We start from the raw sequence: 110,532 nt of genomic DNA on the forward strand, positions 1-110,532 counted from the left end.
GGATGAGTGCTTCCCCCGTGTGGGCGGTGTTCTCGACGTTCCGTCCCGGTGACGCCGCTCTGGACGCCGTCTCCTCCGTCGCCGAACAGGTCGAGGGAGTGATCGTCGTCGACGACGGCTCGGGGCCCATCGCCGAGGCGGTACTCGACAGGCTCGAGAGCGCGGGGGCGATCGTCGTCCGCAGGCCCGACAACGACGGGATCGCGGCGGCGCTCAATGACGGGATCGCACGCGCGCTCGACGCCGGTGCCGCCTTCGTGATCACCTTCGACCAGGATTCCCGGGTGGCGGAGGGGTTCGTCCGGAACCTCGTCTCCGCCCATGACGTCGCGACCCGTGCCGGTATCCACGTCGGCCTCGTCGTGCCGGAGTACTTCGCCGGCGTGCGTCAGCAGACGGGGCCTGAGGCGACCTTCGGTGACGCCGCGAACGTCATCCAGTCGGGGATGCTCATCCCCGCGGCCGTGATCGCCGAGGTGGGACCCCTGCGGGAGGACTTCTTCATCGACCTCGTCGATATGGAGTTCGGCCTGCGGATCCGCGCCCGCGGTTGGCGGGTACTCGCCGCGGGAGGGGTGCGGATGGAGCATACGCTCGGCACCCGGTATCGGCGCGAGTTGCTCGGCCGCACGGTCGTGCTCCCGGGGGTCCCCGCGGAATTCAGCCTGAGCACGCCATTCCGTTACTTCTACCGCGTGCGGAACCGCCTGATCCTCAACCGCGAGTACTTCCTCTCCGCACCGGGGCAGATCATCCGGGAAACGCTGCTCGACGGCATCCACTTCGCGAACGCCTGGTGGGTCGCGAGGCCGCGCCGCGCGCTGGCGCGTGTGTACCGGGCCGCTCTCGTCGCCGCCGTGCGCGGTCGGATGGGGCGGATGCCGGACGCGCTGATGCCGATCGCGGCCGAGATCCGGTGGGACGCCCCCGTGGTCGCGGAGGGGGAGAAGTGAGCGGGCCCATCCGGACTGCGGTCGGCCGTCTCAGCGGGTTCACGATCTCCGTCGGCGTCGTGACGCTGATCGGGATCGTCTCGATCCCGCTCCTGACCGCTTCACTCGGGGACACGACCTGGGGGAAACTCGCACTCGTCCAGACCGTCTCGCAGTTCGGCGGCATCCTCGTCGCTTTCGGGTGGGGAGCGACGGGGGCGGCGACCGTCGCCGGCATCCCCATCGGGCAACGCCAGGCCTTCTATCGCACGTCGCTGCGCGCCCGCGCGTTGCTCTACGTGCTCGTGCTGCCGGTCATCGCCGTGATCCTGGCTCTCCTCACGCGTGGAGACGTGCTGATCTCGGTGCTCGGAGCCGCGGTCTACTTGCTTCCGCAGCTCGGTGCGATCTGGTACTTCACGGGCGAGGGGAAGCCGATGCGCCTGTTGCTCTGCGACACGCTCCCGACCGTCGCGGGAGGCATCGCGGGCGTGATCGGCGCCGTCGTCACGGGGGAGCTCTGGGTCTACCTCGTCGCGCAGGGCCTCGGCTTCATCGGTGCTGTCGTGCTCGACGCCGTCGTCGTGCTGCGTGGGTCGTCCGGAGCCGCGCACACTCCGGTTCCCCTGCGCACCGCGCTGAGCGGGCAACGGCATGCCGTGTCGGCGACGCTCGTCAGCGGTCTGTACGTCACCCTGCCGATGGTGGCCGTGCAGGCGTTCCTCCCCGGGCTCCAGCCGATGTACGCCTTTGCCGACCGCCTCTTCAAGTACGCGTCGGTCGCTCTGCTCCCCATCCAGCAGTACTTCCAGAGCTGGGTGCCCGACCCCGAAGCCGACTTCCGTCGCCGTGCCCGGATCGCGACCGTCGCCGCCATGCTCATCGGCGTCGTCGGCGGCACGTGCATCGCGGTGCTGAGCCCCTGGGTCTCCACGCTTCTCTCGGTGGGGAAGATCAGCGTGCCGTGGCAGGTGTCGCTGCCCCTCGGCGTCGCCTTCGTGGGGATCGCCACGGCCGCCATCGTCGGCTATGCGTGCCTGGTCGTCGTCGGACGCGTGCGCGCGCTCGCCGTGTCGACCCTCATCGGCGCGATCGTCGGAGCGCCCCTGATCCTCCTCTTCGCCGCAGCCGGATCCGTGCCGCTCGTGGCCTGGGCCGTGGCGGTGTCCGAGCTCTGCGTCGGCGGCTATCAGGTTCTCGTCCTGCGGCGGGAGCTGCGCAAGCCGGTCACGGAGGTGGCGTCATGAGCGCGATGCGTGTGAGCGTCTGCATGGCGACGTACAACGGTGAGCGGTTCCTCGGCCCGCAGATCGAGTCGATCCTGCGGGAACTCGAACCCCAGGACGAGCTCGTCGTCGTCGACGACGCCTCGAAGGACGGAACCGTCGCCGCGCTGGAGGCTTTCGACGATCCGCGCATCCGCGTGCACGCACGCCAGGAGAACCGCGGGTACGTCAAGACGTTCGAAGAGGCTCTGGGACGGGCGACCGGAGACATCCTGATGCTCTCCGATCAGGACGACGTCTGGATCCCGGGCCGTCGTGCGCTGTTCGTGGCCGCGCTCGAGGACTCCGCCGTCGCGGCATCCAACCTGGTGCTGCTCGGTTCGGACGAACCGCTGCCGAACCCACTCACCCGTCGCCCGTGGCGGCTGCGCGCCGCGTGGTCCCGGCAGGGTACCCGTAACGCGCTGCGGATCTTCGCGGGCATGGCGCCGTACTACGGATGCGCGATGGCGATCCGCCGCGACGTCGTAGATCGGATCCTTCCGTTTCCGGACTACCTCGACGAGAGCCACGACCTCTGGATCGCGCTCTTCGGCAACGCCCACCGCACCATGGCGCACATCGAGACGGCGACGATCCGGCGACGCATCCACGACGCGAACGCCTCTCCGTCCCGTCCGCGCGGCATCGGAGCGGTGCTCCGCGCACGCGTGATGCTGCTGCGCGCGTGGGGGAGCGCCCGCCGCCGCTGATCAGCGGAGGATGTGCCGCCAGAGGGCGCGGCGTCCGGCGGCATCGCCACGACGGAGCACCGTCGGCACCGTCGTGAGAGCGTGGAGCCGCGCGAACAGACGGGCTCGGGCCGCGCGGGCCGTCGATCGCCATCCGCGCGCATCCGCTCGTCGCGCGGTCTCGAGGAAGAACTGACGGTCGTCGGTGAAGCGGGATCCGTCGAGGATCGCCTTCTGCGAGGCGCTCTCGGTATGACGGCGGTAGGCGAACACCTCGTCGTCGATCACGGCGAGCGATCCGCCCGCGAACGCGATGTCGAGCAGGATCGCGAGGTCGAGCACGATGGGCAGGTCGTCGCGGAACTCGTGAGCCCGGATCGCCTCGGTGCGGAAGAGCAGCGAGGGCCAGTACAGCCAGTTCCCGCGCGTGAGGCTGGTCGCGAGCCGCTCGTTCGACAGCACGGCGTCGCCCGTTCGCGTGTCGGGGCGGAGCATCCGCTGCTTCACGCGATCGACGAGAGGCAGCGATGGTGCGCCGTTCTCGTCGATGACCCGCACGCCAGGTTGGAAGACGGCGGCGTCCGGATGCCGTCGCACGGCGTCGCGCAGGGCGGCGACGTAGCCCGGTAGGAGCAGATCGTCGCTGCCCAGCACCACGAGGTGATCAGCCGTCGCGAGCCTCACGCTGGCGCGGAAGTTCTCGATGATCCCGACGTTCACGTCGTTGCGCACGTACCGGACGCGCGGGTCGTCCAGCTGCGCGAAGTACTCGGCCACGGAGGGATCGGGATACGCGTCGTCGATCACCGTCAGCCGCCACTCGGGATCGGTCTGCCCGAGCACGGATTCGACCGTCTGCCGCAGGAGCAGGGGGTCGCCCCAGAAGGGCAGCATGATATCGATGGTCATCGTGCTTCCAGCATACGAAGTGCCCCGCCGTCGCCGGCTCAGCCGCGCGTGAGGAGGTCCAGACGCGCGCGCATCACGCGGTCGAGACCTTCCGGGAGGTTCGTGCCGATGAGGCCGTCGAGGTCGGGCCAGACCTCCGACCTCACGCGCAGATCCAGGGCCTGTCCGACCGCGGCGCCCTGCCCGACGAGCGAGAAACCGGAGCGACGTCTGAGCCTCCGCAGCTCGCCGATGATCGCCCCGACCGACACCGCTCGGCCGGTGCCGATGATCTTGGTCACGGTGTCACCGGCGCCCAGCACGCGCGCTCGGGCTGCGGAAGCGCTGATCACGTCTGCGGCGTCGTCCTCGTAGATGTAGTCGCGCAGCGTGTCGAGCGAGACGTAGATCGTCGCCGGCTGCAGGGTGATCGCGCTGTTGACCAGGGTCGAGATCAGCCCCTGGCCCTTCGAGAGGTCCTGCCCCGGACCGTAGAGGTTGGTGAGGCGTCCGATCACCGTGCGCCAGCCGTGGGCCTCGCCGTATGCGCTCGCGAGCCGCTCCATGTCGAGCTTGGCTTCACCGTAAGCGGATGCCGGCGCTGTCGGGCTGCTCTCGGTGAAGGGGCCTCCGGTCGCGCCGCCATAGGCGCCGCCCACCGACGAGCTGAGGAACAGCACCACCACGGCATCCGACGCCGCGCAGGCTCGCCCGAGTGCGGTGAGGAAGGACTCGAAGACCTCGACCTCCTCCTGCAGGCGTTCGCGGGGTGTCGACGTCACTCCCTTCCCGGCGCACCAGTAGATCTCGTGGACGCCCGAGGGGGCGAGGAAGTCGCTCACGGCGGAGGACAGCGTCTGTTTCGCGCGCTCTGCGTCCCTCCAATCGACGGGTACGGAGAACGGGGTGTCCGACCGGGCGCGCGCGACCGCCTCGCCGAGGAGCCCGCGCCCGATGATCCACCTACGCGCCGCGCTCGCCACCCGGGTCCTTCGACACAGGCTCGCGGTGCCCCAACGGACCGGAGAGCGGATCACGCACGATGAGATACGTCGGGCGGCCGAGGGCGGAGCTGACGGCGACGCCCAGATATTCGGCCACGATTCCGAGAGCCATCAGGATGGCCCCGATCCCGACCGCGGTGAGGACCATCTGTGATGTCCAGCCCGCCGGGATGTCGACCGCGAAAGCCCGCATGATCACCAGATAGAGCGCGAAGAGGATCCCACCGATGAAGAACAGCGCACCGACTCCGGTGACGAAACGGAGGCCTCGCGTGCCGGACGTCAGCACCATTCGCCAGAAGTGCGCGAAGAGACGGCGGTACGAGTAGCCGGAATCCCGGTCGCCCTCCTCGCGGAGCAGCACGGGCGATGTCACCGTGCGCGCCGATACCCAGCTGAGCGCCACATCGAGGTAGACACCCGTGCCGGCATAGGCGGCGACACTGCGCGCGATCTCGCCGAGGATCAGCCGGTAGCTGTTGAACTGCGAGGCGCGACCGCCGCCCAGGAACGACTCGAGCAGCTTCTTCGAGCTCTTCGAGGCCGTGTTCCGCACGAATCCGTGGGGTGGACGATTGCTCGGCGCGGCGTACACCAGATCCGCCTGCTCGCGCAGCGCCGTGTCGATCATGCTGCCGATGAAGACGGGATCGTGCTGGCCGTCTTCGTCGAGTGTCACGATCCAGTCGCCGCCCGAGCTCGCGATGCCGGCGAGGGTCGCCGCGTGCTGACCGTAGTTGCGGCTGAGCCAGACCGGTCGGATCCAGGGCTTCGATGCCGCGAGCCGACGGATGACCGCCCCGGAGTCGTCGGGGCCGCGGTCGTAGCTGAGGATGACCTCGGTGACGACCGCGCGATGGCCCGCCGGCGTCGTGAACTCGTGCGTCCAGGGCTCGATGCTCTCGACCAGAGCGTCGAGCGTGCGCTCGCCCTGGTAGACGGGAGTGACGATGCTGATGCGATGGATGTAGGGATCGCTCATCGGTTCCTCCATCTGATAACGGTGTAGGAGAGTCGTCGCAGCCGGGCCATCACGCTCGCGCGGATGTTGCCGATCCGCAGGTCCCAGGCCGAGACGACGGACGGATGCTCCGCGCGGAACCAGCGGTGGAACCGGCGGGCCTGGTCGGCCTGCGATGCGATCAGCACGGCGCTCCACTGGGAGTCGGAGAGACGGAATGTCGCTCCGGTCTCGGTGTCGGGGACGAACGTTCCGTCGAGGAGGACGCGCGAGTAGGTCGCCTGATCGATCAGGTACGGGAAAGTGGCGTCCCATCCACCAGCCCGCTCGAGCGCATCGCGCCGCATCGTCACGGATGCCGGCTCGCCGAACAGATTCGACCCCGCCCGCACCGCCTTCGCTGCGGCGCGTGCACCATCCATCGGTCCGTCGAGGCCGCGGAGGCCCCAATCGGGCATCAACACCGTGCCCTCGGCATCCGTCACGTCGCGCCGGCAAGCGGTGAGCACGGCTCCGCTCGTCCGGAGCAACTCCACCTGCCGGGCGAGGACGCCCGGCCGCAGCACGTCGTCGCCGCAGACGAGCTTGATGTAGTCCCCCTGGGCTTCCGCCGTCACCCGATTCCAGTTGCGCTCGGCCCCGCCGCCGCTCGCGGTGGTGAGGATCGTGACGCGCGGGTCGTCGCGGTAGCGGTCGAGCACCGCGTCGGAGCCGTCGGTGGACGAGTGGTCTGCGACGATCAGCTCGAAGTCGATGCCCTCTTGATCGAGCACCGAGTCGATGGTCTCCGCGAGGGTGCCGGCGTTGTTGTAGGCGGGGATCACCACGCTGAGGGTGGGCGTCGTCACGCGGTGGGCTCCTTGCGTCGGAACGAGAAGAGGCTGTGCCCGAAATAGCTCACCATCGTCGTGACGAAGACGATGAGCGCCTGGGCGACGATCGGTTCGAGATGTGCGAACTCCACGAGGAGCGGCAGGAGCACGGCATTGATGCCGAGCGAGGTCAGGTACACCAGCTCGAACCGCATCAGATCGGTCCAGACGTGACCGCGGACCCGGAAGACGAGGCGGCGGTAGAGGACGAAGGCGCACAGGACGCTGGCGACGTGGGCGAACAGCAGCGTCACCATGTAGCCCCAGAGCTGGCCGACGGTGATGTCGAAGAGAGCGAACCACCCGAATCCCACGACGGTGTTGATACCGCCGACGAAGAGGAAGGCGATGCGACGATCCCGGAACAGACGAAGGAGGGGGCCGTCCGGCCCGCGCATCCCGGCGACCGAGCGATCCTCGTCGGTGGTCGGCTCTCCCTCAGTGGTGCCGGAGGCTGTGACGCTCGATTCGCTGTCGTTTCGACCAGTGCTCATCGGCTCGCCCACCTGACCTGCGCTTTCGCTCACCACCGCCCTGCCGGTGCCCATCGAGACTACCGCATGGCGCCCCGTCGACCCTGAGCGGGCAGCGGCGTCGTCGCAGGTAGCATGGGTACGCTAACGGCCGCCCACCGACGGGTCCGGTCGCGACGGGTCCCTCGACGGGGATCCAGACAGGAAAGAAGTATCCATGGACCTCCTCATCGTCGGCTCCGGTCTCTTCGGGCTCACCATCGCCGAGCGGGTAGCCGCGGCCGGACGCAAGGTGACCATCCTCGAACGACGCCACCACATCGGTGGCAACGCGTACAGCGAGGCCGAGGCCACCACAGGGATCGAGGTCCACCGCTACGGGGCGCACCTCTTCCACACGTCGAACGCGACGGTGTGGGAGTACGTCAATCGCTTCACCACCTTCACGAACTACGTCCACCGGGTGTACTCCGCTCACAAGGGCGTGGTCTACCCGCTGCCGATCAACCTCGGCACGATCAACCAGTTCTTCCAGGCTGCGTACAGCCCCGCCGAGGCGCGGGCGCTCATCCAGGAGCAGGCGGGCGAGTTCGACCCGGCGTCGGCGACCAACCTCGAGGAGCGGGGCATCGGCCTCATCGGACGCCCGTTGTTCGAGGCCTTCATCCGCGACTACACCGCCAAGCAGTGGCAGACCGAGGCCAAGGACCTCCCGGCCTCGATCATCAGCCGCCTCCCGGTGCGGTACACGTACGACAACCGATACTTCAACGACACCTGGGAAGGGCTGCCGACCGACGGGTACACCGCCTGGCTCGAACGCATGGCCGATCACCCCAACATCGACGTGCGTCTCTCGACCGATTTCTTCGACGAGGCGCAGCCCCTCAACAAGGCGGCGGTCGTCGGGCAGGTACCCATCGTCTACACCGGTCCCGTCGATCGCTACTTCGACTACACCGAGGGCGAGCTGAGCTGGCGGACCATCGACCTCGAGGAAGAGGTCCTCGACATCGGCGACTTCCAGGGCACCAGCGTCATGAACTACCCGGACGCCGACGTGCCCTTCACCCGTATCCACGAGTTCCGCCATTTCCACCCCGAGCGCGCGGATCGGTACCCGAAGGACCGCACGGTCATCATGCGCGAGTTCTCGCGGTTCGCGGGTCGCGACGACGAGCCCTACTACCCGGTGAACACCGCGACCGACCGTGAGCGCCTCCTCGCCTACCGCGAGCTGATGGCGGGGGAGAAGGACGTGCACTTCGGCGGACGCCTCGGCACCTACCAGTACCTCGACATGCACATGGCCATCGGCTCGGCGCTGTCGATGTGGAACAACACGCTCGCCTGATCGGCGACCGGACGATGTTCCTCACACCGGGATGAGCGAGACCTCGATCGGCGCGCCGGGTTCGGCGCGGCGCTACCTGCACTCCCTCTGGCTCCTGTCGGCCCGCGATCTCCGCGTGCGCTACGCCACGAGCTGGCTGGGATATCTGTGGTCGGTGCTCGACCCGCTTCTGATGAGCCTGATCTACTGGTTCGTCTTCACCCAGGTCTTCTCGCGCACGGTCGGCGAGCAGCCGTACATCGTCTTCCTCATCTCGGCGCTCCTGCCGTGGGTGTGGTTCAACTCGGCGGTGACCGACTTCACCCGCGCCTTCAGCCGTGACTCCAAGCTCGTGCGCTCCACCGCGATCCCGCGATCGATCTGGGTCAACCGGATCGTGCTGAGCAAGGGCATCGAGTTCCTCTGCTCGCTGCCCGTGCTCGCGGCCTTCGCGATCTTCGCGGGTGCGACGGTGTCGTGGCAGCTGCTGTGGTTCCCTGTCGCGGTGCTCCTGCAGGCGGTTCTGCTGGTGGGCCTCGGACTCCTGGTGGCTCCGCTGTGCGCGCTGTACGCCGACCTCGAGCGCACCACCCGCCTGATCCTGCGCGTGCTGTTCTACGCCTCACCGATCATCTACGCCGGCTCCGACCTCCCGGGGGCTTTCGGCGAGTTCGCGGCGGCCAACCCGCTGTTCGGCATCTTCAGCCTCTACCGGGTCGCGTTCTTCCCCGATCAGTGGAACCCTACCGAGATCCTGGGCGCGGTGCTGGTGAGCGCCCTCATTCTGGTTCTCGGCATCCTCGTCTTCCGGCGCCTCGAGCCCGCTGTCCTGAAGGAGCTGTGATGAGCGCGATCGAGGTCGTCGATCTGGGTGTCCGCTTCCGTCGCAATCGGCGGGGGCGCCGGAGTTTCAAGGATCTCTTCGGAGGCAAGGGCCGCGGCAAGCGTCCCGGCGAGTTCTGGGCCCTCCGGAACGTCTCGTTCATGGTGCAGCCCGGTGAATCCATCGGCGTCGTCGGCCGTAACGGTCAGGGCAAGTCGACCCTGCTGAAGCTCGTCGCCGGGGTGCTTCTGCCCGACGAGGGGCGCGTTGACGTGCACCAGGGCGTCGCCCCATTGATCGAGCTCACCGGCGGGTTCGTCGGCGATCTCACGGTGCGCGAGAACGTGCGTCTCACCGCGGGATTGCACGGGATGAGCCGCGCGGAGATCTCCCGTCGGTTCGACGGCATCATCGCGTTCGCCGAGCTGCAGGACTTCCTCGACACCCCCTACAAGCATCTGTCGAACGGCATGAAGGTGCGTCTCGCCTTCTCCGTCGTCTCGCAGCTCGAAGAGCCGATCCTTCTCGTCGACGAGGTGCTCGCGGTGGGGGACAAGGCCTTCCGCGAGAAGTGCTATCGCCGCATCGACGAGCTGCTCGCCGAGGGTCGCACGCTCTTCTTCGTGAGCCACAACGAGCGAGATCTGCGTCGGTTCTGCGAGCGCGGTCTCTATCTCGACAAGGGAGCGCTCGTGCTCGACGGGCCGATCGGCGACGTGCTCGACCGGTACAACTCCGACAGCGCCCCGGCCTGATCGGGCACCCGATCCGAGTGCCGACTCACTCCGACGGCGTCCCCGGCGTGCGGTGCAGGATGAGCTGAGGCCCGCCGTTCGCCCCGCCGGCGATCTGCGCGAGGAAGTCGATGCTCTTCCAGATGCGCACGGGCTCCCACGGCGACGCGGGGACGATGCCGACGCTGTCCCACTCCGTGTCGATCGGGAGCTGCTGGATCGCCGCGTACACGGCCTGTTCCTCGGGCTTGTTCTCGGCCAGGAGGTAACGGTCGACCATCGAGGAGGACGTGAGGATATAAGGCAGAGGGTCGATCCCCTCGCGCGGACCGACGACTCCGTCGACGATCGCGAGCTCTGCAGCGAGGTTGCGGGGACCGTCGGTGTTGAAGGGGTGTAGCCGTCGTAGAAGGTGTCGTCGGCTTCGATTCCCCGAGCAGCGAGGCCGGCGGCCGCCGTCTCTCGCGTGTCGGGCGCCAGCGCGACCGCGAGCTGAGCGAAGGATGCCAGGAGGAGCGAGAGCCCGGATACCGCCGCGAGAACGCCGACGACGACCCTCGGTGTGCGGCCACGCAGGGACGACCAGCGCCACGCGGCATCGAGACCCACCGCCGCGAGGAGGAGCGGCGTGATGAACATCGGCAGGCCCCAGCGGTCCCAGTGCAGGGTGAGCACGGAGATGGCCACCCAGAACACCACTCCGGTGAGGAGGGGAGTCATGTCCCATCGCCGCCCGACGACGGCGGCGATGAGCCCTGCCGCCGCGAAGAGCACGACGATGATGCCGCCGCTGCTCAGGAATGAGGACGCGTAGAAGAGCGCGTTCCCCGACCAGTCCAGACCATCGGCCCCGAGATGCCCCGTAGAGTTCTGCTGGAACAGCTGGGCGCGGACCTCGGAGAAGTTGATGAAGAGCGTCGGCGAGAGCGCAAAGGTGAACCCGAGGACCATGACGATCGCCGCAGCCCCGCGGACCGGGATACGCCAGTACTGTCGCGACCGGATCGAGGCGACGATCACCGCGACCGCGATCGTCGAGGTGGCGGCGACGGCCGGATACTTCGCGGTGATGCCGATCGCCACCCCGGCGGATGCCAGGACGAGCCACGGCCAACTCTCGCGCTGGATGTACCGCACGGCGCCGAGGATCGTCAGGAGTACGGCGAAGACGAGGGGGACATCGGGCGTCGCATACCGGGAGTGCTCGACGAGCGGGGGGAAGAACGCGATGGCGAAGGCCGACCACAGTCCTGCCGTGCGGGCGTACGAGCTGCCGATGAAGTAGGCGACGACGATGGATGCCGTGCCGAGCGTCGCCGTCGTCGCCCGGGCGAGGGCGTAGAAGGGGGCCTGGTCGACCGCGAAGAGCGCTTCGGGTGATCCGCCACCGAAGAGGTACGACCACGCCTGGTAGATGATGTAGCTCAGCTGCGTCTCGAGGTGATCGGGACGGAAGAAGAACGGAGGGGCGAAGGAGTTCCGCTGGGCCATATCGATGGCACCCTCGACGACCACCCATTCGTCCGCGTGGAGCTGGAGGGGGAGTCCCCACCCGATGCCGCCGAAGCGGACGATCGCCCCGACGACCACGATGGAGAGCAACGCCCACCCGACGAGGTCCGGGCGGCGCAGGCGACGGCGCGTCAGTGGCGCGTCGACTGCGCTCACCGTCGACCCTGTGCGGCGAGATCGGCGATCGCGTGATCGAGGAGGATGCGTGCGCGCGCCGCGAAGGAGTGCTCCTCACGGATACGCCGGCTGACACCGGCGAGAGCATCGGCGTCGGGGAAGCGCTCGTCGAGGTCGCTCTCGAGGAAGGGGACGATCTCGGAGACGGTGTCGTAGGTCTGCACGGCGCCGTCGAAGATCTGGTCGATGCCGGGCACGTTGTCGCTGAATGCGCGACCGCCAGCCGCGACGACGTCGAACAGACGATTCGAGATGAATCCTTCGCGCTGCATGTCGGCCCAATGATCGTTGAGCACGACCGAGGCCGACGAGTAGAGATGGCCGAGCTCGGTGTTGTCCACGCGCTCGCCGCTGATGGCGGCCGCAGGCACGAAGCGTTCCCAATCGCCACCATAGAGCTCGAGAGGGAGTCCTGCGCGTACCGACTCCATGACGGTCGGACGCGGGATACCCCGGCTGTTGCCGACGAAGAGCGGGCCGCGCGTCGGGGAGGGGGTCTCCGCATCACCGGGGTGGAATCGCTCGGGATCCGTGCACTGCAGGAGAGCCTCGACGGGAAGCCCCCAACGCTCGGACTGTTGGGCCGACCAGCTGAGGGAGGCGGCGAAGATCCGATCGAAGCGCTGTGCCTCGGCCCTGGTCACCATATCGGGATGGCTGATGACCCAAAGATATGACAGCGCTGAAGCGGACGGAACGAACTCGTCGAGGCCGCGAAGATGGATCACGACGTCGTCGAGATAGTCGGTCTCGCGGCGTTGTGCCTCGCGGGCATCGACGGATGCCTCTTGGCCGAGCGACTCGAGCGCTGCGGCGAGGGATCTGCCGAAATGGGTATCGCCCCAGGTCTCTCCGGCAGGACCTGCCGGAGAAGCGGTCTTGATCGCCCAACGCAGGCGCGGCAGAGTGCGTCCGCCGATCGAGACATCCCTGCGATCGCGCGTGACGATGGGCTGGAGCTTCATCGACTCCGCTGGATCCGTGCGAGGGAAGTCCTCGCTCAGGTTCTCGTCGGTCTGACGCCAGTGCATGACGCGCATTCCCAACGGTCCATAGACGGAGTCCGCACCGGCGTCGGCTAGCGGTGACTGTTTCGCCCTCAGCGTCGCCGCGGTGCCGCCGGGGTCTGTCGCGGTGAATGCCCGAGCGCTGGTCACCTGGGTGAAGATGATGTCAGTGCGCACGGCGAGCTTCTTCTCAGCGAGGGAGCCGCTGAGTCCGGCGAGCTCGTGCTCGTTGAACAGCAGCGGGTCGAGCCCACCGATGTCTTGCAACGTCGCTCGATCCATCGCGAACGTGCGGCCCGAGAGGCCGTCGATCGCGACTCGTCCCTCCAGACGGTGGATGTCCTCGGCCGGGTGATTCACGAGGAGGGGGGCCGGTCGCCTCTGCCGACCGATGAATGCGGTCCCCGCGCTCTCCACGGTGCCATCGGTGGAGAGCGTGACCGGTATCGCGGCATCGGATCGAGCGGAGTGCACTTCCTCGATGAGTGCCGTCACGGAGGAGACATCGAACACGGACCTCGGGTCGATGACGGCGAGAACCGAGCTTCGACTCCTTCGGAGCTCGAGGTTCACGACGTACGCGAACGCCTCTCCATCCTGATGGATCCGTGCGGCGACCTCCGGATGGAAATGAGTGAATGCGCGCACACGTCGCCATTCGTCGGGCTTCATCCCGACGCCGACGATCACGATCTCCCTCTCGACGGCGCAGAGCTCGGAGAGCGCTTCGAGTTTCGCGCCGAGTGTCGGGTCCTGGGCCTGGATGAGCGCGACGACCGTGGCTTCGGTTGAGAGGTTCGAAGGCTCCGAAACGGCATGGCGCATCCGCACAGCGGTGTTCCATCCGCGCGCCTCGCTGGTCGAGATCCGATCGGTGGACTCGTCCGAGTTGTCGTAACGCGCACCCAAGGTCGGCACATGCACGATGGTGGAGACCTCGGCGATCTTCAGGATCAGGTCGTAATCGACAGCGCGGCGGAGGCTCAGATCGAAGGCTCCCACGCTCTCCACGAGGTCACGCCGCACGATGAGCGTGTTCAGATCGATCGAGTTGCCGAGCAGCAGGCTCTCGCGGTCCTGGTCGCCGTAGCGGTAACGGATGCTCTCACCGTCATCGACCTCGATACTGGCGTACGCCGCCTTGAGGCCGTCGCCGGTCATGCTCGTCACCATGTCTCGGAGGAACGTGGGGAGCCAGGTGTTATCGCTGTCCAGGAACGCGATGTACTCACCGGTCGCTTCGGCGATCCCCGCGTTGCGAGCTGCGCAGACGCCGCTGTGATCCCGTCTGATCAGATGAATGCGGTCGTCCCGTTCGACGAGAAGCTCAGCGACGGCGAGAGTGTCGTCCCACGAACCGTCATCGACGATCAGGAGCTCCCAGTCTTCCCAGGCCTGCGCGAGCACGGACTCGACGGCGCGCCGGAGACCGCCTCCTCGATTCCAGACGGGCATGATGATGCTGACTCGCGCACCGCGCGTGACGCCGGCCGCAGCGGCGAGCGATTCGGGATGCGGCAGACGTGGGCGCATCCCGCGCGCCTCCCGTCTGCGCTGGATCGTCGCCCACTCCGTCGTCGCGGCGAAGAGCACGGGATAGATCTCAGCCCACGTCGTCGTGCGCCCACCATCCACGTTCACCGTCAGAGTCGTCGCCGGGTCTTCCCGCACCCGGTCCCAGAGATGGCCGATGGGGCCGGCGGGATGCGACAGGGAGTCGGGGTGCTGCGTCGCGTAGTCGACCGAGCTCCACACGTCACTCGTCTTCGTCTGCCAGGACGTGCCGTTGAAGTAGTCGTAGATCGATGGGCGACCGGTCCGGGGCAGATCTCGCTCCGCGACGAACGGGTCGATCAGGACATTGAGCGTGTACCCGAGATCGTGACCCAGCGCGACGTAGTGCGCCGCGGCCGCGTTCTCGTCGATCTCGGAGACCCCGAGCTGGGCGGCATACAGCGCGGTGTCGATGATGCCCAGCCGGATCAGACGCTCTGTTCGACGGCGCGGGTCGCTCGCTTCCAGAGCCGTTCGGACGACGGGCACGCGCCGTGCCAGGCGTGAGAGATCACGCATCGAAGACATGTTGCGTCCCCTTCGATTCCTTGATGTGAGGCGGGCGGTAGCCGACCGTGACTTTCTGGAGCGGTGTCAGCCGGGCAGGAGCGTGGTTCTCGAACGGGCGGTTTCCGTAGGAGCTGCGTGTCCCGCGCAAGAACTCGGAGACTCCCTCCATCTGGACGGGGTACTTCTTCTCGAGATCGGCGAGCAGGGATCGCGAGTCGAGCCAGTAGGGGTCGTTGCGCAGAACGTCGATCTTGATGATCGGAAGGCGACCACGGTCCAGTGTGGAGTCGGCGAAGGCGCTCGACCAATTGAGGTTGTCCGCCTGCCGAGGATCTCGTCGCCGCCTGCTGTCGAAGTACCCGTCGCGCGCGCGGTCGAATCGTGCGTGGAACACCTGCTGGCGACGATGCAGCCAGTGGGCCCCGCGCCGATTGGCGCGGAGACGCTCTGCGGTCGTCGGTTCGAAGTAGGAGCCGATCGCGAATCCGGCATCTGTCATGGCGCGACTGATACCGACCTCCTGCTGGAGAATGGCACTCATACGATCGGGTGCAGGCTTCGCATCCACCCAGAAGCGACGGAACGCCTGCGAGCGGAGCGCCGGCTGGGTGAAGTGCAGGAAGTAGCTCTGCACATGGGGAGCGACGCGATTCGTCCGTGTCATTCCCCACAACTCGACCGGTCTCGCGCTCATCGTCTGCATGATCTCGCCCAGCGGGCGGAAGAATCCGACATAGGAGTCGTTCGTCAGGAGGACCTCGTCGTAGGACTGCGCCCAGTCGTAGCGTTCGAGGCAGTCCCGCCACGAACCGAAGTCGTGGCCGTAGTTGGCTCGGCGGATCAGCGTCGCTCGCGACGAGATCGCCGATGCGGCCGCTGGGGAGAGATCGACGGTCGTCGCGAGCACGACCTCGTCGAACTGGGATCCGAGTTCGTCGAGCTGGCGGAGGACGTGCGGGGCCGCCTCGCCACGGGGGTCGTAGTGTGCGACGAGCGCGAGCCGTTTCGTCATGCGTCCTCTCCGGTGGTCTTCCGCTCAGACATGTCCGTATCCTTCGTCCGATCGAAGCGCGTGGGGCGCTTCATGCGCAAAAGTGCAGTTTACTGGTCGCTTCTCGGGCCGAAGCCGCATCAGATCCCGAGGAGTCCTCGGAGCGTCTGGAGTCGCTCACGGGCCGTCGTCACGGAGTCCGTCGTGCTCCCGCCGCTCTCGGCGGCGGAGCGGACCTCGGTCAGCGCCGCGGAGTACTCCGAGACGGCTGTGAACCAGGAGTCCGAGATCGACGTGGGCGGTGTCGTCTCCGCCAGCCGCTGGGCGTCCTGCTGCAGTTGATCGACGACTCCGACGGCGTCCTGCCCGCTGAGCTGAGCCAGCATGTCGAGGCCGCGCAGACCGTCATCGAGGCGCGGCTGGACCTGTGCCACGAAAGCGGAGAGGTCCGGCGCGGGCGCGACCGGGGGAGTGCCCGGCTCCTCGGAGGGGTTCTCGGATGCTCCCGGATCGGGTTCGTCCGACGGCGTTGGGCTCGCGGACTCGGATGACGAGGGAGACGGCGTCGGGGCGCCGCCCGGGGTCTCGCCGCGGAGCAGGAAGAACCACAGGAGCGCGGCCACGATCGCGAGGGCAAGGATCACCGAGCCGATGATGATCCAGATGCGCGCACGATTCTTCGGTTTGGGCGGGATGGGGGCCCAGCGCAGTTCCGGCTGAGGGGCGTTGGACATCACGCCTCCAGGGGCGACATCGGCTGCCAGGAGCGATCCCGGGAGATCTTCCGCCCCTCCTTGAGACCGCGGAACAGATTGCTGGTTCCGCGCACGGTGCGCTCGACGAAGACCAGGCGGATCAGCTCCTTGGCGAAGGTCATCGCCGTGCCCAGGCCGAAGAGCACCGGGTTGTAGTTGTCGTGGATGCGGTAGTAGTGCTTGATGTGGGCACGGTTGCGCATGATGTAGAAGCGATAGGCGTTGCTCGACGCGTTCATGTGGCGGATGCCCATGTCCCACTGCTTGATCTCGCGGGTACGGCGCAGCACGAACTCATCGACGATCACGGCGGTCGTGAGGCGCGATGCCAGCCAGCCGTACATCTGGTCGTCCCAGTAGATGAAGAATCGATGATCGGGGAGGCCGATCCGCTTCACGATCGAGCGGTGGATGAACATCCCCTCGAAGCATCCGCTGTTCATCTCCTTGAACCCGGAGGCGTCGAAGCCGGACGGCGCGAAGGGGATCGGGATCCCCATGCGCTCGGCGATCCGGTACTGCCAGTAGAACTCGCTGCCGTCGTAGTCGTAGCGGCGTCCCTGGATGCTCTTGAACCGCGAGGACCACTTGCCCATCTTTGCGAGACCGTCGGGGATGACCTCGACGTCGTCATCCATCATCCAGATCCATTCGGAACCCAGCTCGTACGCCGTGCGCATGCCTTCGCTGAACCCACCGGATCCGCCGGTGTTCGTCTCGAGGCGGCGGTAGACGATCTCGGTGCCGATGCCCGCCCGGAACGACTCCACGACCTCGGTCGTGTCATCGGCGGACGCGTTGTCGATGATCACGACGTGGCCCGGCTTCGGGTCCATCGTCGTGATGCTCTCCAGCAACCCGGTGAGCAGGTGCGAGCGGTTGTAGGTGACGATGACGATCGTCGCCGTGGCCGGGTCGAAGGCGACGGATGCCGCGGTCATGCCTGCTCCTCGAAGATCTGCTCCCAGGATTCTGGTGAGACGAGTCCGGGCAGCGCATCGCGGTACTGCTTCTGCAGCTCCGGCCACCTGCGCTGCAGTTCTGCGTGGAGGCGCACGCTCTCGCGCAGCATCCGGCGGTACTTCGCGCGGTCGCGCGTGTAGATGTTCTTTCCCGACCCGTCGGCCGTGCTGACGAGTGCGCTGTCGAAGACCGGAAGGCGCCACCAGTGCGCATCGTCCTTACCGAACTCCACCTCGGGCTGGGCCACGTTGGCGGGATTCGGCTTGTGAAGCCAGTGCGCGATCAGCGTCGTCAGGGTGAACTTGCGCAGCGCCAGGCCGCTCGGGCTGTCGTACTCGTGCCGTGAGCGCTGTCGCTGGAAGACCTGGCGTCCACGACGCGAGTGGAGCACGGCCGTCGGGTCTTTATGGATCACGGTCTCGGGGTACTCCGACGACAGCGCTCGGGCGGCCGGCATCGCGGTCGCGAGCGTGCGTCGCATGTGGTCCGGGCCGGAGAGCACGTCACGCAGGGCGCGCGCACGGAGGGCCACCGGGTAGTACTGCATCATCATGAGGTGCTTGAGGTCGACGCGGCGGCTGTGTCGGATCAGGTGCCCGCCCTTCGGGGCGTTCGAGTGGAGGAGCCCCGCCACGATGCGGTTGCGGGCATGGAAGTACGCCTGCCAGTCGATCGAGTCGTCCTTATTGAGCCACGAGACGTGCCACAGGGCGACGCCCGGCATCGACACCGTCGGGAATCCGGCCTCGCCAGCGCGCAGACAGAACTCGGCATCGTCCCACTTGATGAAGGCGGGGAGCGAGAGGCCGACCTTGCGGATCGCGTCGAGGGGGATGAGGCACATCCACCAGCCGTTGTAGGCGGAATCCATGCGCATGTGCAGAAGCGGCGACTGGCGCAGGTTCGAGGCGCCGAAGTCGTGCGGCATCTCCTCCTGATAGAGGTTGCGCCACATGAACGGCGCTTCGTCGACGACCTCGGCCCAGCCGTGCAGCTTGGGCCGGTCGAGGAGATCGAACATGTGGCCACCCACGAGCACCGGGTTCGTGGCGTACCGCCCGAAGACGACGGAACGGCGCAGCGACTCCGGCTCGATGCGCACGTCGTCGTCGAGGAGCTGTACGAAGTCGCTCTCCGGGCGCTGCAGGGTTTCGTGCATCGCCCGGGCGAAGCCGCCGGAGCCGCCGAGGTTCGCCTGCCGAATCACCTGGAGGGTCTCGCCGAGCTCTGCCGCGACCTCCGTGAATCCGTCCTGATCGGCGACGAGCTGGGTGCCCTGGTCGACGAGGAAGATGCGGTCGACGAACTCGAGAGCATCGGGCGATGCGGCGAGGGCCTGCAGGGTCTCGACGCAGTAGTCGGGCTTGTTGTAGGTCGTGATTCCCAGCGAGGCCTTGCCCGTGCGGGCCGGCTCCTGCTCGGTGGTCCACTCGGCGCCCTCGAGAATGACGTTGCTCTCGTCGGCGACGACGTCGAACCAGAGCCATCCGCCGTCGCTGTACTGGGTGAGTTCGAGGTCGAACGTCGTCGACGATTCGCCGGTGACCTCGCTCGTGGCGACGCGCTGACGCACACCGGAGCCGTTCGAGCGGTACACGAGGATGGTGGCGGATCCGCTGGTGCGGACGGTCAGCTGCACCTGGCGGATGCTCGTCCAGTGCTGCCAGTACGAGGCGGGGAACGCGTTGAAGTACGTGCCGAGCGACACTCGTCGGCCAGCGACGATGCGGGCGCGGTGGCGGCCGAGGATGTTGCCGAGATGCGCACGGTTCGAGACGCGCACCGGCTCGTTCTCGATGACCGACCACGTCTCGGGGTCGGCGTACAGCGGGAGGAGGTCGGGGTCGCGATCGAGCGGGAAGACGACGTTCTGCAGGACGTGGGCCACGGGGGAGTTCTCCGGAGGGGTTTGCGCCGACTGCCGCCGGACGGGCGGAGCAGTGGACTCTGCGAGCAGTGAGTAGCCTACCCTCCGCCACCTCGGGATCCGCGGAGAGTCGGCGGGTCCCCGGCGGTGTCGAGGGCGCGGGATAGGATGGCGGGCGATGAAGGTATTGATCACCGGCGGTGCGGGATACATCGGATCGACTGTCGCGACGGCGTGCCTGGAGGCCGGGATCGAGACGGTGCTGATCGACGATCTGTCGACCGGGCTGCGTGCGTTCGGCGAGGGGCGGGGCCTCTACGTCGGCGACATCGCGGATGCCGAGGTCCTCGACCGGGTGCTGGCCGACCACCCCGACATCGACGCCGTGGTGCACTGCGCCGCGCGGATCGTGGTGCCCGAGTCCGTCGACGATCCCCTGGGCTACTACGACACGAACGTGGGCAAGACGGTGCTGCTCCTCGCACGCCTGCGCGCGGCCGGAATCGATCGGATCGTGTTCAGCTCCTCCGCCGCGGTCTACGCGGCCGAGACCGGCGGCGGGGTCGACGAGTCCGGGGCGCTCGCGCCGTCGAGTCCGTACGCCTCGACGAAGGCCATGGTCGAGCAGATCCTCCGCGATGCGGCGGTGGCCGGCGACTTCCGCGCGATCGCTCTGCGCTACTTCAATCCGATCGGTGCCGACCCCCGCCTGCGCACCGGGCTCCAGAACCCGCGACCGACCCATGCGCTCGGCAAGATCATGCAGGCGAAGGCCGAGGGTGTGCCGTTCACGATCACCGGCACCGACTGGCCCACGCGCGACGGTTCCGGCCTGCGCGACTACATCCATGTATGGGACCTCGCCCTCGCCCATGTCGCCGCCGTGCAGCGCTTCGACGACATCGTGACGACGCCGGATCCCTACCGGGTGATCAATCTGGGCACCGGCGACGGCGTCACCGTGCGCGAACTCGTCGGCGCCTTCGAACGGGTGACGGGGGAGCCCCTCCCCGTCGTCGATGCGCCGCGTCGCGCAGGGGACCAGGCCGGAGCCTTCGCGATCGTCGATCGAGCGCACGATCTGCTCGGTTGGCGCGCGGAGCGATCGACCGACGACGGCGTGCGCGATGCCCTCGACTGGGCGGAGAAGCTACCCGCCGTGCGCGCCGCCTCCGACGCGCTCTGATCGAGAGTTCGCTCAGCCCTGCGGGCGCAGCGTCGGGATCACACCCGTGTGTGCGGCGTCGATGTTCTCGCGCCACGAGCGCGACTGGCCGGCGCGCAGCGCGCAGAGCACGAGCAGGAACCACCCGGCTCCCACCAGGGTGAAGCTCTCGAAGACCGAGTCGACGGCGAGCGTGATCAGAGTGATGGGCGTCCACGCGTAGACGACGGAACGGCGCACGCTCGCCACCAACCAGGAACGAACGAGCGCGACGCCTCCGAGCAGGAGGAACAGCACGAGTCCGGCGGTGCCGAGCTGGAGCAGGACGTCGAAGAAGGCGTTCAGTGCGCTTTGATGACGATCGTCGAGCAGGAAGTTGATGTACGTGAAGGGGTATTCGCCCCGCGCCCATGCCCCGAACCAGCCCCAGCCCTCGATCGGCTTGAGGGCGACGAAGTCGAGGATGGTGTTCCACAGGGTGGCGCGGATCGAGAAGTCCGAACCCGCGTCGAGCAGCGCGATGATCTGGTGCCGGAAGGCGAAGGCCACCGCCAGGGCAGCGGTGACGAGCACGCTGAGCGACCATTGCACGATGCTGCGTCGGGCCGGGGGCGAGTGCCGCACCAGGGTCAGCGCCGCCGTCACGATCCCCACCGCGGCGGCGAGGACGAGCACGGTCGGGGAGGACGAGAAGGCGGCGAGGAGTACCGCGAGAGCGATGGACGGGATGGCGATCGCTCGGCTCACGGACTGGGTACGCCACTCGATCACGAAGGTGATGAGGGCGATCACGGCGACGAATCCGAGCATGTTCCGGCTGCCGAAGATGCCCTGGACGGGGCCGCCGGCCGCGAGGTTCCCCTGGATCCCGAGCGCGACGAACGGCACGTCGAGCAGGATGCCGGAGAGGGTCTCGAGCGCGAGGGAGACGACGAGGAGTCCGCGCAGCGCGTCGCCGAGAGCGCGGACGGTCTGCAGGGTGTCGCGGATATGCCCGACGGTGAGGGCGAGGAACGCGTAGCCGAACAGCGACGACCACCCCAGCAGCGTCTCGCCGCGGTCGGTCGTCCACACCAGGCTCACCAGCGCCCATCCGAGGAAGGCATAGAGCGAGAACGGTGCCAGGCGCAGTGCGGAGAGCTCCTCGCGCCGGGCCCACAGGATCGCCGCTCCGAGCAGGCAGAGCACGGCGATGATCGTCGCGAGCGTCACACGCGAGGTCAGTCGCTCGATCGCGAACGATCCGAACACGGCGGTGATCACCGCGAGCGTGAATGCCCTGGCCATCTCGACCGACCCGAGGAGTCGGACCGCACGGGTGGTCGACGTCACGGGATCCGCCGGGCGCGCGCGCCGCGGTCGAACAACTGCTCCCGCTCGCCGACGCCGATCAGGGGCACCGACTTGAGCTTGAACGTGAACATCACCAGCAGCATCCATCCCCAGAGCATGATCGGGGTGGACTCGGAGAGTCCCTGCACCAGCAGCACGATCGTGAACATGCTCGGCAGGAGCGTGATCGGCGAGAAGTTGCGCGAGGAATTGAGATCCCATCGGGGGCGGTCGACGGCGAAGAACCACGACCGCCAGAGCAGGCTCAGATACGAGATGCCCATCAGGATCACGCCGAGGACGCCGAGCTGCATGAGCACGTCGAGCCACATGTTGTGCGCGTGGAAGACGGTGAGGCCGTGGTCGACGATCCAGCCGTCGAAGGCGGGATCGTCGGGAATCCACGGACTCGAGAAGCCGTTGCCGAACAACGGATGCTGGGCAGCGCGCTCGAGCACCGCGGTCCAGATCTTGTCGGAGCGCCCCGTCAGGTCGGCGCTGCGCCCCACCAGGCCGAGCAGCGGCTCCCGGAACAGCCACACGGCGGCGGCGAGCACGGCGGAGCCGCCGATCGCGATCACGTAGATGCGCGTGCGGTCCCCGGGCGTGCGCGCGCGACGCATGACGAGGGCGACGGCCAGCGCGACGCCCACGGCGGCGGCGCAGATGAGGGCGGTGGTCGAGGCGGTGCGCACGAGGAAGAACGCGGCGAGCAGCATCCACAGCGCGAGCGTGGTCCGCCAGCGCGCGCGGGCGGCGAAGAGCACTCCGAAGGTGAGGATCGCGAACAGGGAGATGATCGCGAGGATGTTCGCGTTCGCCACGATGCCCTGGAGTCGACCGCCGTCGAACAGGTTGTCGCGCACCCAGTACAGCTGCGGGTCGATCCCGTCCTCGGGGATGACGGCGAAGTTCGGAAGCAGCGGGCCGTGGATCACCAGCGACACCCATAGCTCGAGCGCGATCGAGAGGCCGAGGATCCACTTGAACGTCGATGAGAGAGCACGCACGATCTCGTGCCACGTCAGCACGTGCGCCACGAACAGTCCGTTGACGGTCACCGCGGCGAGGAGCAGCCAGGTGAGCAACGTCGGCCCCCGCCACTGAGACCACGCGACCGAGACGAGCGCGAGGGTCGTGTAGGCGAGAGCCGTCCACGGCAGGCGCCGCCAGCGGAACGCCTGCGGGCGGTTGCGCGCCAGCATCGGGACGCCGATCGCGACGGTGGCCAGCGTGAACACGACGAGCACGACGGCGGCGCCGAGCATACCGAGGAGGTTGTAGACGGCGGTGTGCGCGAACGTGACGAAGAGCGTGAGGATCACGTAGCCGCGCAACAGCAGATGCCCCGTCGATTCCCGCTCGGGGGCGGTCGGCGGGGCGCTCACCGGATGCTGGGTGTACTGGGCCATCGCGATCAGGGTACCGCGAGGCGGTCACGTGCGTCTGTGAGCGGCGTGGCGCGCTCTACGCTGGGAACATGCTGCTGCACCTCACCAATGCACCCCGCGACTACGCCTGGGGATCGGAGACCCTTCTCGCCGAGCTCGAAGGGCGTGCGCCGAGCGGCGCCCCCGAGGCGGAGGTCTGGTTCGGGGATCACCCGGGTGACCCCGCGGATGTGGTGGGCGGTGGCACGCTCGATGCGGTCACGGGCGGAACGCTTCCGTACCTGCTGAAGCTGCTCGCGGCCGCTCAGCCGCTGTCGATCCAGGTGCACCCGACCCTGGCGCAGGCGAAGGAGGGCTGGGAGCGCGAGAGCGGCCTCGCGCTCGACGATCCGCAGCGCAACTATCGCGACGCGAACCACAAGCCCGAGCTGCTGGTCGCGCTGAGCGAGCGCTTCGAGTCGCTCAGCGGCCTGCGCCCGGTGGCACAGACGTTGCAGCTCATCGATGCCCTCGCACCCACCGCCGCGGTCGTCGCGCTCCGCGAGCGTCTCTCCGCCGAAGGTGACGTCCTGCGCGACACCCTCGAGTGGCTGCTCGACGGGTCGGCGGGCGAGGCCGTCGACGGCGTCATCGACGCGGTCGTCACCGCCTCCCGCGGGGACGCGCGGGAGTGGAGCGACACTCTGCGCGCGATCGCGCGGATCGCCCACACCTACCCCGGTGACCCGGGGGTCGTGGTCGCGTTGCTGATGAACCACCTCGTGCTCCGCCGGGGCGAGGGCGTCTTCCTGCGCGCCGGTCTCCTGCACGCCTACCTCTCGGGCCTCGGCGTGGAGATCATGGCCGCCAGCGACAACGTGCTCCGCGGGGGACTCACGCCCAAGCGGATCGACGTGCCGGAACTCCTGTCGCTCGTCGACACCGCCCCCGGGCTCGTCCCGGTGCTGCGCCCTGCCGAGGAGGGCGCGATCACGACGTACGACGTGCCGGTTCCGGACTTCGCGTTGCGCCGCATCGTGCTCGACGGCTCGCCGACGAGCGTGCCCGTCGACGGCAGGACCATGGTGCTCGCCACGGACGGCACGGTTCGCATCGAAGGCGCGGATGCCGCGATCGATCTGCCCGTCGGGGCCGTCGCCTATGCGTCCGACGACGAGACCGAGCTGCGTCTGTCCGGCCTCGGCGAGGTCTTCATCGCGTCTCCGGGGCACTGACGCGCGACGTCTGCGCCCGAGTCCACCTTCGGGCGCGCGACACGCCGATATACCGTCAAGAACCTTCAATACATGATTGAGGGTTTACGATCCGCGACTTGACCCGAGCGAATGACACGGGTGTAATTAGTGGTGCACGGCCCGGCGGGGGGCGAGATATGAGGGGTTGGAGGTCGAGATGACGGGATACCGATCCGACGTTCCGGAGAACTGGTTCGTCGACCCGGTCAACCTCGGTGTACCCGGGGTTCGAAAGGTCGAGGCAGACGACGACAACGCTCTCGCCTGGCAGACCGACGCCCTGTGCTCTCAGACCGATCCCGAGGCGTTCTTCCCGGAGAAGGGCGGCTCGACGCGAGACGCCAAGCGCATCTGCACCTCGTGCGACGTGCGCGGGGAGTGCCTCGAGTACGCGCTCAACAACGACGAGCGGTTCGGTATCTGGGGCGGTCTCTCCGAGCGCGAGCGTCGCAAGCTCAAGCGCCGCGCCAGCTGAACGGCGACGCACCCGCCGGTCGGCGGTCTCCCGGATGGAATCCGACCGGGACCTTCGCGGGCGCGCCGCACCGGCTGCCTTCTCCCGCGTCGCACCGCGCTTAGGCTGACGATGTCATGCCAGCCCGAGTTCACGCCATCATCGTCGCGCGCCCTGGTTCCTCAGCCCGCGCGCAACTGCTCCGCACCCTCGAGGCGCTGAGATCGCAGACCGCACCGGTGGAAGCGGTCACCCTCGTGGTCTGCGGCAACGCCGCATCGGCTCGTACCAGCGAGGCCGTCGCGCAGACGGTCGAGGGGATCGTCGAGGCCCGGCACTCCACCTCGTTCGCCGAGGCCGTCGAACTCGCGCGTCCCCGGGTCGCCGAGAACAGCGCCGTATGGCTCCTCGCACACGACACCGCGCCGCACCCTCGGGCCCTGGAGCGCCTCGTCGGGATGCTCGAGCGTTCGCCGTCGGCCGCGATCGCGGCACCGAAGCTGGTCGCCACCGACAACGATCGTGAGATCGTCTCCCTCGGCGTCAGCATGACGAGCCTCGGCCGTTCGGTCGAGCTCTCGGCGGGTGAGCTCGACCAGGGGCAGCACGACGGTCTCGATGAGGCGCTCGCGGCCGACATCCGCGGCATGCTGATCCGCAGCGAGGTGCGCGATGCGCTCCGCCCGGACCCGGCGCTCGCCGGAGCCGATGAGGGCCTCGATCTGGGCGTGCGCGCTCGTCTCGGCGGCGGACGCGTCGTCCTCGCCCCGACCGCGCGGATCTCGGTCTCGCCCGACGGCCCGGCATCGCTCCCTCGCGGCCGCTCCCGGCGTGCCTATGTGACCCGCCTCGCCCAGCTGCATCGCCGCCTCGCCTATGCGCCGGCGATCGCCGTGCCGCTGCACTGGATCGCGCTCCTGCCCCTCGCGCTGTGGCGCTCGATCGCGCACCTCGTCGGCAAGCGCCCCGAGGAAGTCTTCCCCGAGTTCGGTGCCGCCGTGGTGGCGATGCTCCGATTCGGAGCGCTCGCCCGTTCGCGTGCCGCCATCCGATCCTTCCGCACCTCGTCGTGGGCCAGCATCTCGCCCCTGCGCGTCACGGGCTCGCAGCTCCGCCGTCGTCTCGACGACGGCCACGGCAGCGAAGGCGGCGCCGTCAGCGAACTGCACTTCTTCGGCGGCGGTGGCGCGTGGGCCGTGCTGGCCGCCCTCGCCGTGAGCGTCGCGTCGTTCACCTCTCTTCTCGCCTGGCCCTCGCTCGGCGGCGGAGCTCTCCTGCCGCTCCGGCAGACCGTCGCGGGACTCTGGCAGGACGCGGCGTGGGGAGTCCGGGGGCTCGGCCTCGACGTCGTCGGTCCGGCCGATCCCTTCGCCGGTGTGGTCGCCGTCCTCGGCTCGCTCTGGCCGGGATCGCCGTCCTTCGCCCTCGTGCTCCTGTGGGTGCTCGCGCTGCCGCTCGCCGTCCTCGGCGGTTGGTTCGCCGCGACGCGGGTGACGGATCGCGCGGGGCTCCGCATCTTCGCGGGAGTCGGATGGGCTCTGGCGCCGACGTTCCTCACCGCGCTCGTCGACGGCCGCCCAACCGGCGTTCTCGTGCATCTCCTCCTGCCCTGGCTGTTCCATGCGGCGGTCGTCGCCCATCGATCGTGGGGAGCGGCGGGGGCGGCATCGCTGGTGTTCGCCGCCGTGGCCGCATGCTCGCCGTCACTCGTCCCCGCACTTCTCGTGCTCTGGGTCGTCGGGCTCGGGATCACTCTGGGTACGGCCCAGTTCCGTGGCGCCGTTCGCCTGCTCTGGACCCCGATCCCGGCTCTCGTGCTCTTCGCGCCGCTCGCGTACGCGCACCTCGTCGACGGATCGCTCGTCGCACTCCTGGCCGATCCCGGGGCGATCTGGGCCGGCCCGCAGGCGGCGGCGGATGCCGCAGGGCGCCTCGCCCTCGCGACGGGATATCCCACCGCGGATGCCGCAGGGTGGGCGGCTTTCCAGATCGCGCCGCTCGGCGCCTGGGCGGCCGTGTTCAGCGCGCCTCTCGCCCTGCTCGCGCTCGGTGCGGCCGTCGCGCCGCGCTGGCGTACGGGTATCACCCTGCTCGTCGTCTCGCTCGCCGGCTTCGCGACGGCGTTCCTGGCCGTGGGCGTCACGGTCAGTTTCGCGCAGGGCACGCCGGTCGCCATCTGGCCGGGTGCCGGGCTCTCGCTCGCGTGGATCGGCATCGTCGGTGGCGCAGTCGTCACCCTCGACACCGCTGTCACGTTGCCGCGACTGCGCACGGCCGTCACCGGCATAGCCGCGATTGCTCTGGTGGTCGGAGCGGTGCCGGCCCTCACGGCTCTCCATCTCGACGCATCCGCTCTGCGCAACGGGCCCGATTCGACGCTTCCCGCGTACGTCGCTGCGCAGGCCTCCGGGGATCAGCCGATCAGCACGCTCGTCCTCACGCCGCAGAACGACGGCGGACTCGCCGCCGAGGTGGTCTGGGGCGCGAGTGAGACCCTGGGTGCGCAGACCACGATCCTCTCGACAGCGGAGCAGCCGCGAGGGACCGACATCGCCGCCCTCTCGGTCGACCTGCTCTCGGCGCGCGATTTCGATGCGCCGGGGGAGCTCGCCGCCCACGGGATCAGCTACGTGCTCGTCGCGCAGGTGCCGGGCGATGAGGCCGACCAGGCTCGTTCGATGCGGACGTCGGCGATCACCGCGATCGATCAGCGCGCCGGGTTCGTGCACGCCGGCACCACGGATCGCGGCGTTCTCTGGAGGGTCGACACCGATATCGCCGCACCGGCGACTCTCACGAACGAGCAGGAGCATCAGGCGCGACTCGTCGTCACTCTGCAGTTGATCTTCCTGTTCGCCGCTCTACTCCTCGCTCTGCCCACCCGTACGTCGCGACGCGCGGCGCGTGCGCAATCCCGCATCGTCGGGCGTGCGCCCGAGGAGCCACTCGTCCTCCCACGGCATCGCGAGGAGCTCGCGGAAGCCTCGATCGTCGAACCGGGCGGAGTGGACGAACTCGCCGAGGCCGCGATCGTCGGCGAGACGCCCGCGGATGCACTCGAGGAGGCCGTCGCACCGGACGGCGAGACCTCGAGGAACGACGTGGAATCACGCGGAGAGGCCGTTGACGCGCCGACAGGAGATGCTGCCGTCGACGATGACGCCGCCGATTCCTCCGGAGACCCCGAGACCGAGGAGAAGCAGCGATGAGCCGTACGCGAGTCTTCCGAGTGGTCGCCACCGGTGCGCGCGTCACCGTCGGAGCCGCCGTCGCGATCGCCTGCGTCGCCGGCGTCGTCACCGCGATCCACGCGCCGTGGCCCGAGGTCGCACATGACCCCGCGCAGGTGGAGGTCACGCCGCTTCCCGGAGCGCCGATGCTCGTGTGCAACGGCGACTTCCGCGCGATCGGTCGAGACTCCTCCGATCCGTTGAGCATGCGCTCGGCGGGGTCCCCATCGGTGACCGTGGACGGCACCGGTGGAGCTCCGGCCTCGGCCCCGATCGCCGCGCCCGATCTCATCGGTGGCGGCGAGGTCGACCGATTCACCGGAGAGGTCGTCGACCGGAGCGCGCCCCTCATCGCCGCGACCGAGTCGATCTCGGTCTCGGCGACGGATCTGGCGGGCTTCGCCGCCCTGCCCTGCGGGGAGAGCAGGTTGGAATCCTGGCTGGTCGGCGGAAGCGTCGCCACCGGGACCAAGGACATCGTGACCCTCACCAACGCGGCGGCGGTGACGTCCACCGTGACCCTCTCGACGTACGGGGATTCGCGGAGCAACCGCACCGTGATCGTCCCGGCGATGACGCAGGTCGCCCTTCCGCTCAGCTCGATCGCGGCGGGCAACACGACACCCGTGGTCGAGGTCACGGCCGAGGGGGCTCCTGTGAGGGCGGTTCTGCAGTCCTCCTTCGTGCGCACGCTCGACCCGGCCGGCATCGACCTGCAGGAAGCGGTTGCCGGGCCGCAGCGGCATCCGGTGATCGTCGGCGTGCAGTCGTTCGACGGCGACGGGGACAACGCCGACATGACGGTGCTCCGGCTGCTTTCGGCCGGTGCGGACGGGCGAGCCGTCGTCACGGTGCGCGCGGTCGGTTCACCCGAGGTCGTCGAGGAGTTCACGGTGGATCTCGCGGCCGACACCCCGGCGGAGGCGTCGCTCAGCGCCCTCGCGCCTGGGTCGTACTCGGTGTCGATCGAAGCCGACGCCCCGGTGGTCGCGGGTGTCCGTCAGCAGAACGGATTCGGCAAGGGCGCGGACTTCTCGTGGATGACACCGGCGCCGGAGATCGGCACGGACGCCCTCTTCGCGGTGCCGAACGGACCCCAGCCCGCGCTTTACCTCATCAACGAAGACGGTGCCGATGCGACCGTCACCCTCGAGAACCTCAGCAGCGGGAACTCCCGCGAGGTCGTCGTGCCCGCCGGCAGTTCGGTGGCGGCGACACTCAACGGCGATACGGTCTATCGGCTCAGCACCTCTGACGCCGTGCGCGCGGCGATGAGCATGTCCGGTGCCGGAGCGCTCGCGACGTGGCCTCTGCAGCCGAGCGCGGGCGCGGAGAAGAGCATCACGGTCTACCCCTAGACACGGGGACGATGCGCTCCGGTCAGTGGTCGTGGCCGAGATCCCACGGCTCGCGGCCGACGTACTCCGCCGCTGCCCGGAAGACGGCGCTCTCGATCGCCATCCGTCGGTGCGCGTTGTCGTCGTGGCCGGGAGGGAGAAGACGCTCGATGGGCAGGCGGAAGAGCACGATGCGTGCGTGCTCGCGATCGAGGTACCAGCGCGGCACCTCGTCACCCGCCTCGAATCCGGGCATCGCACCGATCTCGAATCGCACGTCCTGCAGCTCCGGCCACGTGCCGCGGAGGAACTCGACGGCGGTTCCCACCGAGAGGTCGAACCGGTCGAGGCGTCCGTCCAGCGGAGCCAGGGGAGGCCGCACGACCTCGCTGCGGCCGAGACGGCCGTGGCGTCCGTGCCGCGCGCCTCGCCGGGGCGTCTCGGGGGTGCGGGTGGCGCGTCGACGGGGCATGACGAAAGTCTAGGCCGTGTGCGGCATCGGACGGCGCGGCATCCGTCCTGGACGCGCACCGGACCGTAGCCTGGCACGGATGGACGGACGACTCTGCTCGAAGGTGGGCTGCGCGCGCGAAGCGGTGGCCACACTCACGTACGACTACGGCGACCAGATGGCCGCGCTCGGTCCGCTCGGACTCGAGCGTCACCCGCACGCTCACGACCTGTGCGCCCAGCACGCCGACCGGTTGTCGGTGCCCGCAGGGTGGATCGTCGTGCGCCACGAGGCGCTGCGCGCCTGAGCGTCAGACCCCGACGCGGCGCCCCGAGAGCCGCTCGGCGCGGGCATCCGAGGCGATGAGTGCGCGTCGCTCCCGCTCGCGACGAATCACCGTGATCGCGACCAGGGCACGCTCCGGCGAAGCCTGCGGCAGGGGGGAGACGAAGGCGGATGCCTCGGCGAGCAGCTCGTTCGCGACGCGCGCGCGTGCCCCGGGAACGAGCTGGTGCGCCGAGGCGAGGAAGTGCGAGATGCGCCGCGCGAGACGGTCGGGCAGACGCGCGACGTCGGCGATCTGCGACCAGCCGAGGAGCTCACCGGGCATCACCGGAACGCTCTGGGCAAGCTTTGGCGTGCGCACGCGCTGGCTGTAGGTGCCCGCCACGAGATCTCCCAGGCGCTGGGACCGTGCGGTGAGGGCGCCTGAGAGGACGGCGAGGCCGCCGAAGGTCATGTAGATCTCGAGCACGCCGAGAAGCGCGCGGATGAAGGCGTGACGGAATCCCGTCGCGCCGCCGTCGATCCGGACGATGCGCCCGCCGACGGCCAGCTTGCCGAGGCTGCGGCCCTTCGTCAGCATCTCCATGCTCAGGGGGAGCATGAGGAAGCTCACCGCGAGAGAAGCGATGGTCGCGATCCGATCGGTCGCCTCGGTGAGAACACCGGCATCGAGCAGCCAGACGCGGAGGAACAGCCACAGGATGAAGACCCCGTAGCCGAGCAGCATGTCGATGAGCGCACCGAGAGAACGCATGAGGAACCCGACCGGCTGGACGTCGATGGCGACGGCTTCCCCGGACAGCATCTCGTCGGTCGTATCGATCGGCACGGACATGAGTACAGTAAATCAGGTGGATGCCGATGCGTTGACCGATGCACGCCGCGCCGAGTGGGCGCGGCTGGATGAGCTCAGCCGCGCCTCGCTGGACGGGGCGGCAGTCGACGAACTCATCGTGCGCTATCGCGCCGCGTCAGCGGATCTCGCCGAGCTCAAGACGTCGGTCGGCGACTCGCCGCAGGGTAACTACCTTTCGACGATCCTCGTTCGCGCTCGCATGCGACTCACGGGTGCTTCGGACAGCGTCCTGACGCAGGCTGCGCGATTCTTCGCTCGGCAGTTCCCCGCGGCGCTCTACCGTCTGCGGTGGCTCACATTGGCGATCGCCGTCGTGTTCCTCGCGATCGCGATCGGAACCGCCGCCTGGATCGCGAGTGACCCGGCGCTCGTGGCGACGCTCGGCCCACCCGCTGCTCTCGAGCAGTACGCAGACGAGAGCTTCACCGGCTACTACACAGAGAATCCCGCCGCGGTGTTCATGGGCATGGTGTGGTCGAACAACGCGTGGCTGGCAATGCTCTGCGTCATCTTCGGGGTGACCGGCATCTACCCCGTGTACATGATCGTCACGAACGCTATGGCGATCGGAAAAGCCGGCGCGATCATGGCCGCCTACGACAAGGCCGACATCATGGTGCTGTACGTCCTGCCGCACGGGATGCTGGAGATGACGTGCCTGTTCGTCGCGGCTGCCGGCGGGCTACGACTGTTTTGGTCGTGGGTGGCACCGGGGCACCGATCACGCTCGGAATCGCTCGCGCAGGAGGGCAGAGCTCTCGCAACGGTTTCGCTCGGCCTCGTTTTCGCGATGTTCCTCGCCGGCCTCGTCGAGGGCTTCGTGACCGGGTGGGCTCTGCCCTGGCCGCTCAAGATCGGCATCGGCGCGGCGGCGCTGGCCGTGTTCCTGATTTACATGCTCGTCGTCGGCGGACGCGCCTATCGCCGCGGCGAGACGGGTGATCTCGTCGAGTACGAGGCGGGCACCCCACGACTTCTCGCGGGGTGACCGGAGCGCTCAGAGCCGGCCTGCAGCCTTGAGCTCGAGATAGCGGTCGGCGATCCGCGGCGGGAGATCCTCGGGGTCAGCGGAGATCGCTTCGCCGCCCGCTCGGCGGATCGCGTCCGCCACGTTCTCGGCGTCGCGCAGAGTGCGCTCGGCGGCCGCGGCGAGGTAGACCTCCTCGCGCGAACCGCGCTGCTGCGCCAGCTCGACGATCGACTCGTCGGTGACGGAGCCCACGAGGATCGACGTCGCCCGCGAGGCATCCGGAAAAGCGCCGAGGAAGCCTCGCGCCGATTCCGCGGCGTCCTGCGCGGTGAGTACGACGATCAGCGAGGGGCGAGTCGTCAGCGTGCGCACGGCTGCGAACGCGCCGTGCCAGTCGGTGTCGACGAGGCGCGCGTGCACCGGGGCCATGGCGTCGGTCAGCGCGGGCAGGAGAGCATTGCCCTCGACACCGGTCACCCGTGCCCGGACGACACGGTCGTACATCAGCAGGTGCACGTGGTCGCCCGCGCGCGCCGCGAGAGCCGCGAGCAGGAGGGCGGCCTCGAGCGCGGCATCCGCTCGTGTTCCGTCGCCCACGCGGGCGGCCGCGGTGCGTCCGGTGTCGATGATGATGACGACGTGCCGATCGCGCTCCGGCCGCCAGGTGCGCAGCATGGTGGTCCCGGCGCGGGCAGTTGCCCGCCAGTCGATCGATCGCACGTCGTCGCCGCGCACGTACTCGCGCAGCGAGTCGAACTCGGTGCCCTGACCGCGCACCTGGATGCTCGTGTTGCCGTCGAGCTCGCGCAGCCGGGCGAGACGCGAGGGGAGGTGCTTGCGGGACGAGAAGGCGGGGAGCACTCGGATCGCTCCCCGCACGCGGTGGACGGCTTGCCGTCCGGCGAGACCGAGGGGGCCGCGCGAGCGGATCACGACGAACTCGCTCACCAGTTCGCCGCGGCGACGGGGGAGGAGCGGGATGTCGACCCGACGGCGCTCACCGCTCGGGATGTCGAGGGTCTGCCGTGCGGTTCCCGCGCCCGCCGTCGGTTGCCAGGCGTCGCGGAGAAGCGCGTGCAGTTCGCGGGACCCGTGATTGTGCACGGCGACGCTGACCGGCACCGCCTCGCCCAGCCGTGCACGAGCGGGCACGCGCCGGGTCACGGTCACCGACCGCGGACTCGCGCTGAAGACGACGTCGATGACGACCAGCACCACGCAGAGGCCCAGCCACGCGCCGAGCACCGCGTACGGCGGAAAACCCGCGAGCCCGGCGATGACCAGCGGCACGACGCCCGCAGCCACGGCGAGCGCGAGGCGACCCGTGACGAACACTTAGATCGGTACCCGGGTCTGCTGCACCACGGAGGTCAGCACGGCATCCGCCGAGACGCCCTCCATCTGCGCGTCCGGGCGCAACTGCAGACGGTGGCGCCAGACCGGTACGAGCATCGTCTGCACGTGATCGGGCGTGACCGCCGTCGAGCCGTTGAGCCAGGCCCAGGCCTTCGCCGCCGCGAGGAGGCCCGTCGAGGCGCGCGGGCTGGCCCCGAGCTCGACCGATGGGGACTGCCGCGTGGCGCGGGCGAGGTCGACGACGTAGGCGAGGACGTCGTCCGTCACCTCGACGCGTCCCGCGGCGGCCTGCGCTGCGCGGATCTCGTCGGCGGTGACGACGGCTTCGACGCCGGTGAGCTCGCGTGGCGAGAAGCCGGAGGCGTGCTTGCGCAGCACGGCCACCTCGGCGTCGCGCTCGGGCATCCCGACCACGAGCTTCATGAGGAAGCGGTCGAGTTGAGCCTCGGGAAGCGAGTACGTGCCCTCGTGCTCGATGGGGTTCTGGGTCGCCGCGACGAGGAACGGGTCGGGGAGGGCGCGGCTCGTGCCGTCGGCCGACACCTGGCGCTCCTCCATCGCCTCGAGGAGCGCCGCCTGCGTCTTCGGGGGCGTGCGGTTGATCTCGTCGGCCAGCAGGATGTTCGTGAACACCGGGCCGGCGCGGAAGTCGAACTCTCCCGTCCGCGCGTCGTACACGAGCGATCCGGTCACGTCGCCGGGCATGAGGTCGGGAGTGAACTGCACGCGCTTGGTGTCGAGGCCGAGGGCCCGGGCGAACGAGCGCACGACCAGGGTCTTCGCGACGCCCGGGACGCCCTCGAGCAGCACGTGTCCCCGGGCGAGCAGAGAGACCAGCAGGCCGGTCACCGTGCCGGCCTGTCCGACCACGGCCTTGTCGACCTCGCTGCGCACGCGGTGCATCGCCCCGCGCAGGGCCGTGTCATCGGCGGGATTGTACTCAGCGGTCACGGGTGTCCTCGGCTTCCGTCGTGGATGGAGTGTGTGCGGATGGTGCGTCCGTCGCGCGGGCGGTTCGATGCGTCTTCTCGACGGCCTCTTCGAGGTCGGCGAGGCGCCGAGCGAGCTCGACGAGTGCGGCGTCGTCGGTGGGCAGCGGGCCGGCGAGGAGCGCCTGGAGCGTGCCCCGGGGAATGCGCAGACGATCGGATGCCGCATCGGCGACCTCGTCGGATGTCGCGCGTGCCGTCAGCCCGAGTCGCCGGGCCAGGCGCCGCTGCGCGCCGTCGCGGATCGCGAGCGCTGCGTGCGGGGCATCCGCCGCCTTCGCCGTCAGACGTGCGCGACCGTGCATCGTCTCGGAAGCGCGGACCGTGACCGGCAGCGTCTCGGCGACCAGCGGACCGAACCGTCTGCCGCGCCACAGGGCGGCCGCAGCCCCGGACAGCATCAGCAGGATGATCGCCGGGGTGACCCACGGTGGCGTCAGAGTGCCCAGAGTGTCGGGAGACGTCGCCTCGAGGTCGGAATCGCCGAGCGAGGGGACGTACCAGACCACGCGATCGGTCTGGCCGAGCAGGGCGAGCGCGAGCGCGGCGTTGCCGTTCTCGGCTAGATAGGCGTTGCTGAACAAGCGGGAGCCGTCGACGATCGAGGTGCGTCGACCATCACTGTCGTCGATGAGCACGGCCGCGCCCTCTTCGTCGCCGAAGCACCACTCCACGCCGGAGTGAGGAGTCATCAGTCGATCGGGTTCGATCGTGCCGACCTCGGCGAACTCCCCGGCGGTGCACTGCGCGTCGACCTCGGCGAGCGGCGCCGAGGAGTAGGCACCGAGATCGAGTTCGTCGAGCAGATGAGCTCCCACCGAGAGGAAGACGACACGGTCGGCTGGCCCCATCAGCTCGGCGAGGCCATCATCGCTGAGTGTGTACGGATTGGTCATGACGAGCGTCGTGCTCTCGTCCAGAGCGTCACGCGCCTCGACGTGCGAGCGATACACGTCGACCTCGACCCCCTGGTCCCGCAGGATCTCGGCGAGCGCCAGCGCGCCCGCATCTCCACGGCCCTCGGGGTCGAGTGAACGGCGCTCGCTCGGGGCGGTCGCGGCGATCTGGAGCCCCACCCACGCCACGCCGACGACGAGCGCGGCGACGATCACCCAACCGATGATCGAGCGCAGGCGTCTCGTCGGTTCCGCGGTGGTGGGAGGGGTGATCCGCTCCTCGGTGACGGTCATGCGGTCACCACTGCCGGCCTGCGGGACCGCAGGCGCTCGTCGGTGGCGGCCAGGGCGGCGTAGGACTCGGGCGTCGCGGGGTGGCGCAGATAGCGGACGTCGTCGAACGCTGTCGCGGCGCTGCGCATCGGTGCCGACTCGTCGGGGAAGACCGCGCTGACCTCTCGGGCGATGGCCTGGGCGGTGGCGCCCGGGGCAGGGTCGATGATGTCGCGCTCGAGGAGGTCACGGGCGATCGCGCGGAACCTCAGGACGGTGGCGGCATCCCAGTCCTCGGCACGGGCGCTGCGTTCCGCCTCGGCGCGCAACTGGGCCGCCGAGCGGTCGTCATCGACACCGAGGAGGTCGGTGCGGGCCCGGGCGACGGAGCGGGAGCGTCGCGGGCGCCCCCAGACGATCAGAGCGACGATCAGCGCGGCACCGATCAGGATGCAGACGATGACGAGGGCGGAGGGACCGACGGCTGCGCCGTTGTCGGAGCTGAAGAGGCTGTCGATGAATCGGCCGATGTCCCGCGCGAGGTAGTCGAACCACGAGGGCTCGGCATCGGCGTAGCGCGGATTGCTCAACTCTTCTTCGGCCCAGCGGCGTGCGTCGTCGCCGTCCGGGACGAACAGGTCGTCGAACGGTCGGATCATGCCCGGGGGTCACCGTCGCCCGGAGCGGTCCACGGTGCCGCCGCGGGCGGTGCCGCCGCGGGTGGTGTCGCGGGAGCGGGCGGTGCGCTGTACGCCGGGGGTGCGGGCGGTGCGGTGTACACGGGGGGAGTGGGCGGGGCGCCGTAGGCCTGCGGTGCGGGCGCGTACCCGTACTGCGGGGGCTGCGGCGGGGAGGAGGGCTGCGCTGGCTGCTGCGCGTATCCGTACGGTCCGGGATACCCGGGCTGTTGCGGCGCACCCGTGGGTGCCGGGTACGCGTACGACTGCGAGAGGAGGACGTAGTCGGGGACGGCCTTGGGCGGGGGTGCGCTCGAGACGGCCCGCGCCGGGTCGACCGCGTAGGGGTCCCCGAGCTGCTCCTCGGTCCACCCCATGTCGCTGCGCTCCACGTAGGAGACGAGAGTCTGGTCGAGCCCCTCGTACCGCATGCGGGAGTCGAGGTAGATGAGAGCCGCGCTCGTGCTCTGCACGACCAGAGTGATCGCCTGGAGCACGAGGGTGAGGATCTGCGGTGCGAGGAGCAGGAGGATCATGCCGATGATCGCGCTGGGCTCGGGGTCGCCGGTGGGCACGAGCACCGTGCCGAACATCTGGGCGAACAGCTGCGCGGGCACGGCCACCACGTTCATCGCGATGCCCATGATGAAGCTGATGAGGAAGCTCACACCGAAGGCGACCCAGAAACGGCCGCGGATCAGCCGCCACGAGCGCACGATCGCGTCCTTGAGCCGCGCGCGCTCGAACACCAGGATCGAGGGCACGAGCATCAGCTTGGTGCTGAGCCAGACGTAGAGGGGGATGCAGGCGAGGAAGAAGACGACCACGACCAGCACGATGAGGCCGACCGTCTCGGGGGAGGCTCCCATCCCGCCCGCGATGCCACCGGCGATGATCCCGAACAGGATGAGCGCGACCACGATGATGAGGCCGAACACGGCGACGATGACGAGCGCGGAGTATGCGACGAGACGCCAGAAGGCCGGAGTCATCCGATGCCACAGCATTCGCAGCGTGGCCTTCTTGCCGATCGTGGCGTAGCTGACGTCGGCGGCGATCACGCCCTGCATGATCGCCGTGACGGCGACCGAAGCGAGACCGACCAGGATGCCGGCGATGATGTTGATCGCGATGGTTCCGGCAGCGATCGCCTCGAAGTCAGGGCTCGCGGTCGACACGGTCTCGAGTCGGGAGAAGGTCGTGAAGAGGACGAGCCCCATCGCGAGCGCCGCGAGGATGAGGACGGCGAGCTGGAGGATGACGGCGAAGCCGAACAGAACCTTGGGGTTGTGCCGCAGCGCGGCGAACGCCTTCCCGAGCAGCATTCCGAACGTCATCGGATGCAGGGGGATGATGCCCTTCTTCCGGGCAGGGGTCCAGGTCTGGGCGCTCACAGCACTTCCCTCCGTCGTGCGCCTCCATCGTGCCATATCCCCGGTGTTGGCGCGCAGACCTGGGGAACGTGAGACCGAGTGCCATAAGGTAACAGTTATGACCTCACGCATCCTTGTGGTCGATGACGACACCGCGCTCGCCGAGATGATCGGCATCGTGCTGCGCACCGAAGGATTCGAGCCCGTGTTCTGCGCCGACGGAGCACGTGCCGTCGACGAGTGGCGCGCACAGCGCCCGGACCTCGTCCTCCTCGATCTGATGCTCCCTGGCATGGATGGGATCGAGATCTGCACGCGCATCCGCGCCGAGTCCGGTGTGCCCGTCATCATGCTCACGGCTCGCACCGACACCGCTGACGTCGTTCGGGGTCTCGAGGTGGGCGCAGACGACTACATGGTCAAGCCGTTCAACCCGAAGGAATTGGTCGCCCGCATCCGCACGCGGCTCCGTCCCGTGCCGCAGACGACCAGCGAGCAGCTCCGCGTCGGCGATCTGACCGTCGACGTCGATGCGCACGAGGTGCGCCGCGGCACGGACCCGATCGCCCTCACCCCTCTCGAGTTCCAGCTGCTCGTCGCTCTCGCCTCCAAGCCACAGCAGGTGTTCTCCCGCGAGATGCTGCTCGAGCAGGTCTGGGGCTACCACTACAAGGCCGACACGCGTCTCGTGAACGTGCACGTGCAGCGACTGCGCGCGAAGGTCGAGCTCGACCCTGACAACCCGCGGATCGTGATGACGGTCCGCGGAGTCGGCTATCGCGCCGGGAGCGCTGTCTGACACGCCCATGGCCGTGACGACAGCCACCACCACGGCGGTCGCCGTCCTGCGCGATTGGCGCGGCTGGCCGACGGTTCTGGGATCCCTGTGGCGCAGATCGCTGCGGTTCCGCACCCTTGCGGTGACCCTGCTCGCGACCTCCCTCGCGATCCTCATCACCTGCGTCACCATGGCGCTCGTGATCCAGAACGACCTCTTCGTCTCGCGCAAGAACCAAGCGCTCGAAGACGCCCGACGCGCGGTCGACGTCGCCCAGAGCACGCTCGACGTCGCCGAGGTCGGAGACGACCCGGCAGCCCTCGCCGACCTGTGGAACACGATCCAGGCCGGATTCGCGCAGAACTCGAACGCCGATCAGCTCACCGGCATCCGGATCGACGCCGATGCGAACGGCGTCCGCCTCAACGGCTTCACGGCCGGACTCAGCGCGAGCCTGCTCAGCGACGGCCTCCGCGCACGCGTCGTGGAATTCGACGACCGCCAGGCCTGGCAGTCGGTCGCCCTCCCCGTCGAAGGCGGGGGAGAGGTGCCGGGCATCATCGTCGGGCAGCAGGTCGTCGTACCCGAGGCGGGCCCCTTCGAGATCTATTTCGCATACGACCTCTCGGATGCCGATCAGACCCTCGTGTTCGTGCAGCGGACGCTCTGGATCGCGGGGATCGGTCTGGTCGCGATCGTCGCGGCCATCTCGTGGATCGTCCTGCGCACGGTCTCGACGCCGATCATCCAGGCGGCGGAGACGAGTGCGCGACTCGCCTCGGGCGATCTGGCCGTGCGCCTGGAAGTGCACGGTGAGGACGAACTCGCGACGCTGGGCCGCTCGTTCAATGCCATGGCCGACAGCATCGAGGCGCAGATCAAGGAGCTCGGGGAGCTGTCGATGGTGCAGCAGCGGTTCGTGTCCGACGTCTCGCACGAGCTTCGCACGCCGCTGACGACGATCCGTCTCGCCGCCGACATGCTCAACGACCAGCGTGCGGACTTCGACCCGGTCACGGCGCGGGCGGCCGAGCTCATGCACGCCCAGGTGCAGCGCTTCGAGACATTGCTGTCGGACCTCCTCGAGATCAGCCGATACGACGCAGGGTCGGTGCAGCTCGAGCTGGAGGCGACGAGTCTCGCGCACGTCGCCGAGGACGTCATCGAGCAGATGCGTCCTCTCGCCGACGGTCACGGCACGGAGCTGCGGCTCGTCGCTCCGGGGGGATATTCCCCGGTCGACATGGATCCGCGTCGGGTGCGCCGCGTGCTCCGCAACCTCATCGGCAACGCGATCGAACACGGCGAGGGGCGTCCTATCGTCGTCACCGTCGACAGCAACCAGCACGCGGTCGCCGCCGGGGTGCGCGACTTCGGGTTGGGGATGGACCCGACCGATGCCGAACGCGTGTTCGACCGGTTCTGGCGCGCCGATCCGTCGCGTCAGCGCACCATCGGGGGCACCGGACTCGGGCTGTCGATCGCGCTCGGCGATGCCACGCTCCACGGGGGCACCCTGTCGGTGTGGTCGGAGCTCGGCGCCGGCACCAACTTCGTGCTCACCCTTCCTCGCCACGGCACGACGCTCGACGGGCCGAGCCCTGTTTCCGTCGAACCCCAGGACTCCCTCGCCGAACTCGGCGATGCCACGCAGCCTCTCTCGCTCACGGACGTGCGACGCGAGATGCTCGACGGGGGTGAGGCCCCGTGAGTACTGCACGGATGAGGAACCTCCTGCGGGGCATCGCGCTCGCCGCAGCGAGCCTGGTGCTGCTCACCGCGTGCACCGGTCTGCCGACTTCCGGTGACGTGAACGTGGGCCTGGAGCTGGGCGAGTCGCCCGACGACGCGGACTTCCTCCCTCTCGCCTCCGGCCCCGCGCCGGGCGCGGGCCCCCGGGAGATCGTCGAGGGCTTCATGGAGGCGGCGATCACGCCGGCCGAGAACTGGGAGATCGCCCGCCGGTTCCTCACTCCCGACATGCAGCGGTCCTGGCGCCCCAGCACGGGTGTGGCCGTCGACGCCTCCGCCACGGACCGGGCCGTATCCTCCTCGGTGCTCGACGAGGACGTCGACGACGCGGATGCCGCAGACGTGCAGGTGCAGCTCGACCAGGTGGCGAGCGTCGACTCCTCCGGGGAGTACTCCTCGGCGGCGGGGCCGGCGAACCTCGCGTTCGCCCTGGAGCGCACCGATGCGGGGGAGTGGCGCATCTCGCAGGCGCCCGATGGCATCGTCATCGATGAAGAGCGCTTCTCGACGGTGTTCGAGGGGTATCCCCTCCAGTACTTCGACCGCACCTGGTCGCGACTCGTGCCGGATGTGCGCTGGTTCCCGCGTCGCACGAGCATCGCGACGACCGTGGTGCAGGCTCTGATCAGCGGGTCGCCGAGTTCGTGGCTCGAGCCCGCCGTGCAGACGGCCTTCCCCGCCGATGTGCAGCTCGCGCAGGATGCCGTGCCGATCAACGCCAATCAGGTGGCGGAAGTCGCCCTGACCCGCCCGGCCGCGGCTCTCGAGACGCAGACGCTCGCCCGGATGCGCACGCAACTGCAGGAGACCCTGCGCGCATCGGGGGTGCACGTGTCGCAGGTGCGGTTCACGGTCGACGGTCGCACGCTCGACGCGGGGGTCGTGAACGTCGTCGTGCCCCCGCAGGAATCCGGGCCGCTCGTGCTCACCGACAGCGCATTCGGCACCATCGTGGGAGACGAGGTCTCCCCGATCGACGGACTCAGCGACGAGATCCTGAGCATCCCGGAGCCGATCGCCGCGATCGACGTCGCGGCGGACGACGGGATGGCGGCGGTCCAGCTCGTCGATGGACGCGCGTATCTGGTCGGCGACGGCCGACTCGATGAACCCGATGTGCGGGGCGGTCTCATCGCTCCGTCGCTCGATCCGTACGGCTACACCTGGACGGTGCCGACGGCGAGTCCCACCGACGTGCTCGTCTGGGGCAGCGACCGGATGTCGCATCCCGTGGCGAACGCGTGGCCCGACGCCTCGGCCGTGCTGCAGATGCGGGTATCGGCGGACGGCTCGAGGATCGCCGCGGTGATCGAGGTGGGCAGTCAGCGCTGGGTCGTCGTCGCCGCGGTCGTGCGTGATGAGAGCGGTCTTCCGACCGAGCTGGGACCGATGAAGCAGCAGACCCGTGTCGACGGCGACGTGCAGGGACTGGTCTGGGTCGGCGACTACCGCCTGGCGGTGCTGGCGGACTCGCCGAGTCCCGACCTGCTCACCCAGGTGGTCGGCGGGACCGCGACGGTCGAATCCGCCCCGACAGGCGCGACCGCGCTCTCCGGCGCCAGGACCGTATCGGGCGTGCGGGTGCTGTCGACAGACGGCGCCCTCCTCGCGCACGCAGGATCGGCGTGGCGAGAGGTCGCGACCGGCGTACGCGTGCTGGCCACGCGCGCGGGGCAGTGACGCCCCTCTCTTCCTGCACCGGCGTGGGACAGCCCTGTCCTGTTCCGAAACGTGGGCGTCCGGGAGGACGATCCGCCGTAGGCGCGTGAAGATCGACGGATGCCTGCGATCTCGAACCTCGCATCCCTCGGGGATGAACTGCTCGCCTTCCTCCTCGCCGCATCGTGTGCGGGCTGCAGTGCAGGGGGGACGGTGCTCTGCGCAGGGTGCCGTGCCGAGCTGCGCCCCGCGCCCCGGACGGTGCGCACCCCGGGCGGACTCGAGGTGCGGGCGGCTCTGGATTTCACGGGTGTCGCCGCACGGTGCATCCGGCGGCTGAAAGGCGAGGGCGAGACTCTGCTCGCGGCCCCGCTCGGCGCCGCGCTCGCCGGGGTGCTGGCGCCGCTGGTGGCGGACGTGCGTCATGTCGTGCCGGTGCCTACGTCGGGGTCGGCCTTCCGGAGACGGGGCTATCGGGTGCCGGAGCTGCTGCTGCGCAGAGCCGGTGCTGCTCCGGCCTCGTTGCTGCGGGCAGTCGCACGTCGGGCGGATCAGCGCGGCCTCGATGCCCGGGCGCGAGCCGCGAACGTCCGGCGCAGCATGACCGCCCGTCGGCGTGGCGGCGGTGCTCCCGTGCTGGTGGTGGACGATGTCGTGACCACCGGGGCGACGCTCGACGAGGCCGCGCGAGCGCTCACCGAGGCCGGCTATAAGGTCGTCGGTGCCGTCGCGCTCGCCGCCACGCCGCGTCACGGGAGACTCATCGGAGACTCTTCCACGACACGGAGGAAGTGACCCGTGACATCCGCTCCCAAGCGGACTAGCGTGGGGGGTCACAAGGCGACCACGGTCCGCCCTTGGCCGGGAGGACCGGGACAAGGAGGCAGCAATGGAAACGAGCATCGTTGGCGTCGGAGTGGGTATCACCGATCGCTTCCGAACCGTTGTCGAAGAGAAGATCGCCAGGATCCAGACATTCGCGGCTCGCGCGCAACGACTGGATGTGAAGGTCACCCACCGGGTCTACCGCAACGGTCAGGTGCCGGAGGAGACCGTCGAGCTCACGCTGGTGAGCAAGGGCCCGGTCGTCCGTGCCGAGGCGACCGACGGCGACAAGTTCGTCGCACTCGACCTCGCGGTCGACAAGATGGCCGAGCAGTTGCGCCGTGCCAAGGAGAAGCGAGTCGATGGGCGGCAGCACCCCCGCGGCGCGCACTTCGAGAAGGGCAGCGGCGCCCTCGAGGGGATCGATGTCGAGCCGGCATCCGTCGACGTCCTGCGGGCCGTGGCCACCGGCAACATCCCGGTGCAGAACGACGAGGAGGAGGCCTACTCGCCCGTCGTCATCCGCACGAAGAACTTCGATGCCGAGTGGATGACGGTCGAAGAGGCCGTCGACCGGATGGAACTGGTCGGACACGACTTCTTCCTGTTCGTCGACGCTCGTACCGATCACCCGAGCGTGGTCTACCGCCGCAAGGGCTGGGACTACGGTGTCATCGCGTTGAGCGCGCAGGCCCCGCCTGCTGAGGCTCTCGCCTCCTGATAGCACGGAAGCGGCCCGGCCCCGAGAGGGGACCGGGCCGCTTTTCTCGTGCGCGGAGCGTCAGTCGAAGATGCCGTCGAGGAGACTGCCGATGACGAGGCCGCCGAGGATGCCGGAGGCGATGTCGCCGCCCCCTCCGCGTCGGCCGCCGCCGCCCCAACCGCCGCCGCCCCATCCGCCGTCGCCGCCCCAGCCCTGATCCTGCGGGCGGGAGGAGTCGATATCGCGCTGAGCGAGCTGGAGCGCCTCGGACGCGAGGTGCGCCACGCGTCGCGCGACGAGGAGCGCCTGCTCGCGCGTTTCTTCGGCGGGCAGGAGGTCGTTCAGATCCACCCGCAGCCGCTCGGATTCGGCAAGGCGCGTGCGGGCGTCGGCGCCGATCCACCCGCGGTGGCCGGAGATCAGACCGCGGGCGACTCCGAGCTGGCGGTCGGCGTCATCGATGGCGTGCTGCACCTGGGCGACAGAGGGGAGCGGGTTGGCGGCACGGTGCTCGGCGGTCACGATCGCCTCGTCGAGGCCGGTGTTCGCGTCGCGCAGGCGAGAGAGTTCGGCGAACGGATCGTTCGGAGTTCCCGAGGGGGTGAGAGCGCTCAGCGCTTCCTGGAGGGCGGAGACCGCGGCGGCGACCGCGGGAACCTGCGGTGCGTTGCGCGCGGCGATCAGGTCGCCGCGTGAGTCGGCGATGACCTCGGCCAGAGTGGACTCCGCGCGCAGCGCTTCGATCTCGAAATCCTCGACGGCGTCGAGCAGGGTGGCGGCGCGTCGGGTCGCCTCGGTGGCGGTCTCGAGCGCGAGATTCGCCTCCTCGTTCTGCTTGGCGGCGCGGCGACGCTCCGAGACCGATGCCCCGTGCACAGCGAAGGCGATGAGCTGCTCGGCCTCGCGCGCGCTCGCGGTGATCTGCGTCATCGCCGAGGGGGCGTAGCGGGAGGAAAGACGCTCGATCGTGGCGGTCGTCGCCGGGATGCGCGCACTGAGAGTCTCGGCATCCGCCCGCACCTTGGCGATCACCTCGGGTGCCCGCCGCACCTTCGCGACCGACTCGGCGAGGACGGTGGTCTTCTCGTCGAGGAGATCCTGCGCCCAGTCGCACAGTTGGATGATGCGCGCGTTGCGCGTGCGCAACTCCTCCGGGGTGTCGGGGATCTCGTCGTGGTTGAGCTGGTGCAACTGGAACGCTTCGCGCAGGTGGGTGCGGACGGCGGCGAGTGCCTTCTTCAGATCGCCGGTCAGGGATTCCCCGAGCTCGGCTTCGGCGAACGCCAGCTCGTCGGATGTCGATCGGATCCGCTCATCGGCGGAGACGAGTGCCTGCTCCGCCCGGCGTGCGAGATCTGCGTCCTGGACCGCGAGGGCTTCCTGTTCGCGTTTGCGTCTGCCCCAGATACCTGCCATGACCCGATCCTACTTTCCACGGACGAGCGGATGCCTGTGCATCCGCTCCAGGCGAACGCGGGTTTCGCGGCAGTGCCTCAGATCAGCACCGCGTCGCCGGTGCTCTTCGACGGGCGACCGCGCTTGGGGCGCTCCTGCGTGAGGCCGAGGGCGAGGGCGTGCCGGGGGTGCGCCGCGAGCCGCTCCTCGAGATGGGTGAGCCAGCGATCCTCCGCCTCCGCCGCGAAGATCAGGGAGTCCATGACGAGCGAGCGGGCGAGCTGCTCGGCGTCGTCCGCATCCCCGATGCTCGTCGCCTCCGCGCGCAGGCGGACCAGGTTCCCCCGCGTCTCGGCGCGCTGCGCCCGGATGGCCGCACGCGCGTCGACGCCGGGCAGTGTGGCCGCCACGGCCAGCTTGATCGCGACCTCGTCGCGGACGGCGGTCGTGCGGACGACGGGGGAGGAGAGCCATCGGGCGACCTCGGCCGATCCGTCGGCGGTGATCTGCCAGTAGATGTGCCCCTGGGCATCCGCATCGAGTCTCGTGACGAGCCCGTCCCGCTCGAGCCGTTCGAGCGTGTTGTAGATCTGACCGACGTTGAGCGGCCAGCGCGACCCCGTGCGTCGATCGAACTCGTGCCGCAGCTGGTAGCCGTAGCACGGCCCCTGGTCGAGGATCGCGAGCAGACTCTGCCGAACGGACATCGTCACCTCCTGAAGTGTTTCCCAGCATATGCATACCTGGAAAACCGTGGGAGCGCGGCCATGCAGGCGACGTGGAGGTCACGGCCCGGTAACATGACAACATATGCCTGGGGCACGCTCCGTCGTGCGCCGGCACTTTACCCACCAACAGGGAGATGACATCCGTGGCCAATCCTCTTGAGAAGCTGCTGCGCGCCGGCGAGGGGCGGGTCATCCGCCGCCTGAACCAGGTGGTCAAAGCCGTGGGAGCGCTGGAAGAGGACATCTCCAAGCTCACCGACGACGAGCTGCGCAACGAGACCGCCGAACTGCGTGCGCGTTTCGAGAAGGGCGAGACGCTCGACCAGCTGATGCCCGAGGCGTTCGCCGCCGTCCGCGAGGCGGCCAAGCGCACGCTCGGCATGCGCGCCTACGACGTGCAGATCATGGGTGGCGCCGCGCTCCACCTCGGCAACATCGCCGAGATGAAGACGGGTGAGGGAAAGACGCTCGTCGCGACGTTCCCCGCCTATCTCAACGCGATCGCCGGCAAGGGCGTCCACGTCATCACGGTCAACGACTTCCTCGCGAGCTACCAGGCCGAGCTGATGGGACGCGTGTACCGCGCCCTCGGCATGACCACGGGCATCATCGTCTCGGGCCAGACCCCGGCCGTGCGCCGCGAGCAGTACGCCGCAGACATCACCTACGGTACGAACAACGAGTTCGGCTTCGACTACCTGCGCGACAACATGGCATGGCGCAAGGAGGACCTCGTCCAGCGCGAGCACTTCTTCGCCGTCGTCGACGAGGTCGACTCGATCCTCATCGACGAGTCCCGCACCCCGCTCATCATCTCCGGTCCGTCCTCCGGCGAGGCCAACCGCTGGTTCGCCGAGTTCGCGAAGATCGCCCGTACCCTCGAGGTGGGCGTCGACTACGAGGTCGACGAGAAGAAGCGCACCGTGGGAGTGCTCGAACCCGGCATCGAGAAGGTCGAGGACTACCTCGGCATCGACAACCTCTACGAGTCGGCGAACACCCCGCTCATCTCCTTCCTGAACAACTCGATCAAGGCGCTCGCGCTGTTCAAGAAGGACACCGACTACGTCGTGATGAACGACGAGGTCATGATCGTCGACGAGCACACCGGCCGAATCCTCGTCGGACGCCGCTACAACGAGGGCATCCACCAGGCGATCGAGGCGAAGGAAGCGGTGCCGGTCAAAGCCGAGAACCAGACGCTCGCGACCGTGACCCTGCAGAACTACTTCCGTCTCTACGAGAAGCTCGCCGGTATGACCGGTACGGCTGAGACCGAGGCCGCGGAGTTCATGTCGACCTACAAGCTCGGCGTGATCCCGATCCCGACGAACCGGCCGATGATCCGCAAGGATCAGCCCGATCTGGTCTACAAGAACGAGACCGCGAAGTTCGCTCAGGTCGTCGAGGACATCGCCGAACGCCACGCCGCGGGTCAGCCGGTCCTGGTCGGTACGACGAGCGTCGAGAAGAGCGAGTACCTCTCGCGTCTGCTCGCGAAGAAGGGCGTGAAGCACGAGGTGCTCAACGCGAAGAACCACGCGCGCGAGGCCGAGATCGTCGCCCGCGCCGGACGTCTGGGAGCGGTCACGGTCGCGACGAACATGGCCGGTCGCGGTACCGACATCATGCTCGGTGGAAACGCCGAGTTCCTCGCGGTCCAGGAACTCAAGTCGAAGGGCCTCGACCCTGTCGAGACGCCCGAGGAGTACGAAGCGGCCTGGGACGAGACCTATGAGTCAATGAAGGGCATCGTCGCAGAGGAGGGCGAGAAGGTCACCGAAGCCGGCGGTCTCTACGTCCTCGGAACCGAACGGCACGAGTCGCGTCGAATCGACAACCAGCTGCGCGGTCGTTCCGGCCGTCAGGGCGACCCGGGCGAGAGCCGGTTCTACCTCAGCCTCACCGACGACCTCATGCGCCTCTTCCAGTCGGGCGCCGCCGAAGCGATCCTCTCGCGCACGAACTTCCCCGACGACGTGCCGATCGAATCGGGTCTCGTCTCGCGTGCCATCCGCAGCGCGCAGTCGCAGGTCGAAGCGCGCAACGCCGAGATGCGCAAGAACGTCCTGAAGTACGACGACGTCCTCAACCGTCAGCGCGAGGCCATCTACGCCGATCGCCGGCACATCCTCCAGGGCGATGACATCGCCGGTCGGGTGCAGCACTTCATCGAGGATGCCATCAGCGGCGTCGTCCGCGATCACACGGGCGAGGGCCACAACGAGAGCTGGGACTTCGACGCTCTGTGGACCGAGCTCAAGACCCTGTACCCCGTGAGCGTCACGATCGACGAGGTCGTCTCCGAAGCGGCCGGTCGCAAGGGCGGCATCACCGCGGACGGACTGACCCGTGAACTGCTCTCCGACGCGAAGATCGCGTACGAGGCCCGCGAGGAGACGCTCGGCGAGGCGGCGACGCGCGAGCTCGAGCGACGCGTGGTGCTGCAGGTTCTCGACCGTCGCTGGCGCGACCACCTCTACGAGATGGACTACCTCAAGGACGGCATCGGACTGCGGGCGATGGCTCAGCGCGACCCGCTCATCGAGTACCAGCGCGAGGGGTACGCGATGTTCCAGTCGATGATGGGACAGATCAAGGAGGAGTCCGTCGGCTACCTCTACAACCTCGAGGTCGAGGTGCGCCGTGCGGGCGACTCGCAGGTGACCGAGGTCGAGGCGAAGGGTCTCGCCGAGGGAGCCACCGAACAGCGTCTGGAGTACTCGGCCGCCAACGACGCCGGCGAGGTCGAGGTCCGCAACGATCGCGGTCAGGTCCAGCAGGCGGCGACCGACCGCCTGCGGCAGGCCGCCGCGCGCACGCAGGCACCGCAGGCCGAGCCCGAGGAGGCCCCGCGCGGAGCATTCGGCCAGCGCACGGATGCTCCGGCTCCGGCTGCCGGCAACCGCGAGCAGCGTCGGGCGCAGGGCAAGAAGAAGAAGTAGATCTCACCCGGAGAAGAGGGCCAGTCCATGTGGATTGGCCCTCTTTTCGTCCCTGTAGGCTTGGGCGATGACACCAACGCGCCACTTCGACCAGTCGTCGAAGCTCAAGAACGTCCTGTACGAGATTCGCGGAAACGCCCTCGTCGAGGCGGCGCGATTGGAAGCAGAGGGTCACAAGATCCTCAAGCTGAACACCGGAAATCCTGCGATCTTCGGCTTCGATGCGCCGCAGCAGATCGTCCAGGACATGCTCGCCGCACTGCCGACCGCACACGGGTACAGCGACAGCAAGGGCATCGTCTCGGCACGCCGCGCGGTCGTCAGCCGCTACGAGGAGATCGAGGACTTTCCGCGCTTCGGTCCGGAGGACGTCTTCCTCGGGAACGGCGTCTCCGAGCTCATCACGATGACCATGCAGGCGCTTCTCGACGAGGGCGATGAGGTGCTGATCCCGGCGCCGGACTATCCGCTCTGGACCGCGATGACGAGCCTGGCCGGAGGGACGCCGACCCACTACCTCTGCGACGAGGACAACGGCTGGCAGCCGGACCTCGAGGACATCCGCTCGAAGATCACGCCGCGCACCAAGGCGCTCGTGATCATCAACCCGAACAACCCCACGGGTGTCGTCTACTCCCGCGAGGTCCTCGAGGGGCTCGTGCAGATCGCGCGGGAGAACCAGCTGCTGCTGCTCTCGGACGAGATCTACGACCGCATCCTTTTCGACGGCGCGGTGCACATCCCGACCGCGACGCTTGCGCCCGACCTGCTCTGCCTGACCTTCAACGGTCTGTCCAAGACCTACCGTGTGGCCGGGTATCGCTCGGGTTGGCTCGTCATCACCGGGCCGCAGCAGCACGCGAAGGGCTTCCTCGAGGGCATCACCCTCCTCGCCTCGACCCGTCTGTGCCCGAATGTGCCCTCGCAGCATGCGGTGCAGGCGGCGTTGTCGGGAGTGCAGTCCATCGACGCGCTGATCGCGCCGAGCGGGCGGCTGCACGAGCAGCGCGATGTGGCCTGGCAGGGTCTCGAGTCGATCCCCGGCGTATCGTGCGTCAAGCCCGAGGGTGCGCTCTACGCGTTCCCGCGACTCGATCCGAACGTGCACGAGATCCGCGACGACGCGCGACTGGTGTACGACCTGCTGGTCTCCGAGCAGATCCTCCTCGTGCAGGGCACCGGGTTCAACTGGCCGACTCCCGATCACCTCCGCATCGTCACGCTCCCCGAGCCGCGCGTGCTGAGCGAAGCAGTCGAGCGGCTCGGGAACTTCCTCGCGAGCTATCGGCAGAACTAATCGTCGGCGCGGCGCCCGGGGCCAGCACGGCCGCCAGGCGCCGCGCGCCGGCGACGAGTGCTGATCGCGGGGTCAGATCCGACATCGGTCGGGCGTGCAGGAGAGCGGCGTCCGCCGCGCGCTGGTCGTGCGGAAGGAACAGCGGATCGGTGATGCCGGCGAACCGATCGAGCGTGTTCCGGATCTGCCCGCGGGCATCCAGGCCCAGGGGCCCCGGGCGAACCTGATTGACGACGACGGTGACCGGCGTCGGCGTCGTCAGGTTGCGCAGCTCGGCGTAGTCGCGGAGGAATCGGCTGACGCCGAGGGGGTCCGCCGAGGCGACGGCGATGATCGCATCCGCCTCGTTCAGGGCGGCCGTCGTCGCGGCGTGCCGGCGGGGGCCGAGAACGTCGTACGTGGCTTCTTCGTCCGCATCGAACGAACCCGCCACATCGATGACGGTCTCCTCGGTCCATTCCCGGCAGGTCTGCAGGGCACGGGTGAGGCGGGAGGCCGAGAGTTCCGGCCATCGGCTGGGGCGATTGATGCCGGGGAGCACATCGAGGTCTCCGGCGCTCGTCGGCACCACGGTGGCGAGGCGGGTGAGTTCCGCGCTGTCGAGCCCGCCGAGCTCGGCACGGCGGCAGGCGGCGGCGATCCCGGGAGCGTCATCGCCGAGACCCAGGAGCAGCGCGAGGGAGGGCGCGACGGTGTCGGCGTCGACGAGGGCGGTGCGTCGACCGAGACGCGCGAGTTCGACGGCCAGCAGCATCGCAACGGTCGAGCGTCCGGGGGAGCCGTGCGGCCCCCACACGGCGATCAGACGATGCGGGAGGTCGCCGCGCGCGCGGTCCTGGATCGTTGCGGGTGTCCGGAGCGCGCGTGAGATCTGCCAGCCGGTGGCATCGACGGGCAACCCGGGCCCGATGCCGAACTTCTGGAGCAGGCGACTCTCCGCACCGCCCAGGGCGAGGATCCGTACGCCCGCCCGGTCGCAGGCCGACACCAGCTCGGGCGTGAGGGTTTCTCGGCTCGCGGGCATCACGAGCGCCTGGGCGCCGGAGAGGAGCGTCGTCGCCGAGGTCGCCGAGACGATCGCGATGATGTGCTCGCCCTCGAGTTCGAGCTCGCGGGCGAGAGCGCTCGCGCGCGGCTCCTCGACGGCGAGGATCAATCCCGTCATGACCCCGCACCGACCGGCACGACCGAGAGGGCTGCGCCGCCCGAGATCGCTGCGAGCACGTCGGCGACAGCGGCGCGGTCGACCACGATCTCGACGGCGCTGCGCGAAGCGGAGAGCATCCCCTCGGAATCGAGCACCTCCGCCACGATCGCATCGGCGACGAGGATGCGCGGCGCGTCGTACGTGCGGCCGTCCTCGAGCAGCGGCGCTTGCCAGAGCTCGACGACCGTGCCTGCGTCGACGCCCTCGGGGATGCTGATGCTGCTCTCGATCACGAGCGTCGTGCTCCGACTGTCGTCAGCCTTCCCGGATGCCGTGTGCGGGACGAGCTCGCCCTCCGCGATGGTCCGAGCGGCGACCTGGCCGGATTCGAGATCCTGGGGCTGCAGGTAGTCGTCGGTCAGCGCTCCCAGGGAGACGTCGACGACGCGGAAGTCCGCGGCGGTGATCGCCTCGCCCTGGATGATCGTGCGGTCGGCCTGCAGGATCGGCGTCGCGGAGTCCGCGGAGGACACGATCAGCCAGACCCCGGTGATGGAGACCCCGACGAGGGCGATGCCGATGAGGAAGCGGAGGTCGCCCCAGAAGGCGCGACGCGGCCGAGAGAAAGTGCTCATGGCGACCCATGCTCACAGATATCCGCGAAACGGTCCGAGAGTTATCCACAACGGCGACGCCCGGACGCGGTGCGGATGCCGTGCGGGGCAGAATGGGTGCATGCCCGATCCGTCTCGCGTCGCTCCGCGCTACCTCGCCCCCGCGCAGGTGGCGGAGTTGTTGAGCGTCGAGGTCGACGAGGTGATCGAGCTCGTCCTGGCCGGGCGTCTGCGTGGCGCTCAGCTCGGTGTCCCCGCACGATGGCGCATCGAGGAATCGAGTATCGAGGGGTATCTGGCCGCGCAGTCGGAGGATTCCCGTCGGATGGCGCTCTGGCGTCAGTCACAGGAGGCGAGCTTCCCCGAGATCTGGGGAGCCTCCACCGCTCACAGACGCTGATCGCCGGCGAGCCGGATGGCGACCAGGGCCTCGAAGGGCACGATCCGGAAGCTCTGCACCGCACTCGCCAGTCTCGCGGTGCCCGCATCGTGCACAGCGAGATCGAGGTGATCGGCGCCCGCACGATCGATGGTCCCGTGCACGTCGTCGCCCCTCGTGGTGCTGAGGTGGAGCGCGACGCGTCGGCGCGCCAGGTCGCGGAGCACGAACCCGAGGGTCATCCTCTCGCGCAGGATGCTGGGGGGATCGGTGTCCTCATCGAGACTGCTCAACAGCATTCCGTGATCGCTGCCGAGGCTCTGGATCGCGCGCAGGGGGACGACGAGCATCGACCGGGAGGCGAGAGCACCGAGCGCGGTGGAGATCTCGGCCGCGAGCCAGTCGGCGCCCACGGTGCGCAGGATCACCGGCATCCGTCGCCCGTTCGCGAGCTCGATCACGATCGACGCACGCCGTGCGCTCATCGCACGCAGGCGCGTTCGCAGCGCGAGCTGTGAGATGCGCACACGCTCCGACTCCGCATCGAGAGCGACGCGCTCCGCCTCCCACTCCGACGCGAGCTGACCCTCGAGGTCCTCAAACAGCCTGTCCCAGTTCATCGGATCGAGCGTAGGGGAGGGCGAAGGGCGACATACGAGTTATCCACATACCTCTGTCGAAGGGCCCTGCGCGCGGGCTTCCGCGTGCTCTACTGGCTCGCGTTCCCCGACTGAGAGTGTGACGATGACGCTTCATGAGTACTTCGCGCGGCAGCCGACCCCGACCGTCGAGCTGCCCGATCCGGCCCCGCTGCTGCGCAGCCTCACCCAGGGTGTGCTCGAGGTGCTCGCCGGTGTGCGGGAGGTCGATCAGCTCGCTCGATGGTTCAGTGAAGACGCCTACCGCAGCCTGGTCACGCGATCGAACCTCTCGGCACGGGCGCGCAGCGCACGGGGAGTGGTGCCGGCCCGCCCCAGCTTCGAGATCCGTTCCCTGCGCATCTCCGCTCCCGTCGACAGCGTGATCGAAGCGGTCGTCATCGTGGCAGGGCCCGGACGCACGCGCGCCGTCGCCGTGCGCCTGGAGGGGCTGGATCGGCGCTGGCGCGCGACGTCGCTGGCGATCCTCTAGAGCGAAGGACCGTAGGCTGGTGGGGTGTCGACCCTCACTGATCTCGCCCATGCCCAGGGCCGTCTGAACGACGGCGATGTCGAGTGGCTGCATCGCCTGGCCGGGGACGGTCAGCTGCTCGCCGATCTCTCATCGGCCGACATCGTCGTCTGGGTGCAGACCGACGACGGCTCCTTCATCGCGGTGGCCCATGCCCGCCCGAGCGGCGCGGCGACTCTCTTCTATCGGGACATCGTCGGGGAGCGCGTGCGTCCGCAGTGGCGTACCCAGGTGCAGGGGGCGTTCGACACCGCGGAGATCGTGGACTCGTCCTCACCGGATTGGTTCGAGGAGACGCCCACGCGGGTGCGCGCCGTGCCGATCGTGAACGCGCGGCGCTCGGGCGACGTGCCACCGTCCGTCATCGGTGTCGTCACCCGGCACACGAACCTCGGTGAGGCGCGCACGCCCTCCCGTCAGCAGATCACGTTCGACGACTGCGCCAACGATCTGTTCCGGATGATCGCCGACGGCAGCTTCCCGGATCTCGCGGCTCCGACCTCGCCGCGCCGCGGCGCTCCCCGTGCCTCGGACGGTCTGATCCGCATCGACGTCGACGGCATCACCACGTTCGCGAGCCCGAACGCCTTGTCCGCGTTCAACCGCATGGGATTCGACGACGAGCTCGAGGGCGAGTCCCTCGCCGAGGTGACCACACGTCTCGTCCCGCCCTCCCGGCAGGTCGACGAGTCGCTCCCCGTCGTCGTGACCGGACGGGCGCCATGGCGCACCGACATCGAGGCGCGTGGGGTGACGGTCTCCCTCCGAGCGATTCCGTTGAAGGATCACGGCACGCGGATCGGCGCGATCTTGCTCTGCCGCGACGTCTCGGAACTGCGTCATCAGGAGCAGGAACTCATCACCAAGGACGCGACGATCCGCGAGATCCATCACCGCGTCAAGAACAACCTGCAGACGGTGGCCTCCCTGCTGCGCATCCAGGCGCGCAGGACGCACTCCGACGAGGCCAGGGACGCGCTCACCCAGGCGATGCGACGCGTCGACGCGATCGCGGTCGTCCATGACACGCTCGCCCAGGGACTGACCCAGAAGGTCGATTTCGACGAGGTCTTCCATCGCGTCCTCAAGCTGGTCGCCGAGGTCGCCTCCGCTCCGAACACACGGGCGCAGACGCAGTCGACCGGTCGGTTCGGCGTGCTGCCGAGCGAGTACGCGACCCCGCTAGCACTGGCGCTGACCGAGGTCGTCACCAACGCCGTCGAGCACGGGCTCGCGGGCCAGGAAGGCCTCGTCACGATCGACGCGGCACGCACCGAGGAGAACCTCCGGGTCACGGTGCACGACACCGGACACGGGCTGCCGGAGGGGCGGATCGGTCAGGGCCTCGGCACGCAGATCATCCGCACGCTCATCCAGGGCGAACTCGGCGGCACGATCGAGTGGCGCGGCAGCGAGGGCGAGGGGACGTCCGTGGTCATCGACATCCCGCTGCGGTGGCTGCAGAAGTGAGCCCTCGGGGGAGCTGAGGGCACGCGAAAGCCCCGCCGGACGAGGAGTTCTCGACGGCGGGGCTTTCGTGATGCGTCAGGAGGCGCGGCGGGCGCGTGCGGCGCGGCGCTTGAGGGCGCGACGCTCGTCTTCGGAGAGGCCGCCCCAGACACCCGAGTCCTGGCTGGACTCGAGCGCGTACTGCAGGCAGATCTCGGTGACCGTGCAGGTGGCGCAGACGGTCTTCGCCTTCTCGATCTGGTCGACGGCCGGGCCGGTGTTGCCGACCGGGAAGAACAGCTCGGGATCGACGGTCAGGCAGGCGGCTTTGTCGCGCCAGTCCATGGGGGCTCCTCGGTGTGGATTTCAGAATCGCGATGCGATGTCTCGATTCGGGTGACGGCTCGGGATCCGTTACCCTGTGTGAGATGCGGACGGTTGCCCGCGAAGTGTGATGCGGGCAGAGAGCCCGCCCCACGCCGCTGTGGGAGCACATGACTGTTTCTATTGTGTTACAGGAAACCTTCGAAATCAAGGCTTTTTGCCATTCACTCTCGATTCCCAGGAGACTCCGTGCGCGCACCCGGACTCGCCCTCGCCGCCGCGGCGGTGCTCGCCGCCGAGGGGGCCGCTCTCGTGGTCTTCGCCCTGATCGAGCTGATGGGGATCGGTGCCGGCGACGCGGCATCCGTGCCCACGGCTGTCGCGCTGATGGTGCTCACCCTGATCGGTGCGGCGGCGCTCTTCGCCTTCGCCTGGGGTGCCCGCGCGGGGCGCTCCTGGGCGCGATCCGGGGGTGTGGTGTTCCAGATCCTCGCGGTCGTGATCGCTCTCGCGTCACTCACCCTGCAGCCGATCCCGTGGGCGTTCGTGCTCGGGGCGGGTCTGCCGGGACTGCTCGGGTTCGTGCTCCTCATCGCGAGCACGCGGCGCGAGGCCGAGCTGCACGAGAACGACGGGCCCGCGGGCGACTGACGCGCCTCAGGCGTCGATGCCGAGCAGCTTCCGCAGCCGGGCCACGTGTCCGGTCGCCTTCACGTTGTAGAGGGCGTGCGCGATCGCGCCGTCCTCGTCGATGACGAACGTGGAACGGATGACGCCCTCGATGACCTTGCCGTAGTTGACCTTCTCGCCCCAGGCGCCGTAGGCGCTGTGCACGGCGTGGTCGGGGTCGCTCAGAAGCGTGAAGGTCAGGCCGTCGCGCTCGCGGAAGGTCGCGAGCTTCTTCGGCTCGTCGCGCGAGATGCCGATCACGCGGTAGCCGGCGCCCTGGAGCGAGGAGATGCTGTCGCGGAAGTCGCACGCCTGCGTGGTGCAGCCGGGGGTCATCGCGGCCGGATAGAAGTAGAGCACCGTCTTCTCGCCGCGCAGATCGGAGAGCGAGACGCTCGTACCGTCCTGGTCGAGAAGGGTGAAATCGGGGGCGGGCGTTCCGGCTTCGAGGCGCTGAGTCACCCGTCCAGCCTATCGGCCGGTCGCCTGCTCCGCCTTGTCGGCGAACGTCTGCAACAGGCGTTGCAGAGAGTCGAGGCGGGCGAGGCCCGTCTCGCTGAGTTCGCCGCGCTCGGCCGCCTCGATGAGGGCGCAGTCCGGCGCATCGGCGAGGTGCGTGCATCCGCGCGGGCAGTTCTCCGCGATCTCGGCGAGTTCGGTGAAGGCCGCGAGGATGTTCTCGGGCTTCACATGCCCGAGGCCGAACGATCGCACACCCGGGGTGTCGATGACCCATCCGTTGCCGGTCGGCCCCTGGTAGCGCAGAGAGACCGTCGACGACGACGTGTGCCGACCGCGTCCCGTCACCTGGTTCACATGCCCGGTCGCCCGACCGGCGGTGGGGACGAGCGCGTTCACGAGCGTCGACTTGCCGACACCCGAGTGACCGACGAATACCGTGGAGTGCCCGACCAGCGCGGACCCGATCTCGTCGATCGGCATGACGTCCTGGGCGCTGGTGAAGACGGTCAGATCGAGTCCATCGAAGTGCGACAGGAAGTGCGCGGGGTCGGCCAGATCGGTCTTGGTCACGACGAGAAGCGGGCGGATGCCGGCATCGAGGGCGGCGACGAGATAGCGGTCGACGAGGCGTTCGCGGGGTTCCGGATCGGCGGCCGCGACGACGATGAGCATCTGATCGGCGTTCGCGACGATCACCCGTTCGACCTGATCGGTGTCGTCGGCGCTGCGGCGCAGGAGCGACGTGCGATCGACGATCCCGACGATGCGGCCGAGCGTGCCGTCCTCCCCGGAGAGGTCGCCGACGACGCGTGCCCGGTCGCCCGTGACGATGGGGTTCCGGCGCAGTTCCCGGGCGCGGGCAGCGGTGATCGTGCGCTCGGTCGGGGCGTCCTCGTCGAGCAGCACGGAGTAGCGGCCGCGATCCACGCCGAGCACACGACCGATCTGGGCATCCTCGTGCGCAGGCCGACGCTTGGTCCGGGGCCTGTTCGCCTTCGGGTTGGGCCGTGAGCGGATCGCGCTCTCGTCGTAGTCCTCGAAGTCGTCCTCGAGGTCGTCGTCGCCGTCGAGCCAGCTCACGCGGCCGCGCCTCGCAGCATCCGCTCCCAGAGCAGCGTGAACTCGGGCAGCGTCTTCGCGGTGGTGCCGATGTCGTCGATCTCCACTCCGGGCACCCGGAGCCCGATCAGCGCGCCGGTGGTCGCCATCCGGTGGTCGTGGTGAGCGGCCCAGGTGCCGCCGTGCAGCGGGCGGGGGATGATCCGCAGACCGTCGGGGAGTTCCTCCGCCTCGCCGCCGAGCGCGCGAAGGTTGCCGATGAGAGCGGCGATCCGATCGGTCTCGTGCAGGCGGATGTGACCGATCCCGCGGATCGTCGTGGGGCCGTCGGCGAAGGCCGCGAGGCCGACGAGGGCCGGGGTGAGTTCGCTCGCCGCCGACAGGTCGAGGTCGAGGCCGCGGATGACGCCGCCGGAGCGGACGGTCAGGGCTCCGCCGTGCCGGCTGGCGTGGGCGCCCATCGCCTGGAGAATCTCGGGCAGCAGCGCTCCGGGCTGGGTGGAGTGCGCCGGCCAGCCGGTGATCGACACCGCCCCTCCGGTCACCATCGCCGCCGCGAGGAACGGGGCGGCGTTGGAGAGATCCGGTTCGATGGCGATCTCCTTGGCGCGCGGAACGCCGGCTTCGACGAGCCATTCCCCGGTCGCCGGACGTTCGATGCGGATGCCGCGACGGCTGAGGGCCTCGATCGTCATGTCGATGTGCGGGAGGCTCGGCAGGTGCTCTCCGGTGTGCACGAGGTGCAGGCCGACGTCGAAGCGCGGAGCGGCGAGCAGCAGACCCGAGACGAACTGGCTCGAGGCGGAGGCGTCGATCTCGACGCGTCCACCGCGGATGCGTCCGTGCCCGCGGATGGTGAACGGCAGCGCCCAGGTGCCCTCGTCGTCGATGTCGACCCCGAGGTCGCGCAGGGCGCTGATCAGGCCGCCCATGGGGCGGTGCAGGGCAGTCTCGTGCGCGGTGAGGTGCACGTCGTGGGCCGCGAGGCCCGCGAGGGGCGCGATGAACCGCATGACCGTGCCGGCCTGGCCGCAGTCGACCGTGGTGCCCCCGGAGAGCTTCGCAGGGGTGACGACGAGGTCGGGTCCGAACTCGCCCCCGGCATCCACCTCCTCGATGCCGACGCCGAGCGCACGCAGCGCGTCGACCATCCGGCGGGAGTCGTCGGAGTGCAGTGGACTGATCAGACGACCGGGGCCGTCGGCGATCGCGGCGATGATGAGCTCCCGGTTCGTGAGGGACTTCGAGCCGGGGATCGTCAGCGTCGCGTGGATCGGATCGTCGAAAACCGGCGCGGTGTAGGCGCCCGTGACGGGGGGAGGGGAATACCTGTTGGCGCTCATCGGTTTCCACCTTAGTGAACGGCGGCGTACCCGCCGAGGAGGAGAGCAGGATGCTGGCGACCTTGGAGCGTGGGTCGGTGGACATCAGCGGCCTAGACTGGCCCGTGATGGATGACACCGCAACCGCAGCGACCTCGAGCGACTCTCAGCGTGAGTTCGAGGAACAGGCGATCCCGTTCATGGATCAGCTGTACGCCGCCGCCATGCGCATGACGCGCAATCCCGCTGACGCCGCCGACCTCGTGCAGGAGACGTTCGTGAAAGCGTACGGCTCGTGGGCGACCTTCTCGCAGGGGACGAACCTCAAAGCGTGGTTGTACCGGATCCTCACGAACACGTACATCAACATCTACCGCAAGAAGCAGCGCGAGCCGTTCCAGGGCACGATCGACGAGCTCGAGGACTGGCAGCTGGGCGGCGCGGAATCGACGACCGCGTCGCACAGCAGGTCTGCGGAGGCCGAGGCGATCGATCACATGCCGGCGTCCGTCGTGAAGGACGCCCTGCAGGCGGTCCCCGAGGACTTCCGGTTGGCGGTGTACCTCGCGGATGTCGAGGGCTTCGCCTACCAGGAGATCGCCGACATCATGAAGACCCCCATCGGCACCGTGATGAGCCGTCTGCACCGTGGCAGACGGATGCTGCGGGAGCTGCTGGCAGATTACGCCGCGGAGCGGGGCATCGCCGCGGCTGAGAAGAGGAGCGGGAAATGAGCGACTGCGGTTGCGACAAAGCGCGTCAGGATCTGGAGGAGTACCTCCGCAACGAGGTGTGCAAGACCGAGCACACCGAGATCCGAGAGCACCTCGAGAACTGCCCGTCGTGCCGCGATGAGGTCCTCGTGGCGAAGACGCTCACCGAGGTCATCGCGCGCGCCTGCAAGGAGACCGCTCCCGAGGAGCTGCGTGATCAGGTGTTCGCCCGCCTGCGTGAGGCGCAGGCCGCGCAGCACTGACATCTCGGGCTCCGATGTCGTCAGCCACCCGTAGGGTGGAGGCATGACGCTCATCGACGCCCGCGACATTCCCGCCGACGCGACTTCCCGCGACCGACTGAACGGTTCGGGTCTCGATTATCGCGTGGTCGATCTGAGTGACGACGCGGCCGCGACGCCCTTCCTCCGCGCGGTCGGCCGCGGATTCCTCGGTGAGGAGTCGACCCCCGAGGCGCTCGCCCACAGCCGGCAGACCGTTTCGCAGCGTCGGACGACCGGGGTCTTCGAGACCGACGCGGCCTCCGGCGACCTCCCGGTCGCGACCATCGACTCGTGGGTGACGCCCTTGACGGTGCCCGGGGGAGCGGAGATCGGGATGTGGGCGATCAGTGGAGTGACCGTCGCCGCCACGCATCGGCGTCGGGGCATCGCTCGTTCCCTCCTCGAGGGCGAGCTGCGCGCCGCCCACGGCGCGGGGATCGCGATCGCCGGGCTCACGGTGTCGGAGGCCACCATCTACGGCCGCTACGGCTTCGGGTCGGCGTTGCCGGCCGTGCGCTTCACCGTCGACACCCGGCGGGCGGGATGGGGCGGGCACGAACCGTCCGGACGCCTGGAGTACCGCGAGCGCGCGCAGCTCGTCGACGATCTCGCGACGGTCCACGAACGGGCCCGTCGCACGCGCGCCGGCCGCATCGCCGGGTGGGCGGGGCGATGGGAGCAGTTCGCCGGTACCGCCCCGGGCGAGACCGATCGCGACAAGGTGCGCGGTGTGCGCCACGTCGATGCCGACGGCGAGACCCGCGGTGTGCTCGTATACACGGTGACCGATCGCAGCGGCAGCTTCCGATTCGGCCTGAACGTGCGGATGCTGGTGGCCGAGACCGCGGATGCCCGTGCAGCGCTGTGGCGGTTCGCCCTGCAGCACGACCTCGTCGACGAGGTCACGGCCGACCTGCAGACGGCGGATGACCCGCTGCCGTGGCTGGTGGCCGATCAGCGTGGCGTCACGCAGGAGGTGCACGACCACGGCTGGCTGCGAGTGCTGGATGTCGCTCGAGCACTGAGCGCGCGGAAGTATTCGGTTCCGGTCGATCTGGTGCTCCGCATCCACGACCCCCTCGGCTTCGCTGCGGGGGACTGGCGACTCCACGTCGACGTCTCGGGCGTGGCGACCGTCGAAGCGGCGGAATCCGCCGCACCGGATGCCGTCCTCGGCGTCGCCGCTCTGTCGTCGCTGTACGCGGGGGCGGTGCGCGCGACCGCGCTCGCCGGAGCGGGCCTCATCGATGCCGAGGCATCCGTCGTCGACCTCCTCGACCGTGCCTTCTTCACGTCTCCCGCGCCCTCGCTCGACATCTGGTACTGATCGCGCGGAGCGTACGCAGAAGGGCCCCCGACCGGAGTCGGGGGCCCTTCTGCGTACGAGTGAACGTCAGGCCGTGGTCAGCGCCTCGCGCAGGAGCGTGGCCTGCTCGGCGGCGTGCACCTTCGACGACCCGGTCGCGGGCGATGCCGACGCGGCGCGAGCGACGGGTCGAAATGCGCGGTCCCCGGGAACGTCCGCGAACGCGAGTGCCAGGAACGGCCAGGCGCCCTGGTTCTCCGGCTCCTCCTGCACCCACACGAGCTCGGCGTTCGGATACGAGTCGGTGATGGCCTTGAGCTCGTCGATCGGCGTCGGGTAGAGCTGCTCGAGACGCACGAGCGCTACCTCGGGGTTCGGGTTCTTCTCGAGCTCGGCGCGCAGATCCCAGTGGACCTTGCCCGAGTGCACGAGCACGCGCTTGACGGCGCTGCGGTCGAGAGCGCGGTCATCATCGATCACCGGCTCGAAGCGCCCCTGCGTGAACGCCTCGACGGGGCTGGTCGCGCCGCGCAGACGCAGCATGGCCTTCGGTGTGAAGACGATCAGTGGCTTGCGCGGACGGGCGTAGGCCTGACGGCGCAGCAGGTGGAAGTACGAGGCCGGCGTCGACGGACGTGCGACGATCATGTTCTCCTGGGCGCAGAGCTGCAGGAACCGTTCGATGCGTGCCGACGAGTGGTCGGGCCCCTGGCCCTCGTAGCCGTGGGGGAGCAGCAGCGTGACGCTGGACTGCTGGCCCCACTTCTGCTCGGCGGCCGAGATGTACTCGTCGATCACGGACTGGGCGCCGTTGACGAAGTCGCCGAACTGCGCCTCCCAGAGGACGAGGGCCTCGGGGGCCTCGACCGAGTAGCCGTACTCGAATCCGAGCGCCGCGTACTCGCTGAGCAGGGAGTCGTAGACGAAGAAGCGGCCCTGGGCGTCGGAGAGGTTGGAGAGCGGCAGCCACTCCTGGCCGTTCGCACGGTCGTGGAGGGTGGCGTGGCGCTGGACGAACGTTCCGCGGCGCGCATCCTGACCCGCGAGACGCACCGGGGTGCCTTCGACGAGGAGCGATCCGAACGCGAGCAGCTCGCCGAAGCCCCAGTCGATGCCGCCGTTGCGGCTCATGTCGAGGCGCTTCTCGAGCAGCTGCTGGATCTTCGGGTGCACGGTGAAGCCCTCGGGCTTGTTCACGAATGCATCGCCGATGAGCTGGATGACCTCAGCCGCGACACCCGTGACATCCGGTGCGCCGACCTGGCCGTCGACCGGCGGCAGCTCGGGCGCGATCGGGGTGGCCCCGGTCTCGGCGGCATGCGTCTCGGCGAAGGCGATCTCGAGCCGGTTCTGGAAGTCGGCCTTGGCCTCGTCGTACTCCTGCTCGGTGATGTCACCGCGACCGACGAGCGACTCGGTGTACAGACGGCGCACGGAGCGCTTGGCCTGGATCAGGTCGGTCATCAGAGGCTGCGTCATCGAGGGGTCGTCGCCCTCGTTGTGACCGCGACGGCGGTAGCAGACGAGGTCGATCACGACATCGCGGTGGAAGCGCTCGCGGTACTCGAAGGCGAGCTGCGCGACGTGGATCACGGCTTCGGGGTCGTCGCCGTTCACGTGGAAGACCGGCGCCTGGATGGTCTTCGCGACATCCGTGGCGTACACCGAGGTGCGGCCGTCGTTCGGGGTCGTGGTGAAGCCCACCTGGTTGTTCACCACGACGTGGATCGTGCCACCGGTGCGGTAACCGCGCAGCTGCGACATCTGCAGGGTCTCGACGACGACGCCCTGACCGGCGAAGGCCGCGTCGCCGTGCACGAGGATCGGCAGCCAGGCGAACGTGCCGATCGGCTTGCGGTCCTGCTTCGCGCGGACGATGCCCTCGAGCACGCCGTCGACGGTCTCGAGGTGCGAGGGGTTGGCGGCGAGGTAGACCGGGAGCTCCGATCCGTCGTCGGCCACGAAGGTGCCCTCGGTGCCGAGGTGGTACTTCACGTCACCGGAGCCGCGCTGGTTGCCCGGGGTCTGGGTGCCCTCGAACTCCTGGAACACCTGGCCGTAGGTCTTGCCGGCGATGTTCGTGAGCACGTTGAGGCGGCCGCGGTGCGCCATACCGATGGCGGCGCCCTCGAGGCCGGCGGTCGCGGCACCCTGGAGGATCTCATCGAGCAGCGGGACGAGCGACTCGCCGCCCTCGAGCGAGAAGCGCTTCTGGCCGACGAACTTCGTCTGCAGGAAGGTCTCGAACGCCTCGGCCTCGTTGAGCTTGCGGAGGACACGCAGCTGCTCGTCGTGGCCGGGCTTCTGGTACTTGACCTCGACCTTCTCCTGGAACCAGCGGCGCTGCTCCGGGTCCTGGATGTGCATGTACTCGATGCCGAGCGTGCGGCAGTACGAGTCGCGCAGGACTCCGAGGATGTCACGCAGCTTCGCGACGCGACGTCCGCCGAAGCCACCGGTGACGAACTCGCGGTCGAGGTCCCAGAAGGTGAGCCCGTGGCTCTCGATCTCGAGGTCGGGGTGCGAGCGCTGGCGGTACTCGAGGGGATCGATGTCGGCCATGAGGTGGCCGCGGACGCGGAAGGAGTTGATGAGCTCCTGCACGCGGGACTGCTTGTCGACACGCTCGGCGAGGTCGACGGCGATGTCGGGGTTCCAGTGGATGGGTGCGTACGGGATGCGCAGCGCCGCGAAGATGTCGTCGTAGAAGCCGCGCTGCCCGATGAGGAGCTCGTGCACCTTCTTGAGGAACTCGCCCGATCCCGCGCCCTGGATGACGCGGTGGTCGTAGGTGCTGGTGAGCGTGATCGTCTTGCCGATCGCCAGCTCGTTGAGCGTCTTCTCGCTCGCGCCCTGGAACTCGGCCGGGTACTCGAGGGCCCCGGCGCCGATGATGCAGCCCTGGCCCTTCATCAGACGCGGGACGGAGTGCACCGTGCCGATGCCGCCCGGGTTCGTGAGCGAGACCGTCGTGCCCTGGAAGTCGCCGGCGGTGAGCTTGTTGTTGCGCGCGCGGGTGACCAGGTCCTCGTAGGCCGAGAGGTACTCGGTGAAGGTCATGGTGTCGGCGCGCTTGATGCTCGGCACCATGAGGGCGCGCGTGCCGTCGGGCTTCGGCAGATCGATCGCGATGCCGAGGTTGACGTGCGCGGGGGCGACGACGGAGGGCTTGCCGTCGACCTCGGCGTAGAACACGTTCTGGCTGCGGAACTCGTCGAGCGTGCGGATGAGCGCCCAGCCGATGAGGTGGGTGAAGCTGATCTTTCCGCCTCGGGTGCGCGCCATGTGGTTGTTGATGACGATGCGGTTGTCGATCATCAGCTTGGCGGGGATGGTGCGGACGCTCGTCGCGGTGGGGACGGTGAGCGACTCGTCCATGTTGGCCGCGAGGGTCTTGGGCATGCCGCGGAGGACGGTGACCTTGTCTTCCTCGGCCTCGTCCGCGGGGGCCGGGGACGGGTCCTTGGCGGCGGGCTTGGGCGCCTGCGCCGGGATCGGAGCCGCCGCTGCGGGCTTCGCCGTCGTGCGCGCCACGGGCTGCGCTCCGATCACGGGGATCGGGGCCGTCACGGGGTGGGCGGGCTGCTCGGCCGCAGGGGTGCTGGCGGGGGCCGTCGCACCGGCGTTCTCGGAGTGGTACTTCTCGAGGATCGGCCACCATTCCTTGTCGACGGAATCGCGGTTCACCTTGAACTGCTCGTAGAGCTCTTCGACGAGCCAGGAATTGGCTCCGAACCCCCCGTCGCCCCCGACGCCGGTCACCTGGTTCGACACGCTCGATCGCCCTCTTTCATCGCTGAAGATTCACAGTGCTCGCGGGACGCAGGATGCGCCCAGGTCCGCACACTCTCGATCGACAAGCCTAACGTGTTTCCCGGTGCGAATCTTCGACGCCATGCCCAGGGAGTGCTCGATCTCGATACCGTGGAGTCATGGAGTTCTCAGGTGCGCAGCCGACCGTCGATCTGACCTATTCCGACGTGTTCCTCGTGCCGCGACGATCGTCGGTCACCAGCCGGCTCCAGGTCGACCTGGCGCCGCAGGACGGCACGCCCGCGACCCTGCCTCTCGTGGCGTCGAACATGAACTCCGTGACCGGGCCGCGCCTGGCCGCGGTGATGGCGCGACGCGGAGGTCTCGGGGTGCTGCCGCAGGACATGCCCCTCCAGGATCTCGACGCGGCGATCCGCGACGTGAAGGCGCAGCCGGTGCTGTGGGACACGGCTCTCGTCCTGCCGCCCCACGCATCGGTCGCCGACGCCCTCCGGCTCCTTCCCGCCGCGCCGGGGCACGGGATCGTGGTCGCGCACGGTGCCGCGCCGATCGGCGTCGAGGACATCCTCGGCATCCTTCCCGCGAATCGGCTGGCGACTGCTCTGCCGGACGCGCAACTGGGCGACCTCGTGCATCGGGGGACGCCGTCGATCGACGCCGACGACATCGGATCCGAACGGCACGCCTTCGACGTGATCACCGAGGCCGGTGCCGAGATGGTCACGGTCGTGCATCACGGGCATCTCGTCGGGACTCTGAGCGCGCGCAGCGCCCTGCGCTCCACTCTCTACCGACCCGCGCTCGATGCCGACGGGCGGCTCACCGTCGCCGCGGCGGTGGGGATCAACGGCGACGTCGCCGCGAAGGCGACCGCGCTCGCGGGTGCCGGGGTCGACGTGCTCGTGCTCGACACGGCGCACGGCCATCAGGACGGGATGCTGCGCGCCCTGCGCACCGTGTCTGATCTGAACCTCGGGCTTCCCCTCGTCGCCGGGAACATCGTGACCGCCGACGGCGTGCACGATCTCGTGGATGCCGGTGCCTCGATCCTCAAGGTCGGCGTCGGCCCGGGCGCGATGTGCACGACCCGCATGATGACCGCGGTCGGCCGACCCCAGTTCTCGGCGGTGCTCGAGACGGCTCAGGCGGCCCGCGAACTCGGTGCGCACGTCTGGGCGGACGGAGGGGTCCGGTACCCGCGCGACGTCGCCCTGGCGCTCGCCGCGGGCGCGGCATCCGTGATGATCGGCTCCTGGTTCGCCGGGACGATCGAGGCTCCGGGCGAATTGCAGCGCGACGCCGAGGGGCGCATCTTCAAGGAGTCCTGGGGGATGGCGTCGACCAAAGCGGTGCAGGCCCGCTTCGGCAGACTCGACGCCTACGAGCGGGCGCGCAAGGAACTCTTCGCCGAGGGCATCTCCTCGTCGAAGATCTACCTCGATCCGCTGCGGCCGGGCGTCGAGGACCTGCTCGACATGATCACCTCGGGCGTGCGCTCGTCGTTCACCTATGCCGGAGCATCCTCCGTCCCGGAGTTCCACGATCGCGCGCTGGTGGGTCTGCAGTCGGCCGCGGGCTACGAAGAGGGCAAGGCGCTGCCGGTGAGCTGGTAGCGGAATCGCGCGCGGGTGACGCGACCGCGCGCGAGCGCATTCGGTAGAATCGTCCACACTATGGACGACCCTCCCAGTTGCAGTAGATCGCCCCACCGTCCCCCTCTCCCACCGGAGAGGAACCTCTGATGGACTACGTCATGTTGGGCGTGGGGCTCCTGCTCACGATCGGCACCGGTCTGTTCGTCGCGAGCGAGTTCGCACTGGTCAATCTCGACCGCGCGGATCTCGAAGCGCGACAGGCGCGCGGTGAATCCCGACTCGCCCTCACGATCGGTGCTCTCAAGCACACCTCGACGCATCTCTCGTCGGCTCAGCTCGGCATCACGCTCACGACACTGCTGACCGGTTACACGATGGAGCCGGCGCTGTCGAACCTGCTGCGGCCGACGCTCGTCGCCTGGCACATTCCGGAGCCCGCCGTCGCGCCCATCGCCACCGTCGTCGCGATGTTCGTCGCCACGGTGCTGTCGATGATCCTGGGCGAACTCGTGCCCAAGAACTTCGCGCTCGCCCTGCCGCGCGCCACCGCCAAGCTCGTGGTTCCGTTCCAGGTCGCTTTCACCACCGTCTTCAAGCCCGCGGTCGTCGTGCTCAACGGCAGCGCCAACGGCGTGCTGCGCAGCATGGGCATCGAGCCGAAGGAAGAACTCTCCGGGGCGCGCAGCGCCGAGGAGCTCTCCTCGCTCGTGCGCCGATCGGCGAGCGCCGGTGTGCTCGAAGCCGACACCGCGACCCTGCTCGACCGCACCCTGACGTTCTCGCGCCTCACGGCGGCGGACGTCATGACCGCACGCCCGAGCATGCACGCGATCGCGGCCGGGGATTCGGCGGACGACGTCATCCAGCTCGCCCGTCGCACGGGGCACAGCCGGTTCCCCGTGTACGACGACGATCTCGACGACATCATGGGGGTCGTGCACCTGAAGGCGGCGATCTCGGTGCCGCGCGACCGTCGCACCGAAGTGCCGGTCGGCGCGCTCGCGACCGACCCCCTGCGCGTTCCCGAGACCGTGCACATCGACGGTCTCATCTCCGAGCTCCGTGCCCGGGGCTACCAACTCGCGGTCGTCGTCGACGAGTACGGCGGGACCGCCGGTCTCGTCACCCTCGAGGATCTCGTCGAGGAGATCGTCGGCGAGGTGTCGGATGAGCACGATCGCACGCGCGCCGGCGTGATCCGCGGGCGCGACGGCCTCACCTTCCCGGGCGAACTGCGCCCGGACGAGCTGCGCAGCCGCGCCGGGATCGACGTCCCGGAGGGCGATGTGTACGACACGGTCGGCGGCTACGTGATGAGCGTCCTCGAGCGCGTCCCCGCGGTCGGCGACGAGGTGTCGCTCGACAGCGGCATGCTGCAGGTGGTCCGCATGGACGGCCGCCGGGTGGACCGCATCCGCTTCGTTCCGAGACCCGTCGATGCGGATGAGGAGGTGACCCGATGAGCGATTGGGGAGGACTCGCCTGGCTCGTCGTGCTGCTGGTCGCGAACGCTTTCTTCGTCGGCGCGGAGTTCGCGGTGATCTCGGCACGCCGCTCGCAGATCGAGCCGCGTGCCGAACAGGGATCGCGCGCCGCGAAGACGGCGTTGTACGCCATGGAGCACGCGACGCTCATGCTCGCGACCTCGCAGCTGGGCATCACCATCTGCTCGCTCCTGATCCTGAACGTCTCGGAACCCGCGATCCACCATCTGCTGGCCGTGCCGCTGCACGCGCTCGGGTGGCCCGACGGCGCCGTCGATGCGGTCTCGTTCACCATCGCCCTGCTGATCGTGTCGTTCCTGCACGTGGTGTTCGGCGAGATGGTTCCCAAGAACCTCGCTTTCTCGGTGCCGGACCGCGCCGTGCTGATCCTCGCGACCCCGCTCGTGTGGGTGTCGAAGGTGTTCATGCCGGTGATCTGGCTGCTCAACGCGGCCGCCAACGGTGTGCTGCGCCTCTTCCGCGTCGAGCCCAAGAACGAGGCGGCTTCGACGTTCACGCTCGAGGAGGTCGCGACGATCGTCGACCAGTCGCGCCGCGAAGGGGTGCTCACCGACACCGCGGGGACCGTCGCCGCCGCGGTCGAGTTCACCGACAAGAAGGCGCGCGATGTCGCGGTCCCGCTGGGCGACCTCGTCACGCTGCCGGCCACGACGACCCCCGACGACATCGAGAAGGCGGTCGCACGGTACGGGTTCTCCCGCTACGTGATCGTCGACACCGAGGGCGCGCCGATCGGCTACGTGCACCTCAAGGACATCCTCCGAGCCTCGGATGGCCCGGATGCCGAGGTGAAGATGGTCGAGCCGCTTCCCGCCAAGCGCATCCACCACATGGTGCCGGTGCAGGAGGACACCGACCTCGAGGACGCCCTCGCGGTCATGCGCCGCGCCGGCCGTCACCTGGCCAAGGTGCGCGATGCCCGGGGCGAGACCACGGCCGTGCTCTTCCTGGAGGACATCCTCGAGGAGCTGGTCGGAGAGGTGCAGGACGCGACGCGTCGCGTCCGCGGGCACTGATCATGCACACGAAGGCCGCCGACCCGATCACGGGTCGGCGGCCTTCGTCGTGCGCGGATCGGCCGCGGGGCTTCAGCGCCAGCGCGCGCGGTCGTACTGCGGGGGCCAGGCGACGTCGACACCGAGATCGTGCGCGGCGCGCAGGCCGAAGTGCGGGTCGCGCAGCCACTCGCGTCCCGCGAAGATCGCATCGGCGGCGCCGTCGGAGAGCACCCGCTCCGCCTGCTCGGCGGCGGTGATCAGACCGACCGCCGAGACCGGGATGCGACCGCCCTGGCGGACGGTCTCGGCCAGCGGCACCTGGTAACCCGGGAACACGCTGATCTGCTGGTGGGCGACGAGACCCCCGCTGGAGACGTCGATGAGGTCCGCGCCGTGCGTGGTCGCCCATTCCCCGACCTGCGTCGCCTCGTCGGCGGTGAATCCGCCCTCGGCGTGATCGGTGGCCGAGATGCGCACGAACACGGGAACTCCGGGACCCGCGACGTCGCGCACCGCATCGAGGATGCGCAGCAGGAGGCGGGCGCGGTTCTCGAGCGAGCCGCCGTAGTCGTCATCACGCCGGTTCGACAGCGGCGAGAGGAACTGGTGCACGAGATAGCCGTGGGCACCGTGGATCTCGAGCACGTCGAACCCGGCGTCGAGCGCGCGACGGGCCGCATCGGCGAAGCCGGAGACGACGCGTTCGATTCCCTCGGCATCGAGGGCCTCGGGCTCGGCGAATCCCTCGAACGCGAGGGCGGACGGCGCGGTCGTCGTCCAGCCGCCGTCGGCGACCGGAACAGATCCGCGCAGCTCCGCCCAGGGCCACCAGGTCGAAGCCTTGCGGCCGGCGTGGGCGAGCTGGATGCCCGCGAGCGAGCCGCGCTCGTGGATCGCCCGGACGATCGGCACCCACGCATCGCGCTGCTCGTCGTTCCAGAGTCCGACGTCGCGCGGTGAGATGCGGCCCTCGGGAACCACGGCGGTCGCCTCCGCGACGATCAGACCGGCGCCGCCGGAGGCGAACTGCGCCAGATGCGTGTGATGCCACTCCTGCACCACACCGTCGATCGCGCTGTACATGCACATCGGTGACACCCAGAGACGGTTGGGGAACTCGACGGAACGGATGCTCAGGGGAGAGAAGAGAATGCTCACCGTTCGACGCTACCGCCGCTCGCACGGCCCGAGGGCCGTCGCACTAACGTGGAGTCATGGTCGAGGTTCGCGAGTGGTCCCGCAGCGATACGGCGCGGTTGTTCCGGGTGCCGTCAGCCGACGACGACAAGTACTCGCGCGGTGTCGTGGCACTGCGCACCGGCTCTGCGGCGTACCCCGGCGCGGCGGTGCTGGGCGTCGAGGCCGCGTGGCGCGCCGGCGCAGGGTTCGTGCGCTTCGTCGGCGACGGCCGGGTGTCGGACGCCGTGCTCGCTCGTCGTCCCGAAACGGTGACGGGGAGCGATGTCGGGCGCACGCGGGTGGACGCCTGGGTGATCGGGTCGGGGACGGATGCCGCGCATCGCAGCGCCGACGAAGAAGCGGCGCTGCGCGCCCTGCTGACCGGGAGCACCCGAGTCGTGGTCGACGCCGGAGCACTCGACCTCGTCGACCGCCCGACCGCTCCTGTGCTGCTGACGCCCCACGCGGGGGAGTTCTCGAAACTGCGTGCGCGCCTGCGTCTGGCCTCTGCCGAGGAAGATCGCGCCGGCGGCGCCGCCGAGGTCGCTCGTGCGCTCGGCGTCACCGTGCTGCTGAAGGGCGCACGCACACTGATCGCGACGCCCGACGGCGGAGCGATCGCCGTCGCGGCGGGGACCGGCTGGCTCGCCACGGCGGGCACGGGCGATGTGCTGGGCGGAGTGCTCGGTGCGGTGCTCGCCGCGAACCCCGGTGCTCCGCTGGAGGAGGCGGCCGCCGCGGGAGCGTGGCTGCACGGCTACGCCGCACGGATCGCCTCCGGGAGCGCGAACGGTGAGGCGGGGCATCCGATCGTCGCGTCGGACGTCGCGCAGGCCCTGCCGCGCGCGATCGCGGACGTGCTGGCGTGAAGCAGGGCGCGGAACGACTCATCGCGCTCTGGGTCGTCTTCGTCGCGATCCATGCCCTGACCGCGTGGCTGGGGTGGGTCTACCCGAGCCAGCCGATGGGCGATGTGGTGCTCGTCTACGAACCCTGGGCGACGGCGGCGGTGAGCGGCGGACCGATCGTCGGGATCACCGAGACCTGGGTGTACCCGCAGCTCGCCCTCGCGCCGATCCTCCTGGTGAAGGCGATGGCGGTGCCGTTCGTCGGACTCCTCGGTGTCTCCGGGGCATACCTCGTCGCCTGGGCGATCCTCGTGACCGCTCTCGACGCGCTCGCCTTCGCCGTGCTGCTCGGGCGCTCGCCGTCGGCACCGCGTCGCACCGCCGCATGGTTCTGGAGCGCCGCCCTGCTGCTGCTGGGGCCGATCGCGCTATACCGGCTGGATGCCGTCACCCTGCCGATCGTCGTGATCGCCGGTCTCTGGCTCGTCTCGCGCCCCGCGCTCGCCGCAGCCCTCCTGACGATCGGCGCATGGATCAAGATCTGGCCCGGAGCGGTGCTGCTCGCGGCACTGATCGCCGGGCGCCGTCGGCTGCGCATGATCGTCGCGGCTCTGGTGGTGACGACGGCCGTCATCGCCGGTCTGCTGCTGCTCGGAGCGCACGAGCATCTCTTCGGCTTCCTCACCGAGCAGGGCGGACGCGGTCTGCAGATCGAGGCGGTCGCAGCGACGCCTTTCCTGTGGGCGGTCCCCGGCGGATCCGCGGGCATCGAGTACAGCTTCGACATCCTCACGTTCCAGGTCGCCGCGCCGGGTGCCGACGTCGTCGCCGCGGCGCTCTCCGGATTCATGGTCGCGGTGGTCGCCGGCATCCTCGCGCTCGCGGGTTGGAAGGCGATGCGCGGGGCCGCGTTCGCCCGGCTGCTCCCACCGCTCGCGCTCTCGCTCGTGGCGGCGCTCATCGTGACCAACAAGGTCGGCTCCCCGCAGTTCCAGGTCTGGCTGATCGCGCCCGTGATCCTCTGGCTCGTGTTCGACCGGGCGAGGGCGGTCCTGCCCGCGGTCGTGGTGCTCGCGCTCTGCGTCCTCACCTGCCTCGTCTATCCGCTCGGCTACGACGCGCTGCTGCAGGGACAGGTACTGCCGATCGTGGTGCTGTCGGTGCGCAACCTCCTGCTCGTCGTCCTCCTCGTGATCGGCATCCGCGCCGTCGCGCGCACGCCCGCCGACGGTAGGGACCGACGCCGGAGCCTATGATGCATCGTGTGGCAGCAGCAGTGGTCGCGCAGGCGGCGGACGGACGAGAGATCCGGATCACCCTTCTCGGTGACTCGGACGGGCTTCCCCTCGTCGTCCTCCCCGGAGGCCCGTGCCGGGACCCCGAGTACCTCGGGGATCTCGCCGGGCTCGCGGATATCCGGCCGTTGGCGATCCTGCACGTCCGCGGCACGTCGAAAACCGGGGGGACGTCGTGGGGCTGGTGGAACGACGCAGCGGATGCCGTCGCCGCACTCGACCGACTCGGACTCGACAGCGCCGACGTGCTGGCGCACTCCGCGGGTACGCGGCTGGCGCTGTCGCTCGCGACTCAGCACCCCGAACGCGTTCGTTCGCTCGCGCTGATCACCCCGCCGTCCACGTGGCTGAGCGGCGTCGAATACGACGGCGCCGGGCTCGTCGCGGATCGCGAAGAGCCCGAGGTCGCGCAGGCCTTCGCCTCGATGCTCGGCCCGGACCCCACCGATGAAGAGGCGTTCCAGCGAGCGTGGGAGCGCGAGCAACCGGCGGGCTATGGGCACTGGACCGAGCGCGAGAGGTCCCACGCGCCGGTGGGCGGGATGTCGCTCGCCGCCTCCACGGCGTGGTTCGACGGCATCCCCGCCGATGCCCGGGAGAGGATCCTCCGCGCGCCGCTGCCGCCGACCCTCATCGCCGGCGGTGCGCTCGACATCCTCACCGGCGTCGCGCCCGTCCGCGCCTACGCCGAGCAGCTCGGCGCACGACTCGCGATGATCTCCGATGCCGGGCACTACCCGTGGGTCGAGCAGCCGGCGGCCTTCCGTCGGGTCATCGATCCCTGGGCGACGGCGACCCGCTGAGACCCGCACACCGCCATCGAAGAGACACGAGGTTCCCCATGCTGATCGCCTTCTCCGTCGCTCCCTCCGGCACCGGCCGCGAAGACGGCTCCGTCCACGTCGCCGTGGCCGCCGCCGTGCGCGTCGTCCGCGAGTCCGGGCTGCCGCACCGGACGACGAGTATGTTCACTGAGATCGAGGGCCCCGACTGGGACACCGTGATGGACGTCGTCAAACGCGCCACCGAGGCGGTCATGCCCTTCGGCTCGCGCGTGTCCTTGGTGCTCAAGGCCGATATCCGCCCCGGCTTCACCGGCGAGCTCGACGGCAAGATCGAGCGTCTCGAGCGTGCGATCGACGAGGCCGAGTAGAACGCACACGTCGTTCAGGCGTGCATGCGGGCGCCCTTGAGCATGCGGTCGACGGCGTTGCGCGGACCCCGGAGCGCGAGCCCCACGAGATCGAGGTCGGCCGTTGCGACGGCCGCGACGGCGGCGCGATTGGCATCGTCGTGCCCTGTCGCGAAGAGCTCGCGGGTGTAGACCGCGAGCGCGACATCGTCTCGGGAGGAGGCACGATCGCGAACCGAGCGCAGGAGATCGGAGTTCCCGGTCATGACGAGCACGGGCTGACGCAGCATCGGCAGATACGTCGTGCCGTCGCGGTCGCGGTAGGGTCCGCCGGTGAGATCGGGTGCACTCACGGTGATGCCGGAGATCAGGAAAGCGGTCACGTTGAGCTCCTGCCAGGCGGCGAGGTCGTCGCCGAGGAGGACGACGACCTTCGTGTCGAAGCGGGCGGTCTGTTCAGCGGGGGTGCTCGTCGGCAGTGCGGTGGTCATGTATCCACGATCGCGCCGGAAGCCCGCGGCGTCTTGTACGTTTCTTGCATGGTCGATCGCGTGCACGCCTGGCATCCCGCGGTGCCCGCGGTGCGGGAGGTGTATCACGCCTCCTTCGAGCACGCGTACCCGCTTCACGCCCACGACGTCTGGACGGCGATGCTCGTGGACGAGGGAGCGGTCGCCTACGGTCTCGATCGTTCGTCGCACATCGCCGCGCCGGGTGCGGTGACGCTGCTGCCCCCGGGCGTCCCGCACGACGGGCGTTCGACCGTGGACGGTCGCATCTATCGCAAACGTGTCGTGTACTTCGATCCGGCGTGGCTCCCCGCCGAGGCGGTGGGCAGGTCGGTCGTCCACCCGACGGTGCGCGACCCGCGAGCGACGGCGGCGGCGCGACGCATCCACGCCGCACTCGCCCTGCCCGGTGACCTGCTCGCCGCCGAGCAGTGGACGCTCGCGCTGAGAGGGCGCATCCTCGCCCATCTCGGGTCATCGACCGTTGCCTCTCGCGACACGCCGCTCGCTCGCCGCCTCCGGGCGCTCATCGAGGATCGTTTCACGGAGTCCTTCACCCTCTCCGAGATCGCCACCGCATGGGGAGCGCATCCGAGCCATCTGACGCGTTCCTTCACGCGCACGTACGGCATCGCGCCGCATCAGTACGTGCTGAGCCGACGCATCGATCTCGCGCGAAGGCTCCTGGTCGACGGCATCCGACCGTCCGACGCCGCGGCGCAGGCCGGGTTCCACGATCAGGCCCATCTCACGCGACACTTCCGGCGCGTGCTCGGGACGACCCCCGGTGCCTTCGGGCCGTCGGCGGGCCGGTAGGCTGGACCGGTGAATCCCTCGACTGAATCGAGGGGTGCGGCGAAGAGGGCGCTCCTCTCTCTCGCCATCGGCAGTTTCGGCATCGGCATGACCGAGTTCGTCGTCATGGGCCTGCTCCCGAACATCGCCTCCGACCTGCTTCCCTCCCTCTGGGCCTCGAGCCAGGAGGATGCGCTGAGCCAGGCCGGATGGCTCATCTCGCTGTATGCGCTCGGCGTCGTGGTGGGCGCGCCGACCATCGCCGGTTTCGTCGCGCGCTTCCCGCGGCACCGCGTCATGATCGTCCTGGCGATCGCGCTCACGGTCTTCAACGCCCTCACCGTGGTGCTGCCGACGTTCGAGCTGGTCGGGGCGTCGCGCTTCCTCGCCGGCCTCCCGCACGGGGCCTACTTCGGCATCGGCGCTCTCGTCGCGGCCGACGTCATGGGGCCGGGCAACCGCGCCAAGGGCGTCGCCTTCATCCTCACCGGCCTCACGGTCGCGAACGTCGTCGGGGTTCCGCTCGGCACCTTCCTCGGCCAGGCCTGGGGATGGCGCGCCGCGTTCGGCGTCGTCGCCCTCGTCTTCGCCCTCGCGACGATCTGCATCGTGTTCTTCGTGCCCGAGCACCCGGGTTCCCCCGGCCGGACGATGCGTCAGGAACTGGGCGTCTTCCGCATCCGGCAGGTCTGGTTCACTCTGGGCATCGGCGCGATCGGCTTCGGCGGGTTCTTCGCCGTGTACAGCTACATCGCCCCGTTGGTGACCGAGGTGGCCGGGTCACCGGAGTGGGTGGTGCCGATCGTTCTGGTGCTCATGGGCATCGGCATGACGGTCGGAAACCTCGTGGGCGGTCATCTCGCCGACATCGATCTGCGGCGCACGCTGCTGTTCGGACTCGCGGCGATGGCGGTCGTCTTCGCCCTGCTCGCCGTGTTCTCGTTCTGGATCATCTCGCTGAGCCTCTTGGTGCTCATCGTCGGCTTCGTGTCGTCGGTGCTGAGCCCGACGATCCAGACCCGTCTCATGGACGTCGCCGAAGACAATCAGTCGATCGCCGCGGCCATGAACCACTCCGCGCTGAACATCGGCAACAGCCTCGGGGCGTTCCTGGGTGGCGTCGTGATCGCCGTCGGCTGGGGCTTCACGGCTCCCGCGTGGACCGGTGCCGTGCTCGCGATCGCCGGTCTGCTGATCGCTCTGCTCTCGTACCGCGTCGAGGCTCGTCGCTCCGCTGCCCTGGTGGGCGCATCGTCGTAGGGTGAGGGGATGCTCACCCCCGATGCTCTTCCGGTGGCCGGAACGGCCGTGCTGGTGCGTGACTCGACCGGCGGCGTCGAGGTGCTGATGATCCGTCGGCCCGAGCGGGGTTCCTTCGCGGACGCGTGGGTCTTCCCGGGCGGCAAAGTGGAGGAACACGATCGGCGACACGGCTCCGGGGAGATCGACGACGCGCGACGCGCCGCCATCCGAGAGACGCAGGAGGAGGTCGGCCTCGAGATCGCCGGTCTGTCGGCGTTGTCGCAGTGGCATCCGCCCGCCGAGGCGCCCACGCGGATCCGGACGTGGTTCTTCCTCGCTGCGGCACCGGCTGCCACGCCCGTCCCGTCGCCCGACGAGGTCGTCGAGTACGCCTGGACGACCCCGGCACAGGCGCTCGAACGGCACGCGACGGGGGAGTGGTCTCTGTTCCCGCCGACGTGGATGACACTCCACGGTTTGATCGCGGTCACCGACGCCGCTTCCGCGCTCGCCGCGCCGTCGACACCGGCCCTGTTCCGAACGCGCGTGATCCCGACGGATACCGGGCACGACTTCGCCTGGGAGCAGGGTCGTCTGCTGACCGGTGGACTCCCGTGGCGGTTCGTCGAGGAGTGAGCCGGCGAGTGAGCCGTCGGGGTGTCAGCTGTCGAGCAGTCGCCGCAGGTGAGCGCCCACGGCCTCGTTCTCGATGAGGAACCCGTCGTGCCCGAAGTCGCTGTTCAGCACGACCGCGTCGTGGCCGTCGAGGGTGTTCGGGATGCTCCGGGCGATGCGGTGCTGGCCATCGACCGGGAAGAGGCGGTCGCTGTCGATCCCCAGCACGAGCGTCGTCGCGGTCACGGTGCGCAGAGCCTCCTCCACGCCGCCGCGGTCGCGCCCGACGTCGTGCGAGTTCATGGCCTCGACGAGCGTGATGTAGCTGTTCGCGTCGAAGCGGCGCGTGAACTTGTTGCCGTGGAAGTCGAGGTACGACTCGACGGCGAAGCGCCCGCCGTGCCCGAGCGGTGAGACCCCCGACTGCCAGGAGCGCTGGAACCGCTGATTGAGCTCGATCGGGCTGCGGTAGTTCAGCAGAGCCATCCGTCGGGCGAGGGCCAGACCCCGGTGCGGGCCGTCGCCGTCGCCGAGGTCGTAGTACTCGCCGCCCTGGAACCGCGGATCCATGCGGATCGTCTCGAGCTGCACGGTGTTGAGCGCGATCTGGTCGGCGGTGGTCACGGGAGGCGACGAGAGCACGGCGAGCCGTTCGACCCGTTCCGGATGCGTCACCGCCCACTCGAGCGCGTGCATACCGCCCATCGAGCCGCCGATGACCGCGGCCCACGTGTCGATGCCCAGGGCATCGGCGAGGCGCACCTGAGCGGCGACCTGATCGCGGATCGTCAGGTACGGGAAGCGCGAGGCCCATTCGTAGCCGTCGGGGGCGACGCTCGCGGGCCCGGTCGAGCCCTGGCAGCCACCGAGCATGTTGGGGGCGACGACGAACCAGCGGTCGGTGTCGAGGGGCGCACCGGGACCGGTGAGCTCTTCCCACCATCCGGCGGTCGGATGCCCCGCACCGGCCTCGCCGCGCACGTGGCTGTCGCCGGTGAGGGCGTGCAGCACGAGCACCGCGTTGTCGCCGGCGGCGTTCAGCTCGCCCCAGGACTCGTAGGCGATGCGGATGCTGGGGAGCTCGGCCCCGCTCTCGGTCCGGAACGCGCCGGACCGAGAGAAGCGGCGTCCGCCCACCGGATCGCCGTCGCGCCAGGCGCCGGTCGCCGGAGGTCGCGCGCGGAGCAGCCGGACGTCGGCCTCCGTCACGAGCGCCGAGGGCACCGTGTCTTCAGAGGTCGTCTGCCAGTCCATGCTTCCATTCTCGCGTGACCTGCGGGTCGAGCGGCGAACGTTACGCCGCCGGAAGACACGGATGCCCCGGACTCCGGGAGTCCGAGGCATCCGTGGTGGACGAATCGTCAGGCGCGAGCGGCCTCCGAGACGCGACGGGCAGCGGCCAGGGCCTGGTCGAGGTCGGCCTTGAGGTCGTCGACGTTCTCGATGCCGACCGAGAGGCGCACGAGGCCGGGCGTGACGCCCGCCGTGAGCTGCTGCTCGGGGCTGAGCTGCGCGTGAGTGGTCGATGCCGGGTGGATGACGAGCGAGCGCACGTCGCCGATGTTCGCCAGGTGGCTGAACAGCGAGAGGCTGTTCACGAACTCGCGACCCGCCTCGACACCGCCCTTCAGCTCGAACGACAGCACCGCTCCGACGCCCTTGGGCGCGTACTCGTTGGCCTTGGCGTACCAGGGGGAGGACGGCAGCCCCGAGTAGTTGACGGTCGCGACGTCATCGCGTCCGTCGAGCCACTCGGCGATCTCCTGCGCGTTCTGCACGTGGCGCTCGATGCGCAGCGACAGCGTCTCGACGCCCTGGATCAGGTTCCACGCGCTCTGCGGGGCGATCGCGGATCCGAGGTCGCGGAGCAGCTGCACGCGGGCCTTGATGATGTACGCGAGCGGGTCGCCGACCGCGGTCGTGTAGCTGGCCCCGTGGTACGAGGGGTCCGGAACGGTGAGCCCCGGGAACTTCTCGACGTTCTTCGACCACTCGAACGAACCGCCGTCGATGATCACGCCGCCGATCGTCGTGCCGTGGCCGCCGAGGAACTTGGTGACCGAGTGGATCACGATGTCGGCGCCGTGCTCGAACGGACGGATCAGGTACGGGGTGGCGATCGTGTTGTCGACGATGAGCGGCACACCGCTGGCGTGGGCGACGTCGGCGACGGCGCGGATGTCGAGGACGTTGATCTGTGGGTTGCCGATCGTCTCGGCGAAGAACAGCTTGGTGTTCGGGCGGACGGCGCGGCGCCACTCCTCGGGGTCGTCCTGGTTCTCGACGAACGTGACCTCGATGCCGAGCTTGGCGAGCGTGTACTTGAAGAGGTTGTAGGTGCCGCCGTAGATCGAGCTCGAGGCGACGAAGTGGTCGCCGGCCTCGGCGATGTTCAGGATCGCGAAGGTCGATGCCGCCTGGCCGCTTGAGAGCACCAGTGCTCCCGTGCCTCCCTCGAGGGCCGCGAGGCGCTGCTCGAGGACGTCCTGCGTCGGGTTCTGGATGCGGGTGTAGATGTTGCCGAACTCGGCCAGGGCGAAGAGGTTCGCCGCGTGGTCTGCGCTGTCGAACACGTACGACGTGGTCTGGTAGATCGGCGTGGCACGTGCCTTCGTCACCGGGTCGGGCGCAGCGCCGGAGTGGATCTGCTTGGTCTCGAAACGCCAGGTCTCGGGTGCGGACATGTTGTTCCCCCTGGAACGATCGATGAGCGGATGGCGGATGCCGTTTCAGCGAGAGTACGGAATATTCCCTCCTGTCAACAAAGAGTGGGAAATGTGACGTAACAGTCCCGATCGGCGAAAAACCGCGGAACATCGTACGGTGGAGGCATGGTGAACAGACGTGCAGTTGTGACGGGAGCGAGCTCGGGGATCGGGGCGGCGACGGTGCGGGAGCTCCGCTCGCGCGGATGGGACGTCGTGGGCGTCGCCCGGCGGGAGGATCGTCTCACCACCCTCGTGGCCGAGACCGGGGCATCCGCCATCGCCTGCGACCTGACCGACTCCGCCGCCGTCGATGCCCTCATCGCCGAGCTGGAGGCCAGCGGCCCCGTGCACGCGCTCGTGCAGGTGGCCGGGGGAGCGCGCGGGACCGACCGCATCGAGGATGGCTCGGTCGAGGACTGGCAGTGGATGTTCGAGGCGAACGTGCTCTCGACGCAGCGGCTCGTGAAGGGCCTGCTTCCGCTGTTGCGCCGCGCCGCAGCAGCCGACGGCCACGCCGACACGGTGTTCGTGACGTCGACGGCGGCCCAGACCGCGTACGCGGGCGGAGCCGGGTACAACGCGGCGAAGGCCGCCGAGGCGATGCTCGTCCGGGTGCTCCGTCAGGAGCTGAACGGCGAGCCGATCCGCGTGGTCGAGGTCGCACCGGGAATGGTGCACACCGAGGAGTTCACCCTCAACCGTCTCGGCGGGGACTCCGTCGCCGCCGAAGCCGTCTACGCCGGAGTCGAGGCTCCGCTCGTCGCCGGAGACGTCGCCGACGTCATCGCCTACGCGCTCGATGCGCCGGGGCACGTGAACCTTGACCTCGTCACGATGCGTCCGGTCGCGCAGTCGGCTCAGCACCTGCTGGCGCGCGGACCGCTGCGCGTGCGCTCCGCCGAATGACGATGGCCCGCACCCTCGCCGAGCTCGCCGCGGATGGCGAGATCGACCCGGGATGGGCGGAGGCGCTCGCGCCCGTGCAGCACGACATCACCGCCCTGGGCGAGCGTCTGCGCGGCGAGGTGCAGGCGGGGCGTGGATACCTTCCGGACGGCGCGAACGTGCTCCGGGCGTTCCGGCGACCGCTCGCCGATGTGCGGGTTCTCATCACCGGTCAGGATCCCTATCCGACCCCCGGTCATCCGATCGGACTCTCGTTCGCGGTCGACCGCGACGTGCGGCCGCTGCCGCGCAGCCTCGCCAACATCTACCGCGAGCGGGAGAGCGATCTCGGCATCCCGCCCGCGCCGCACGGCGACCTCTCGGCGTGGAGCGATCAGGGGGTGCTGCTGCTCAACCGGGTGCTGACCGTGCAGCCGGGCGTGGCGGGCTCGCACCGGCGGTGGGGGTGGGAGAAAGTCACCGAAGCCGCGATCCGGGCGCTCGTCGCGCGCGACCGCCCGCTCGTCGCGATCCTATGGGGCAAGGACGCCGAGAACCTGCGTCCGCTCCTGGGGGTGACGCCGGTCATCGCGTCGGCCCACCCCTCGCCGCTGTCGGCGCGTCGCGGTTTCTTCGGGTCCCGCCCGTTCTCCCGCGCGAACGAGCTGCTCGAGGGCCTGGGAGCGGCGCCGATCGACTGGCGGGTAGAGGGCGAACGCCCCGGATCCCTAAGCTGAGCGCATGCAGTTCGAACCGGGGGACCGACGCCGCATCCTTCCGCGCCACCTGCGTCCTGCGGCGGCCCCCGAGATCTTCTCGTACACGATCCGTCCCGCCCGCCCCGGTGATCTGCCCTCCGTGCGCGAGATCTACAACCACTTCGTGAGCAACTCCGCCGTCACGCTCGACGAGAAGAGCAGCAGCATCCCGTACTGGCGCGACAAGTTCGCCCTGCTGGATCGGCTCGGGCTCCCGTTCCTCGTCGCGGTGTCACCTTCCGGGGTGGTCATCGGCTATGCGCTCGCGCAGCCCTGGGCGGGCAAGAACGCCTATCGCTACACGGTCGAGGACTCGATCTACCTCGGCCCTGGCGCCGGCGGAAAGGGCCTCGGTGGCGCGCTGCTCCAGGCGCTGATCGACGCCTGCGAGCAGTTCGGCATCCGCGAGATGGTCGCGGTCATCAGCGACAGCGGTGCCGAGGCGTCGATCCGTCTGCACGCTCGCCTCGGTTTCGTGGAGGCGGGGCGCATGGCCCGGGTCGGCCACAAGTTCGGTCGTGAGCTCGGCACCGTGTACATGAAGCGCGCGCTGAGACCGGTCGCGCGCCGCCGTCGGTTCCTGGCCTCCGGTCGCGGTCACTGATCGCGCGGGATGACCGGGATCGCGGCCAGCAGAGCCTTCGTGTAGTCGTGCTGCGGGCGCAGGAGCACGTCGCCGGTCGTGCCGCGCTCGACGATCCGGCCGTCCTTCATCACCACCACGGTGTCGCTGAGGTTCTGCACCACACCGATGTCGTGCGAGACGAGCACGAGGGTGAGGTCGGTCGTCCGTCGCAGATCGACGAGGAGCTCGAGGATCTGCGCCCGTACCGTCACGTCGAGGGCCGAGAGCGGCTCGTCGCCGATGAGGATGCGGGGGCCGTGCACGATCGCACGAGCCAACGCGATGCGTTGTCGCTGCCCGCCGGAGAACTCGTGTGGATATCTGTCGCCGGCATCGGGCTCCAGCCCGACCCGGGCGAGCACCTCGCGCACACGCGCCCGATGATCGCCGTCGATGCCGAGGGCCCACAGCGGCTCGCGAACGATCTGCCCGGCGGTCATGCGCGGGTCGAGGGAGGCGTAGGGGTCCTGGAAGACGAGTCCCGTCTGTCGGCGCAGCCACCGGAGGGACGTCGCGGATGCCGACGCGTCCACGCGCCGTCCGCCGACGGTCACCGTCCCCGATGTCGGTCTGTCGAGGCCCAGCAGCAGGCGCACCAGTGTCGATTTCCCCGAACCGGACTCGCCGATGATCCCGACGGACGAGCCCTCGATGATGTCGAGGTCGGTCGGCTCGAGCGCCGTCTGCCGACGTGTGCGCTCGAGGGGCGAGCGCTTCGGGACGATGAACTCGCGGGTCAGCCCACGCGCTTCGACGAGACTCATGCGATGCCTCCGTCCGGGCGCCACAGCGTCGCCGTCGCATCGCGGAGCAGCCCCTGCGTGATCGGCGAGCTCGGTGCGGTGAGCAACGTCGAGACCGGAGCGGACTCGACGACGCGCCCGTGTTCGAGAACCACGCCTTCGGTGGCGACCTGTGCGAGGACGGCGAGGTCGTGGGTGATGAAGACGAGCGACATGCCCTCGTCCTCGACGAGGTGCAGCAGGAGCGCCAGGATCTCGGACTGGATCGTGACGTCGAGCGCCGTGGTCGGCTCGTCGGCGATGAGCACGCGCGGGCGGCAGGCGAGTGCCATCGCGATCGCGACGCGCTGGCGCTGGCCGCCGGAGAGCTGGTGCGGGTAGCGATCGACGATCGACTCCGGATCGGGGAGCCGCACGCGGGCGGCTTCCTGAACCGCGCGTGCGCGCGCTTCGCGTCGCCCGATGCCCTCGTGGATGCGGATCGCCTCGGCGATCTGCCGACCGACCGTGCGGATCGGATTGAGGGCGGTGCGCGGCTCCTGGAACACGATGCCGATCTCGTCACCGCGCAGTCGGGCGAGCTCGCGGTCCGGCATCCCGACCAGTTCCGTGCCGTTCCAGCGGATGCTGCCCGCCGCCGTCGCGCCGTCGGGCAGGAGCCCGAGGATCGCGAGAGCGGTGAGTGATTTGCCCGACCCGGACTCGCCGATCAGGCCCAGACGGGCGCCGTCCGCGACCTCGAACGAGACGCCGTCGACGACGCGACGCCCGTCGATCTCGACGGTCAGGTCTTCGACGACGAGGCTCATGCGACCACTCCGGGGGTGTGCGTCTCGGCGCGGCGGTGGCGCAGCGTGGGGTCGGTGGCTTCGCGCAGGGCGTCGCCGAGGAGATTCAGGGCGAGGACGGTGAGGGTGATCGTGAGACCCGGCCAGATCACCGAGAGCGGGTGCACGCCGATGTAGCGCTGCAGGTCGGCGAGCAGCAGGCCCCAGCTGGGCTCGACGACCGACGCGCCGAAGCCGAGGTACGACAGTCCGGCTTCGGCCAGCACGGCGACGGCCATCGACCACGACAGCTGCACGATGAACACCGGAGCGACGTTGGGGAGGAGGTGGCGCAGCAGGCTCTGCGCGGGAGTGAGGCCGGATGCCTTCGCCGCGAGGATGAAGTCGCTCTGCTGCACCCTCCGCAGCTCGGGGCGGGTGACGCGCGCGATGTTCACGCCGAAGCCGATGCCCACGGCCCAGATCACGACCCAGAGGGAGCCGCCCCAGACCGAGGAGATCATCATCGCGATCAGGAGCACCGGGAAGGCGATCAGGATGTCGACCAGAACCGCGATCGTCTCGCGCAGCCACCGGGCGGTGAGGGCGCCGAGCGCGGCGAGGGCGATGCCGACGACGGTGGCGACGACTCCGGCACCGATGCTGACGAACACCGTCGTGCGCGCCCCCGCCATGATGAGGCTCAGGATGTCGCGCCCGGTGTCGTCGGTGCCCAGGAGGTGCGGCCAGCTCGGACCGAGCCACCGGTCGCTGATGGTCGAGGATTGCGGGTCGAACGGCGTCCAGAACAGCCCGACGAGGGCTGTCAGGCCGATGAGGGCGACGACGATCAGGCCGAAGGCGCCCGTCGGGGTCGCCCACAGGCGGCGGAGCCACAGCGGAGCCATCATGCCTCCCTCTGGCGCGGGTCGATCGTACGGTGGAGCAGGTCGACCAGGAATCCGATCACGAGCACGAAGCCGGTGAGCACGAGGAGCTCGCTCTGCACCTTGATGAGGTCGCGGGTGCCGACGTCCGCCACCAGCATCCGTCCGATGCCCGGGAGGGTGAACAGCTGTTCGATCACGACGGAGCCCACGATGATGCCGGCGACCTGCAGGCCGAGCACCGTGATGATCGACAGCCCGACGGCGGGGATGCCGTGTCGGATCAGCGCCTGCGTACGCGTGAGTCCCTTGGCCGCCGCCGTGCGGACGAAGTCCTGGCCGGCCGCCTGCAGGGTCGCACTGCGCACGAAGCGCATGAGCATGGCACCCTCCACGATCCCGATCGTGAGAGCTGGCAGGAGGAGCGCCTCGATGGCCTCGCCGGGCGTGCTCCACCCGGTGCGGGGGAAGCCCTGCGGGGGCAACCACCCGAGCCAGACCGAGAAGACGACGATGAGCATCATGCCGGCCCAGACGACGGGTACGGCGGCGAGGGTCTGCGCGCCGACACTCAGCGCGGTGCCTGCGCGCCGTCCGCGAGCCAGCGCGGCGAGGATGCCGAAGGGGATCGCGATCACGACGGCGATGAGGAGCGACATCAGCCCGAGCGGCACCGTGACCTGCGCCTTGAGCAGGAGCTCATCGCCGACCGAGGCGCCGGAGAGCAGTGACGTGCCGAGGTCTCCGCGGAAGATGCCTCCGATCCAGTCGATGTACTGCGACAGGAGCGGCCGGTTCAGGCCGAGCGATTCGCGCAGCGCTTCGACCTCGGCCGGCGATGCCTGGGTGCCGGCGATGAGCTGGGCGACATCACCCGGGAAGACGCGCAGGGTGAGGAAGATGAGGGCGCTCGCGACGAGGAGCCCTGCGATGAGCAGGGCTCCTCGAACGAGCGCGTAACGGATCACGGAGGACGAGACCGCCGCCTACTCGGCGGACGAGACCGTCACGCCGGCCAGGTTGATGCGCGAGTTGATCGAGTCCTCGGGGAAGCCGGTGACGATCGGCGCGACCGCCGTGATCGTCTGGCCGTTGTACAGCCAGTCGGCCGCGTGGTCCTCCGAGACGATCCGCGCCGCCTGGGCGAGGAGATCGGCGGACTTGTCGGGGTCGACCTCGGCGAGGGCCTCGGCGTAGAGGCTCTGCACCTCGGCGTTGTCGTACCCGAAGTAGTAGTCCGGGTTCGCGAAGTTGCCGAAGTCACGCGGCTCGACGTGCAGCACGTAGCTGAGGTCGTAGTCGTGGTTCGTGTAGACGTCTTCGAGCCAGGTGGCGAACTCGACCGAGTCGACGTCGAGGGTGACGCCCACCTTCGCGAAGTCCGAGATGAGCACCTTCGGCACGGTGGTGCCGTAGAACGAGGGGATCGTGAGGGTCAGCTCGAGATCCTCCTGCCCGGCCTCCGCCAGGAGTTCCTTCGCGCGCTCGGGGTCGTAGGAGACGACATCGGAGAGGTCTTCGTAGCCCGGGTCGAGCTCGGGGATCGGTCCGTAGAGCGGGGTGCCCGCGCCGGCCGCCTCGATGAGCGCGTCGTGGTCGATCGCCAGGCGCAGCGCCTCGCGCACGCGAACGTCGTCGAGCGGCGCCTTCGCGTTGTTGAACGCGAGCGTGGCCTTGTCGGTCGTACGACCCGTGGTGAGGGTGAAGTCGCCCGAGTCCTCGAGCTGCGACGCGAGGTTCGGGTCGACGGCGGTCAGCACGTCGACGTCGCCCGCGATCGCGGCGTTCACACCCGCGGTGAAGTCGGGGATGTACTGGAACTCGACCGACGCGACGCCGGCGGGCTCGCCCCAGTAGGCGTCGCTGCGCGCGAACGTGATCGTGCTGCCCTTGTTCCAGCGGGTGAGGGTGAAGGGTCCGGTGCCGTTCTCCGCCGTCTGCAGGTCGGTGGTGTCGCCGCTCTTGAACACCAGGCCGGCGGGACCGGTCAGGGCGAAGAGGAAGTTCTGGTTCGGCTCGGAGAGCACGATCTCGACGGTCTTCTCGTCGGGCGCGGTGATCGAGGAGACCGAGGCGAACTCCGCGTTGCCCTGGATGGTCTCGTCGGTGCGCACCTGCTCGTACGACGCGACGACATCGGCCGACGTCAGGGGCGAGCCGTCGTGGAAGATCACTCCGTCGTTGAGCGTGAACGAGTAGGTCAGGCCGTCGTCGGAGACCGAGTAGTCCGAGGCGATGCGCGCCTCGATCTCGTTGTCCTGGGTACGGGTGACCAAGCCCTCGTAGATGTTGTCGATGAGGATCTGCTCGAGTGCCGCGCCACTGGTGTGCCGGATGTCGAGGTTGGTCGGCTCGAGCACGAGACCCACGTGGAGGGTCGCGTCGGGGTCGACCTCACCGGTCGAGGTGGCGGCGGGCTGCGGACTGCCGGAGCACGCGCTGAGGATGACAGCGGTGGCGGCGAGCGCGGAGATGAGCGCTACGCGTCGGGAGCGTCGGAACATGATGGTTTCCTCTCGGTGCGGCAGGTGCTGTGTGCCGGTTGAACGAGCCTAGGGATGAGCGAGAAATCGAAGGGTGCGGTGTGGAACGCGACGTCACATTCCGTTTCACACCGACGCGGAGGCTGCGGCGACGAACTCGGCGAGCTCGACGGGAGCGGTCTCCTGAACGTTGTGGGTGGCATCGAACACCACGACGCGTGCGGTCGGGATGCGGCGCTGCAGGTCATCGGCATCCGCTTCGCTGACGAATCCCCGCGTCGCCCGGATCACGGTCAGGGGAGCGCGGACGGCGGCGAGGTCGTCCCATCCCGTCTCGTGCAGGACGGACGGTGCCGCCGGGGTGCCCGGGGCGTGGGATGCGAGAGCCTGCGCGGCGAGGTGCGCGAAATGGTGCTTCCACTCGATGCGTCCGTCCGGTCGCACGCGGGTGTTCAGGAACACACCTCGCTCGGTCTCGGGGCGTGTACCGCCGAACCCGAGCGCGATCGCCTTGTCGACGAGTTCATCGCGGGTCGCGAAGTCCACGGGCCCGGCATAGAACTCGCGGAGGGCCGCGGGACCGGCGGAGGTGTCGATGCCGGGGGTGATGTCGACGACGATGAGCTCGGCGACGAGATCGGCGCGGCTCGCCGCCAGCGCCGCGCCGGTCAGGCCGCCCAGGGACTGTCCGACGACGATCTGCGGTACGTCGGTCCAGGCATCGAGCGCCGCGGCCACGTCGACGGCGAGGGTGCGCGGCGTGTAGTCGAGGTCGTCGCGCCAGGACGAGTCTCCGTGCCCGGCGAGGTCGATCGCGAGGAGCGGGGTGCCGAGGGCGAGCGCTGTGGTGTCCCAGGTGTGCGCGTTCAGACCGGCACCGTGCAGCAGCGTCACACGGGCGGGTTCCGTCCCGAAGCGCAGTGCGCTGACCGTGCGGCCATCCGGCAGGGGGAGGGTGAGCCGTTCGACCGGAGGAACGGGGAGGCCGAGCGCCTCGGCCTGCGCGGGAAGATAGCTGAACTCGCTGATGTCGATCGCCACGCCCATATTCTGCGCCCCTGGAGCAGGCATCGCGAAATGGCGGATCAAAGTGAGCATCTAGAACGCTCTCGGGCTTGTCTAAAAGTTCAATCAACGGCGGATGGGATTGGCGTTGTGCATTTCTTGATGACGGAATGCGTCGGCCGTCCGACACCGACAGCCGAATATCATGGAGTCATGAGCGAGACGCGAGTGCACCTCTCCAAGACCGAGCCGACCGCCTACCAGGCCCTCGATGCGTTCTCCCGCACCGTCGGAGAGATCTGCGCCGCCAATGGCATCGACGATCGTCTCAAGGAGCTCGTCATGATCCACTGCTCGCAGCTGAACGGCTGCGCCTACTGCACACGCATCCACGTCGACCGTGCCGAGGCTGCCGGTATCGACGCCGACACCATGATGCAGATCGCGACCTGGCGCGAGAGCGGCGTGTTCAGCGAGCGCGAACGCGCGGCGCTCGAACTCGCCGAGGCGTTCACGTTCATCTCGGACGAGGGGGTGTCCGACGAGGTGTACAACCGCGTCGGCAGCGTGTTCACCGAGAAGGAATACGCAGCCCTGAGCTGGGCGTGCGTGTCGATCAACGCGTTCAACCGCGTCGTGGTCGCCGGGCGATACCCCGTACCGGCCCGTTCGCCGCAGGCCCGGCCATGAGCGTGCTCGACGTCGGCGGCGTCAACAACGTCCGCGACGTCGGCGGGATGCCGGCGGCAGGCGGTCGCATCCGTCAGGGCATCCTGTTGCGCTCCGGTCAGCTCTCCGGAGCGACGGCGAAGGGGGCCGAGGAGCTCCGCGGACGTGTCGCGCACATCGTCGATCTGCGCGACGGCGAGGAGGTGGCGGCGGAGCCCAGCGAGATCGTCGGTCCGGATACCACCCACCTCCCGCTGTTCCTGGGGTCCGTGCGCTCGTTCTTCGAGACCGACACGAGTCTCGAAGACCTCTACCTGCATCTCCTCGAGGAGAGCGGTGGGAGGCTCGTCGAGGCCATCCGCATCATCGCGGCGGGGGAGCCGACGCTCGTCCACTGCACGGTCGGCAAGGACCGCACAGGGGTGACGGTCGCACTGGCACTGTCGGCCGTGGGTGCCGATCGCGAGGCGGTGATCGAGGACTATGCGCTGACCGAGTCGCAACTCCCACCCGAGCGGAACCGTCGGATCGCCGCATACCTGACCGAGCTCCACCCCGAAGCCGTCAACGCCGTCGCTCTCGCGACGCAGTCCCCGGCTCCGGTGATGCGCCGTCTTCTCGAGATGGTCGACGAGCGCTGGGGGTCGGCGGCCGACTATCTGCGGGCGCAGGGGATGACGGATGCCGAGCTCGCGGCGCTGACCGCGGCACTCGTCGAGCCCGTCGGGTGAGGCGAATCGCGGAGCAAGGTTAGGCATGCCTTCATCGGTGTTACGATGGAGGAACCATGGACACCTCGTTCGACATCCGCAGCACACGCGCAGCGCGCCGTGCCGCTCGTCAGCGCTCGCACCACCTCGTGACGGCCGATGAGAAGTCGCTCGTCGACCTCGAGATGTTCCTCTCCACGCTCCCGCTGTGCGCATCGGGTCGGATCTTCATCGAAGTTCCGACCGCTGCCGATATCCAGGTCATCGACGCGCCGGCACGCATGACCGTGACCTGGCTGGCACGCGCAGACCGCTCGGGTGCTCCGGGTTCCGGTCGTTCCTGCGCCCCGGGTCAGGCACTCGCGCGCGCCACGTGCGCGTGGGCCGACGAGATGCTCTGCGATGACGAGGTCTCCACCCAGGTCACGCTTCTCGGCGGTTACCTCGGCACCGCCGACATCGTCGATCACCTCACGATGAGCCTCGCGGTCGAGGCGACGTCGATCCACGCTCCCGAGCGCTTCGGTCTGCTCCCGATCGATCGCTGAACGTTCCGGTCGATCGCTGACCGTCAGTGGGAGCGGCGCACGTAGTTGCCGTCCTCCAGCCCGGCTTCGATCTCGAAGCGGTTGCGCAGCGGGTCGCGCCCGGCGACGAAGTACAGCACCGGCATGAGGAAGCCGTACCGCAGCCACTGAGCCTTGTGGACCGCCTCGTGACGCAGGACGGCGTCGGTCGGACGCACGTCACCGGTGAGGAAGCATCCTCCGACGCACACGCCGCCGCGGTTGAAGGTCCACGTGGGCATTCCCCGGAAGATCCAGAGTCCGCCGCGGCGTTCGACGGGACCGGTGCTCCACAGCGACCCCCAGAGCCATCCCACGGCCGTCCCCCAGGCGTAGCCGATCCGGCTCACGGGGGAGCGGAGGAGGAAGGAGGGGATGCGGCGGTCGAAGCGTCGGCCGCGGGCCAGTGCCTCCTCGGCCGCGGGTCTCCAGTCCGTCGTCATGCGACGGCACCGATCAGACGCAGGATCGCACCGAGGTCGTCCACCGCGTCGGCGGGGGTGCGCGGGGCGAAGCCCGAGATCGTGGCACCCGCGAGCGGGATGTCTTCGCGGAGTCGGCGGATGGCCGAGGCGAGCGCCGCCGGGGTCGTGCCGAACGGCGCGGGATCGGAGACTCCGGTGATCTCGGCGGGATCGAGCACATCCACGTCGATGTGCACCCAGACCCGTGAGGCGCCGGTCGCGCGGACGGCATCGAGCAGCGCGTCCGTGTCGTCGAGGTCGGCGACCTGCAGGTGGGCGAACGAAGAGATCTCGTCGACCTCGGCATCATCGAGGGCACGCATTCCGACCGTGACGATGCGTTCTCGGGGGAGGGCAGCGGTGAGCGCGAGTTGCGGCTCTCCCTCGCCCAGGATCGCGCGGAGCGCCATGCCGGAGAACGCCCCGGACGGAGAGGTCTCCGGCGTGTTCAGGTCGGCGTGAGCGTCGCACCACACCACGGCCAGGTCGTCGGTGCCGCCGGGCAGCGCGTCGAGGGCGGCGACCGTGATGCTGCAGTCTCCACCGATCAGCACGCTGTACTCGTCGGTGAGGTGCTCGCGGATCAGTTCGCGGGTGCGCAGCAGAGCGCTGAGCCGCCGCACGCCGGTCCCCAGCGACTCGCCGGCTTCGACCGGCACGTCGAGGGTGGTCGTGCGGGCGCGCGGCAGGTCGCCGGCGATGGCCGATGCGCCGTCGACGAGGAGCATCGCGCGTGCGGCCGGTGATCCCTGCCATTGCGGGACGACGAGGAATCGCACCATGGGTGCCTCCCGGGAAAGAGGAAGTGCGGATGCCCCGGACGGCGAGTCCGGGGCATCCGCGGGGGGATCAGTTGCCTTCGAGGGCCTGACGGGGAGCGGTGCCGCCGGCCTTCAGCTCAGCGAGGCGCGCCTCGACCTCGGTGAGCTCTCCGAGGTCCTCGAGGCTCTCGAACTGGGCGTCGAGGCTCGACGCCGCGAGCTCGATCTTGCCCTGCGCGATGGCCTCCTGACGGCGGACCTTGTCTTCGAAGCGGCCCAGCTCGCTCGTGGGATCGAGCACGTTGATCGATCCGACGGCGTCCTGCACCTTGGTCTGCGCCTCGGCGACCTTGGCGCGTGCGAGAAGCTCGCTGCGCTTGTTCTTGAGCTCGCCGAGCTTGTCCTTCATGCCGTTCAGGCCGCTCTTGAGCTTGTCGACGATCTCGGTCTGAGCGGCGATCTGCGGCTCTGCACCGCGGGCCTCGCGCTCGGCGCTGATTTGACGCTGCAGCGCGATCTTCGCGAGGTTGTCGAACTTGTCGGCGTCGGCGGTGTCGCCGGAGCCGCGCATCTCATCGGCCTTGCGGCTGGCAGCGAGGGCCTTGTTGCCCCACTCGGTGGCCGACTGCACGTCTTCTTCGTGGTCGCGCTCGAGCAGGCGCAGGTTGCCGATCGTCTCGGCGATCGCGGACTCGGCATCGGCGATGCTGTTCGTGTAGTCGCGCACGAGCTGATCGATCATCTTCTGCGGGTCTTCGGCAGAGTCGAGGAGCGAGTTGATGTTCGCGCGGACGAGGGTCGAGATTCGTCCGAAGATGGACTGCTTGGTCATGCGAGGTTCCTTTCAGAGGGTCGGAATCGAAGTCTTGTCGAGTGGCCTATGAGGTTCAGAAGCGCCCACCTCCCGAGCGGCCGCTGCGCCCGCCGCTGGAGCGGCCGCCCCCGAAGCCGGAGCTGCGGAATCCACCGCCTCCGCTCGAGCGCCAGCCGCTGCTCCGGGAGGAGGATCGACTGCCACCACCTCCGCCCGCGAGGAGGCCGCCGATGATGCCGCCGAGGATGTCGCCACCGAGGCCGGAACCACCGGACGAGCCGGAGCCCCCGGAGTTTCCGAACGGCCCGCTGCCCCAGCCGTCGTATCCACGGGAGTCGTAGGCGGACACGTCGGCGGACGCGGAGGAGATCGCCTGTCGTGCGAGATCGAGGGCGCGGGTGGCCTCGGTGAGCGCGGCGTCGGGCGAGGTGGTGCGGAGGGCGACCGCCTGCGTGAGGCTCGCATCGGCCTGCGAGAGGCGGGTGCGGGCGGTGGACCCGACCGTTCCGCGTCGGGTCTCGATGAACTCCCGGGCGGTGCGGATCTCGGAGCCCGCCTGGGTCAGGGTCTGCTCGAGCATCTGCTCCGCGCGCCGAGTGCGCTCGAGCGCCTCGCGCCCCTGCGCGATCGCGGCATCGATCTGGGCGTTCGCGGCAGACAGGGCATCGAAAGCGCGCTGCGGATTGCGCGCGGTGCCGCTGAGATCGACCTGCGCGGCCTGCAGGTACTGCAGGGTCGTGGACGCGGCTGCGGAGAGTGCTCCGCCGGTGTCGGGGAGCTGCTGCGCGGCGGCGACATCGGCCTGCAGCTCGGCCACGAGCGCCTGCGCCTGTGTCTCGACGGCGGCGAGATCCGAGCCGAGCGCCGTGATCGCCTGCACGAGTTGTGTCGCCTGGGCGACGGATTGCTCGGCCGTGCGGATGGCGAACGCTGCTTCGCCCGTGCGGCCGGCCGCGATCGCCTGGCCCGCCGCCTCGATCGCGTGGTCGGCGAGGCCCGCACGCTCCTGAGCCTGGGCGGGGTTGTCGGCGACGGTGCTCAGCGCTTCGGCCGCGTAGGTCGCCGAGAGCGTCGCCAGGGCCGGCGCCGCTCCGGCGAGTACGGGCGCGAGTGCGGCGCGCTCGCGACGCACGCGTTCGAGTTCCTGCGGGGCGTTCTGCTCGAGCTTGCGGAGGGAGTCGAAGGCTTCGGTGTTCGCGTCGAGGAGGTCGTCGATCTCGTCGGCGATCCGGATGATCCGGATGTTCCAGGCGCGCTGCTCGTGCACCGTGTCCTCGATCTCGTCATCGAGCTTCTGCTTGAGGTCGAAGGCCTCCGACAGCTTCGCCTTCGCCTGATCGACGGCGGTCGTGAACTCGGCCGTCGCGCTCTCACCGAACTGCGCGATCGCGAACCCCAGCTCCTCGCGGCTCGAGGTGATGGCGTCGTCGGCCTGCACGAGAGCGGAACCCGCCTGCGTCTGCACCTGCTCATCGGTCAGCGTCGAGAACGGGTCGGCGGGGTCCGGATGCTCCGGCATCGCCCCGCGCTTGCGGATCGCGGCCGCCCGGCGGCTCCGCCGGACGAGAGCGATGACCAGCCACGCCACGAGAGCGAGAGCGATGAGCCCGGCCACGACGAGGAACGCCTGCAGGGCGCCCGCGCCGCCATCGCCCTGGATCTCGTCGGCGGCGAGGAGTATCGCTCCGTCCCAGTCGTCCTGTGCGAGCAGGGGCTGGATCTCCTGCTCGATGTCGTCGAGGCGGGAGTTGCTCAACGGCCCGCCCTCGGCCGCAGAGATGTAGTAGCTGCGCTGATCGGTCGCGATCGCGAGCAGGTACTGATCGGGACCGAGGTTGCTGCGCGTCGCCGTCGTGTCCGCCCATTCGACGCGGTCGTTCGGCGAGGTGAACTCGTCGACGAAGACGACGAAGAGATCGGCGGACGAGTTCTCGGTGAGCTCCTGGAGCCGCGTTTCGACGGCGTCCTTCTCACTCGCGCTGAGGACACCCGCGGCATCGGTCACGTACCCCGAGTCGAGCGTGAGGGGATCGGTCGCGGAGGCGGCCCCGGAAGTGACAAGACCCGCCGCGACGGCGACGACCGCGGCGCTCAGCGCCAGCCACCGTGTCTTCATCGTTTTCCCTCCGACCGGCAGGCGAGCCCCATGTCCCGAGTCTATTCACACAGCCCGACACGCGACAGCATCCGAGAGCGGATCGCCGTTCGCCCTCAGCGGAGACGCATACGCTGGAAGGCATGGACGACAGGTACGGATCGGATGTGCTCGCATCGGGTTGGCGCGAGCGCGGTGCGAAGCAGGTGCCGACGGTCCCCGCCGAGCTCGATCTCGTCGTCGAGGTCGCCGACGACGGGTACTGCGGAGCGGTCACCCGCGTGCAGGGCGGAAACGTCGAACTCGAGGACTGGAAGGGCCGCAAGCGTCTGTTCCCGCTCGGCGGCGGCTTCCTCATCGAGGGCAGGCCTGTGCGGCTGGCGCCCCCGGTGCCGAAGACACAGGCACCGCAGCGCACGGCATCCGGGTCCTTCGCCGTCGGAGACCAGCGCGCGCGCATCGCGTTGCCGAGCCGCATCCTCGTCGAGGGCAAGCACGACGCGGAGCTCGTCGAGAAGGTGTGGGGTGCCGATCTCCGCGTCGAGGGCGTCGTGGTCGAGTACCTGCAGGGCGTGGACCTCCTCGACGAGCTGCTCGCCGACGAGCCTCCGTCCGCGAAGCGGCGTTACGGCGTGCTCGTCGACCACCTCGTGCCGGGCTCGAAGGAGTCGAGGATCGCGGATGCCGTCGCCCGGGGGCCGCACGGGCGCCATGTGCGCATCGTCGGGCATCCGTTCGTCGACGTGTGGCAGTGCGTCACCCCGCGGGCACTCGGTATCACGCGCTGGCCCGAGATCCCGCGGGGCACGGACTGGAAGACCGGGATCTGCCGCGCCTTCGGATGGCCGCACGAGACTCAGGCCGACACCGCGCGTGCGTGGCAGCACATCCTGAGCAAGGTGCACAGCTACCGGGACCTCGAGCCGGCGCTGCTCGGCCGGGTGGAAGAACTCATCGACTTCGTGACGGAACCCGCGAGCTGACCCGCGCACCGGTCGAGGGGACGCACCCGGCTACCCTGGAAGCATGCCCGAACCCCGAACCTTCCGTGACGAGCCGGTGTCCTTCGTGCGCCGGAGCGGACGGATGTCCGAGGCGCAGGACCGCGCCTTCACCGACCTCGCCCCGCACTACCTGCTCGACGTGCCGCGGGCCGTCGCGTGGACCTCGGTGCACCCGGAGGCCCGCCTCGACGTCGCCGCCGAATACGGTCGCGACGCCCCTCTGATCGTCGAGATCGGCTCCGGGCAGGGCCACGCGATCGTCGCCGCTGCGGCGTCGCGGCCCGATGACGACTTCCTCGCCGTCGAGGTATTCCGCGCGGGACTCGCCCGCACCATGCTCGACGCCGACCGGGAGGGCGCGAAGAACCTGCGGGTCATCGAGGCGAACGCGCCCGAGGTGCTCTCGTCGTACCTGCCGGAGGCCGCCGCCGCGGAGACTTGGATCTTCTTCCCCGATCCGTGGCACAAGAAGAAGCACACGAAGCGTCGCCTCGTGCGTCCGGGATTCGCCGACAACGCGGCCAGGGCGCTCGTCGACGGGGGCCTGCTCCGTCTCGCGACGGACTGGGAGGACTACGCGCTGCAGATGCGCGAGGTGCTGGATGCCGAACCGCTCTTCGAGCGCGCCTTCGAGGGGGAGTGGGCCGAGCGCTTCGACGGACGCGTCATGACGGCCTTCGAGCGCAAGGGCATCGCGAAGGGGCGCGATATCCGCGACCTCGTCTACCGGCGTCGCCCGCGCCCGTGACCGACGTGCGGAGCGACGTGCGCACCCGGGGCATCGTCCCGGCGGTGCTCGTCTGCGCCGCTGCGCCCGCGTTCTTCGTGGCGGAGATCGCCTGGCTCGGATGGGTGCTGCTGGCGATCGGGATCGGCGTCTCCTGGGCGATCGAACGCGGACGGGTCACGGCATCCGCCCCCTCGCTCACGCGCGACCTGTCGCTCATCGCCCTCGGCCTGCTCGTCGTGAGTGTGATCCCGCTGGCCGCCGAACTCGACAACCTCGCGATGCTGCGCTTCACCCTCGCGCTCGGCGGCGCGGTCGCTCTGCCCTATCTCGTGTCGCGCTTCGTCTATCGCGATCGGGCGATCTCTTTCCCGTGGCGGGCGCACCGCCGGTGGGGCCGGTTGCAGTGGGGCTGGCTCGTCGCCGTTCTCGTGCTCGGCTGGCTGATCCTGCCGTTCTACTTCATCACGAGCGGCGTCTACGCCAACTGGCCCGTCGTCGACACCCCCGATCTGATCGCGCGCCTCTTCGTCGGTGTCGGCGCGGTCGGCATCTGGGACGAGCTGTTCTTCATCTGCACCGTGTTCGCCCTGCTGCGCCGGCACTTCCCGGACGCGGTGGCGAACGTGCTGCAGTCGATCGTGTTCGTCTCGTTCCTCTGGGAACTCGGCTACCGGGAGTGGGGCCCGCTCCTGACGATCCCGTTCGCACTGCTGCAGGGGTTCATCTTCTTGCGCACCCATTCGCTCGCCTACGTGGTCACGGTGCACCTGCTGTTCGACGCCGTCGTCTTCGCCGTTCTGGTGCACGCGCACAATCCCGGACTGCTGCCGATCTTCCTCGTCTGAGGCCGCGCGCGAGGGCGCGAGTCTGCGACAATCGGAGGATGCTCATCGCCGGACTCGTCCTCGCCGCGGCCGCTGCCGCCTTCCATGTCTTCATCTTCGCGCTCGAGTCGCTGAAGTGGACCGAGCCCGAGACCCGCAAGATCTTCGGCGTCGCCAGCGAGGCGGATGCCGTCACGATGAAGCAGCTCGCCTTCAACCAGGGTTTCTACAACCTCTTCCTGGCGCTCACGACCCTCTTCGGCATCGGGTTCACGATGTTCGGGTTCGCCACGATCGGGCTGACCCTGGTCTTCGCCGGCACCGGAATGATGCTCGCCGCCGCTCTCGTGCTCGTGCTCGCGGACCGGACGAAGGCGCGTGCTGCGGCGATGCAGGGCACCCTGCCGCTCCTCGCGGTCGTCGTCACCGCGATCGGTGCATCGCTCGCCTGATCGCGGCACCGGATCGCCGGACGCCCGTCAGGCGCGCACGACGGCGGCGACGGCGCTGATCTCGATCAGCGCGCCGGGAACGCCGAGCGCGGAGACGATCGCGGCGGTCACCAGCGGAGGCTCGCCGTCTCGCGCGAGCCGCGATGCGACCGCGCCGTAGGCGGCGCGAAGATCCGCATCCTGGCGGATCAGCACCGTCCAGCTGATCACGTCGTCGAGCGTCGCCTCGACCGCCGCCAGAGCGATCGCCGCATTCTCGACCGCGCGGATCGACTGCTCTGCGGCGTCGTCGGAGACGATCTTCCCGGACTCGTCGACGCCGTTCTGGCCGCCGACGTGGATCGTCGTCGCTCCCGGCGGGACGACGGCGACATGGCTGAACGCGGGACTCATGACGAGCCCTGCCGGTCTGATCAGTGAGATGCCCATGAACGCAGTATGGGCCGGGCCGCCGACATCGGCGACCCGGCCCATACCGGTCGGAGGGCGTCAGAAGCGCAGCAGCACCTTGCCGACACGACCGGGGGTCTTGCTCAGTCGAACGGCATCCGCGATGTCGGCGGCGTCGAAGGTGCCGGCGACCGGGAGGGTGAGCGTACCGTCGGTGACGCGCTGGATCAGCTCGGTGAACAGTGCTCCGCGGGTGGACGCATCCATCGTCTGGATGACCTTGCTGCCCCAGAATCCCTTCACCGTCGCCTGCTTGAAGATCACATCGGACGAGGCGATCTCCATGACGGGGGAGTTCATCGCGCCGAAGGCCACGAGCGTGCCGCCCTCACCGATCAGCGACAGTACGTCGCCCGCCGACGATCCGCCGACCGAGTCGACCCCGGCGACGATCGCGGCACCGCCGGTCAGCGCGGCGGCCTGCTCGCGCCAATCCGTCTGGTCGGTCGCGATGACGTTCTCGATGCCCTGCGCGCGCAACTCGTCGACGCCGGCCGAGCGCCGCACGAGGCCGAGCACGTTCACGCCGCGTGCGGCGCCGAGCTGGGCGAGCATGCGCCCGACGGCGCCGTTCGCCGCGTTCTGGACGATCCAATCGCCCTCGTTCACATCGAGGAACTGCAGCAGGCTGATCGTGCTGAAGGGCATCGAGACCAGCTGCGCGGCGCTCTCGTCGGAGAGGCCGTCGGGCACGGGGATGAGTCCTGCGGCGTTCGCGACGATGTACTCGGCCCAGGCGCCGAAGGTGCCACCGGTCGCGACACGCTGACCGACGACGAGATGATCGACGCCGTCACCGACGGCATCGACGACGCCGAGCGCCTCGGTGCCGGAGGCGGCGGGCAGTTCGGGCTTGAATCCGTAGGTGCCGCGCACGGTCCACAGATCATGGTTGTGGATGGGGGAGAGGGCGACGCGCAGGCGGACCTGGCCAGGCCCCGGCTCGGGAACGGGCCGCTCTTCGAGGGCGAGGACGTCCTCGGCTTCGCCGAAGGTGTGGTGGATGAGTGCGTGCATGGACATGCTCCTTCGGTCTCAGTCGTCGGAGACGGTGATCGTGACGTCGATGTTGCCGCGGGTCGCATTCGAGTACGGGCACACCTGGTGCGCGGCATCCGCGAGGGCCTGCGCCTGCTCGTGGGGGAGCGTGGGGATCACGACCTCGAGTTCGACGGCGAGGCCGAAGCCGCCCTGGCCGTTCGAACCGATGTGCACGCGCGCGCCGACCGAGGAGTCCTCGATCTGGACTTTCTGCGCCCGGGCGACGGACTGCAGCGCGGAGTGGAAGCAGGCCGCGTAGCCGGCGGCGAACAACTGCTCGGGGTTCGCCCCGTCGCCGCTGCCGCCCATCGCCTTCGGAATGGCGAGATCGAACTCGACGCGACGGTCGTCGGTCGCGACGTGTCCGTTGCGGCCGGCGCCGGTGGCGAGTGCTTCGGCGGTGTACAGAGCTTCCATGGGTGTGTTTCCTTCCGGGAGGGTGGTCATTCGGAGCCGCGGGCGCGAGCGGCGCCGGCGGGGGTCGGAGTGGATGCCTGGAGGAGGCGCGTCAGCTCGTGGAGCTCGGCGATCAGACGCAGCCGGTGCGCGTCGTCGTGGATGCCGGAGAACCCGGCGACCTCGGCCGGGATCTTCGCCAGGTCGCCGCGGAGCTCCTGACCATCCGCGGTGAGCTGCACGGTCACGACCCGCTCGTCGGCGGAGCTGCGCTGCTTGCGCACGAGCCCCGACTGCTCGAGCCGCCGCACGAGCGGGGAGAGCGTGCCGGAGTCGAGCTGCATCGCCTCGCCGAGCGATCCGATGGTCTGCTCGCCCTCGTGCCAGAGGATCGCGAGCACGAGGTACTGCGGGTAGGTGAGGCCCCACGGTGCGAGGAGAGCGCGATACGCCTGCGTCGTCGCGCGGGCGGCGGAGTACAGCGAGAAGCACACCATCTCATCGGTCACGGCCATGACACGAGTATTGCACGCAATTCAGTTGTGCACAATTTAACTGTCGGGCTGTACGCCCTCACGCGGAGAGGTGGCGCCGCGCAGGATGCGAGCGAAGGCGGTGAGGAGGAAGAGCTGGCCGGTGATGGCCTCGACGACCGCGATCGTCTGCCCGATGGTTCCTTCCGGGACGAGATTGCCGTAGCCGGTGGTCGTCAGCGTCGTGAACGAGAAGAAGAGCTGATGGGCCAGCGAGTCCTCGTGCGCATCCGCGAACACCGGTTGCGGGGAGAGCAGGCCGAGCAGGTTGTACGCGAAGGCGAAGGCGATCCCCACGAGCACGTATGCCGTGATCGCCGCGAGGAGCGCTTCGAGGTTGAGCCCTCGACGACGGATCTGGTGGGCGATGATCGCGACCGGCGCGATGAGCAGCGCCACGAGTGTCGCCGACGAGAGCCCGATGTCGAGCAGTTTCTGCTCGGTGCCCAAGAGCACGGCCACGACCGCCGCTGCTCCGGCGACCGAGAGGATCACCCAGCTGGTGCGCTGCAGTGCGGCGTTCGCGCCGGTGACACGGAAGACGACCGCGACGGTCGCGAGGATCAGCAGGAAAGCGAGTGGGCTCGGGTTCGTCGACTTCTGGGCGGTCGAGAGTGCGTACGACACCACGAGGAGCACGAGCACGCCGCAATAGCCGATGACGCCCTCATTCGGCCGGCGCCGACCGTCACCAACGTTCTCGTCGTGGCTGGACACGCCGCCAGTATGGCACCGCGGGTGCGACGCATCCACCGTGGTGCTCAGCCCCGCAGCGCCTCGCTCACCCACCGTGCGTACTGGTTCCACGGCGGCCCTGCGCGTCGCAGGAGCCGGGTGTGCGCTTCGAGCGCCGAGCTGAACTCGAACCACTCGCCGCCCTCACGCCACTCGGCGAACTCCCGATGTCGCTGCTGCTCGAGTGCGCGGTCGCCGCGCTCGAACGCGAGCAGCTCGTCGTGGTGGATGCGAGCGAGCCTCTGCCGGGGGTGCGCGCTCGTGCCGATCTTCACCCGTCTGTCGTATCGGAGGTAGTAGACGACGTCGACCCGAGGACGCGGCAGGTCGTCATCGGGCACATCCCCGTACCGCCAGCCGCAGATCGCACAGATCCATCGGTCATCACGACGCTCGCCGTCGACCCCGCCGCACAGGTGGCAGGGCCCGGGGAGGAACGTGGGCCGGGTCATGTGTCGAAAGGCTAGGCGCACCCTCCGACATCGCGTCGGTACACCTTCGTCGTCCGAACCCGCAAGGGGTGACGTTCCCGGGGTCGGATGTGACAGGTTGGGCGCATGTTGCGAGACGGGAGAAACGCATGAGCACTGCGGCCGATCCGGCACCGCCCACGGCATCCATCCCCATCCTCACCCAGGAGCCGTTCCCCGACACCCCGGGCAGTCCCGCGCCCGAGTGGTTCAAGACCGCGGTGTTCTACGAGGTCCTCGTCCGCTCGTTCAAGGACGGCGACGGCGACGGGTCGGGTGACTTCCGCGGACTGATCGACAAGCTCGACTACCTGCAGTGGCTCGGGGTGGACTGCCTCTGGATCCCGCCGTTCTTCCCCTCTCCGCTGAGAGACGGCGGGTACGACGTCGCCGACTACACGGGCATCCAATCCGACCTCGGCACCACGGCCGACTTCCAGGAGTTCCTCGACGCGGCCCATGCGCGCGACATGCGGGTGATCATCGACTTCGTCATGAACCACACCAGTGACGAGCATCCGTGGTTCCAGGCGAGCCGGAAGGATCCCGACGGGCCCTTCGGAGACTTCTACGTGTGGAGCGACACCGACGATCTCTACGAGGACGCGCGGATCATCTTCGTCGACACCGAACCCAGCAACTGGACCTGGGACCCGGTGCGCCAGCAGTACTTCTGGCACCGCTTCTTCTCCCACCAGCCCGACCTCAACTTCGACAATCCGAAGGTGCACGAGGCGATGATCGACGCCATGCGGTTCTGGCTCGACATGGGGCTGGACGGATTCCGCCTCGACGCCGTCCCGTATCTCTACGAGCGCGCGGGCACCAACGGCGAGAACCTGCCCGAGACCCATGACTTCCTCAAGAAGGTGCGGCGGATCGTCGACGACGAGTACCCCGGTCGGGTGCTGCTCGCCGAGGCGAACCAGTGGCCGGCCGACGTCGTCGACTACTTCGGCGACCCCGAGGTCGGCGGCGACGAGTGCCACATGTGCTTCCACTTCCCGGTGATGCCGCGGATCTTCATGGCGGTCCGACGGGAGTCCCGGTACCCCATCAGCGAGATCCTCGCCGAGACGCCCTCGATCCCCTCCGGATGCCAGTGGGGGATCTTCCTCCGCAACCACGACGAGCTCACGCTCGAGATGGTGACCGACGAGGACCGCGACTACATGTGGAGCGAATACGCGCAGGATCCCCGGATGAAGGCCAACATCGGCATCCGCCGTCGCCTCGCGCCGCTCCTCGACAACGACATCGATCGCATCGAGCTGTTCACGGGACTCCTGCTGTCGCTGCCCGGATCGCCGGTGCTGTACTACGGCGACGAGATCGGGATGGGGGACAACATCTGGCTCGGCGATCGCGACGGCGTGCGCACTCCGATGCAGTGGACCTCGGATCGCAACGCGGGTTTCTCGACCGCCAACCCCGGAAGGCTCTCCCGTCCGATCGTGCAGGATCCCGTGTACGGATACCTCGCGGTGAACGTCGAAGCTCAGCAGGAGGACCGGTCATCGCTGCTGCACTGGACGCGGCTGATGATCCACGCCCGCAAGAAGCACCCGGCCTTCGGGCTCGGCAGCTTCAACGACCTCGGGGGATCGAACCCCGCCGTGCTGTCGTACACGCGCGAGCACACCAATGACGACGGCACCGTCGACGTCATTCTCTGCGTCAACAACCTGTCGCAGTTCCCGCAGCCGGTCGAACTCGACCTCCGTCGCTTCGAGGGGATGGTGCCGGTCGAGCTGGTCGGCGGCGTGCCCTTCCCCCGCGTCGGCGAGCTGCCGTATCTGCTGACGCTCGGCGGACACGGGTTCTTCTGGTTCCAGTTGCAGGAACCCGCCGACGATGCCGATGAACGGGGGATGCTGTGAACGTCGTCGCTCCGGGAGTCCTGGAGGACTATCTCGTACGCACCCGCTGGTTCGCCGGCAAGAGCCGACCGTTCCGCGTCTCGCGGGTGCGGCGGATCGCGGACCTCGAGGGCCCGGACCAGGGCGTGCGGGTGGCGGTCTTCCTCGTGACCGTCGACTACTCCGACGGCGAGGCGGGTCACGAGACCTATCAGGTCCCCCTGTCGATCTACGACGAGCCGCAGGAGGCGATCGCCCACGCGTTCATCGGGGCGGCGGAGGACGAGGGGCGCATACGGCACGTCTACGACGCCGTGCACGATCGTTACGCCATGGCGCTCTGGCTCGACGGGCTCGTGGCGGCGGAGCATAGCGCGACGTTCGACCGGGGAGGACTCCGTTTCCATCGCGTGCCGGGAACCGATCCGCTCGACCCGGGGCTGCGGGCATCCCCGCTGAGCGGCGAGCAGTCCAACTCGTCGATCCGCTTCGACGACGTCGCGATCATGAAGGTGTTCCGTAAGGTGACCCCGGGCGCGAATCCCGACATCGAGATCCATCGGGAACTCACCCGGCAGCACTCGGAGCACGTCGCCGCGCTCTACGGCTGGGTCGAGGCCGATGTCGACGGCGAGACCGTGCAGTTGGCGATGATGCAGGAGTTCCTGCGCACCGCTTCCGACGGGTTCGAACTGGCCACAGGGAGCGTGCGATCCCTGCTCGCCAACCCGTCGCAGAGCGTCGAGGAGTCGGGGGCGGACTTCGCCGGCGAGGCCGCTCGCCTCGGAACTGCGGTCGCCGAGGTGCACGCGGCATTGCGCGGACGGTTCCCCTCGGAGACGCGTGATGCGGCCGCCGCGCAGGCCCTGGCGCGTGCGCTGGAGGATCGCCTCGACCACGCACTCGGTGTCGTGCCGGAACTCGCACCATACGCCGAGCGCCTTCGGGCGATGTACGCGACAGTGGCCGCGCTCGGCCGGCTCGACGTGCAGCGCGTGCACGGCGACCTTCACCTGGGGCAGACCCTCCGCACCGCGCACGGGTGGCGCATCGTCGACTTCGAGGGCGAGCCGGGGCGCCCGTTCGCGGAGCGCTCGCTCCCCGATTCACCCTGGCGCGATGTCGCCGGGATGCTGCGCTCCTTCGACTACGTGCCCGGCACGGTGGCCCTCACTCAAGCGACGGAGGAGGGGGCCGATCCGGATGCCGAAGACGATCTGCGCGCCGATCTCGCTCGTGAGTGGGCGCGTCGGGCGCGGGGGCATTTCCTCGACGCCTACGTCGGCGCGCTCTGCCGTACCGAGTCGGTCGGGGCGGATGCTGCGGCGCCGGGGGAGGAGGAGCAGATCCTCGCCGACAACCGCGCGCTGCTCGACGCATACGTCGCCGACAAGGCCGTGTACGAGGCCGTGTACGAGAAGCGCAACCGCCCCGCGTGGATCGCGATCCCGCTCGCCGCGCTCGCCGACGTGGTCTGACGACGCGGTTCGGTGGGTCTGCTCCGGTGGATCAGGATGCCGAGAGTACCGAGAGCACGTTGCCAGCCGGATCTCTGAACCAGGCGATGTCCGGCCCGCGATCGGGCCCGCCGCGCATGATCCCCTTGGCGTCGGTGCCCATCTCGTCGTCGTAGATCTTCGTGACCACGCCCCGGGCGTTCAGATCGTCGACCGCGGCCTCGACGTCGTCGACGGGGAAATTGAGGATCGTGAAGCTGGCCGGTGTGTGATCGGGTTTGGCGTACACGAGGATCGACCCTCCGTCGGGCAACCGGATGTCGAGGAACCCCATCGCGTTGGTCGTGACGTCCAGGCCGAGGGTGTCGCCGTAGAAAGCGCGGGCCGCGTCGATCGAGTCGACGCTGAACCCGCTGAACGGATGCGTGATCTGGAAAGCGGTCATGCAATCAGCATGCGCTCGCCGCGGGGGCGTGTCCAGAGGCGGAGTCCGGGATGGAGCGACGCTCGCCGATTGTCGACTATTCATCATTCGCTGTATAGTCACCGTATGCTGACCATTGCCTCCCGGATCGATGTGATGAACCGTCTCGGCCGTGCCATGGCCGATCCCACGCGTTCGCGGATCCTCCTGCAGCTTCTCGACGGCCCCGCGTACCCTGCGCGCCTCTCGGAGACGCTCGCCCTCTCGCGCACGAACGTCTCGAATCACCTGTCGTGCCTTCGGGGATGCGGGATCGTGGTCGCGACGCCGGAGGGGCGGCAGACCCGCTATGAGATCGCCGACCCCCACGTGACGAAGGCGATCACCCTTCTGGTGAACACCGTGCTCGCGGTAGACGACGGCGAACCGTGCACCGACGAGAACTGCGACGTGCCGCTGTGCTGTTCACCCGCCGATGTCGACCTGTGATGCGTGCTGCGGTCCGGTGATCGCAGCGGCAGGGGCGGTCGGGCACACGGATGCCGAGCATGAGGTTCGTCCGCCGCTCTGGCGTGATACCGCGCTGCTCCCGTCCGTCATCGCCGGCGTGGTGCTGCTCGCCGGCTACGTGCTCGAGTGGAGCGGGTTCCCCATCCCGGCCCTCGTGCTGCAGGGGGTCGCCCTCCTCGCCGGCGCCTACACCTTCGTGCCCGGAGCGCTTCGCCGCCTGGCGCGGGGGCGCCTCGGCGTCGGGCTGCTGATGGCCATCGCGGCGATCGGAGCGGTGGCTCTCGGTCACGTGGGAGAGGCAGCGGCATTGGCTTTCCTGTTCTCCCTCGCCGAGGCGCTGGAGGATCGCGCGATGGACCGAGCGAAGGAGGGCCTCCGCGCTCTTCTCTCGCTCATCCCCGAGACGGTGCGCGTGTCGAGGCTGAGCGGCGACGCGAGCATTCCCGCCACGGAGGTGCGCGAGCTCGACGTCCTCGTCGTCGGGGCGGGAGAGCGGATCGCGACCGATGGCGTGGTCGTGGACGGACGCTCGAGCATCGACACGTCCGCCGTGACGGGCGAGTCGATCCCGGTCGCGGTCGGTCCGGGGGAGGCGGTGCCGGCGGGTTCGGTGAACGGATCGGCGACGCTCCGCATCGAGGCGACGGCCGACGGACGGGACAACTCCCTCACCCGGATCGTCGAGCTCGTGGAGCAGGCGCACGCCCGCAAAGGCGAACGTGCGCGCCTGGCCGACCGGATCGCCCGCCCGCTCGTGCCGGTGGTGCTCATCGTCGCCGCGCTGATCGTCGGGTTCGGGTTCGTGGTCGGGGACCCCGGTCTGTGGGTCGAGCGCGCGCTCGTCGTTCTCGTGGCCGCATCCCCCTGTGCTCTCGCCATCGCCGTTCCCGTGACCGTCATCAGCGCCATCGGCTCGGCATCGAAGTTCGGCGTCGTCATCACCTCGGGCGAGGCGTTCGAGCGGTTCGGAACCATCCGCACGATCGCATTCGACAAGACCGGCACGCTCACCCGCAACGAGTCCGAGGTGGTCGCCGTCGCCGCGGCCCCCGGTCGCACGCGCGAGGAGGTCCTCGGCCTCGCCGCCGCGCTCGAGAGGACGAGCACGCACCCGCTCGCCGCCGCGATCGCACGCGCGGCGGCGGACGCTCCCGCGGCCACCGAGGTCGTCGAGGATGCGGGCCACGGTGTGACGGGTCGGGTCGGGGCCACTCGCGTCCGCGTCGGAAGTGTGCGGTGGCTCTCCGAGCTAGGCGACCTCGAGGGCGCCGCCGAAGAGATGGCGGACGACGGGATGACCGTGGTCGTGGTCGAGGTCGATGCACGGATCGCGGGGGTCATCGGTGTACGCGATGAGCTGCGCCCCGAGGCGGCGGAGACCATCTCGTTGCTCGAGGAGCAGGGTGTTCGCGTCATCATGCTCACGGGCGACAACGAGCGCACCGCCCGCGCGCTCGCCGCCCGCGCGGGAGTGAGCGACGTCCGTGCGGAGCAGCTCCCCGCAGACAAGGCGGCCGCCGTCACCGCGCTCCTCGCCGAGGGGCCGACGGCGATGGTCGGTGATGGCATCAACGACGCTCCGGCACTCGCGACTGCGACCGTCGGCATCGCCATGGGAGCGGGCGGTTCGGCGGCGGCCGTCGAATCCGCCGACATCGCGTTCACCGGCCACGACCTCCGCCTCCTGCCCGCAGCCCTCGCCCACGCGCGCCGCGGGCGCCGGATCATGACCGTCAACATCGGCCTCGCCCTGGCGATCATCGTGGTGCTGTTCCCGTTGGCCTTGTTCGGAGTGCTCGGCCTGGCCGGCGTCGTGCTCGTGCACGAGATCGCCGAAGTCGTCGTCATCCTCAACGGGGTGCGGGCCGCCCGGCGGACGGCATCCGTGCCCCGCTGACCGCATCACCCGGAAACGGAAGAAGGACCGCCCTCACGGACGGTCCTTCTTCGCGTATACGTGCCCCCGACAGGAGTCGAACCTGCGACCTACGGTACCGGAAACCGGCGCTCTATCCACTGAGCTACGGAGGCGTACCGAACGACGATATCACTGCTCGGGGGTGGTCTCCGACTCGCCGGCGATCGTGACCGGCGCGCCGCTGAGCGCATCGAGCGCGGCGGCGACACGTTCGGCGAGGTAGCGGTGCCCGGCGGAGGACGGATGCTTGCGCCCCACCTCGACGTCGATGACCTCGAGGTAGTTCTGATCGGTGATCCAGTCCTCGGCGACGGGGGAGACGTACCACCAGCCGTGGGCGGCGGCGAGATCCGCGAGATCGGCGTCGATGCGCGCGGTGCCGGCACCGACGGGGAGCTCGTGCGGGGCGGGCCCGAGGATCACGATCGTCGCCTCGGGGTACTTCGCCGCCATCGCATCCCAGGCCGCGTTCACTGCCTCGCGGTATCCGGCCGCGCCCTGCTCGCGGTCGTTGATCGAGCCCTGCAGGATCACGAGGTCGGGAGACAGCGCGGGATCGAGCGCCGCGATGCGCTCGCCGAAGGCGGGGCCGTCGAGTCCGGGCTTGAGATAGCCGCTGCCGCGCACACCCTTCACGATCGTCTCGCCGTCGAGCAGATCGGCGAGGAGATACGCGTATCCCTCGGTCGGGACGGTGGCGGCCGAGCCGTACGTCCAGGAGTCGCCGAAGACGAGCACGGTCGGGTGCTCCGGCAGGACGAGCGGAGCCGGTGCGATCGCGGCGGCGGGCTCGCCTTCCGCGGCGCCGACGGGGGCGGTCGAGGCGAGCGGTGCCCAGGGGCGCCAGACGCCGAGGACGCCCGCGACGACGGCGACGGCGAGCACGGCGGCGACGCCGGCGAAACGCAGTCGGCGGCGTGCGGGAGCGACGGTCATGGCATGAGGGTAAGTCACAGATCGGTCTGCGCAAATTCGACACCGTCCCGAGCCGTAAACTTGGTGGTCTATGAATCCTGAAACGCTCGCCGAAGCCCTCCTCGCAGTCCTCGCTCCGATCGCGGACGAGCGACGCCCCGGCGAGCCCCTCGGGCTCTCGGCATCCGACATCGTCCTGGAGCGTCCGCGCAACCGCGACCACGGCGACTGGGCCTCGAACATCGCGATGCGCCTCGCCAAGCCGTTCGGCACGAACCCGCGCGAACTCGCGCAGCAGATCGCCGACGGTCTGGTCTCGGTCGACGGCATCGCCACCGCCGAGGTCGCGGGCCCCGGATTCATCAACATCCGTCTCGAGGCCGCTGCAGCCGGCGCGCTGGCGAAGACGATCGTCGACGCGGGCGTCGCCTACGGCACGAACACCTCGCAGCAGGGCGTGAGCGTGAACGTCGAGTTCGTCTCGGCGAACCCGACCGGACCGCTGCACATCGCCCACACGCGCTGGGCGGCGCTCGGTGATGCGATCGTCCGCCTGCTCCTCGCCAGCGGCGCGCACGCCGTGCGGGAGTACTACATCAACGACGCCGGCGCGCAGATGGACCGCTTCGCATCGTCGCTGGTCGCCGCCGCGAAGGACGAGCCGACCCCCGAGGGCGGATACCCGGGGGAGTACATCACGGCGCTCGCCGGCCGCATCCTCGAGGCGCGCCCGGATCTGCTCGACCTCTCCGACGAGGAGCAGCTCGAGGTCGCCGGCGACCTCGGATACGAGTACCAGCTCGCCGAGATCAAGAGCTCGCTCGACCGCTTCAACGTGCCGTTCGACGTGTGGTTCTCGGAGCGCACCCTGCACGCCAAGGACGCGTCGGGCACGAGCCTGATCGACCAGGCGGTCGAGCGCCTGCGCGAGCAGGGCCACGTCTTCGACGAGGATGGCGCCGTCTGGGTGCGCACCACCGACTTCGGCGACGACAAGGATCGGGTGATCCGCCGCTCGAACGGCGAGTACACCTACTTCGCCGCGGATGCCGCCTACTACCTCAACAAGGGCGACCGCGGATTCGAGAACAAGATCTACCTCCTCGGCGCCGACCACCACGGGTACGTGCACCGCCTCAAGGCGGTCGCCGGTGCGGCGGGCGAGGATCCGGAGCGCAACGTCCAGGTGCTCATCGGGCAGATGGTGTCGATCAACGGCGCCCGCCTCAGCAAGCGCGCCGGCAACATCATCGAGATGGACGACCTGCTCGAGTGGCTCGGCGCCGACGCCCTGCGGTATTCGCTCGAGCGCTCGCCCGCGGACTCACCGCTCGATCTCGACCCCGAGCTGCTGCAGAAGCGCACGAACGACAACCCCGTCTTCTACGTGCAGTACGCGCACGCCCGCACGCACAACGTCAGCCGCAACGCGAACGACTCGGGCGTCGACCGCTCCGAGTTCGCCCCCGAGACGCTGACGCACGAGTCCGAGGCGGCGCTGCTCGGCGCGCTCCAGGAGTTCCCGCGCATCGTGGCGTTCGCCGCCGAGGTGCGCGAGCCGCACCGCGTCGCCCGCTACCTCGAGGAGCTCGCGGGCCTCTACCACCGCTGGTACGACAACTGCCGCGTGATCCCGCAGGGCGACGACCCCATCGAGAGCGTGCACCGCACGCGTCTGTGGCTCAACGACGCGGCCGGACAGGTCTTCCGCAACGGGCTCGACCTCCTGGGCGTCTCCGCACCGGAGCGCATGTAACCCCCCCCGTCCGCACCACCGAGGTAGGGCAGGATGACCCCATGAGCGAAGACAACCGCACGCTGCCGTACCCGGAGCCGGATGCCGAGCATCCGACGCTCGTCCTCCCGGGCGCCGGGACCGGGACCGACGACGGCGTCGCGAGCGCTCCGCAGCGTCGTCGCCGACGCTGGCCGTGGGTGGTGCTCATCGTCGTCGTCGTGCTCGCGGGACTCGTGGTCGCGGCGGAGTTCGTCGCGCGGGCGATCCTTCCGGGAGTCGTGCGCTCGCTCGTCATCGACCAGCTCGACCTCCCTGCGGATCAGCAGCTCGACGTCGACGCCGACGGCCTCCTGCTGCCGCAGCTGATCGGCGGACGTCTCGACAGCCTGCACCTGTCGACCGACGCGGTCACCCTCGAGGGGATCACCGGTGCGGTCGACGTGACCGCGACGGGGGTGCCGCTGCGCGGCGGCGATCTCGCGGGCGCATCGGGCACGATCCGCATCGACGAGGATCAGTTCACCTCGCTGCTGGCGACCACCGACCTGCCGGTCGACACGGTCGCTCTCGACGAACCGAACGCCACCGTCAGCGGGTCGATCACCGTTCTGGGCCTCGCCGTCCCGATCTCGCTCACCCTCACGCCCGGAGCGCTCGAGGGCGACCTCGAACTGACGCCGGTGTCGTTGAGCGTCGGCGGGATCGAGATCGACGCCTCGCAGGTCGGATCGAACCTGGGGTCCATCGGCGCGGATCTCACCCAGCCGCAGCGGATCTGCATCGCCGATCAGCTCCCGGCTGGCCTCACGCTCACCGGGCTGGAGATCGACGGATCCGTGGCCGTGATCGACATCGACGTCGACGGAGCCATCGTCACCGACGAGAGCCTGCTCGAGAAGGGCACCTGCCCGGCCGCGTGAGTCAGGCGTCGCGGGCGGCTTCCTGAGCGGCGCGCAGTTCGTCGGTCGCGATCTTCACATCGATCTCGGCCCGCTGCACGCGACGCTGCGGGAAAGTGGTCGCGCCGAAACGAGCGCGCACCCGGTCCTGCCGCTCCTCCTCGCCCGTGACGATGTAGGCGCACGAGATGAGCATGACCTGCGCCGACAGGTTGAGCCAGATCAGGAGGGCGAGCAGCGACGCGAACGAGGCCAGCAGAGGATTGCTGGTCGCGCCGCCGACGAAGAGCGAGGAGAGCTCCTGGAGCACCAGGAGGCCGACGGCGCCGAGAAGGGCACCGCTCCAGAGGGACCGCGCCGACGGGCGGACCCCGGAGAGCACGAGGAACACGGCGATGAGCAGAGCGGTGTTCAGGGCGAAGACGATCACCAGCGAGAGGATCCGCACGCCCCAGGTCGCCAGCGCGGAGTCGGTGGGGATCCCGAGCAGATCGCTCACCCAACCGACGCCGATCCGTCCGACGATGGAGAGGAACGCCGCCGCGATGAACGCCGCACCGATGCCGATCGCCAGGGCGAGGTTGCGCAGGATCACCCAGATGAACAGGACGTCGCTCTGCGCGGTGCCCGAGATCACACGAACGGCGGTGCGGAGCGACCCCACGGCACCCAGGGCGGCGCCGATCAGGGCGATCGCCGACACCGCGCCCGCCAGCGAGAACGAGATCGGTTCGCGGAGATCGGCCGGATCGATGACTCCGTCCTCGCCGATCAGGCCGGGCACGACGGATTGCACGGCGTCGATGATCGCGTTCCAGGCCTGCGGGTTCCCGGCGAGCCACAGTGCGGCGATGGAGAATCCCAGGAGCACACCGGCGAACACGCTGAACAGGGCGCGGTAGGTGACGCTGTCGGCGAGCATCGGGCCGCGGCGCTCGCTGTAGAGGAGGAAGGCCCGCACGGGCTTGCGCTGGAGCGCCCAGCGCGTCACGGCTGCGATGGCACGCGGGATCGGCCCGGGGCGGGCAGGGGCTTCGGACGTCGACGGGGCTTCCACGTTCCCACCCTACGAGTGAGCGCCGGCCGCCGTCACAGGGGTTGCGGGACGGGCGTCACCATGGCTAGGGCGGCATGCGCCGTGCCCTAGAATCGGGGTCAGTCTCGTCGTGCGCTTCCCGCCCGAGTCC

Annotated in this window: 106 protein-coding genes, 1 tRNA gene and 1 pseudogene; 53 read left to right on the top strand and 55 right to left on the bottom strand. The window is 69.3% G+C overall.

Going from position 1 to position 110,532, the window contains the following annotated elements:
• The first annotated feature begins 2 nt into the window (after positions 1-2).
• From ACZ5Y9_RS07390 to ACZ5Y9_RS07400, 3 genes are read left to right on the top strand one after another with little or no spacing between them, the layout of a single operon-like run.
• On the top strand, positions 3-953 hold the full coding sequence (locus tag ACZ5Y9_RS07390; protein WP_464472667.1) for a glycosyltransferase: 951 nt from the start codon (positions 3-5) through the stop codon (positions 951-953).
• Entirely contained in the window at positions 950-2,179 is a 1,230-nt protein-coding gene (locus tag ACZ5Y9_RS07395; protein ID WP_336640632.1) for a lipopolysaccharide biosynthesis protein, read from the top strand. The genes ACZ5Y9_RS07390 and ACZ5Y9_RS07395 overlap by 4 nt, the downstream gene beginning before the upstream one ends.
• On the top strand, positions 2,176-2,910 hold the full coding sequence (locus ACZ5Y9_RS07400) for a glycosyltransferase (RefSeq protein WP_464472668.1): 735 nt from the start codon (positions 2,176-2,178) through the stop codon (positions 2,908-2,910). Before ACZ5Y9_RS07395 ends, ACZ5Y9_RS07400 begins: the two co-directional genes overlap by 4 nt.
• Here the strand turns inward: ACZ5Y9_RS07400 and ACZ5Y9_RS07405 are convergent, their stop codons facing one another.
• The 5 genes from ACZ5Y9_RS07405 to ACZ5Y9_RS07425 are packed head-to-tail and all read right to left on the bottom strand — an operon-like array spanning position 2,911 to position 7,108.
• Complete coding sequence (locus ACZ5Y9_RS07405) at positions 2,911-3,798, bottom strand: glycosyltransferase family 2 protein (protein WP_464472669.1); 888 nt, start codon at positions 3,796-3,798, stop codon at positions 2,911-2,913. It abuts the gene before it with no gap.
• A gap of 38 nt (positions 3,799-3,836) precedes the next feature.
• Positions 3,837-4,814, bottom strand: a complete 978-nt coding sequence (locus ACZ5Y9_RS07410) for an NAD-dependent epimerase/dehydratase family protein (RefSeq protein ID WP_464472670.1) — start codon at positions 4,812-4,814, stop codon at positions 3,837-3,839.
• Positions 4,741-5,763 (bottom strand): glycosyltransferase, encoded by a 1,023-nt coding sequence (locus ACZ5Y9_RS07415; protein WP_247622892.1) that lies wholly within the window; start codon positions 5,761-5,763, stop codon positions 4,741-4,743. Before ACZ5Y9_RS07415 ends, ACZ5Y9_RS07410 begins: the two co-directional genes overlap by 74 nt.
• Entirely contained in the window at positions 5,760-6,590 is an 831-nt protein-coding gene (locus tag ACZ5Y9_RS07420) for a glycosyltransferase family 2 protein (RefSeq protein ID WP_464472671.1), read from the bottom strand. The genes ACZ5Y9_RS07415 and ACZ5Y9_RS07420 overlap by 4 nt, the downstream gene beginning before the upstream one ends.
• Complete coding sequence (locus tag ACZ5Y9_RS07425) at positions 6,587-7,108, bottom strand: GtrA family protein (protein ID WP_247622890.1); 522 nt, start codon at positions 7,106-7,108, stop codon at positions 6,587-6,589. Before ACZ5Y9_RS07425 ends, ACZ5Y9_RS07420 begins: the two co-directional genes overlap by 4 nt.
• Positions 7,109-7,304: 196 nt before the next feature.
• Between ACZ5Y9_RS07425 and glf the strand changes: the two genes are divergently transcribed.
• From glf to ACZ5Y9_RS07440, 3 genes are read left to right on the top strand one after another with little or no spacing between them, the layout of a single operon-like run.
• Positions 7,305-8,441, top strand: coding sequence for a UDP-galactopyranose mutase (glf, locus tag ACZ5Y9_RS07430; protein ID WP_464472672.1), 1,137 nt, complete (start codon positions 7,305-7,307; stop codon positions 8,439-8,441).
• A 31-nt stretch (positions 8,442-8,472) separates the two neighbouring features.
• Positions 8,473-9,264, top strand: a complete 792-nt coding sequence (locus ACZ5Y9_RS07435) for an ABC transporter permease (protein ID WP_247622888.1) — start codon at positions 8,473-8,475, stop codon at positions 9,262-9,264.
• Entirely contained in the window at positions 9,264-9,998 is a 735-nt protein-coding gene (locus tag ACZ5Y9_RS07440) for an ABC transporter ATP-binding protein (RefSeq protein WP_247622887.1), read from the top strand. The genes ACZ5Y9_RS07435 and ACZ5Y9_RS07440 overlap by 1 nt, the downstream gene beginning before the upstream one ends.
• 25 nt (positions 9,999-10,023) lie before the next feature.
• Here ACZ5Y9_RS07440 and ACZ5Y9_RS07445 read toward each other — a convergent pair whose 3' ends face one another.
• The 7 genes and pseudogenes from ACZ5Y9_RS07445 to ACZ5Y9_RS07475 form a co-directional block, all read right to left on the bottom strand.
• On the bottom strand, positions 10,024-10,257 hold the full coding sequence (locus tag ACZ5Y9_RS07445) for a hypothetical protein (RefSeq protein WP_464472673.1): 234 nt from the start codon (positions 10,255-10,257) through the stop codon (positions 10,024-10,026).
• Between the two features lie 725 nt (positions 10,258-10,982).
• A pseudogene (locus ACZ5Y9_RS07450) lies at positions 10,983-11,468 on the bottom strand (ArnT family glycosyltransferase); the annotation flags it as partial.
• Positions 11,469-11,641: 173 nt separating this feature from the next.
• Positions 11,642-14,746 carry a glycosyltransferase gene (locus ACZ5Y9_RS07455; RefSeq protein ID WP_464472674.1) on the bottom strand — a complete coding sequence of 1,035 codons (3,105 nt, stop codon included), beginning with the start codon at positions 14,744-14,746 and terminating at the stop codon, positions 11,642-11,644.
• Entirely contained in the window at positions 14,739-15,749 is a 1,011-nt protein-coding gene (locus ACZ5Y9_RS07460; RefSeq protein WP_247622884.1) for a rhamnan synthesis F family protein, read from the bottom strand. Before ACZ5Y9_RS07460 ends, ACZ5Y9_RS07455 begins: the two co-directional genes overlap by 8 nt.
• 119 nt (positions 15,750-15,868) lie before the next feature.
• On the bottom strand, positions 15,869-16,462 hold the full coding sequence (locus tag ACZ5Y9_RS07465) for a hypothetical protein (protein WP_247622883.1): 594 nt from the start codon (positions 16,460-16,462) through the stop codon (positions 15,869-15,871).
• Positions 16,462-17,424: a glycosyltransferase gene (locus tag ACZ5Y9_RS07470; RefSeq protein ID WP_247622882.1), complete on the bottom strand. Its 963-nt coding sequence runs from the start codon at positions 17,422-17,424 to the stop codon at positions 16,462-16,464. The genes ACZ5Y9_RS07465 and ACZ5Y9_RS07470 overlap by 1 nt, the downstream gene beginning before the upstream one ends.
• Positions 17,421-19,334, bottom strand: coding sequence for a glycosyltransferase (locus ACZ5Y9_RS07475; RefSeq protein ID WP_464472675.1), 1,914 nt, complete (start codon positions 19,332-19,334; stop codon positions 17,421-17,423). The genes ACZ5Y9_RS07470 and ACZ5Y9_RS07475 overlap by 4 nt, the downstream gene beginning before the upstream one ends.
• Positions 19,335-19,491: 157 nt before the next feature.
• On the opposite strand from ACZ5Y9_RS07475, the gene galE reads away from it, so the two are divergent.
• Positions 19,492-20,499 (top strand): UDP-glucose 4-epimerase GalE, encoded by a 1,008-nt coding sequence (gene galE, locus ACZ5Y9_RS07480; protein WP_464472676.1) that lies wholly within the window; start codon positions 19,492-19,494, stop codon positions 20,497-20,499.
• Between the two features lie 12 nt (positions 20,500-20,511).
• Here the strand turns inward: galE and ACZ5Y9_RS07485 are convergent, their stop codons facing one another.
• Positions 20,512-21,810 (bottom strand): O-antigen ligase family protein, encoded by a 1,299-nt coding sequence (locus ACZ5Y9_RS07485; RefSeq protein WP_464472677.1) that lies wholly within the window; start codon positions 21,808-21,810, stop codon positions 20,512-20,514.
• Positions 21,807-23,222, bottom strand: coding sequence for an O-antigen ligase family protein (locus ACZ5Y9_RS07490; protein ID WP_464472678.1), 1,416 nt, complete (start codon positions 23,220-23,222; stop codon positions 21,807-21,809). The genes ACZ5Y9_RS07485 and ACZ5Y9_RS07490 overlap by 4 nt, the downstream gene beginning before the upstream one ends.
• A gap of 68 nt (positions 23,223-23,290) precedes the next feature.
• On the opposite strand from ACZ5Y9_RS07490, the gene manA reads away from it, so the two are divergent.
• The 4 genes from manA to ACZ5Y9_RS07510 all read left to right on the top strand — a co-directional run bounded on the left by manA (position 23,291) and on the right by ACZ5Y9_RS07510 (position 29,478).
• Positions 23,291-24,415: a mannose-6-phosphate isomerase, class I gene (gene manA / locus ACZ5Y9_RS07495; protein ID WP_464472679.1), complete on the top strand. Its 1,125-nt coding sequence runs from the start codon at positions 23,291-23,293 to the stop codon at positions 24,413-24,415.
• Between the two features lie 178 nt (positions 24,416-24,593).
• Positions 24,594-24,911: a WhiB family transcriptional regulator gene (locus ACZ5Y9_RS07500; protein WP_247622876.1), complete on the top strand. Its 318-nt coding sequence runs from the start codon at positions 24,594-24,596 to the stop codon at positions 24,909-24,911.
• A 116-nt stretch (positions 24,912-25,027) separates the two neighbouring features.
• Positions 25,028-28,099 carry a glycosyltransferase gene (locus tag ACZ5Y9_RS07505; RefSeq protein ID WP_464472680.1) on the top strand — a complete coding sequence of 1,024 codons (3,072 nt, stop codon included), beginning with the start codon at positions 25,028-25,030 and terminating at the stop codon, positions 28,097-28,099.
• Positions 28,096-29,478, top strand: a complete 1,383-nt coding sequence (locus ACZ5Y9_RS07510; protein ID WP_464472681.1) for a DUF5719 family protein — start codon at positions 28,096-28,098, stop codon at positions 29,476-29,478. The genes ACZ5Y9_RS07505 and ACZ5Y9_RS07510 overlap by 4 nt, the downstream gene beginning before the upstream one ends.
• 22 nt (positions 29,479-29,500) lie before the next feature.
• Here the strand turns inward: ACZ5Y9_RS07510 and ACZ5Y9_RS07515 are convergent, their stop codons facing one another.
• A complete protein-coding gene (locus ACZ5Y9_RS07515; protein ID WP_247622873.1) occupies positions 29,501-29,929 on the bottom strand; it encodes a hypothetical protein in 429 nt (142 codons plus the stop codon).
• Positions 29,930-30,008: 79 nt separating this feature from the next.
• Here ACZ5Y9_RS07515 and ACZ5Y9_RS07520 point away from each other — a divergent pair, with 79 nt between their 5' ends.
• A complete protein-coding gene (locus ACZ5Y9_RS07520; RefSeq protein WP_247622872.1) occupies positions 30,009-30,215 on the top strand; it encodes a DUF3499 family protein in 207 nt (68 codons plus the stop codon).
• A gap of 3 nt (positions 30,216-30,218) precedes the next feature.
• On the opposite strand, the gene ACZ5Y9_RS07525 is transcribed toward ACZ5Y9_RS07520, so the two are convergent.
• Positions 30,219-31,028, bottom strand: a complete 810-nt coding sequence (locus ACZ5Y9_RS07525; protein ID WP_247622871.1) for an RDD family protein — start codon at positions 31,026-31,028, stop codon at positions 30,219-30,221.
• Positions 31,029-31,044: 16 nt separating this feature from the next.
• On the opposite strand from ACZ5Y9_RS07525, the gene ACZ5Y9_RS07530 reads away from it, so the two are divergent.
• Positions 31,045-32,037: a stage II sporulation protein M gene (locus ACZ5Y9_RS07530; protein WP_247624704.1), complete on the top strand. Its 993-nt coding sequence runs from the start codon at positions 31,045-31,047 to the stop codon at positions 32,035-32,037.
• Between the two features lie 9 nt (positions 32,038-32,046).
• Here the strand turns inward: ACZ5Y9_RS07530 and ACZ5Y9_RS07535 are convergent, their stop codons facing one another.
• From ACZ5Y9_RS07535 to ACZ5Y9_RS07555, 5 genes are read right to left on the bottom strand one after another with little or no spacing between them, the layout of a single operon-like run.
• Positions 32,047-33,354 carry a DUF58 domain-containing protein gene (locus ACZ5Y9_RS07535; protein WP_247622870.1) on the bottom strand — a complete coding sequence of 436 codons (1,308 nt, stop codon included), beginning with the start codon at positions 33,352-33,354 and terminating at the stop codon, positions 32,047-32,049.
• Positions 33,355-34,278, bottom strand: coding sequence for an AAA family ATPase (locus tag ACZ5Y9_RS07540; protein WP_247624703.1), 924 nt, complete (start codon positions 34,276-34,278; stop codon positions 33,355-33,357). It lies immediately after the preceding gene.
• 37 nt (positions 34,279-34,315) lie between these two features.
• Positions 34,316-35,554, bottom strand: a complete 1,239-nt coding sequence (locus ACZ5Y9_RS07545; protein WP_464472682.1) for a DUF4350 domain-containing protein — start codon at positions 35,552-35,554, stop codon at positions 34,316-34,318.
• The gene (locus ACZ5Y9_RS07550) at positions 35,551-36,192 is read right to left on the bottom strand and encodes a DUF4129 domain-containing protein (RefSeq protein WP_464472683.1); all 642 of its coding nucleotides are present in this window, start codon (positions 36,190-36,192) and stop codon (positions 35,551-35,553) included. The genes ACZ5Y9_RS07545 and ACZ5Y9_RS07550 overlap by 4 nt, the downstream gene beginning before the upstream one ends.
• Positions 36,189-37,604, bottom strand: a complete 1,416-nt coding sequence (locus ACZ5Y9_RS07555) for a glycerophosphoryl diester phosphodiesterase membrane domain-containing protein (RefSeq protein WP_464472684.1) — start codon at positions 37,602-37,604, stop codon at positions 36,189-36,191. Before ACZ5Y9_RS07555 ends, ACZ5Y9_RS07550 begins: the two co-directional genes overlap by 4 nt.
• 97 nt (positions 37,605-37,701) lie before the next feature.
• On the opposite strand from ACZ5Y9_RS07555, the gene mtrA reads away from it, so the two are divergent.
• From mtrA to hpf, 5 genes are all read left to right on the top strand, one after another.
• Entirely contained in the window at positions 37,702-38,382 is a 681-nt protein-coding gene (mtrA, locus tag ACZ5Y9_RS07560) for an MtrAB system response regulator MtrA (protein WP_247632497.1), read from the top strand.
• Between the two features lie 7 nt (positions 38,383-38,389).
• Positions 38,390-40,072 (top strand): MtrAB system histidine kinase MtrB, encoded by a 1,683-nt coding sequence (gene mtrB / locus ACZ5Y9_RS07565; protein WP_247622865.1) that lies wholly within the window; start codon positions 38,390-38,392, stop codon positions 40,070-40,072.
• An 11-nt stretch (positions 40,073-40,083) separates the two neighbouring features.
• Positions 40,084-41,793: an LpqB family beta-propeller domain-containing protein gene (locus ACZ5Y9_RS07570; RefSeq protein ID WP_247622864.1), complete on the top strand. Its 1,710-nt coding sequence runs from the start codon at positions 40,084-40,086 to the stop codon at positions 41,791-41,793.
• Between the two features lie 99 nt (positions 41,794-41,892).
• Positions 41,893-42,567, top strand: a complete 675-nt coding sequence (locus tag ACZ5Y9_RS07575) for a ComF family protein (RefSeq protein ID WP_464472685.1) — start codon at positions 41,893-41,895, stop codon at positions 42,565-42,567.
• A gap of 94 nt (positions 42,568-42,661) precedes the next feature.
• Positions 42,662-43,318: a ribosome hibernation-promoting factor, HPF/YfiA family gene (hpf, locus tag ACZ5Y9_RS07580; RefSeq protein WP_404596618.1), complete on the top strand. Its 657-nt coding sequence runs from the start codon at positions 42,662-42,664 to the stop codon at positions 43,316-43,318.
• Positions 43,319-43,378: 60 nt separating this feature from the next.
• Here the strand turns inward: hpf and ACZ5Y9_RS07585 are convergent, their stop codons facing one another.
• The gene (locus ACZ5Y9_RS07585; protein ID WP_464472686.1) at positions 43,379-44,716 is read right to left on the bottom strand and encodes a coiled-coil domain-containing protein; all 1,338 of its coding nucleotides are present in this window, start codon (positions 44,714-44,716) and stop codon (positions 43,379-43,381) included.
• Positions 44,717-44,793: 77 nt separating this feature from the next.
• Complete coding sequence (locus ACZ5Y9_RS07590; protein WP_464472687.1) at positions 44,794-45,402, bottom strand: helix-turn-helix transcriptional regulator; 609 nt, start codon at positions 45,400-45,402, stop codon at positions 44,794-44,796.
• Between the two features lie 164 nt (positions 45,403-45,566).
• Here ACZ5Y9_RS07590 and secA point away from each other — a divergent pair, with 164 nt between their 5' ends.
• Both secA and ACZ5Y9_RS07600 read left to right on the top strand, forming a co-directional pair.
• Positions 45,567-48,368 (top strand): preprotein translocase subunit SecA, encoded by a 2,802-nt coding sequence (gene secA, locus ACZ5Y9_RS07595; protein WP_247622860.1) that lies wholly within the window; start codon positions 45,567-45,569, stop codon positions 48,366-48,368.
• Positions 48,369-48,435: 67 nt separating this feature from the next.
• On the top strand, positions 48,436-49,665 hold the full coding sequence (locus ACZ5Y9_RS07600; protein ID WP_247632490.1) for a pyridoxal phosphate-dependent aminotransferase: 1,230 nt from the start codon (positions 48,436-48,438) through the stop codon (positions 49,663-49,665).
• Here ACZ5Y9_RS07600 and ACZ5Y9_RS07605 read toward each other — a convergent pair.
• Positions 49,586-50,830, bottom strand: coding sequence for an AAA family ATPase (locus tag ACZ5Y9_RS07605; RefSeq protein ID WP_464472688.1), 1,245 nt, complete (start codon positions 50,828-50,830; stop codon positions 49,586-49,588). The two genes, ACZ5Y9_RS07600 and ACZ5Y9_RS07605, sit on opposite strands and share 80 nt — an antisense overlap.
• Entirely contained in the window at positions 50,827-51,447 is a 621-nt protein-coding gene (locus ACZ5Y9_RS07610; RefSeq protein WP_464472689.1) for an SAF domain-containing protein, read from the bottom strand. Before ACZ5Y9_RS07610 ends, ACZ5Y9_RS07605 begins: the two co-directional genes overlap by 4 nt.
• Positions 51,448-51,547: 100 nt before the next feature.
• Between ACZ5Y9_RS07610 and ACZ5Y9_RS07615 the strand changes: the two genes are divergently transcribed.
• Complete coding sequence (locus ACZ5Y9_RS07615; RefSeq protein ID WP_247622856.1) at positions 51,548-51,826, top strand: helix-turn-helix domain-containing protein; 279 nt, start codon at positions 51,548-51,550, stop codon at positions 51,824-51,826.
• Here ACZ5Y9_RS07615 and ACZ5Y9_RS07620 read toward each other — a convergent pair.
• On the bottom strand, positions 51,814-52,425 hold the full coding sequence (locus tag ACZ5Y9_RS07620) for a hypothetical protein (RefSeq protein WP_464472690.1): 612 nt from the start codon (positions 52,423-52,425) through the stop codon (positions 51,814-51,816). The genes ACZ5Y9_RS07615 and ACZ5Y9_RS07620 overlap by 13 nt on opposite strands.
• Before the next feature lie 124 nt (positions 52,426-52,549).
• Here ACZ5Y9_RS07620 and ACZ5Y9_RS07625 point away from each other — a divergent pair, with 124 nt between their 5' ends.
• Both ACZ5Y9_RS07625 and ACZ5Y9_RS07630 read left to right on the top strand, forming a co-directional pair.
• A complete protein-coding gene (locus ACZ5Y9_RS07625; RefSeq protein ID WP_247622854.1) occupies positions 52,550-52,936 on the top strand; it encodes an Rv3235 family protein in 387 nt (128 codons plus the stop codon).
• Between the two features lie 24 nt (positions 52,937-52,960).
• Positions 52,961-54,445 carry a sensor histidine kinase gene (locus ACZ5Y9_RS07630; protein ID WP_247622853.1) on the top strand — a complete coding sequence of 495 codons (1,485 nt, stop codon included), beginning with the start codon at positions 52,961-52,963 and terminating at the stop codon, positions 54,443-54,445.
• A gap of 75 nt (positions 54,446-54,520) precedes the next feature.
• Here the strand turns inward: ACZ5Y9_RS07630 and ACZ5Y9_RS07635 are convergent, their stop codons facing one another.
• Positions 54,521-54,769 carry a WhiB family transcriptional regulator gene (locus ACZ5Y9_RS07635; RefSeq protein ID WP_028503730.1) on the bottom strand — a complete coding sequence of 83 codons (249 nt, stop codon included), beginning with the start codon at positions 54,767-54,769 and terminating at the stop codon, positions 54,521-54,523.
• Between the two features lie 228 nt (positions 54,770-54,997).
• Here ACZ5Y9_RS07635 and ACZ5Y9_RS07640 point away from each other — a divergent pair, with 228 nt between their 5' ends.
• The gene (locus ACZ5Y9_RS07640) at positions 54,998-55,399 is read left to right on the top strand and encodes a hypothetical protein (protein WP_336640600.1); all 402 of its coding nucleotides are present in this window, start codon (positions 54,998-55,000) and stop codon (positions 55,397-55,399) included.
• Between the two features lie 6 nt (positions 55,400-55,405).
• Here the strand turns inward: ACZ5Y9_RS07640 and bcp are convergent, their stop codons facing one another.
• The 3 genes from bcp to aroA are packed head-to-tail and all read right to left on the bottom strand — an operon-like array spanning position 55,406 to position 58,281.
• The gene (gene bcp / locus ACZ5Y9_RS07645; protein WP_247622851.1) at positions 55,406-55,879 is read right to left on the bottom strand and encodes a thioredoxin-dependent thiol peroxidase; all 474 of its coding nucleotides are present in this window, start codon (positions 55,877-55,879) and stop codon (positions 55,406-55,408) included.
• A gap of 9 nt (positions 55,880-55,888) precedes the next feature.
• Positions 55,889-56,959 (bottom strand): ribosome small subunit-dependent GTPase A, encoded by a 1,071-nt coding sequence (gene rsgA / locus ACZ5Y9_RS07650; protein ID WP_464472691.1) that lies wholly within the window; start codon positions 56,957-56,959, stop codon positions 55,889-55,891.
• Positions 56,956-58,281 (bottom strand): 3-phosphoshikimate 1-carboxyvinyltransferase, encoded by a 1,326-nt coding sequence (gene aroA / locus ACZ5Y9_RS07655; protein ID WP_464472692.1) that lies wholly within the window; start codon positions 58,279-58,281, stop codon positions 56,956-56,958. The genes rsgA and aroA overlap by 4 nt, the downstream gene beginning before the upstream one ends.
• Positions 58,282-58,331: 50 nt before the next feature.
• Between aroA and ACZ5Y9_RS07660 the strand changes: the two genes are divergently transcribed.
• The 3 genes from ACZ5Y9_RS07660 to ACZ5Y9_RS07670 are packed head-to-tail and all read left to right on the top strand — an operon-like array spanning position 58,332 to position 60,584.
• A complete protein-coding gene (locus ACZ5Y9_RS07660; protein WP_281731228.1) occupies positions 58,332-58,994 on the top strand; it encodes a sigma-70 family RNA polymerase sigma factor in 663 nt (220 codons plus the stop codon).
• Entirely contained in the window at positions 58,991-59,236 is a 246-nt protein-coding gene (locus tag ACZ5Y9_RS07665) for an anti-sigma factor family protein (RefSeq protein ID WP_247622847.1), read from the top strand. The genes ACZ5Y9_RS07660 and ACZ5Y9_RS07665 overlap by 4 nt, the downstream gene beginning before the upstream one ends.
• Positions 59,237-59,279: 43 nt before the next feature.
• The gene (locus ACZ5Y9_RS07670) at positions 59,280-60,584 is read left to right on the top strand and encodes a GNAT family N-acetyltransferase (protein WP_247622846.1); all 1,305 of its coding nucleotides are present in this window, start codon (positions 59,280-59,282) and stop codon (positions 60,582-60,584) included.
• 66 nt (positions 60,585-60,650) lie between these two features.
• On the opposite strand, the gene ACZ5Y9_RS07675 is transcribed toward ACZ5Y9_RS07670, so the two are convergent.
• On the bottom strand, positions 60,651-64,337 hold the full coding sequence (locus tag ACZ5Y9_RS07675) for a multifunctional oxoglutarate decarboxylase/oxoglutarate dehydrogenase thiamine pyrophosphate-binding subunit/dihydrolipoyllysine-residue succinyltransferase subunit (protein ID WP_464472693.1): 3,687 nt from the start codon (positions 64,335-64,337) through the stop codon (positions 60,651-60,653).
• Between the two features lie 158 nt (positions 64,338-64,495).
• Here ACZ5Y9_RS07675 and guaB1 point away from each other — a divergent pair, with 158 nt between their 5' ends.
• The 3 genes from guaB1 (at position 64,496) to ACZ5Y9_RS07690 (ending at position 68,453) form a co-directional block, all read left to right on the top strand.
• Positions 64,496-65,950, top strand: a complete 1,455-nt coding sequence (gene guaB1, locus ACZ5Y9_RS07680) for a GMP reductase (protein ID WP_247632478.1) — start codon at positions 64,496-64,498, stop codon at positions 65,948-65,950.
• A 128-nt stretch (positions 65,951-66,078) separates the two neighbouring features.
• Positions 66,079-67,395 carry a hemolysin family protein gene (locus tag ACZ5Y9_RS07685; RefSeq protein ID WP_247622843.1) on the top strand — a complete coding sequence of 439 codons (1,317 nt, stop codon included), beginning with the start codon at positions 66,079-66,081 and terminating at the stop codon, positions 67,393-67,395.
• Positions 67,392-68,453 carry a hemolysin family protein gene (locus ACZ5Y9_RS07690; RefSeq protein ID WP_247622842.1) on the top strand — a complete coding sequence of 354 codons (1,062 nt, stop codon included), beginning with the start codon at positions 67,392-67,394 and terminating at the stop codon, positions 68,451-68,453. The genes ACZ5Y9_RS07685 and ACZ5Y9_RS07690 overlap by 4 nt, the downstream gene beginning before the upstream one ends.
• 72 nt (positions 68,454-68,525) lie before the next feature.
• Here the strand turns inward: ACZ5Y9_RS07690 and ACZ5Y9_RS07695 are convergent, their stop codons facing one another.
• The gene (locus ACZ5Y9_RS07695; RefSeq protein ID WP_247622841.1) at positions 68,526-69,593 is read right to left on the bottom strand and encodes an NADH:flavin oxidoreductase/NADH oxidase; all 1,068 of its coding nucleotides are present in this window, start codon (positions 69,591-69,593) and stop codon (positions 68,526-68,528) included.
• Positions 69,594-69,649: 56 nt separating this feature from the next.
• Between ACZ5Y9_RS07695 and ACZ5Y9_RS07700 the strand changes: the two genes are divergently transcribed.
• The 4 genes from ACZ5Y9_RS07700 to ACZ5Y9_RS07715 are packed head-to-tail and all read left to right on the top strand — an operon-like array spanning position 69,650 to position 72,910.
• Positions 69,650-70,483 (top strand): ADP-dependent NAD(P)H-hydrate dehydratase, encoded by an 834-nt coding sequence (locus ACZ5Y9_RS07700; RefSeq protein WP_464472694.1) that lies wholly within the window; start codon positions 69,650-69,652, stop codon positions 70,481-70,483.
• Complete coding sequence (locus ACZ5Y9_RS07705) at positions 70,480-71,718, top strand: hypothetical protein (protein WP_464472695.1); 1,239 nt, start codon at positions 70,480-70,482, stop codon at positions 71,716-71,718. Before ACZ5Y9_RS07700 ends, ACZ5Y9_RS07705 begins: the two co-directional genes overlap by 4 nt.
• An 8-nt stretch (positions 71,719-71,726) precedes the next feature.
• Positions 71,727-72,560: an alpha/beta fold hydrolase gene (locus ACZ5Y9_RS07710; RefSeq protein ID WP_464472696.1), complete on the top strand. Its 834-nt coding sequence runs from the start codon at positions 71,727-71,729 to the stop codon at positions 72,558-72,560.
• A 38-nt stretch (positions 72,561-72,598) separates the two neighbouring features.
• Positions 72,599-72,910 (top strand): thiamine-binding protein, encoded by a 312-nt coding sequence (locus tag ACZ5Y9_RS07715; RefSeq protein ID WP_247622837.1) that lies wholly within the window; start codon positions 72,599-72,601, stop codon positions 72,908-72,910.
• Between the two features lie 14 nt (positions 72,911-72,924).
• Here ACZ5Y9_RS07715 and ACZ5Y9_RS07720 read toward each other — a convergent pair whose 3' ends face one another.
• On the bottom strand, positions 72,925-73,380 hold the full coding sequence (locus ACZ5Y9_RS07720; protein WP_247622836.1) for a DUF2000 family protein: 456 nt from the start codon (positions 73,378-73,380) through the stop codon (positions 72,925-72,927).
• 48 nt (positions 73,381-73,428) lie between these two features.
• Here ACZ5Y9_RS07720 and ACZ5Y9_RS07725 point away from each other — a divergent pair, with 48 nt between their 5' ends.
• The 3 genes from ACZ5Y9_RS07725 to ACZ5Y9_RS07735 are packed head-to-tail and all read left to right on the top strand — an operon-like array spanning position 73,429 to position 76,071.
• A complete protein-coding gene (locus tag ACZ5Y9_RS07725; protein ID WP_247622835.1) occupies positions 73,429-74,214 on the top strand; it encodes a helix-turn-helix transcriptional regulator in 786 nt (261 codons plus the stop codon).
• A 9-nt stretch (positions 74,215-74,223) separates the two neighbouring features.
• Positions 74,224-75,453: an MFS transporter gene (locus ACZ5Y9_RS07730; protein WP_247622834.1), complete on the top strand. Its 1,230-nt coding sequence runs from the start codon at positions 74,224-74,226 to the stop codon at positions 75,451-75,453.
• A 9-nt stretch (positions 75,454-75,462) separates the two neighbouring features.
• Positions 75,463-76,071 carry an NUDIX domain-containing protein gene (locus ACZ5Y9_RS07735; RefSeq protein WP_247622833.1) on the top strand — a complete coding sequence of 203 codons (609 nt, stop codon included), beginning with the start codon at positions 75,463-75,465 and terminating at the stop codon, positions 76,069-76,071.
• Between the two features lie 24 nt (positions 76,072-76,095).
• On the opposite strand, the gene metX is transcribed toward ACZ5Y9_RS07735, so the two are convergent.
• Together metX and ACZ5Y9_RS07745 are read right to left on the bottom strand one after the other, a co-directional pair.
• Positions 76,096-77,304, bottom strand: coding sequence for a homoserine O-acetyltransferase MetX (gene metX, locus ACZ5Y9_RS07740; protein WP_464472697.1), 1,209 nt, complete (start codon positions 77,302-77,304; stop codon positions 76,096-76,098).
• A gap of 107 nt (positions 77,305-77,411) precedes the next feature.
• Positions 77,412-78,734, bottom strand: coding sequence for a bifunctional o-acetylhomoserine/o-acetylserine sulfhydrylase (locus tag ACZ5Y9_RS07745; RefSeq protein WP_247622831.1), 1,323 nt, complete (start codon positions 78,732-78,734; stop codon positions 77,412-77,414).
• A gap of 147 nt (positions 78,735-78,881) precedes the next feature.
• Here ACZ5Y9_RS07745 and ACZ5Y9_RS07750 point away from each other — a divergent pair, with 147 nt between their 5' ends.
• Genes ACZ5Y9_RS07750 through ACZ5Y9_RS07760 form a run of 3 tightly spaced genes read left to right on the top strand, consistent with a single transcriptional unit; the run spans position 78,882 to position 81,005 of the window.
• A complete protein-coding gene (locus ACZ5Y9_RS07750; RefSeq protein ID WP_464472698.1) occupies positions 78,882-79,664 on the top strand; it encodes an SDR family oxidoreductase in 783 nt (260 codons plus the stop codon).
• Between the two features lie 2 nt (positions 79,665-79,666).
• On the top strand, positions 79,667-80,380 hold the full coding sequence (locus tag ACZ5Y9_RS07755; protein WP_464472699.1) for a uracil-DNA glycosylase: 714 nt from the start codon (positions 79,667-79,669) through the stop codon (positions 80,378-80,380).
• 4 nt (positions 80,381-80,384) lie between these two features.
• A complete protein-coding gene (locus ACZ5Y9_RS07760; protein ID WP_247622829.1) occupies positions 80,385-81,005 on the top strand; it encodes a GNAT family N-acetyltransferase in 621 nt (206 codons plus the stop codon).
• On the opposite strand, the gene ACZ5Y9_RS07765 is transcribed toward ACZ5Y9_RS07760, so the two are convergent.
• The 6 genes from ACZ5Y9_RS07765 to ACZ5Y9_RS07790 all read right to left on the bottom strand — a co-directional run bounded on the left by ACZ5Y9_RS07765 (position 80,999) and on the right by ACZ5Y9_RS07790 (position 86,953).
• Positions 80,999-81,790, bottom strand: coding sequence for an ABC transporter ATP-binding protein (locus ACZ5Y9_RS07765; RefSeq protein ID WP_464472700.1), 792 nt, complete (start codon positions 81,788-81,790; stop codon positions 80,999-81,001). The two genes, ACZ5Y9_RS07760 and ACZ5Y9_RS07765, sit on opposite strands and share 7 nt — an antisense overlap.
• Positions 81,787-82,578, bottom strand: coding sequence for an ABC transporter ATP-binding protein (locus tag ACZ5Y9_RS07770; RefSeq protein ID WP_247622827.1), 792 nt, complete (start codon positions 82,576-82,578; stop codon positions 81,787-81,789). Before ACZ5Y9_RS07770 ends, ACZ5Y9_RS07765 begins: the two co-directional genes overlap by 4 nt.
• The gene (locus ACZ5Y9_RS07775; protein WP_464472701.1) at positions 82,575-83,447 is read right to left on the bottom strand and encodes an ABC transporter permease; all 873 of its coding nucleotides are present in this window, start codon (positions 83,445-83,447) and stop codon (positions 82,575-82,577) included. The genes ACZ5Y9_RS07770 and ACZ5Y9_RS07775 overlap by 4 nt, the downstream gene beginning before the upstream one ends.
• Positions 83,444-84,391, bottom strand: a complete 948-nt coding sequence (locus tag ACZ5Y9_RS07780) for an ABC transporter permease (protein WP_247622825.1) — start codon at positions 84,389-84,391, stop codon at positions 83,444-83,446. The genes ACZ5Y9_RS07775 and ACZ5Y9_RS07780 overlap by 4 nt, the downstream gene beginning before the upstream one ends.
• Positions 84,392-84,409: 18 nt before the next feature.
• The gene (locus ACZ5Y9_RS07785) at positions 84,410-85,927 is read right to left on the bottom strand and encodes an ABC transporter substrate-binding protein (RefSeq protein ID WP_464472702.1); all 1,518 of its coding nucleotides are present in this window, start codon (positions 85,925-85,927) and stop codon (positions 84,410-84,412) included.
• 105 nt (positions 85,928-86,032) lie between these two features.
• On the bottom strand, positions 86,033-86,953 hold the full coding sequence (locus ACZ5Y9_RS07790) for an alpha/beta fold hydrolase (protein WP_464472703.1): 921 nt from the start codon (positions 86,951-86,953) through the stop codon (positions 86,033-86,035).
• Between the two features lie 171 nt (positions 86,954-87,124).
• Between ACZ5Y9_RS07790 and ACZ5Y9_RS07795 the strand changes: the two genes are divergently transcribed.
• Genes ACZ5Y9_RS07795 through ACZ5Y9_RS07805 form a run of 3 tightly spaced genes read left to right on the top strand, consistent with a single transcriptional unit; the run spans position 87,125 to position 88,838 of the window.
• Positions 87,125-87,601, top strand: coding sequence for a carboxymuconolactone decarboxylase family protein (locus ACZ5Y9_RS07795; protein WP_440746771.1), 477 nt, complete (start codon positions 87,125-87,127; stop codon positions 87,599-87,601).
• Positions 87,598-88,311 (top strand): tyrosine-protein phosphatase, encoded by a 714-nt coding sequence (locus ACZ5Y9_RS07800; protein ID WP_247622821.1) that lies wholly within the window; start codon positions 87,598-87,600, stop codon positions 88,309-88,311. The genes ACZ5Y9_RS07795 and ACZ5Y9_RS07800 overlap by 4 nt, the downstream gene beginning before the upstream one ends.
• A 56-nt stretch (positions 88,312-88,367) precedes the next feature.
• Entirely contained in the window at positions 88,368-88,838 is a 471-nt protein-coding gene (locus ACZ5Y9_RS07805) for an SIP domain-containing protein (protein ID WP_464472704.1), read from the top strand.
• A gap of 23 nt (positions 88,839-88,861) precedes the next feature.
• On the opposite strand, the gene ACZ5Y9_RS07810 is transcribed toward ACZ5Y9_RS07805, so the two are convergent.
• From ACZ5Y9_RS07810 to ACZ5Y9_RS07825, 4 genes are all read right to left on the bottom strand, one after another.
• Complete coding sequence (locus ACZ5Y9_RS07810; protein WP_464472705.1) at positions 88,862-89,299, bottom strand: Fe-S oxidoreductase; 438 nt, start codon at positions 89,297-89,299, stop codon at positions 88,862-88,864.
• Positions 89,296-90,102 (bottom strand): arginase family protein, encoded by an 807-nt coding sequence (locus ACZ5Y9_RS07815; RefSeq protein WP_247622818.1) that lies wholly within the window; start codon positions 90,100-90,102, stop codon positions 89,296-89,298. Before ACZ5Y9_RS07815 ends, ACZ5Y9_RS07810 begins: the two co-directional genes overlap by 4 nt.
• Positions 90,103-90,169: 67 nt before the next feature.
• Complete coding sequence (locus ACZ5Y9_RS07820) at positions 90,170-90,913, bottom strand: PspA/IM30 family protein (RefSeq protein WP_247622817.1); 744 nt, start codon at positions 90,911-90,913, stop codon at positions 90,170-90,172.
• A gap of 55 nt (positions 90,914-90,968) precedes the next feature.
• Positions 90,969-93,011, bottom strand: a complete 2,043-nt coding sequence (locus ACZ5Y9_RS07825; protein ID WP_464472706.1) for a TPM domain-containing protein — start codon at positions 93,009-93,011, stop codon at positions 90,969-90,971.
• A 122-nt stretch (positions 93,012-93,133) separates the two neighbouring features.
• Here ACZ5Y9_RS07825 and ACZ5Y9_RS07830 point away from each other — a divergent pair, with 122 nt between their 5' ends.
• From ACZ5Y9_RS07830 to ACZ5Y9_RS07845, 4 genes are read left to right on the top strand one after another with little or no spacing between them, the layout of a single operon-like run.
• The gene (locus ACZ5Y9_RS07830) at positions 93,134-93,973 is read left to right on the top strand and encodes a DUF3097 domain-containing protein (RefSeq protein WP_404596591.1); all 840 of its coding nucleotides are present in this window, start codon (positions 93,134-93,136) and stop codon (positions 93,971-93,973) included.
• Positions 93,974-94,016: 43 nt separating this feature from the next.
• A complete protein-coding gene (trmB, locus tag ACZ5Y9_RS07835; RefSeq protein WP_440746778.1) occupies positions 94,017-94,742 on the top strand; it encodes a tRNA (guanosine(46)-N7)-methyltransferase TrmB in 726 nt (241 codons plus the stop codon).
• Positions 94,743-94,747: 5 nt separating this feature from the next.
• The gene (locus ACZ5Y9_RS07840) at positions 94,748-95,569 is read left to right on the top strand and encodes a CPBP family intramembrane glutamic endopeptidase (RefSeq protein ID WP_372491579.1); all 822 of its coding nucleotides are present in this window, start codon (positions 94,748-94,750) and stop codon (positions 95,567-95,569) included.
• Positions 95,570-95,607: 38 nt separating this feature from the next.
• Positions 95,608-96,000 carry a DUF1304 domain-containing protein gene (locus tag ACZ5Y9_RS07845; RefSeq protein ID WP_247632452.1) on the top strand — a complete coding sequence of 131 codons (393 nt, stop codon included), beginning with the start codon at positions 95,608-95,610 and terminating at the stop codon, positions 95,998-96,000.
• A gap of 27 nt (positions 96,001-96,027) precedes the next feature.
• Here ACZ5Y9_RS07845 and ACZ5Y9_RS07850 read toward each other — a convergent pair whose 3' ends face one another.
• From ACZ5Y9_RS07850 to ACZ5Y9_RS07875, 6 genes are read right to left on the bottom strand one after another with little or no spacing between them, the layout of a single operon-like run.
• A complete protein-coding gene (locus tag ACZ5Y9_RS07850; protein ID WP_464472707.1) occupies positions 96,028-96,429 on the bottom strand; it encodes a RidA family protein in 402 nt (133 codons plus the stop codon).
• Between the two features lie 60 nt (positions 96,430-96,489).
• Positions 96,490-97,467 carry a zinc-binding dehydrogenase gene (locus ACZ5Y9_RS07855; RefSeq protein WP_464472708.1) on the bottom strand — a complete coding sequence of 326 codons (978 nt, stop codon included), beginning with the start codon at positions 97,465-97,467 and terminating at the stop codon, positions 96,490-96,492.
• Positions 97,468-97,485: 18 nt separating this feature from the next.
• Positions 97,486-97,908 (bottom strand): organic hydroperoxide resistance protein, encoded by a 423-nt coding sequence (locus ACZ5Y9_RS07860; RefSeq protein WP_247622809.1) that lies wholly within the window; start codon positions 97,906-97,908, stop codon positions 97,486-97,488.
• A gap of 26 nt (positions 97,909-97,934) precedes the next feature.
• The gene (locus tag ACZ5Y9_RS07865; protein WP_464472709.1) at positions 97,935-98,402 is read right to left on the bottom strand and encodes a MarR family winged helix-turn-helix transcriptional regulator; all 468 of its coding nucleotides are present in this window, start codon (positions 98,400-98,402) and stop codon (positions 97,935-97,937) included.
• A 36-nt stretch (positions 98,403-98,438) separates the two neighbouring features.
• The gene (locus ACZ5Y9_RS07870; protein WP_464472710.1) at positions 98,439-99,137 is read right to left on the bottom strand and encodes an ion channel; all 699 of its coding nucleotides are present in this window, start codon (positions 99,135-99,137) and stop codon (positions 98,439-98,441) included.
• 44 nt (positions 99,138-99,181) lie between these two features.
• Positions 99,182-99,607 carry a GIY-YIG nuclease family protein gene (locus ACZ5Y9_RS07875; protein WP_247632449.1) on the bottom strand — a complete coding sequence of 142 codons (426 nt, stop codon included), beginning with the start codon at positions 99,605-99,607 and terminating at the stop codon, positions 99,182-99,184.
• A 128-nt stretch (positions 99,608-99,735) separates the two neighbouring features.
• On the opposite strand from ACZ5Y9_RS07875, the gene treS reads away from it, so the two are divergent.
• Together treS and ACZ5Y9_RS07885 are read left to right on the top strand one after the other, a co-directional pair.
• Entirely contained in the window at positions 99,736-101,505 is a 1,770-nt protein-coding gene (gene treS, locus ACZ5Y9_RS07880; protein WP_464472711.1) for a maltose alpha-D-glucosyltransferase, read from the top strand.
• Positions 101,502-102,962: a maltokinase N-terminal cap-like domain-containing protein gene (locus tag ACZ5Y9_RS07885; RefSeq protein WP_464472712.1), complete on the top strand. Its 1,461-nt coding sequence runs from the start codon at positions 101,502-101,504 to the stop codon at positions 102,960-102,962. Before treS ends, ACZ5Y9_RS07885 begins: the two co-directional genes overlap by 4 nt.
• 31 nt (positions 102,963-102,993) lie before the next feature.
• Here the strand turns inward: ACZ5Y9_RS07885 and ACZ5Y9_RS07890 are convergent, their stop codons facing one another.
• On the bottom strand, positions 102,994-103,386 hold the full coding sequence (locus ACZ5Y9_RS07890; protein ID WP_336640559.1) for a VOC family protein: 393 nt from the start codon (positions 103,384-103,386) through the stop codon (positions 102,994-102,996).
• A 105-nt stretch (positions 103,387-103,491) separates the two neighbouring features.
• On the opposite strand from ACZ5Y9_RS07890, the gene cmtR reads away from it, so the two are divergent.
• A complete protein-coding gene (cmtR, locus tag ACZ5Y9_RS07895; RefSeq protein ID WP_247622799.1) occupies positions 103,492-103,854 on the top strand; it encodes a Cd(II)/Pb(II)-sensing metalloregulatory transcriptional regulator CmtR in 363 nt (120 codons plus the stop codon).
• A complete protein-coding gene (locus ACZ5Y9_RS07900) occupies positions 103,841-105,772 on the top strand; it encodes a heavy metal translocating P-type ATPase (RefSeq protein ID WP_464472713.1) in 1,932 nt (643 codons plus the stop codon). Before cmtR ends, ACZ5Y9_RS07900 begins: the two co-directional genes overlap by 14 nt.
• Positions 105,773-105,833: 61 nt before the next feature.
• Here the strand turns inward: ACZ5Y9_RS07900 and ACZ5Y9_RS07905 are convergent.
• Both ACZ5Y9_RS07905 and ACZ5Y9_RS07910 read right to left on the bottom strand, forming a co-directional pair.
• Positions 105,834-105,906, bottom strand: a tRNA-Arg gene (locus ACZ5Y9_RS07905).
• Positions 105,907-105,922: 16 nt separating this feature from the next.
• On the bottom strand, positions 105,923-106,729 hold the full coding sequence (locus ACZ5Y9_RS07910) for an SGNH/GDSL hydrolase family protein (protein ID WP_464472714.1): 807 nt from the start codon (positions 106,727-106,729) through the stop codon (positions 105,923-105,925).
• 70 nt (positions 106,730-106,799) lie between these two features.
• On the opposite strand from ACZ5Y9_RS07910, the gene argS reads away from it, so the two are divergent.
• Positions 106,800-108,464 (top strand): arginine--tRNA ligase, encoded by a 1,665-nt coding sequence (argS, locus tag ACZ5Y9_RS07915; protein WP_464472715.1) that lies wholly within the window; start codon positions 106,800-106,802, stop codon positions 108,462-108,464.
• A 41-nt stretch (positions 108,465-108,505) separates the two neighbouring features.
• Entirely contained in the window at positions 108,506-109,366 is an 861-nt protein-coding gene (locus ACZ5Y9_RS07920) for an LmeA family phospholipid-binding protein (RefSeq protein WP_464472716.1), read from the top strand.
• Position 109,367: 1 nt separating this feature from the next.
• Here ACZ5Y9_RS07920 and ACZ5Y9_RS07925 read toward each other — a convergent pair whose 3' ends face one another.
• Positions 109,368-110,402, bottom strand: coding sequence for a YhjD/YihY/BrkB family envelope integrity protein (locus ACZ5Y9_RS07925; RefSeq protein ID WP_464472717.1), 1,035 nt, complete (start codon positions 110,400-110,402; stop codon positions 109,368-109,370).
• Positions 110,403-110,532: the final 130 nt, after the last annotated feature.

The organism is Microbacterium sp. T3-8 (assembly GCF_055398145.1).

What these genes read in the sequence shown, in the direction of transcription:
- ACZ5Y9_RS07805 (WP_464472704.1), top strand. Translation starts at nt 88,368, where the DNA reads ATGGACACCTCGTTCGACATCCGCAGCACACGCGCAGCGCGCCGTGCC.
- ACZ5Y9_RS07795 (WP_440746771.1), top strand. Translation starts at nt 87,125, where the DNA reads ATGAGCGAGACGCGAGTGCACCTCTCCAAGACCGAGCCGACCGCCTAC.
- ACZ5Y9_RS07540 (WP_247624703.1), bottom strand. Translation starts at nt 34,278, where the DNA reads ATGCACCGCGTGCGCAGCGAGGTCGACAAGGCCGTGGTCGGACAGGCC.
- treS (WP_464472711.1), top strand. Translation starts at nt 99,736, where the DNA reads ATGAGCACTGCGGCCGATCCGGCACCGCCCACGGCATCCATCCCCATC.
- mtrB (WP_247622865.1), top strand. Translation starts at nt 38,390, where the DNA reads ATGGCCGTGACGACAGCCACCACCACGGCGGTCGCCGTCCTGCGCGAT.
- ACZ5Y9_RS07435 (WP_247622888.1), top strand. Translation starts at nt 8,473, where the DNA reads ATGAGCGAGACCTCGATCGGCGCGCCGGGTTCGGCGCGGCGCTACCTG.
- ACZ5Y9_RS07615 (WP_247622856.1), top strand. Translation starts at nt 51,548, where the DNA reads ATGCCCGATCCGTCTCGCGTCGCTCCGCGCTACCTCGCCCCCGCGCAG.
- ACZ5Y9_RS07390 (WP_464472667.1), top strand. Translation starts at nt 3, where the DNA reads ATGAGTGCTTCCCCCGTGTGGGCGGTGTTCTCGACGTTCCGTCCCGGT.
- ACZ5Y9_RS07545 (WP_464472682.1), bottom strand. Translation starts at nt 35,554, where the DNA reads ATGACCGTCACCGAGGAGCGGATCACCCCTCCCACCACCGCGGAACCG.
- manA (WP_464472679.1), top strand. Translation starts at nt 23,291, where the DNA reads ATGCTGCTGCACCTCACCAATGCACCCCGCGACTACGCCTGGGGATCG.
- ACZ5Y9_RS07910 (WP_464472714.1), bottom strand. Translation starts at nt 106,729, where the DNA reads ATGACCGTCGCTCCCGCACGCCGCCGACTGCGTTTCGCCGGCGTCGCC.
- ACZ5Y9_RS07620 (WP_464472690.1), bottom strand. Translation starts at nt 52,425, where the DNA reads ATGAACTGGGACAGGCTGTTTGAGGACCTCGAGGGTCAGCTCGCGTCG.
- ACZ5Y9_RS07825 (WP_464472706.1), bottom strand. Translation starts at nt 93,011, where the DNA reads ATGAAGACACGGTGGCTGGCGCTGAGCGCCGCGGTCGTCGCCGTCGCG.
- ACZ5Y9_RS07665 (WP_247622847.1), top strand. Translation starts at nt 58,991, where the DNA reads ATGAGCGACTGCGGTTGCGACAAAGCGCGTCAGGATCTGGAGGAGTAC.
- ACZ5Y9_RS07830 (WP_404596591.1), top strand. Translation starts at nt 93,134, where the DNA reads ATGGACGACAGGTACGGATCGGATGTGCTCGCATCGGGTTGGCGCGAG.
- ACZ5Y9_RS07500 (WP_247622876.1), top strand. Translation starts at nt 24,594, where the DNA reads ATGACGGGATACCGATCCGACGTTCCGGAGAACTGGTTCGTCGACCCG.
- argS (WP_464472715.1), top strand. Translation starts at nt 106,800, where the DNA reads ATGAATCCTGAAACGCTCGCCGAAGCCCTCCTCGCAGTCCTCGCTCCG.
- ACZ5Y9_RS07570 (WP_247622864.1), top strand. Translation starts at nt 40,084, where the DNA reads ATGAGGAACCTCCTGCGGGGCATCGCGCTCGCCGCAGCGAGCCTGGTG.
- ACZ5Y9_RS07510 (WP_464472681.1), top strand. Translation starts at nt 28,096, where the DNA reads ATGAGCCGTACGCGAGTCTTCCGAGTGGTCGCCACCGGTGCGCGCGTC.
- ACZ5Y9_RS07775 (WP_464472701.1), bottom strand. Translation starts at nt 83,447, where the DNA reads ATGATGGCTCCGCTGTGGCTCCGCCGCCTGTGGGCGACCCCGACGGGC.
- ACZ5Y9_RS07800 (WP_247622821.1), top strand. Translation starts at nt 87,598, where the DNA reads ATGAGCGTGCTCGACGTCGGCGGCGTCAACAACGTCCGCGACGTCGGC.
- ACZ5Y9_RS07670 (WP_247622846.1), top strand. Translation starts at nt 59,280, where the DNA reads ATGACGCTCATCGACGCCCGCGACATTCCCGCCGACGCGACTTCCCGC.
- ACZ5Y9_RS07820 (WP_247622817.1), bottom strand. Translation starts at nt 90,913, where the DNA reads ATGACCAAGCAGTCCATCTTCGGACGAATCTCGACCCTCGTCCGCGCG.
- ACZ5Y9_RS07760 (WP_247622829.1), top strand. Translation starts at nt 80,385, where the DNA reads ATGCAGTTCGAACCGGGGGACCGACGCCGCATCCTTCCGCGCCACCTG.
- ACZ5Y9_RS07900 (WP_464472713.1), top strand. Translation starts at nt 103,841, where the DNA reads ATGTCGACCTGTGATGCGTGCTGCGGTCCGGTGATCGCAGCGGCAGGG.
- ACZ5Y9_RS07765 (WP_464472700.1), bottom strand. Translation starts at nt 81,790, where the DNA reads ATGAGTCTCGTCGAAGCGCGTGGGCTGACCCGCGAGTTCATCGTCCCG.
- ACZ5Y9_RS07855 (WP_464472708.1), bottom strand. Translation starts at nt 97,467, where the DNA reads ATGCACGCACTCATCCACCACACCTTCGGCGAAGCCGAGGACGTCCTC.
- ACZ5Y9_RS07515 (WP_247622873.1), bottom strand. Translation starts at nt 29,929, where the DNA reads ATGCCCCGTCGACGCGCCACCCGCACCCCCGAGACGCCCCGGCGAGGC.
- aroA (WP_464472692.1), bottom strand. Translation starts at nt 58,281, where the DNA reads ATGAGCGCCAACAGGTATTCCCCTCCCCCCGTCACGGGCGCCTACACC.
- ACZ5Y9_RS07810 (WP_464472705.1), bottom strand. Translation starts at nt 89,299, where the DNA reads ATGACGACGGACTGGAGACCCGCGGCCGAGGAGGCACTGGCCCGCGGC.
- ACZ5Y9_RS07505 (WP_464472680.1), top strand. Translation starts at nt 25,028, where the DNA reads ATGCCAGCCCGAGTTCACGCCATCATCGTCGCGCGCCCTGGTTCCTCA.
- ACZ5Y9_RS07850 (WP_464472707.1), bottom strand. Translation starts at nt 96,429, where the DNA reads ATGGGCATCTCACTGATCAGACCGGCAGGGCTCGTCATGAGTCCCGCG.
- ACZ5Y9_RS07520 (WP_247622872.1), top strand. Translation starts at nt 30,009, where the DNA reads ATGGACGGACGACTCTGCTCGAAGGTGGGCTGCGCGCGCGAAGCGGTG.
- ACZ5Y9_RS07750 (WP_464472698.1), top strand. Translation starts at nt 78,882, where the DNA reads ATGGTGAACAGACGTGCAGTTGTGACGGGAGCGAGCTCGGGGATCGGG.
- ACZ5Y9_RS07790 (WP_464472703.1), bottom strand. Translation starts at nt 86,953, where the DNA reads ATGGGCGTGGCGATCGACATCAGCGAGTTCAGCTATCTTCCCGCGCAG.
- ACZ5Y9_RS07465 (WP_247622883.1), bottom strand. Translation starts at nt 16,462, where the DNA reads ATGTCCAACGCCCCTCAGCCGGAACTGCGCTGGGCCCCCATCCCGCCC.
- ACZ5Y9_RS07455 (WP_464472674.1), bottom strand. Translation starts at nt 14,746, where the DNA reads ATGCGTGATCTCTCACGCCTGGCACGGCGCGTGCCCGTCGTCCGAACG.
- ACZ5Y9_RS07590 (WP_464472687.1), bottom strand. Translation starts at nt 45,402, where the DNA reads ATGTCCGTTCGGCAGAGTCTGCTCGCGATCCTCGACCAGGGGCCGTGC.
- ACZ5Y9_RS07445 (WP_464472673.1), bottom strand. Translation starts at nt 10,257, where the DNA reads ATGGTCGACCGTTACCTCCTGGCCGAGAACAAGCCCGAGGAACAGGCC.
- ACZ5Y9_RS07625 (WP_247622854.1), top strand. Translation starts at nt 52,550, where the DNA reads ATGACGCTTCATGAGTACTTCGCGCGGCAGCCGACCCCGACCGTCGAG.
- ACZ5Y9_RS07685 (WP_247622843.1), top strand. Translation starts at nt 66,079, where the DNA reads ATGGACTACGTCATGTTGGGCGTGGGGCTCCTGCTCACGATCGGCACC.
- ACZ5Y9_RS07785 (WP_464472702.1), bottom strand. Translation starts at nt 85,927, where the DNA reads ATGTTCCGACGCTCCCGACGCGTAGCGCTCATCTCCGCGCTCGCCGCC.
- ACZ5Y9_RS07550 (WP_464472683.1), bottom strand. Translation starts at nt 36,192, where the DNA reads ATGATCCGACCGTTCGACGACCTGTTCGTCCCGGACGGCGACGACGCA.
- ACZ5Y9_RS07460 (WP_247622884.1), bottom strand. Translation starts at nt 15,749, where the DNA reads ATGACGAAACGGCTCGCGCTCGTCGCACACTACGACCCCCGTGGCGAG.
- ACZ5Y9_RS07720 (WP_247622836.1), bottom strand. Translation starts at nt 73,380, where the DNA reads ATGACCACCGCACTGCCGACGAGCACCCCCGCTGAACAGACCGCCCGC.
- ACZ5Y9_RS07725 (WP_247622835.1), top strand. Translation starts at nt 73,429, where the DNA reads ATGGTCGATCGCGTGCACGCCTGGCATCCCGCGGTGCCCGCGGTGCGG.
- guaB1 (WP_247632478.1), top strand. Translation starts at nt 64,496, where the DNA reads ATGGAGTTCTCAGGTGCGCAGCCGACCGTCGATCTGACCTATTCCGAC.
- ACZ5Y9_RS07610 (WP_464472689.1), bottom strand. Translation starts at nt 51,447, where the DNA reads ATGAGCACTTTCTCTCGGCCGCGTCGCGCCTTCTGGGGCGACCTCCGC.
- ACZ5Y9_RS07865 (WP_464472709.1), bottom strand. Translation starts at nt 98,402, where the DNA reads ATGGCCGTGACCGATGAGATGGTGTGCTTCTCGCTGTACTCCGCCGCC.
- ACZ5Y9_RS07815 (WP_247622818.1), bottom strand. Translation starts at nt 90,102, where the DNA reads ATGGTGCGATTCCTCGTCGTCCCGCAATGGCAGGGATCACCGGCCGCA.
- ACZ5Y9_RS07715 (WP_247622837.1), top strand. Translation starts at nt 72,599, where the DNA reads ATGCTGATCGCCTTCTCCGTCGCTCCCTCCGGCACCGGCCGCGAAGAC.
- ACZ5Y9_RS07690 (WP_247622842.1), top strand. Translation starts at nt 67,392, where the DNA reads ATGAGCGATTGGGGAGGACTCGCCTGGCTCGTCGTGCTGCTGGTCGCG.
- ACZ5Y9_RS07660 (WP_281731228.1), top strand. Translation starts at nt 58,332, where the DNA reads ATGCTGGCGACCTTGGAGCGTGGGTCGGTGGACATCAGCGGCCTAGAC.
- ACZ5Y9_RS07425 (WP_247622890.1), bottom strand. Translation starts at nt 7,108, where the DNA reads ATGAGCACTGGTCGAAACGACAGCGAATCGAGCGTCACAGCCTCCGGC.
- ACZ5Y9_RS07735 (WP_247622833.1), top strand. Translation starts at nt 75,463, where the DNA reads ATGCTCACCCCCGATGCTCTTCCGGTGGCCGGAACGGCCGTGCTGGTG.
- ACZ5Y9_RS07920 (WP_464472716.1), top strand. Translation starts at nt 108,506, where the DNA reads ATGAGCGAAGACAACCGCACGCTGCCGTACCCGGAGCCGGATGCCGAG.
- ACZ5Y9_RS07755 (WP_464472699.1), top strand. Translation starts at nt 79,667, where the DNA reads ATGGCCCGCACCCTCGCCGAGCTCGCCGCGGATGGCGAGATCGACCCG.
- ACZ5Y9_RS07585 (WP_464472686.1), bottom strand. Translation starts at nt 44,716, where the DNA reads ATGGCAGGTATCTGGGGCAGACGCAAACGCGAACAGGAAGCCCTCGCG.
- ACZ5Y9_RS07635 (WP_028503730.1), bottom strand. Translation starts at nt 54,769, where the DNA reads ATGGACTGGCGCGACAAAGCCGCCTGCCTGACCGTCGATCCCGAGCTG.
- ACZ5Y9_RS07600 (WP_247632490.1), top strand. Translation starts at nt 48,436, where the DNA reads ATGACACCAACGCGCCACTTCGACCAGTCGTCGAAGCTCAAGAACGTC.
- ACZ5Y9_RS07745 (WP_247622831.1), bottom strand. Translation starts at nt 78,734, where the DNA reads ATGTCCGCACCCGAGACCTGGCGTTTCGAGACCAAGCAGATCCACTCC.
- hpf (WP_404596618.1), top strand. Translation starts at nt 42,662, where the DNA reads ATGGAAACGAGCATCGTTGGCGTCGGAGTGGGTATCACCGATCGCTTC.
- ACZ5Y9_RS07575 (WP_464472685.1), top strand. Translation starts at nt 41,893, where the DNA reads ATGCCTGCGATCTCGAACCTCGCATCCCTCGGGGATGAACTGCTCGCC.
- mtrA (WP_247632497.1), top strand. Translation starts at nt 37,702, where the DNA reads ATGACCTCACGCATCCTTGTGGTCGATGACGACACCGCGCTCGCCGAG.
- ACZ5Y9_RS07875 (WP_247632449.1), bottom strand. Translation starts at nt 99,607, where the DNA reads ATGACCCGGCCCACGTTCCTCCCCGGGCCCTGCCACCTGTGCGGCGGG.
- ACZ5Y9_RS07770 (WP_247622827.1), bottom strand. Translation starts at nt 82,578, where the DNA reads ATGAGCCTCGTCGTCGAAGACCTGACCGTCGAGATCGACGGGCGTCGC.
- glf (WP_464472672.1), top strand. Translation starts at nt 7,305, where the DNA reads ATGGACCTCCTCATCGTCGGCTCCGGTCTCTTCGGGCTCACCATCGCC.
- ACZ5Y9_RS07605 (WP_464472688.1), bottom strand. Translation starts at nt 50,830, where the DNA reads ATGACGGGATTGATCCTCGCCGTCGAGGAGCCGCGCGCGAGCGCTCTC.
- metX (WP_464472697.1), bottom strand. Translation starts at nt 77,304, where the DNA reads ATGGACTGGCAGACGACCTCTGAAGACACGGTGCCCTCGGCGCTCGTG.
- ACZ5Y9_RS07470 (WP_247622882.1), bottom strand. Translation starts at nt 17,424, where the DNA reads ATGACCGCGGCATCCGTCGCCTTCGACCCGGCCACGGCGACGATCGTC.
- ACZ5Y9_RS07405 (WP_464472669.1), bottom strand. Translation starts at nt 3,798, where the DNA reads ATGACCATCGATATCATGCTGCCCTTCTGGGGCGACCCCCTGCTCCTG.
- galE (WP_464472676.1), top strand. Translation starts at nt 19,492, where the DNA reads ATGAAGGTATTGATCACCGGCGGTGCGGGATACATCGGATCGACTGTC.
- ACZ5Y9_RS07400 (WP_464472668.1), top strand. Translation starts at nt 2,176, where the DNA reads ATGAGCGCGATGCGTGTGAGCGTCTGCATGGCGACGTACAACGGTGAG.
- ACZ5Y9_RS07845 (WP_247632452.1), top strand. Translation starts at nt 95,608, where the DNA reads ATGCTCATCGCCGGACTCGTCCTCGCCGCGGCCGCTGCCGCCTTCCAT.
- cmtR (WP_247622799.1), top strand. Translation starts at nt 103,492, where the DNA reads ATGCTGACCATTGCCTCCCGGATCGATGTGATGAACCGTCTCGGCCGT.
- ACZ5Y9_RS07890 (WP_336640559.1), bottom strand. Translation starts at nt 103,386, where the DNA reads ATGACCGCTTTCCAGATCACGCATCCGTTCAGCGGGTTCAGCGTCGAC.
- ACZ5Y9_RS07440 (WP_247622887.1), top strand. Translation starts at nt 9,264, where the DNA reads ATGAGCGCGATCGAGGTCGTCGATCTGGGTGTCCGCTTCCGTCGCAAT.
- ACZ5Y9_RS07415 (WP_247622892.1), bottom strand. Translation starts at nt 5,763, where the DNA reads ATGAGCGATCCCTACATCCATCGCATCAGCATCGTCACTCCCGTCTAC.
- ACZ5Y9_RS07490 (WP_464472678.1), bottom strand. Translation starts at nt 23,222, where the DNA reads ATGGCCCAGTACACCCAGCATCCGGTGAGCGCCCCGCCGACCGCCCCC.
- ACZ5Y9_RS07860 (WP_247622809.1), bottom strand. Translation starts at nt 97,908, where the DNA reads ATGGAAGCTCTGTACACCGCCGAAGCACTCGCCACCGGCGCCGGCCGC.
- trmB (WP_440746778.1), top strand. Translation starts at nt 94,017, where the DNA reads ATGCCCGAACCCCGAACCTTCCGTGACGAGCCGGTGTCCTTCGTGCGC.
- ACZ5Y9_RS07700 (WP_464472694.1), top strand. Translation starts at nt 69,650, where the DNA reads ATGGTCGAGGTTCGCGAGTGGTCCCGCAGCGATACGGCGCGGTTGTTC.
- ACZ5Y9_RS07525 (WP_247622871.1), bottom strand. Translation starts at nt 31,028, where the DNA reads ATGTCCGTGCCGATCGATACGACCGACGAGATGCTGTCCGGGGAAGCC.